Raw genomic sequence first — 115,343 nt, forward strand, 5'->3', positions numbered from 1 at the left:
GGACCCCATCCTGTGGGCGTTCGCGCATGCCTGGGCGCATGAACGTCATCTGTCTCTCGCCGGTGGCCACGGCCCGGCCGAACAGGAAGCGACGTGGGTCCAGTTGGTGGAGGTGCTCGCCAGGTGGATCGACATACCACCGATGAAGACCAAGGTCGTCATCTCACCAGACGGCGACCGGGCGGTGTTCGGACCAGCGCCCTGGGCGATGCAGTTGACGGTCAGAACCGTCGACGGCGCCCTGAGCGAACTGATGCAACAACTGCTTCTCGCCGAAGTAGTCTTGATGCAGGCCCAGTCGAAGCCGACTTCGCGCCTGGCCGATTACACGTCGAACGCCGCGGCCCGGGCCCACATCTCACGCAGGCGCAGCATGCAGGACAGTCGACTTGGCTCCTGGCCGGATGACTACCACAGCACACGGACGATGTGGGCCGGGGTCGAGCCCGCCGCCCGGGATCTGCTGCTGAAGGCGAGTCGCCGGTCTGCGATCCTCGGACCTCTCGAGCAGTCGCCTCGACTTCGTCGTCGGCTGGTGCAGGGCCTGAATGCCGCGCGATGGCAGTACGCCAGTGCCATGGCCTACACCGATCACCTCGATCCGGTGGTGTGGACGCAGTTCCTTCTCCGGCAGCAGCTCGCCAAGGCCGGATCGACGCGAGACTGGCGGAACGTGCCGTACACGCGAGGATCGGAGACTCCGGGATTCGAGCTCGTCGAGCTGGGTTCGGCGGGGCACTTCAGGCGGCCGACGGGATCCCGGACGACCCCGCCGACACGATTGACCCATCAGCTCCGGCGACTCGAAGTGGTGGAGGCGGGTGATCCGGTCTCCGCCCCGCACGTGCTGACGAAGATCCTTGACGGGTTGCCGGACCAGGCGCTTGTCGAACTGATCATGAGCGGTCCGGTGACTGCTCGGCAGGCCGTGGACCTCGCTCGAATGGTGGGCGGCGGCCGGACACTCGCGCTGGCCGCGGATCTGGTGGATCCCGCCGATCTGTCCGAACACTTCGTGGCGTTCTCCCGCTCGCACCGGCCGACGCTCCGCCCGTTCGCGGCGTACTACACCGTGCATACCGCTCCACGACGTGACACCGTACGGATCGCCGATGTGGATCTGCATGATCTCGGGGCCGGGACGTACGAACTGCTGCCCGGGTGGCACGTCACGGTGGGGGCGGACCGCCTCTGGATCCGGCCCTCCGCCCACCGGGAGGCACTGTCCTACTCCGGCAACGCCCGGCTGATCGTCGGCTTACCAGGACGGGCGACACCGTGGACGGTGGAGCGGCTGGCTCGACGAATCGGCACGGCGATCGCCCTCGACACTGGCAATGATCCCGAGGGATTCGTCCACCTGCTTGGACGAATCGGCCCGATGCCGCGCAAGCCACACCCGACCGAACACGTGCTCAATCCCAGCAGTGCCCAAGACCGGCAACTGCTCTGGGACGCCTTCGGAGTCCCCGATCCGAACGTCAGAATCGACCTGACGACACCGCACGGCTCGGCGCCCCCCGAGAAGGCCCTGACCTTCGCGCACCTGGTCGACGTGCTGCTGGACCTTGCCGGGGCCGATCCCACAGTGAACGACCCATCGGTCCTCGTCGGCGAGCTGGACCAGTTGGCCGTGCGCCTGGGGATGCTGGAGGACGGCACGGTCCCCGGCGCGGTCCTGGCTGCCCGGCAACGGTTGCTGAGCTGGGCACACCTCAGGGCCAGCGCGGTGGGCATCGCCGGATTGCTGGCCGGAACCACGCCGCCGGGAGCCACCACCGCCTCACGTCCGGATGAACATGTGGAACTGGACGCCAGTCCGCCCTCGCCCGCCGAAGAGCCGGTCGCGGTCGGTTCGTGGCCGCCGGCCGTGCTGACACCGGACGAGTTCCCCCTGGTCGTCGAAGATCTGGTGATCTCCTCCGAACCCGAACCCGAACCCGATGCCGAGGACGCCGCCGAGGATGCCGCCGACGAAGCGCCGTCGGACCCGATGGACATCGACACGTCGCCCGAAGCCGACGAGACCGCGTCGGACTCCATGGCCGTCGACGCGCTGTCCGAACCCGACGAGGCGCCGACGGAGCGGGTCGCGGGGCTGGCGGCGAATCTGGTGAAGGATCACGCGAAGCATCTGCAGGACGCTGACTGGCGGGCGGTCACGTATGACACCGCAGTCACCAGCCAGCGCGTCGTGCTGCGTGACCTGTTGAGTGCCGAGCAACTGACGGCCTGGCGGAAGTCCGGTCTGTTCGACAGCGGTGTGGTGCTGCGCCCGGCGCGCGTTAGCAGGCCGGAGGACAGGGGGATCCGGCTGGTGGTGCGCGCGGAGCCGGTCGGCGCGTACCAGCATGTGGGCGCGGCGGAGTCCGCGCAGTGGTATGCCGCCCCGTTGCTGGTGACGGTGCGGTGGGAGCACTCCGGGCATCCGCCGACGGCTGACCTGCCGGTGGTCCGCGCGGCGCTGGTGCAGTTGCGGGCGTTGGTGTCGGACGAGGTGTTGTCCGGGCCAGGGTCGCGGGTGGCGCGGCGCGGGGCCGAACTGGTCGGTGTGGATGAGAAGTTGGCCGCGACGGTGGACCGGCTCAATCCCGTAGTGCTGGATCTTCCACCGGAGACGCTGCGGCGGGGCCTGGCGCGAGTGGCCGCCATCGATCCGGTGTCGGTACGGACACTGCACGACGCAGTCGTCGCGGAGGTCGAGGTGGGTCGCTGGCGATCGGCTGGACGGCAGTTGATGCGGGCCGACACGCTGCACCAGGTGGTTTCCGGACCAGGGCTGTCCGGAATGCTCGGCGCTGCCCTGCGCCCCCAGGGCGCAACGGCGGGTCCGCTGAGGTTCCGGATGGCGTTGGTCGACGCGCTGCCCCTGGGCACGCTCAGCAGCGACGACGTGGTCTACCAACGGGTCCGGGGCGGGCTGCTGGTGCAGGTGGAGCCGGCAGAAGTGCGTGGCCTGCCGCAGCTCGTCTTCCGGCTCGACGGCGCACTGGAACTGGCGCTGGACACGCCCACCGCAGACCGGTTCAGGCAGGAGACGCCACCACCGGCGTACCAGCGGGTGTGGGAGCCGGACGAGCCGGTGTCGGAGGCGTCCCCGACGGTGCCGGCGGTCACCCCGGCTGTGGATCAGCAGCCGCAGACCGACGACCTCTTCCACGGCGACGCGTGGACCCGGCTCGTCAGCGACCTGGGTGTGACGGGCCCGGACGAGGCCAGGACGCGGCAGTGGGTACGTCTGATCGAGAGCGTGCCGGACCCGGACGAGGTCACCGATCTGACGGTCGAGGCGATCTCGGCGGTGCACGGGCCGCTCCCGACCGACGCGCAGGAGCGCGCCTCGGCGGATCTCGTGGAGCCGCTCCGGCGGGCGTGGTACGCGGTCGCCCAGGATCTCGGTCTACCGCCGGGCGCCCTGCGGATCGTCGGTAGGGAACTGGTCACCGTGGTGCGGACGCGTGCCACCAACACCAGGGTGGCCACGGCTGACGAGCTGCTGACCGGGCTACGCGAGCGGTTGGGGCCGTTCGGGGTGTCGACCGATGTCGAGGTGGTGTATCTGGCCGAGCTGAGCGCCCGGCTCGGACTGGGTCCGGATGATCTTCCGTCGTTCCGCTGGCTGAGCGAGCGGGGGGTGCCGCTGGAACTGGTGCACACCCTTCCGGACAGGTTGGCCGGACGGTCCGTGGCCTGGGCCGCCGATCAGGTCCGCCGGGGCGACGACATCGCCGGTGTGGCGAAGGAACTGGGAATGTTCCTCGTCTCGGTCGGGCCGGACGAGTCGGTCCGAAAGGTGCGGCGCAAGCTGCGATTGCTGGCGCTCGAAGCGCTCGCCGGGCAGCTGAGCCTCGGGCCGGTCGCCCCATCCGGCACCGAGAGCGAGCACCCGGCGCCTCCGGATGCCCCTCCCGTCGACGCGGCGGGGGATCCGCCGTCCGCACGACTGGAGACGGCAGGCAGGATCGATCTTGCCGGCCTGTTGTCCATCCGAGAAATGATCCGGACCGCGGCGGGGATTGTCGACATGAGGGCGGACCGCGTCCGGCCCGCCGAGGTCGGGACGCTGGTCGAGCGGCTGGTGGATCAGGTCCGACTCATCGCTGAAGAACTCGGGTTCAAGTCGCTGCAGCACGTCACGCGGTATGCGGAGTTGAGCGGCAAGCTCGGATTCCCGGTCACCGAGTTGAGCAACCTCCTGCCGTCCGGCCACTTGCCCTCGCTCGTATACCAGCTGGTCGGCAACGTTCCGACGTCCCAGATCACGCGGTTCCTGACGGAAGTGGCTCCCGCCCGGTTGATTCGGCAGTCGGCCGATCTGGAACCTGATCTGATGCCGGCGTCGACATCGACGAGGTTGAGCGTGCGGGAGGCCGCCGGCTGGGCCGACCGGTGGGAGGTGCCCGAGGAGCAGGTCCGGGCGGTGGCCGAGCTCCCCTTGGTCGACCTGCCGCGCGTTGCCCGGTTGGTCGACAAACTGCACCTGCCGAAGGAGCAGATCGCGCGACTGCTCGACGTGATCGCGGACACCGGCCACGTGCCGGACCGCCTGGACTGGTTCGCCTATCGGGCCGGGATCGAGCCGGAGGTCGCGCTGGAGCTGTCCTGGCGGTTGAACGCGAACATCCTGGATCTCCTGCCGATGCGGTCAGTCCTGAACCGGCTGGCGGTACACACGCCCGAGCGGTCGGACGACCGACTGACCGTCGAACACCTGGTTCGCCTGCTCACGCAGGGGCCGGACGGTGAGCCGGTGCCATTTCCGTCGTGGACCTTCTGGGTAGGGGCGCGCCTACCCAACGGGTCCGGGGCCGACGGGCTGACCCCGAACGAGCTACACGACCTTTTGTTCAGCACGTTCCGGGTGGGCCACGCCAGCGTCGCGGAGTATCACCGGCGGCTCGCGGGCCTGGACTGGATCGGGCTGTTGGAGCAGGCGATGGACGACTCGGCACGCCGGTTCGACGAGGACGAGCCTCCGCCGATCCGCCCGCAGTTGCCGGCAGCACGCGACGCCGACCTGTGGCTGGCCGAGTGGCTCGCTCAGAAGATGGGCATGTCGCGTCACGAGGTCGAGCGCGACCTGATCGACCGTCCGTGGCTGGACCATGTCGCCGTACTCGACGCCGCCCGTGATCTGGCGGTGCCGGTGCCGACGGCCCTGGCCTACGCCCGTCGGTGGGGTGGACTGCGCGCCTCCGACATCCCGCCGCTGCCACCGGACGCACATCCCGACACCGTGACACAGCTGTTCGGCATGGCCGCACGGTGGGATGTGCCGCTGGTCCAACTCGGGCCGGTCGTGGCCACGTTGCCGCGTCGACAGGGCCCGCCGAAGGAGATCCCGGCGATCGCCGACGACGTGCTGCGACAGTTGTGGCCCAGAAACGCCGGCTTCGATGTGACGGACACGTTCTGGCTCGCGCAGGTGCCGCTGGCGTTCCTCACCGACTGGGGCCTGACTCTGGCCGACTGGTCGGGTGACGAGATCGATCTCGGCTGGTGGCTGACCAGTGTGCTGGGTCTGCCGGACGCCACCTACACCGACGGCCCAGGTTCCGCGATGGACACCGACTCCGATGTCGAGATGACCAGCGGGTCGGACACCGACACGAGCAGCGAGTCGGCCGCCGGCCCGAACAGGGTCTTCGCCGACCAGATGTGGGCGGACCTGAACGACCACCAGCGCGAGCGGTACCTGACGACCCTGTCGGAGGTGGCCGAACAGCTCGGCCTCGACCTCCACCGGCGCCACGAGTTGGCGACACGACTGCGCATCAGCACCTTCTGGGTCACCGGGTTGAGCCTCCGGATCGGGCAGGTGCCCGACATCGAGGAGCATGCGTCGCGGCTGGGTGTCCCGCCGGACAGACTGTTCGCGCTCGCCTCCGTTCTCGGTGTCGACCCCGCAGTACTCGACCCGGCGGACGACCTCGCGCGCCTCAACGACGCTGACGAGGCCGGCGCGCCGAGGTTCGCCATGGTGGGCCCGGTCGCCGACTCGATCCGAAGCCGAACGGACTGGCCGACGCGGCAGTTGACCGGCACGCCCACCGACCACCTGTACGACATCGTGTTCGAGCAGGGCGACGTACCACCCAGGCTGGCCCAGCAGCTCAACCACGACGGTGGCTGGCTTGGTCTCCGCGGACTGTTGGAAGTCGCCGCGAGGTCGGATCTCCCGACACAGTCGCTGGCGGTCTACGCCAACCTGAGTCGGCCGCCGAAGGTACCTGATGCCGGTACGGCCGGGCCGCGCCGGGTGATCGGGGCGTTTCAGACTTGGCGGCGGTCCGACGAGGAGAAGTACGGACTCGACACGTCGGACTTGTGGCCGGTGTGGAACCACGACGGGTCGGCGACCCTCACCCGAGGCGACGTCGCCGAGGTCAGCGCCGCAGCCCTGCGGTACGCCGCGTCGGATCGGCGCGCTGAGCTGTTTCGCCGGATCATCGCCCGTGCCGCCCGGCAGGACGTTCCGCAGTCTGTCGCCGGTCTGATCCGGGCGATGGGCGCGGCGGCGGGACCCGGCTCCGCGCCGCACGAATGGCTGAGCCCGTTGCTCCCGGACGCACCCGTGCCGGACGGCATGTCGATCAACCTCCTGTCGTTCCTTGACCAACATTCACCGGAGGCGGAGAGAGCGTTCGCTCACCTGTCGGACATCTCGGGTGTGAGTGTCGGGCGCCCCACGGGCGGCCAGTACTCGTTGAAGTTCACGTTCGGCCACGAGCAGGCTGGATGGACCGACCTTGCGCAGGTGCTCGACACACTGAGGGATCTGAACTTCACTCTCAAGAAGGCAACGGCCGAAATCAGGACAGGGTACGGCGCGGACGCCGCCGCATACCTCCGCCTGGCCCACCTTTACTACTCGCACCTCAACGCGTTGCACCAGATCGGCCTCGCGAGCGTGAGCAGCCCGCCGCCACCGTACGGCTTCGCGAGCGTCACCGGGTTCCTCCGCGCCCACCGCAAGGACAGTGGCCTGTCTTTCGACGTGGCTTGGAGTTCCGCCGATGTCGTCAGGCTCCGCATGAGCTCCAGGAAGGAACTCCTATGGCCCGGCGTACGACAGGCCGGGTTGCGGATATTCGCGGAGTTGGTGGAGTTGGCCCGTCAACCGTTCCCCGAGCCGCAGTGGTGGGACTGGCCGTTCCGGCCGCCCGGCGATCACGCGGACGACGCCTTCGATCTGGGCCTCGACGGGTGGCGGCTGGTGAAGTTACTCGTGGACGGGTCGACCCGCGCGCAGGCCGCAGCGTTGTTGACCATCTTCCCGGCGCGGCGAGTGGCCTCGAAGTTCCCGATGGCACGGGGACTGGGCCCGGTCCGGGCCGCTCCGACGATCCCGGAAGCCCTGCCACGGACGCACGAGGTACCGCAGGGTCGCCTCCTGACCGAGACCCTACCGGCGAGTGTCGAGGCGTACGCCTCGGACTGGTCCGAGAGGTGGCCGGAACCGTCGGAGACCGTGGACTGGCTCCGGCACCGGATCAACGCCGGCACACCACCCGTGCCGTACATCCTGACTCAGGCGTTGGGGGGCCTGGGCGATCCCGCGTCCGGGCGGACGTTCGCTCTCACCATCGACGGCGCGTGGAGTGACGACCTGCCACACGAGCCGTGGACGTGGGTGGCCCCCGAGGATCGTCGGGAGATACTCGTCGATGCGCTGGCCGCCGCAGAGTCTGCGCTGTCGGTGTATGGCGGTAGGTCACGGCTGCGGACCGAGTTCGACCTGGACGAAGCCGGCAGGTTCGTCATCCGCGCCGCGGATCTCGTGGACAGCCCACCGGTGTGGCGAGCGCTCGGATCCGTGGTCGAGGCCATGCGGCGGTACGGCGTGTCCGTCTCCAAGATGGTGATCGAAGTCGATCACGCCCCGTTGTCGGCAGCGGGGATCGGGGAGCCGGTCGATGTTGCGGCGGCGCTGGGCCGCCTCGTCCGCGCCCACGAGGACGCGCTGACCCGGCTGTTCGGTTCACCGGAACTGCCCTGGCTCAACCATGCGAATCCGCCGAAGGTGACCGCAGCCGAATCGCGACCTCACGCCGTCGAGGTCGGCTTCACCTATCCCGGCATCCCGACGTCCGGGCTGGGCGGGCTACAGGGCGGGGTCCGCGTGGTCTGGGCGCTCCTGGCTGCCACGACGCGCGACCCGTTGGCGGCCTCGGCCCTGCCCGACTCCGCTGCGGACGTGGTCGGCACGAACTTCGCCACCACCAGGTCAGAGCCGCAGCAGGTACACGGTTGGTTCCTCGACCCGTCGGGGGGACCGCAGCTCAGGTCATTGCTGGCAGCCCTGGATCTGGACCCGGCCGGACGCGCACAGGTAGCCGCGCTGTTTCACCTGAACTCGTGGTATCCGCCGCCGGACCACGGTCACGGAGCGGTGCGGGGCATGGCCGACCACCCCGTATGGCCGGTCTCCACCAGATCGGAGCATCCCGCCGCGTTCGTCACCGCAGTCGCCGGCTTGGACCCGGAGATGGCAGCTCGGGACGCCGTCACCGACAGCGAGGCACTCCGCCTTCCGCTGGACCACCTGATGGGCATCCAGCGGCGGGCCGACCTCTACCTGCGTACGGCACCACCGGTCACCGATGCCGCCACTGAGTTGGAGCTGCGGCAGGCCAGCGTGGCGGGGCTCTGGGACGAGTTGGAGCGTAGCGGCGCGACGGTCGGCGCCTGGCGCGAGCGATTCCGGAACGAGCAGGTCAGGCTGGGTGACCTGGGCGTAGACGTGTCGCAGCATGGTCCGATACCGGCCCTGGTGGACGAGGCACAGGGCGTCCTGGACACCGTTCCCGCCGTCGGCGGTGCCACCGTCGAGGACGTGATCGCGCTGAGGGCCGTGGACTCCTGGCTGACGTCGAAGACAAGGCCCTGGTTGGACGCTGCCGGCGAGAGCCGGATCGATCTGCTGCGTCGTGAGGTCGCGGACCGGCTGGACGCGGCGGCTCCCGGACCACTCCGCCCGGCCCCGACGTCGATGGAGGCCCGGCACGGGCAGTGGGCACACCGGGGGTTGCTGGGGGCGATCCTCGATGCCGCCGTGTGGCAGGGTGTTCCGCTACCACCCGAGATCCGCACGCCGAGTCATCTGCGTGACGTCGTCACGGGGGTGGTGGCGACCGAGCCGGCGCGGTTCGCCGACGTGGCGGGGGGTCGGGGCGCTCTGCTGGCCGAGGAGCTGCCGTTCAGCACGTCGACCGCGCTCCTGGCCGATTTCCGGCCGGCGGAGCCGACGCCCGAGCAGCTCGGTCGGTGGCGGGCCGAAGCGTCGGCCGTGGTGCGGCGTCGACTGCCCGACGCGGACGACCACACGATCCGGGAGGCGGTGCTGGCGGCGAGCAGCGCGCGGACGCGCGAGCACCGGCGCAGCCAGTGGCGGGCGGAGTTCGCCCGGCGTGTGGAGCAGCCGACTCCCACTTTCCACGCCCGGCTCCTACGGGCCGTCATGGATTTCGACCATGCCCGCGTACAACTGACGCACCTGGCGTCAGGGGGTGCGACATCCGGTGCCCGTCACCTGCAGGCGGGGATCGAACGGGTCGACCTCCAGCTGACGGCCCTGGGGCGACACCTTCCCGCAGTCGTCGCCAGGGCACTCGACATCAACATCATCGTGCACGGCGACCAGCGTCCGGTCGAGCAGACGCATCCCGGGCCCCGCCCGGCACTGCACCTGTTCCGCACCGACACGGACCGGTTCCGCCCCGACACGTACCAGGCGTACGGGCCGCTCATCAGCGCGGACCCGTCCTCCTCGGTGCCGGCACGGCACGCTGACACACTGGATACGCACCTCTGGGACTTCGCCCGGAGCTGGGTACGCGAGCGCTACTCGATTCTCGACGGCGGTCGGGGCTGGAACGAGCGGCGGATGGCGTGGGCCAAGCTGGTGGATCTGCTCGTCAAATGGGTCGACGTGCCGCCGATGCCCACTTTCGTCGATTTTATCGATTTCGGCGACATAGCAATATTCGACCCAAGACGCTGGAGATTGGACCTCGCAGTCACCTCTGTCGACGGCGCACTCATCGCGCTGATGAAACAACTGCTCGTCGCAGAAGTGATCACGATGCAGGCCCGGGCAGTGTCCTCACCACCGGACATGAGCAAACACACGACGGCCCACGATGTCGCGCGCCACCTGTGGGACACGCGTGTCGGGGAAGACACCCGACTGGAAGCCTGGCCGTCCGACTACGCCCACGTACGGGCGCGTGCTGCCACCGCCCGCGACAGCGCGCAACGCGAAATCCTGATGACAGCCCATCGACTCTCGACCATCGGGCCTCTGGAGAGGTCACCCCGGCTGCGTCACCGACTGACGCAGGGCGTGCTCGCCACACAACGACAGTACGCCGATGTGATGGCCTCCACCATCGATTCGGTGGCCGAGGCGCAGCTACTTCTCGAGCAGAAGTTCACGGAGGCTGGTTCGCTGCGGGACTGGCGGACGGCGCCGACCATCCGAGTGTCGGAGGTCCCGGGGTTCGAGATGGTCGACCTGGGCCCGGCGGGGAGCTTCGTACGCCCGGCGGGGTCCCGGACGGATCCGCCGACACGGATGACGCATCCGACCCGACGCCTCGACATCGTGGAGGTGGGCGATCCGGCCACGGCTCCCCACGTGTTGACGCAGGTACGCGACGGTCTCCCGGAATCCTCGACCGTGGAGCTGGTGATGTCCGCTCCAGTGAGCGCGTCCCGGGCCGTGGAGCTTGCCGGACTGGTGGGTGGTGACCGGACACTGGCACTGGCCGCGAACCTGGTCGATCCCGCCGACCTGACCGATCATTTCGTGGCCCACACCCGTGTGCACACGCCGACTCTCCACCCGTTCGCGGCGTACTACACCGTCCATCCCGAACCTCAACGTCACGGACTGCTGATCGCCGACCTTGCTCTGGTACACGTCGGTGACGGCAGACACGGGCTGCTGCCGGGCTGGCACATCGTGCCGATGGGCGACCGTCTCTGGATCCGCCCGGCCGACCACCCGGAGCAGGATCTGCCCTACTCCGGGTCCGCCCGGATCGTCATCGGCGTACCGGAGGAGGAAACACCATGGACAGTGTGGGTCCTGGGCCAGCGGCTCGGCACGGCGGTCACTGTCGGCACCGACCTCACGTCCGAGGAGATCGTCCACCGGCTCGGACGCCTCGGCCCGAAGCCGTCGGTGCCACCCCTGGACCCGGCGGTTGCCCACCAGGTCGGTGATCGGGACGTGCGGCTGTTCCAGCGCGCCTTCGAGAACGAGAGCCCGCTTGTCGAGGCTGATGTGTTGGTGTCGAACGAGGGTGTCGCCGTCGTGGAGAGGCTGACTCTCAGCCACGTGGCCGACGTACTGCTGGACCTCGCCGGCGCCGATCCGACGGAGAGCGACGTCGAGGTCCTGGTCGGCCGGTTGGACCGGCTGGCTGAGCGGCAGGGCTTCCACACCGGCGACCCGACGCAGGAGCGCGCAGCGAACGCCCGAGACAGATTGCTGAGCTGGGCAGGGACCAGACTCACCGACGCGGGCCTCGCCGGGCTGCTGACCGATGTCACCGCCACAGACGAGGCTGAACCGATGACCGGCAAACCGGCAGAACCTGCCGAGGCACCGGTGGCTGTGCAACGGCAGCCGGTGCTGGTGCCGGTCCGGGCCGGGGTGTACCTGCCGCATGGAGACGACCCTGCTCCCCCGCCGGTAATCGAATGGATGCCGCGATACCAGAGCTACGTCTCGGCCTTCGCGACCCTGGACCCCGGCACGGCAGAACTGGTCGCCGGCGCCCGCCGCTACGGACCGGTAAGGTTCAACGACCAACTCACCGCCGCAGGTGTACCGGCGGACGCGAGACTGTCGTTGACCCTCTCCCCGCTTACCGGGGAAAACGTCTCCGAGCTGAGCCGACGTACGGCACAGCGGTTCGCGGACGAGTTGTGGTCCCTTCGCGGCGCACCGGGCATCTTCAGCACACCCGAGACGTCGGGTCCGGCCGCCCCACCGCGCATCTTGCCGGAGGTCCTGACCGGATGGCTCGAGCAGGCGGACTGGCCGGCCGCCCAGCAGTACCTCCGGCAGCACGTCGCCGAGCTGAAGCAGCGGGAGAGCATCGAGGCGATGCGCGCCCTCAGTCACCACGATCCGGAGAATCGCGTGGCGGCCCCCTACCGCGCGATTCTCGAACTGGTGGATCTCGCCGGCGGCGTGGCGGGGCCGACCGACGCGCGACACCGCCCTGAAACAGCGATGGACCCCGACGGTACGCAGCCGTGGCTGGTGCCGACCGGCCCCGTGCCGACGGCGTTCGCCTTCGACTACTTGCGGGTGAGACCCGATCGACAGGCCCGCCGACCGTGGAACGACCAACTTCTCCGCATGATGTACGAACGAGAGGCGTTCCGAGAGCTGGCAGTGATGCTGGCATGGGGTGTCGTCGAGCGCGGCGAGCACCCGACGCAGGGCCGGCATGCCGGTTTCGACTACGGACAGGGCAACGCGATGGTCTTCGCCGCCGTGCACCGCGTGCTGAGAATGTCGGTGACGAGAGCAGGGACCCCCGGGCCGACCGGAGGCTGGCTGGAAATCGACGCGGTGGACGCCTGCGAACTCGATCCGCTCGACAAAGCGTTCTGGGTGGACCGGATGGACGAGCTACGCGGTCGGGTGCTCATATTCGGCATTCCCGGCCACCCCGACCGCAACGGTGTGCCGGCACCCGAGCACGAGAAGCTGCTGAACCTGCTGATCGAGAGGTTGGCGAGCTGTTAGCCCCGCAGCGGACACTTCGACGGATCGACGGTGAAGCGTGTCTGCAGGCCAGAAGGCGTTTGGGCTGATCTTCGAGGTGCCCCCGGCAGGATTCGAACCTGCGACACACGGTTTAGGAAACCGATGCTCTATCCCCTGAGCTACGAGGGCCGGACGATCAACGCCGCTCGGCGGCGGCTGTCAGCGTACCGCAGGAAGCTCCCGGGGTGATCAGCGCTGGCATCGCCACCAGCGGATCACACACCGACCGCACGTCGCCGGGCCGACCGGGCCGTCCGTCATCGGCGGCCACGGTCGCGCGACGCCGTTCACCTACGGTCACCGGCTGCGGAGCACACACCGCGCACATCACCAAAGATCATCTACCGGTTGGTGGTCTGCCGCTCGCGGCTGATCTTCGCGGGCAGTCGTGCAATCGGGCTCGCCGCTGGAGGCATGCCCCACATCTCGGTTGCGAGCTGATCGTGGCCGGCTGGGAGTCGCCGAACATCCGTTCGTCAGCCATCCGCATGTCGGCCTCATCGCGGGCGCACCGCTCGTGCCGCCGCCTCTGAAGCGCAGCCCCAGGACAGCGTGAGTCCTGCCCCGCCGTGGCCGTAGTTGTGGATCACACGGATGCCGTCGAGTCGTTCCTGCTCGACACGGACGCACGGCCGTGTGGGGCGCAGACCGACCCGGTGGGCGATGACCCGGGCGTCCCGAAAACGTGGCTCGATCTCGGCGCAGCGGGTGATGATCGCCGCAGCGGTGTCCGGATCGGGTTCTCTGCTCCAGTCGCCGGGCAGCGCGGTCCCGCCGACGACGACTGTCTCGCCGTGGGGGTAGAGGTGCGTCAGGTCCGGTGAGAGCCCCGTGTCCTCGGAGAAGAACTCGGTGATGCCGGGGTTCTTAACCACGACGAGCTGTCCGCGTATCGGAACCAGCTCAGGATCGGGTACGAGGTGCCGAGCGCCTAGGCCGGCGCAGTTGACGACAACAGGAGCGACACCAGCGACCTGGTCGAACGCGTCGATCCGCCGAATCTCGACCACGCCGCCAGCCGCCTCGAATCGCCGTCGCAGGTAGCCGAGATAGACCGGCATGTCGACCAGCGGCGCGATGTATCGCCACCCGGAGACGAAGCCGTCCGGAAGCTCGCCCGCCCCACAAATCCGGAACCCGTCAAGCTGGTCGCCCCACTCCGGCGGATCGACCCACTCGCGAGACGCCTCGACACCGTCGACGAGCCGCACCCCCGTCGACGGGTCGACGGCGAGATCCCGCAGGACATCAAGGGTCTCAGCGCTCCACGCACGCACCCGGTCGACCGGTTCCACGAGGTACGGACCCCACATCGCCCCGGCCGCGTACGAGGTGGTCCGCTCGGGCGGGTCCGCCGCCCACACCTCGACCCGTATACCGGCCTCGACAAGGCAGACCGCAGTCGTCAGCCCGGACACGCCAGCACCGACTACAAGAGCATCAAGATCGTCGCGGCTCACGACCCTGACCATAGGACTCATCCTTGCTTAACGCCCTGCCAAGGGCTTCGACAGTCGCCCGACAGTTCTGGTCGACTGGAGCGGACGGGCTCAATCGGTGTGCTGGTAGGTCTGGCCAGTCTGACTCGGCATCCATCTCCTCAGAGAAAGCGTGTAGGTAACGCAGATACCGTGGCGTCACAGACTGAGCCAACTCGATGCGCGGTAGGGCGACATCCAGTGCCGCGCCGGTACTGAGTTCGACCGCTACGCATGGCTGGGAGTCCTGGAGTGCTCTGACAGCCTCGGCGACAAGCGCTCGGACGGGTGCGAGTTTGCCCCGCTGCTGCTCGGCGTGCGCGCGGGCGGAGGCGTAGACGGTCTTCGGCCCTCGATCAACAAGAAGTACGTCAGGTCGCTGTGGGTCACGTCCCCGGAGGTCGTCGACCCGGCGGGCCATAGCGGTCATGAGTGCCTCGGCAACGTCCAGTCCACCGCTGCTCGTTACCCACCCGCCGAACTGTTCGGGTGCGGTGATGGCATCGAGGTACCGCCAGAGCGGCTCAGCGGTGTACGCCGACGTGCCTCCGCGAGTAATTGCGTCGCGGAGGCGCCGGATGAGCGTCGTCTTACCACTGCCGTCGATCCCGTCAACGAAGAGGATCATGGCAGCATGGAGCCGTCTTCAACGAGCCGTAGTGCAGCCGTGAGAGCGCTCGGTACACGCCCGGCGAGTCGTTCTGCCTGCTCAATTCCGCCGACGCCAACACGGCGGTAGGCGTCGTAGTCGTACAGCAGCATGCTGAGTTGATCGTCCGGCCAGTCACGTAGGGCTTCCGCCACGTCGGGAAGCCGTAGGGACGCGTTCGGAACCCGGTGCGTGACGATCAGTCGGGCAGCGCTGGACAGCGCGGACAGAACTCGGCGCGCGGTGTCTCTGCGTCCCCAGCGACAGCATCACGCCGGGCCTGTTCTCCTACGTCCTCATCCTGGCCCGAGGCCACACCACCGACGCCGACACACCACCCGCCGACCGGTGACCGGGTGACGACCTGACCAGCCGCCCCACCTGGACCCGAGCAGCAGGAGACGGCTGGTCTCCGGCCGGCGGCAGCGCGCCGCCCCCCGGTGTTCCTGCCGCCGGCCACCCCCACCACCCGACAAACCTTCCCCGCCGTCCCGGCCACCCGGACATGATCTCCACCGTGGCCCCGGTGCTGGCGAGCCGCACCGAGGACGCCCCATTGGTGCAGGACGGCAGCTGGCTGGTTTGACGCGCGTCGTAGGACGCCTACAGAAGCACAACGTGGTCCTGTGGTACGAGGAGGCGTTCGACAGCATTTTCCCCGCGAGTGATGCCCCAGCGTCAGCGCGGACTGTCTGCCCCTACCGCCGAGCAGCGGTATCGGACAGGCGTTCCGGGCACTCCACGGTGATCACTGTTCGCATTGCTGGCCGCCGCATGGGCGAAACTCAAGCTCACCCGAGGGTGAGGTGTAGTTCGGGTCGGTGTTCGGTGGCGGCGTTGATCACTGTGTGGACGAGTGTTGGGGGGAGGCCGGCTGTCGCGGCCAGGCTGTCGGCGGTGGTGTGTTCACGGTCGAGGAGTTCGGTGGCTTTGCCGAGTAGCGAGGGTTGTTCGCGGGGGCCGAGGTCGCCGGGTTCGGGGTAGCCCCACTGGGCGAGCAGGCTCATGCCGCGCCGGTAGGTGTGGTCGCGGTAGATGCCGAGGTCGTGGCCCCGGTAGACGAGGGCTTTGAGGCTGATACCCCACCGCCGTTTGAGCTCGTGGAGCCGTTCGAAGTCGAGGCGGGGTGGTAGCTCGTCGGCCAGGAGCGTTCCGGGGGCGAGGAACTCGGAGGCGAACGCGGTGGCCTCGCGTTCCAGGATCTGGCTGCCGGGCTCGGCGTCGTGGTGCAGGAGCAGGTGTCCGAGTTCGTGTGCGGCGTCCATCCGGGAGCGGGCCTTGTCGTTCTTGGCGGGGTTGAGGAAGACGAACGGTCGTTGGCCGTACCAGTGGGAGAAGGCGTCGACCCGTTCGGAGACCTCAGGTAGGGCGAGCACGATCACCCCGTACGCCTCCAGGAGCCGCACGACATGTGGCACCGGGTCGGCGGCGAGGCCGAACGCCTCCCGTGCCGCGGCTGCGGCGGCGCGTACGTCCTCGGGTGTGGTCGGGTCGGGCAGGTCGAGGTGTGGCAGCCGCAGCGCGGGCAGCCGTAGCCGGCGGCCGATCACCTCGACCACCCGCCAGGCGACCTCCCCGAACGCTTCCGCCTGGTCACGCTCGGCCTGGCTGGTCGTCCGGAGGCTACGGAAGTGCGCGTGGCCCGGGGTCGTAGGCGCCGGGAAGCCGGAGGCGAAGAACTCGACCGGCATCGACAGCGCCAACGCCAGCCGGGCCAGCACCGACGCCGACGGGCGGGCCTGTCCCAGCTCGTACTGGCTGACCGCCGCCGCAGTGACACCGACCTGCCGGGCCAGTTCGTTCTTGCGCATCCGCCGCCACCGCCGAGCCAGGCCGAGCGCGTGCGGCTCGAACGCCGCCACCGCGGCGGCAGCGGGCACCGGCGGCCTCGCTGCGCCGGTCACGCCCATCGACCAACAGACCCACCAGCGGTACGGCCACCGGCCGGGGAGAGCGGCAACGACTCGATCGACAGCTCGGGGATCACCAGTTCGTCGTGCCGCTGCACCGGCACACCCGCCGGGTCACCGACCGCCGGCAGCGGTGTACCGACGGTGGTGGCGTCGCCGAACCAGAGCATCACCTCGAACCACGGCGAGCCGCCGTCGCGGTTGTCGCGGGGCAGCCCGAGGTACGCGGTGGCCTCGCCGGTCGTGATGTCCCCGGTGTGCGCGACCCGCACATGGCGCTTCGGCGGCACGACACCGGAGAAGACGCCGGGGAACTGTTCCTCGTCGTCGAACGCCAACTGCCGGTCGCGGCTGTTCTCCACCGCGCCGCCGAGCCGGGCCTCGCTGCCCTCCCACCGGATCGACTCGATCCCACCCTGCAGGGAGTACAGCCGCACCACATAGCCGGCGCACAGGATCTCCAGCGAGTTGTCCTCCACCCGGACCCGCACACCGTCGATCCCGGCGAAGGTGGCCTTGCCCAGGTTCGTCAGGTTGCGCCACACGGTCGTGCCAAAACTCATCGCGTCGTCACCGAGTTCGGGCTCGTGCCGGTCGGCGGCACGCCGGTACACCTGCCGGACCAACCCGCCCAGCGGCTCCAGCACGCCTCGCTCGTCCAGCACCACCACCGCGTCGCCCAGCAACCCCATGCCGGAAAACCTAGCCCATCCCCCTGATGATGTTGCCGAAATCAAGCGGCCGACACGCCACCGGCCCGAGCCGGACCCGCCAACACGGTCGACGACACCCGACCGATCACCGCCGCCGCCGAGCCTCCGATCACCCGTCCCGGGTTGATCGCGGCCCGGACAGCGGTGTGCCAGTCGGCGAACCGCCGGCGTGGCGGGCGGCCATTCGACCAACCGACGACCGCCGCCACCCCACGAGGTGCCAGCGCCGCACGTGCTCCGGACGCCGCCGGTACGCGTCGGCGGCTGAGCTGCTGGGCGCGGTGGGCGGCGCGTACCGGCGGGCACGGGTAGTGCTGCCCGGCGCAGAGCAGGCTCACACAGCGGGTCGGCCGGTCCGGCTGGGGCCGGTGGGCGGCGATGACCCTGGCGGCTGTCCGCCACAGCAGCACGTCGGTGACGTCCTCCGGGAGGTCACGATGCGGATGGCGGGTGCTGTTCACGGCGGTCATGGTCGGTCTCCTCGCGTCGACGGCGCAGCGTGGCCGCCGCCGATGGCCGCATCGATGCGGCTGCGGCCGGGTCCGGCGTCGACCGGAACCATCGACGCTCACCTCTCGCAGGAGGTCAAGTCGCCCGGAACGCCCCGGCCGACGCCGTCGCCCCCACTCTCCAATCGAGGTCTGTCAGACCTGGCGAACACGCGGACGACCTTGCCACCCTGACAAACAAAGGGCGTGCGGGACGGAGGGACGCAGGCTGCGTGCCAGCGCCGGTGATTGGCCAGTTGGTGGGCTCGGCATAACGGCGACGACTGCGCTCAACGGAACGACGGAACCCGACCCCACGGCTGCTAACCCTGCTTGCCCCCCGGGGCAAGCGAGCGCCGATCGTCCGCACGCTGGCTGCGATGCTGCTCACGTCACCCTGAGACGACCCACCAGTGCCCGGAGGTTAGCGTGGACGCCGCAAGTTTCTGTCGCTGCGCCGGAGGGCGTGGGCAGCATCGCCCATGCCGGGCTGATGACGCCCGTTACCCAACGGACGACGCCCTCACCCGACGCCCACATGAAGGGCAGAAGGTCGGGCTGCGGCCGGGCAGCGGGTCGATGCCACGTAATGACACTGCTGCGGAGGCACGGCGGGGCTCCATCGTGGTTCCAGACTGCTTCCACCCGGCGACAGTTCGTCGGATCCGCAGGTTCGCACAGAGGTACTATAGTGATCCGCCGGGCGGCGTCGAGTTTCCCGAAGAGTTCGGCGCTTCGTCGTACACGAAAGTGCGCCACTCTGGCAAGCCAAGTGCCGCAGTTATCGAGTGATGTCTCACTACGTAACTAGCGGGAGCCATCATTCGAGATGCCCGGTTGCGCTGCGTAGCCGACACGTACTGCCCTGTCGGCATAGGGCAAATACCGCCTACGGCGCGTTCCACCGTCGCCGATAGTTCGGTAGGCTGACTGCCGAAACTGCGGCCGAGCTTCGATACAGGACCGTGCAGTTTCTTGGATCCGAGTGGAGAGGCAGAGGCCGGCATATGTCTACGGCTAAGCGCAGGGCTGTGGTGCTACTCAGCGGGGGGCTCGACTCCGCCACGGTGCTCGCTATGGCGATGCACGAGGGGTACGAAGCGTACGCACTCAGCTTCCGCTACGGCCAGCGGCACACGATAGAACTCGAAGCCGCAAGCCGCGTAGCCACGAACCTCGGAGCCGTGAAGCACGTCGTCGCTGACATCGACCTGCGGGTCTTCGGCGGCTCGGCTCTGACCGACGACGCTCTTGCCGTGCCGCACCACGACAGCGCCGACGACCTCGGCAGCGACATTCCGATCACCTACGTGCCTGCCCGGAACACGATTTTCTTGTCCTTCGCGCTGGCGTGGGCAGAGACCCTGGATGCCTCGGATGTGTTTATCGGGGTCAGCGCACTCGACTACAGCGGCTACCCCGACTGCCGCCCGGAGTACATCGCCGCCTACGAGCAGATGGCCAACCTTGCCACCAAGGCCGGCGTGGAGGGGCGCCAACGACTGCGTATCCACACGCCGCTGATCCAGCTGACCAAGGCCGAGACGATTCGCCGAGGTCTGGAGTTGGGCGTGGATTACGCCTGGACACACAGTTGCTATGACCCGGTCGGCGGGCGGGCATGCGGTACCTGCGACTCCTGCCTGTTGCGCGGTCGCGGCTTCGCGGAACTCGGCCGCACAGATCCCGCTCTGGCGCCGACGGCTGGGTGAGGTCGGTGTACCGCGTTAAGGAGATCTTTTACACGTTGCAGGGTGAGGGAACCCATGCGGGCCGGCCCGCGGTGTTCTGCCGGTTCACCAGTTGCAACCTGTGGACCGGGCGTGAGTCGGACCGGCATCGCGCTATCTGCCGGTTCTGCGACACCGATTTCGTTGGCACGGACGGCCCAGGTGGGGGTCGTTTCCGGTCTGCGGCTGATCTTGCCGCGGCTGTGGCCAAGACCTGGCAGGGAAAGTCCCATCCTCGTAGCCGCCCCTACGTCGTCTGCACCGGCGGTGAGCCGCTGCTGCAACTGGACGAGGCCGCTGTGCAGGCCCTCCACGCCGAGGGCTTTACGGTCGCGGTCGAGACGAACGGCACGCGGCTGGCGCCGGCCGGGCTTGACTGGATCTGCGTCAGCCCGAAGGCGGGCGCCGACCTCGTGCTCACCCAGGGCCATGACCTCAAGCTGGTCTACCCACAGGTCGGCGCTGAGCCGCAACTGTTCGAAGACCTCGCCTTCGAGCACTTCCTGCTGCAGCCCATGGATGGCCCCGACAAGGCGGCCAACACCGAGGCTGCGGTGCGGTATTGCCTCGACCATCCGCAGTGGCAGCTGAGTCTGCAGACACACAAATACCTAGGAATTGCCTGATGGAAATCTTCCGGGAGTTCACCTTCGAAGCCGCGCACCGGCTGCCGAACGTGCCAGTTGGGCACAAGTGCGCCCGCCTACACGGCCATTCCTACCGGGTTCAGGTCCATGTCCACGGCGACGTCGACCCCGAAGCGGGCTGGGTCATGGACTTCGGCGAGCTCAAGAAGGCGTTCCAACCGCTCCTCGACCAACTTGACCACTACTACCTGAACGAGGTTCCCGGCCTGGAGAATCCGACCAGCGAAGTACTGGCCCGCTGGATCTGGGACCGACTAATCGACCGACTTCCCCTGTCGACTGTCATGGTCAGGGAGACGTGCACCTCCGGCTGCATCTATCGAGGAGAGCGGTGATGCTTCCCGACGTGCAGGCGCTGCCCGACCAGCGGGGGGTTTCCCTCGATGAGGTCGGCATCGAAGGGCTGCGCTACCCGCTGCTGATCGCTGACGGCCAGGGGGCTAAACGCGAAACCGTCGCCACCATCGACATGTCGGTCAGCCTCGACGCCGAGGTCAAAGGCGCCCACCTGAGCCGCTTCGTGGAAGTGCTGCACACCTGGCGCGACGAGGTCGCGTCGGACAGTGCGCTGCGCCTGGTGGAAGACCTCCGTATGCGCATGGGCAGCAGCAACGCCCGCGTCCATCTCACCTTCGCTTACTTCTTAGAGCGGCAGGCCCCGGTCACCGGCGCGCGGTCCTTCAGCGAGTACCAGTGCGCATTGACCGCCAGCGTGAGCACAGCCAATCCGGTCCTTACATTGCAGGCCCGCGTGCCCGTAACAAGCGTGTGTCCGTGCAGCAAGGCCATCAGTGATCGAGGGGCGCACAACCAACGCGGCTACGTCACCATCGAAGTCCACCCGGTGGGCCCGGGAGACCTATGGTTCGACGACCTCATCGATGTCGCCGAGGCTTCGGCATCCTCACCGGTCTACGCGCTGCTCAAACGGCCGGACGAGCGTCACGTCACCATGGCCGGCTACGACAATCCGGTCTTCGTCGAAGACATGACCCGCCACGTTGCCCTGGCGTTGCGCGATGACCCTCGTGTGAACCGATTCCGGGTGCGCGTGGTCAACGACGAAAGCATCCACAACCATGCCGCCTACGCGCGGCTCGAGTGGACCGACTCCACGACTGGCGGCGACGCGTGAGGTCGAGATCCGGCATGGCCGACCGTCCCGTGCACCTCGTGGTCACCTGCGCCAACCGCAAGACCCGCGTTGTGCCCGATCACCTGCGGCTCGGCAGTCTGCACGAACAGCGGCCAGGGCAACGTTTCGCCACCTGGGCCTCCCGGCTGTCCACCTTCGATGCTGACCGAGTTGCCGCCTTGGACCTGTACGCCGGCGAACACTGGCAGGTTGCCCGCAGCCTTCCCGCCACGCTGCCGCGGGCTACGAAACTGTGGGTGTGCTCCGCTGGCTACGGGCTGATCGCAGCCGACACGCCGGTCGCGCCCTACGCGGCCACCTTCACCGCGGGGGAGGCCGACGCGGCCGGCTCCTCGTCGGCCGCCATGCGCGACTGGTGGAGCAGACTTAACCGATGGAGCGGCCCTGACACCCATGCCCCTCGCTCCTTCACAACGCTGGCTCGCCAGAATCCCCACGCGGTCGTCATCGCCGTGCTGTCCGAGGCGTACCTACGCGCCTGCGCCGACGACCTACGCCAAGCCGCAGACTGCCTGGCCGACCGCGAACAGTTGGCCATCATCGGCCCGCCCGGGCGGTGCCCGGACATCGACGACCTCATCGTGCCGGTTACCGCCGCACTTCGGCCAGTGGTCGGCGGCAGCCTGCAAGCGCTCAATGTTCGCGCCGCCGCCCACCTGCTCACCGCAGCAGCCGACGACCTGTCTCACGCCAACCTGCGCAAACTCGCCGAACAAGCCACCACCACCGCGCCGCCTGACCCCAGCCGGCGACCCACCGGGCAGAAGCTCAGCGACGAAGCCCTGCGCGACCTTATCCGGCGCCACCTGGCCAACGGGCCCACCACCGCGACCAGCCTGCTGCGCCAATTACGTCAGTCCGGGCAGTCCTGCGAACAGTCCCGATTCCGCACCCTGTTCGCCGACGTCGCGGCCCAGGTGAGGCGCTGATGCCCGCCGCCCCCTCCGTCAAGAACCTTGTCCGCCGGGCGCTGCGGATCGACCAGAGCAGCACCTACCCCTTCTTCATGTTCGCATTGCGCGCCGACGAGGTCCTGCAAATCGCCGACATCTCTCGAGTGAGTCGCGACGAGGCCGGCAACCTCATCGGCTACCAGCGCCCCGAGGTACGCCGGCACGTCGAGGAGATCATCGACTATCTCAACACCGACGGCGCGCTGTTCCCGAACCCGATTATCCTCGCGCTGTCCTCCCGCGCGAAGTTCGAGTCCAGCCGCGGCCCCAGCGTCGGCGACGGTCTGGCCACCTCCGGCAAGCTGACCATTCCATTACCGGCAAAGGGCAAGCCGAGGCCAGCTTGGATAGTTGACGGCCAGCAGCGGGCCCTCGCCCTGGCGCGGGCCCAACGCCGCGGCTTTCCGGTTCCCGTCACTGCCTTCGTCGCCGACAGTGTCACCCTCCAGCGCGACCAGTTTCTGCGGGTCAACAACACCCGACCCTTGCCGCGCGGGCTCGTCACCGAACTGCTGCCCGAGGTCGACAGCCCACTGCCCCCTCGTCTGGCGATCCGCAAGGCGCCCGCCGCGCTGTGTGACGTCCTCAACACCGATCCGAACTCGCCCATGTACGGGCTGATCAAACGAGCCTCCACGAGCCGGGAACAGACACCACACGCGGTGATCACCGACACCGTGGTGGTGAACATGCTCAATGAGAGCCTGACCTCATCGTCAGGCTGCCTGTTTCCGTACCGCGACGTCAGCCGCAACGAGACCGACTACGAAGCGATCCTGCAGGCCTTGTACGTCTACTGGGCTGCGGTGCGCGACACCTTCCCCGACGCCTGGGGACTGCCGGCTACCAAGAGCCGCCTCATGCACGGTGCCGGGATCCGCGCGATGGGCCGGCTGATGGACCGCATCCTAGGTGCCGTCGATCCCCGCAGCTCCAACGCACCGGAGACCATCCGCCAACACCTTGCCCTCATCGCACCGCACTGTCATTGGACCGCTGGCGTCTGGGACGACCTAGGCCTGCGCTGGAACGAGATTGAAAACATGCACCGGCATATCCAGGAACTGTCCAACTACCTCATCCGCCTCTACCACAACACCCGGGCAGAACTGTCGTGAGGTTCTTCTTCCCTGACAGCCAGGACCAGGTCGACCCGGGCTTCGACTTCGTCACCGAAGAACGCGACCCGTTCCGCGTCCGGCAACGCGACGACCTGTACGCCCACGAGGTACTCACCCAAGCCCCCTTCGACGGGCTGCTGGTCTCCAAGGCCATCGTCGACGGCAAGGCCGGCGGAGGAACCGGCAAGTACACAGCCGCGCAACGCCACCGCCTTTACCGCGAGGGCGCCCGACGCTTCTTCCGCCTCGACCGCGGCCACACACCACTGAAGATCATGGGCGACTGTGGAGCGTTTTCCTACGTCGCTGAGGAGTACCCGCCCTACAGTGTCGACGAGGTCATCGACTTCTATGACGGCTGCGGATTCCACTACGGCATCGCCGTAGACCACGTCATCTTTCAATACGAGCCCAAGACAGCCCGCGACGACGAGCGCGCCGCCGAGTGGGTACGTCGCCAGGAGATCACCCTTGCTCTGGCTGCGGACTTCTGGCAGCGCTGCAAGGCCCGCCGAGTTTGCTTCACCCCCCTCGGCGTGGCCCAAGGTTGGAGCCCGCAGTCCTACGCCGACGCCGTCGTCGCACTACAACGCATCGGGTACCAACGCATCGCGCTCGGGGGCATGGTCCCTCTCAAGACCCAGGAGATCCTCGCCTGCCTCGCCGCGATCGACCAGGTCCGTGAGCCCACCACGCAACTGCACCTGCTGGGCATCAGCCGGTGCGACGACGTCCCCACCTTCGCCACCCATGGCGTCACCAGCTTCGACAGCACCTCACCGTTTCGTCAAGCATTCAAGGACGACCGCGACAACTACTACACACCCACCGGCACCTACGTCGCCTTGCGCGTACCCCAAGTCGACGGTAACCCCAAGCTCAAGGCCCGCATCCGCTCCGGCGAGATCAGCCAAGCCCAGGCACTCGCCCTGGAACGCACCGCATTGACCCGGCTCCGCCAGTACGACGCCGACGAGGTCGACGTCGACCCGGTCGTTCAGGCACTTCTCGACTACAGCGCCGTGTGGGACGGCAAGTCCGACCGTAGCGCGCAGTACCGTGTGACCTTGGCAGACCAGCCCTGGCGAGACTGTCCCTGTGACCTGTGCAAGGCGATCGGCATCGAAGTCGTGATCTTCAGAGGCACCGAACGCAACAAGCGGCGCGGCTTCCACAACCTGTATGTGTTCGAACAGCGGCTGCGCGCACAACGAGAAAGGACTCCCGCGTGACCACGACCCGACGTGACCTCTCCGCAGGCACCACCCTCGAACTCCGGCTGCCCGCGCTGAAGATCCAGCAAGGTCGCGGACGCAGCCTCTACACCTTCGCGATGGACGGTAAACTCGTCCCGCAGATCGCCACCGTCTCGCGCATTCGACGCGACGAGACGACCGAACTGCACGGCTACCAGCGACCCGAAGTTCTCGCCCACGTGGCGGCTATTCGCCGGTACATCGAAACCGACGACAGCCCGCTGTTGCCCAACGCCATCGTCATCGCCTTCGACGAGCGCGTGCGCTTCGAACCAAACCCCGCCACCGCCGCTGGCCCCAGCTACGTGGAGACGGGAAGTCTGGTAATCCCGCTCATCGACGGACCGGAACACAACCGGCCAGGGTTCATCGTCGACGGCCAACAGCGCTGCGCCGCCATCCGCGACGCCAACATCGACGCGTTCCCAGTGAGCATTAGCGCCTTTATCGCCAACGACACCGCCGACCAGCGCTCCCAGTTCATCCTGGTCAACTCCACCAAGGCACTCCCCAAGGGCCTCATCCACGAGTTGCTGCCAGGCGCCTCCGGTGCGCTGCCCACCCCGTTGCGGGTCCGCCAACTGCCTGCCACCCTGCTCGAAAAGCTCAACTTCGATGAGCTGCGGTCCCCGCTCTACCGGATGATCCAGATGCCCACCAACCCAGGCGGCCACATCAAAGACAACTCGGTATTGCGGATGCTAGAGAACAGCCTGTCCGACGGAGCCCTTTATCGATTCCGAAACGACGAAGCGCTGCCGTACACCGGCGAGATGTTCACCCTGCTCTGCAACTTTTGGGCTGCGGTGAAGCAGGTCTTTCCTGATGCGTGGAACAAGCCTCCTCGCAGGTCACGTCTGATGCACGGTGCCGGGATCATCAGCATGGGCTACCTCATGGACGCGATCAGCCACACCCTCGACGACGGCAACGGCATCATCGAGGCGGACGAGTTCGCCGCTGATCTCAAGGTAATTGCTGACGACTGCCACTGGACCGAGGGCGAATGGGTCTTTAGCGATGGCGTCGTGCGCAAGTGGAACGACATCCAGAACACTCCCCGAGACATCCACCGTGTCGCAGACTTCCTGCAGAATCGCTATCGATCCAACCAGGTTGCGCGAGGACGATGAAGGGGGTGGCCGTGTGCGGCTCGTTGGGGCCTCCGGCCGACACCAACAAGCCGCACGCGGTCCGGCTGCCTGCCCTACTCGGAGGGCTCACCTTCCCTGAAGGGCTGGGGCGGCCGAGGGCTGAAACCGCCTGACTGTAGACGGCCATCCGTTTTCCGTGCTGGTCTGCCTGATGCGCACAGGTCAAGTCCTATTTGGCTTGTCTTGTGATCTTGTAGGCGGGTAAAGGCTGTCGGCACCGTCAGATAGCCTGCGTGGGTGCCTTCTCGCACCCCTTCGGCGACCCTGATGATCGGCCAGTTCGTGGAGCACGCCCGCATGCCCGGAATCGGCCGGGTAGCGGAACGGGCCGGTGACCAGGTCCGGATCGACGCGTTCGAATCGGTGGCCTCGCCGGTCGCCGCGTCGTGGTGGGTGCCGGCAGAGGAGTGTCAGCCGGTGCGCCTGCTAGAACAAACCCGGGTATACTGGCACGATCCCGATACTGGTCGCTGGCTGGCCGGGCGGGTGATCGGCGGTGGTCCGGACTTGTACTTCGTACGCATCCCGAACCGTGATCGCGACTTCCAGGTACCGCAAGAGGACCTACGGGTGCGGTGGGATCGCCCGATCCAGTCTTCGGTGGAGGTCCTGGCCGCAGGCGCCCACGAGTCGCCTCACTTCCGGGACGCACGGCTGCCCATGCTCGGTAGCCTCGTGGCGCAGCGGGCAGCATGTGCCAATCTGCCAGCACTTCTCTCCGCAGGCGTCGAGATCTATACCCACCAGGTTCAAGTCGCCATGACCGTGCTCAGCGACCCGGTCCAGCGCTACCTGCTGGCCGACGAGGTGGGGCTCGGAAAGACGATCGAAGCTGGCCTGGTCATCCGACAGCATCTGCTCGACCGGCCCGCGTCCCGGATTCTCATCGTCGCGCCCGACGTGCTGCGCCGGCAGTGGCAGGCCGAACTGAAGACCAAGTTCTACATCGATGACTTCCCGGCCGCCACCGTGCGGATCACCAGCCACGAAACCCCCGACCGGTGGCAGGAATACCATGGCTTCGACCTCGTCATCGTGGACGAGGCACACCGCCTATGCCGCACCGACGACCCGAACCAGAGCCCGTACCGCGACTTGACCCTACTGGCCCACTCCACGCCGCGGCTGCTGCTGCTGTCGGCCACCCCGACCACCGCCCGCCCCGAAACGCACCTGGCCCTGCTGCACCTACTCGACCCCACCCTTTACCGATGGCAGGACCGTGCCCAGTTCGCGGCCCGGTTCCAGGGCCGTAGAACGCTGGCGAGGGCCGTGCACAGTCTCGACGCGGACTTCGAACCACTGATACCCAGCGCCATCGACGAGATCGCGGCACTGATCCCGGCAGACACCGCCTTCCGACGGCTTGCCGACGACGTGACCGGCCTACTCACAGCCGACGGGGACCTGCAGGACGAGGCCCTTCGGCCAGTGCTGCGCGTACGGGTGGATGGCCTTCGCGCGCACATCAGCGAGACCTACCGGCTGCACCGCCGCGTTATCCGGCACCGCCGCCACAATGTCCTCGTCGCCAGCGCCGACTCCGAGGCGCTACCGTTCGAAGTCACCGGACGTCGCCGACCCGAACCCATCGCCATGCCAGCCGGGCGCGCCATGCGCGCCTGTGACGTCCTGTTGTCGTGGCAACAGCAGGTGAGCCACTGGCTGCTGGACCAGGGAGCAGAGCAGCAAGCCGGCGCCTATGGCCAGGTCCTGGCCGTCCTGTCCTCTCGCGTGGACGACCTGACCCAGGACCTGCTCGATGCGCTGCGCTGGCGGGTGCACCTCGACGAAGCCGCAGCCACCCGCGCGGGCCTCACCGCCGAGGAGCGGCACTTTCTGGCCTCGCCCGCAGTCCTGGCAGCGGACGAACTTGCGCTCGACAAGCTCGCCGACGACCGCGGCGAGACCGAGTTCGACCCGCGCCCATTGACGCGTGTGGCGGCCCAACACCGCCGAACAGTGATTTTCTGCGGCGCCGGTAGCCTCGCCGGTCGACTCGCGGACTGCTTCAACGACCGGGAGGGCCTCAACATCCACGAGCACTCCCACCGGCGTAGCGCACAGGACAACGCCGCTGCCGTCGACCAGTGGCGCGCAGACGGCGGCGTCCTCATGGCCGACGACAGCGCCGAGGACGGGGTGAATCTGCAGGACGCGGACGCCGTCATCCACGTCAGGCTGCCCTGGTCACCGAACCGGTGCGAGCAGCGACTCGGTCGGGTAGACCGGTTCGCCGGAGTCTTCGGTGCAGCGCGGCAGCCGGCACCGCAATTCGTCGTCCAGGTCGGAGTCGACGATCAAGACTTCACTACGGTCTGGTCCGCGCTGCTCACCCAGTCCGTCAAGATCTTCGACGACTCGGTCTCCGCCCTGCAGGAAGCCTTGGACGGGATCGTCGAATCGGTCTGGGAAGCGGCCCTACGCGATGGCCCTGCCGCCATGCTCCGCACCGCCGCCAGCGTGACCGAGACCCTAACCCGGGAGCGCCGGGACATCGACGGCATGGACATGCTCGAGGCCGTGCACGAGGCGGCGCTCGGTCGCAGTGTGGCGGAGTCCACGAACGCCCTGGAAGTCGAATGGCGGCAACACGAGCGGGCGATGCGCGGTTACGCCGGCGACAACCCCGGCGGGTTGCGGTTCCGCAGCCGGACCCGCGTGGACGTCCAGCACGCCCTCCAGTTTGAGCGTGGTCCGCTGCTGGTGTCCCCCCGGCTGCTATCACTCGCCGGGCACCCTGTGCCCGCAGCGGCGATGGAGGGCACCTTCAACCGCAACACGGCGCTTCGCTACCCTGAGCTTCGACTCCTGCGGCTGGGCAACCCGTTCGTCGACGTGCTGGCACGCGTGGTCACCGTCGACGACCGTGGGCAGGCAACCGCGTACTGGCGGCGTGGGCATGGCGATGTCGCCCCTCAGCCATACTTCGGCCTGGACTTCCTGGTCGAGGCCGACATCGATCCGGCCTTGGAGATCGTCGCGGACCGGACCGACGCCCAGCGGGCACTGCGCCGGCAGGCCGACGTGATCTTCCCGCCGTTCCTGCAGCGCGTCTGGCTGCCGGCAGGTGGCGAGGTCGCCGTCGTGGACCGACAGTTGCTGGCATGGCTCGACGCCCGTTACAGCCCAGAGCGCGGCGACGTCAACCTCAGCGACGCCCGAGTCAACGCACTGTGGGAATGCTTCGGCGGCTCCGATGCGTTTGCCGCTGCCGCCCGGCAAGCCGAACAGCATGGCCGGATCGAACTGAGTCGCTCGGCGGACCTCCACGCGCGCGGACAGCAGGCGCGGGCGGAGGCAGAGCGCGTCCTGGCGATCCGGCAGGTACAGGCCCGGGCCCGGCAACGAGCGGGCCGCCTGCTGTCGGACACCGAGAGTTATCTCGATGACGTCAATGTGACGGCGGGGCTCGTGACCGGGCTTGGTCGGCCACGGTTACGGTTGATGGCGATCACCTGTCTTGTCGGTGGCCGGTTGCAGTTGGAGCCGAGGAGTGTCTGACGCCTGGGCCGACGCGCAGGCACTGTGGTCGCTGTGGCCCGCCCCTGAAGCCGCCCACCCCGCGGATGGCACCGTCATCCGGCTCCGCGATGCCTTGGACGGTCTGGTTAGCGGTGAGACGGGTTGGCGTGACGCGGCGGCCCTTACCCGCCAGATCTTGTTGGAGCAGCAGGCACGCCGTCACGGCAGTTGGCCCTTGGAGGTGCCTATCGGCCCGGCGTTGCCCAGCCGAGAACAGTGGGAGCAGGCTGGCTGCCAGGCGTTGACCACACCGGCCGGGCTATCGCTGACCACCCAGCCATGGCATCCGCCCACCCCATCGGGGGAGGCGAACCAGGCCGCCGAGCAGGAGATGGCCGAGGTCTACGCCGGACAAGCAGTAACGCCGCCGCCGTATCCTGCCGATCCGTTCTGGACGCGAACCCTCGGGCCGCGCTACCTGCACTACACCTGTGCCGGACAGCGGGAAGCAGCGCGTTCCATCGTGACGGCGCCACCAGGCAGCTGCCTCATCGTGTGCCTCCCCACCGGCCAGGGCAAAACCGAACTGGCCTGGGCGGCAGCCATACCCGCGACACGCCAGCATGGTGTGGCCGTCGTCGTCGTGCCCACTGTCGTGCTGGCCATGGACATGGAGCGCCGATTCCGCGGACTGCTCGCCGAACGCGGTGAGCACGGCAGCCCCAGCGGTCACTACGCCTACACCGGCGGCCTCGCCGCCGACATCAAGCTGGCCATCCGCCGGGACATCCGACAGGGCCGCCAGCGGGTGGTCATCGCCGCGCCCGAGGCTCTGTTGGGTGGCCTCAACTCCGCGCTTGAAACCGCAGCGCGCCAAGGCCATCTCACTCACCTCATCATTGACGAGGCGCACCTGGTCGAACAGTGGGGCAACGAGTTCCGCCCCGAGTTCCAGGCCATCGCCGGACAACGCCGCACCTGGATCACGCTCGCGCCGCTGGGGCGCGCGCCGGTCACCCTGGCCATGAGCGCCACCCTGACCCGCCAGCAGATCCACACCCTTCAGCACCTGTTCGGTACAGCAGGGCAGACCGAACTGGTATGGGCTGCCCAGACCCGGCGCGAGCCTAGCTACTTCATCGACGAGTACGAGACGGAAGCCGCTCGCGACGCTGCCGTCCTGCACGCTGTCAGCGGCCTGCCTCGGCCGATGATCCTCTACACCACGCGTAAGCGCGATGCGCAGGCGTGGGCCCAGCGGTTACGCGATGCCGGTTTCCGGCGCCTGGTCGTGGTCACCGGTGACCTCGACGACACCGCGCGCCGCGCCGCCGTGATGGGTTGGCGCGGTGAGGACGCTGACGGCCGCCCAGCCCGCACTCGCTACGACATCGTCGTGGGCACGTCCGCCTTCGGACTCGGGCTCGACATGGCCAACGTCCGCACCGTTATCCACGCCTGCGTACCGGAGACGCTCGACCGCTACTACCAGGAAGTCGGCCGTGGGGGCCGAGACCGCCGCCCCGCGATCGCCTACCTGGCCAGCGCACCTTCCGACTACCCGCTCGCCACCCGAATCAACCGAGAAGTCGTGATCAGCTCCGACAAGGGCTGGGACCGGTGGGGCAGTATGCGCCGATCGGCGACCAACCTCGGCCACGGCACCTACGACATCGGCCTCCACACCCTGCCGACTTATATCCCCGAGGAGTCCGGCCACAACCGCCAGTGGAATGTGCGCACGCTCAACCTGATGGTGCAGGCCGAGCTGATCGCCCTGGAAACGCCGCAACCCCCGACACGGCAACCCGAAGAACCCGAGGAACAGTGGCAGTGCCGGCTCGACGAGTACCACGAGCGCTCAGACGCCCGTGTCATCGCGCATATACGGGACGGACGGACCAACGACCACGCCTTCTGGCACCACCGCTTTGAGGCGCAACGGCGGCTCGTGACGACTGAACAGACGGCGGCTCTGGCACACCTACGTCAGGTAATCAAGGGCGACCAATGCGTCGGGGAGATTCTCTCCGGCTACTACCGCGTGCCGTGGCGTGGCGGCATCCTCTCCACCACCATCAACTGTCGGGGCTGCCCGGCGTGTCGACGGCGCACGCCGTCGCGGGCCGGTGGCGGTTACTACCGCAGTGCCGGCGAGCCGCTGCCTGGGATGGCGTGCTGGCCGAATCAGCCTGACCCTCTCGAACACCTGCGGGGCTCGACCAGTTGGATGAGCCTATGGTGGCGCGATACCGCCATTCGCGACGACCTTCTGCCGCAATTGCTGACACAACTCACCCGCCGCGGCCTGTCAGTGGTCGTCGGACCCGTCGCCAGCACGGAACTGATCGACCAGGTCCAGCGCGGTGCTTGGCCGAAGCCCGTCATCGTCGACAGTGACGCCAGTCTGGTCGACGGCTACGGCGGACCCCTGATCTGGGTCAGCGACGAGCGGCCCAGCCTACCGCTTCATGTCCAGGACCGACTGGCGGCCGGAGCGCCGACCTACCTCGTGCACCCGCGCGACTTGCCGGATCCCGAACGTCCCCACTTGCGGCTTTGTCAAACCTGCGACGTGTCCCTGCCGATAACGACCGCACTCGGAGCGCTGTAGATGCCGTTACTCAACGACCCCGCTTCCGTCCCCATCGCAATGTGGATCGTCACCCGGCACCTTATAGGCTGCCCAGGACGACGGCAGCACCGTCACAGCCTGAAGGCCACCATAAGCCCGGCCAGCCTGCTCCCCCCAGGCAAGCACGACAGCGACACGACCTTCGAATACGCTGTGAAGACTCTCCTTGACCTCGGTATCGTCGCCGAAGACGGCGAGCAGGTGGCACTCGCTGAAGTGGCGAAGCGTCTCACGCCCGACGGCGTAGCGGCCTTCGATGACCTTCTACGCCGACAAGCGCTCGACACCGGCCGAAACGAGAATATCGCCGATAGCGGAAACCAAACAGGCCCTAAGGATCTCGTCCGAGCCCTGTCTTGGTTTCTCACCCTGGACCCGTACGCGCCGATGAGCCACGACGAGGTCGTCCAAAAGCAACGCGGGGCTATTGCCGAGAGCCTCGGCAACCCTTTCGTCAACGACTTCCGGTGGAATCGGTTCACGTATTGGGCCCCCGCACTGGGATTTGCCGCTCCACCACTCATCCCACGGCTCGGAACGAAGAGCCAGACGCTGGTCCCCGACTGCACGACTGCCGTGCGGCGAACGACGCAGGCCAAATGGCCGCCCGGCACGCGACTTCCTGCTCGTGACGCGGTCGCCGTCATCATCGACGAGTTGCCCGTCCTGCCGGGCGGGCGCTACAGCGCAACGCTCGGCCTGGCCGCCGACGCTCCCGACGTGTCCGCGGCGCTGTCCTTTGCGCTGCTCTGTGGCGATGAGTACGGATGGCTGCAGCTGCATCGTCGCTCCGACGCTGACGATGAAGTCCTGCTCGTCGACCCCGACCAATCCAACGGGACCCGGAGGGTGACGCACCTCGAGATGATGGAGTCCATCGATGAGTGACTTCCGGCAGCATCTGTGCTGGTCCCCCCTCACCGCCGGGCACATAATCAACACAGAGGCGGTTTCCCCTTCTCGGGCAGTCTTCTTCGCTACCCACGCACCGCTGCGTATTCGCCGGCGTCACCCTGAGGGCCGCGCCGACGCCCGGACCACCGAGGTCACGGAAGAACAGGTCTGCCAGGACTTTCTGGAGCGGCCAACCGCGAATGGAGTCATGCTCATGCCGGTCGTGGGCGAGTCGGGCGCCGGCAAGTCTCACCTGGTGCGATGGGTCCACGAAAAGACCCCCGACACCCCCACCCGGTCCGTCATCTACTTGCCGAAGACCAGCACCAGCCTCCGCGCCGTCGTCCGGACCTTGCTCGACAAGCCCGACATCGACAGCCCCGAACTTGCGCAGCTGCGCGCCGACGTTGATCGGATGAGCACGGAACTGGACCAAGCCGCCCTCGAACGCCGGCTGATCAACGAACTTTCTGAAGCAGTGAGCACTGCCGACCCCAAACAAGGCATCGCCAGGATGCTCGCTGGACCTCATCGGCTAGCCGCAGTGCTGCTCGATCCCTACATTCGTGACTATCTGCTACAACCAGGCAAGCTGATCCCACGCTTGGCCGCCGCCCTCCTGTCAGACCAGCACGACGGCCTGAACGACAGGCCGACCCACTTCACCGTCGATGATCTCCCCCTTGATGTGGCCGACATCAAACTGGCCTCCGGCAAAGCTCGCCAGGTGCTAGGGCATTTGGGAAAGCCTGAGCTGCAAGTCGCCGCGGCAGAGATCCTCACCGAACAGTTGCCGGCGGCTGTCACCGCGGCATGGAACATCGGCGGCGGGCGCCTTCAGGAGGCGATGCTCGAAGTCAGGCGGCAGTACGCCCGCCAAGGCAAGGAATTGCTACTCCTCATCGAAGACTTCGTGGTCCTACAAGGAGTTCAACGGGACCTTCTCGACGCCCTCATCGAGGTTGGTGTACGCGACGGACGAACCGTGCTCGCCCCCGTGCGCACGCTGATGGCCATCACCCCGGGCTACTTCGACCGACTTGCCGAAACCGTCCTGACCAGAGCAAAAGCGGCGACGCCCTACATCTACGATCTCGATATCGTCTTCGATGTGTCGGAATGGGGACAGGCGGAGGTCGCCGCGTTCGTCGGGCGCTACCTCAACGCGGCACGGGTGGGCCGGGAACGGCTCGAGGAGGCCGGCGTCGGGGCGGGTGCCGAAACCCCGAACCAATGTGAGGATTGCCCGTATAAGCAGCCATGTCACTCAACGTTCGGCGTCTCGACCGAAGGACACGGGCTTTACCCATTCAACCGGCATGCGCTGCGGCGGGCCATACGCGCCCGCCCGGCACACAACAGCCCAGACTCCTTCAACCCTCGCGCCGTCATCGGTGAAGTCATTCGACCGGTACTTGTGGAACACGCCGAGGCGCTCACGGCGGGAACCTTTCCAGATTCGAGATTCCGCGAAGACTACCCCACTGCTACCTGGTCCGGAGAAACATTCCTCTACGGTGCCATCAAGACACAGATCGACGAACTCGATCCGACCGGCAGTGAACGCCGCCAGACCTTCTTGGAGTTTTGGGGCGACGCTCCCGAGGAATTGGTAAATCTGTCACCCGACCTTCACCACGCCTTCGGCATCAGCTTGCTTGACCTTACCGAGCGGTCGGATCGGATCATCCGCGGGCCGCAGCGCCCGCCCGCCGACAAATCGATCGCCGGGCGCACGGCCCCGCACCCCTCCGGAGTGGATGTCCTGCCGGCGCGGGTGCGGAAGATGTACGACGACCTGGAGAACTGGCAAGGCGGCGGAGGAAGGTTGCTGCAAGGCACGGCGCTGGAGTTGCGGACGATCATCAAGCAGGCGGTGGTGAGCCAGTGTGCGTGGAACGAGCCGGTGATGGCTGAGCCGCTGGCGGCGCAAGTGGAGAAGGCATGGCCGCCACGCTCTATCGTGGTGTCGATCGAGGACGCCGAGGGGGAGGGCATGGTCGGCACCAGCGACGCGCCGATCAAGTTCAAGCGAAGCCCGCGCAACGCCACCTTCTTTCAGCAACTGCTGCTGGCTGCCAATGGCGTGACCGCCGGGAATGCGGGTGCCATAAGGCGTCTGCACCGCATCGCGAGTCGGCATCAGCGAGACCTGCAGCGAGCCGTCCTTCGCGCCCGGTCGTTCTCCGACGAGGACCTCGTCACCGCCATGCGCGCCTCCCTGCTCGGCGCTGTTCTCGCCGGCCGCGCGTGGCCCGAAATGGCCAGCCCTGCGTTGCTGGACGCCGTCCTCGACGACGGCGCCTCGTGGAATCGCAGCGACGTAGACGGCTGCGTCGCGCCGTGGGTGTCGCTCTGGGAGGCCCACCGGGCCGCGCGCCTGGAACTCGTTGCGAGGTTGCGCGAGAGCGTTGGCTACCGCCGCGGCACCCGAGGCGACGTACGCATGGTGGACGCGGCCCGGGCCATGCCGTTGCTCGCTCGTGCGGCCAAGGAGTGGACCTGGCGACCCGAACGGCTGCCGGAATGGGTAGCCAAGGAGGCCGTGGCCGGATTCGCCAAGTTCGACGACCTCGTCGAGGCGCAGGCCGTGCGGCTGCGCGAGGACCTCGCCGACATTCGGCGCGGCCTTCCCGCTGGCGTCAGCGGCAGCGACACCGTGACCGCGGTCGAACAGGCGCTTGACGACGCGCTGCGCGAAGGGCTCGGCCCCGACGATCTCACAGCCTTCCGTACCCTCGTCGAGGCCGCCCGCCACTGCGACTGGCGCCGGGTCGATCGACTTCAACGTCATTTGAACCAGATCGAGTCGCAGGCCGATGCGGACGTTCGCTACCGGGCCACACTGAGGCTGGTGACCGCCTACCGGGGGGAGGATCTGGGAGTTATCCGTCGGTTCCTGACAGCAAGCGACGCCTGGCTGACGCAACAACTTGCCACGGCCCAACGGCGGGCTGGCGGATCTGGTGCGATCACCGCCGTGCGGGTGCAGGAGTTCCTCCGTCGTTGGGGCGCCCTCGGTGGAGGTGCGCAATGATCCTCGACTCGGTGTTGGACAAGGCCCGGGCGTTGAGCGCCCAAGCGGACAGACTCCGGATGGGCGCAGCAGGGGAGGAGAACGCCAAACGGATCCTGACCAGGCTGGAGGAACTCAACGCCGTCCTTGACGATGTCGAAGCGGCGTTGGGCGCAGCGGATCGGCTTCGTGAGCGGGGCGTGGACCTGCCCGCGGTTCGCCTTGACCTCGGACGTGAGGCGCTTGCACGGTCGGCCGGGGACGCCGGCCTGCCCCCCATGCGGGCCTTCACCTCTGCCAAGGAGAAGATCGAGGGCGTCCGTCGCGACGTTCGCCTCAGCCTGTCGCAGGCGTGGTCGCAGTGGAACACCGCGCGGATGGCGGAATTGGCCCTGCACCGCATGGTCATGCTTCCTCCCGTGGAGCGGCGCACGGAAGAAGCGCGGTTGAGTAAACTGAACAAGCTCAGAAAGGTCGATGTTCCGTCTCGCTCCGACGTGGTCGAGTTCGCCGCCGTCCACGCTGGTCTGAAGGAAGATCTCGATGCGCTCAAGGATCCGGCTCCCGAACTGCAAACGCTGCTGACCCGCCTGGGGCAGCGGACAACGCTGGCCCACCTGTCGGACGACGACATCGCGCTGCTGCGCCGGTACGAGGTCGCCGACCAGATCGAAGTGCAAAGGAGAAGTGGGTGACACTGCGGCGTGACGGTGGCTTCCTGTCGACGATCCTCGACGACTTGGAAGACCTCGAACTGCCGCTACTGACGTGGGGCGTCACCACAGGCAGCCTGGCCCACGACGAGGTCATGACCGTCATCGCCGAACGGCTCGGCGACCCGGACGCACCCACCGACGCCAACGCCGACCAGATTCGCGAGGCTTTGCTCGACGCCGCGCTGCTGTTCTCGGTGCCCAACACGTCTCCGAAGCGCTACCGCACCCGCATGGGTGAAACGGTCCGGCTCACCAGCCGACTCCGACAACTGTTTCCCCTACGTCAGCCCGCCGCGCCACCGCCCCGATGGTGGCAGCACGGCAAGACACTCGTCGCCGACTTCCGGCTGCAGGTCAACCGGCGCCGCTACCCGAGTCGGAACATCTCCGCCGACGCTGCGCTGGCCACACTCGCTGAATTGCCGGGTTGGTCTGATCACGACACGGCCATCGCCCGAGCGCAACTAGGCGACTTCGACTTGGCTGGTTTCCAGATCGAAGGCACGACAGCTGTCCTGAGCGACGTCAGGTCTCGCCGCAACGCCGGAATCATCGTCGGCGCAGGTACTGGTAGTGGAAAGACGCTGAGCTTTTACCTGCCGGCTTTCCTGGCCATGGCCGGCCACGCCCGGGCAGGTGGCACCGGCGTGCACACCCTCGCTTTGTATCCCCGCATCGAGTTGCTCCGTGACCAACTGCGCGAGGCAGTCAAGGCCGCGCTACGCGTCAACGCTGCCCAGGAGCAGCGCGCTGCTCGCCGCCTGCGGATCGGCGTTCTGTACGGTGATACCCCCCAAAGTCTGCAGCAGTTGGAGTCCGGTACCGCGGCACATCTCAAGCGCGGCTGGGCTGAGCGCGGTACCGATTTACTCTGCCCCTACCTGAGATGCCCCACATGCGGCGGAGAACTGGTGTGGAGCAGACAGGATCGCGCGGACCACCGGGAGCGGGTCCGGTGCACCAGCGCGCCGTGCGGCACCACGATCTCCGATCTGGCGCTCACCCGTGACACGCTTCGGCAGTCGCCGCCCGACCTGCTGTTCACCACCACGGAGATGCTCAACCGCAACTCCACCGACCCCGGCCTCGGGACCCTCCTCGGCTGGTTCGGGCCACGGCGGCCCAGCCTCGTCCTGCTCGACGAGGCCCACACCTACACCGGAATGCACGGCGCCCAGGTCGGCCTGCTGCTACGCCGGTGGCGCCACGCACTGCGTGCCCCGGTGACGATCGTCGGGCTCAGCGCCACCCTTCGCGACGCCGCCGCGTTCTTCGGCCAGCTCACCGGGCTGCCCGACGCGTCGGTGGACTACATCACCCCCGGGGACAACGATTTCGAGGAGGAAGGACGGGAGTACGCCATCGCACTGCGATCCGACCCGGTGTCCGGCGCCAGTCAGCTGTCCACGTCGATCCAGACCGCGATGCTCTACGGCCGAGTCCTCGACCTGCCCGGCCGAGAGTTCCTGCACGGATCGAGGGGGTTCCTCTTCACCGACGATCTTGACGTGACGAACCGCTTTTACGACGACCTTCGTGACGCCGAAGGGCAGCAGGGCATCCAGCGCGCACGTCGAGCCGGCAACGTGCTGGCAGGCCTGCGGTCGCCCGACGCGCAGCACTGGAGCGAGCGCTACACCGATGGCCAGTCGTGGGATCTTGTCAAGCAGATCGGCCGAGACCTCGACCCGATGGCCACCGTCGGTGAGCTCCAGATCGGACGAACCTCCTCGCAGGATGCCGGCGTCGACCAACACGCCGATCTCATCGTCGCCACCGCGTCGCTCGAGGTGGGCTACGACGACGACCGCGTTGGACTCGTCCTTCAGCACAAGGCGCCACATGACGCCGCCGCGTTCATTCAACGCCGTGGCCGGGCAGGCCGCCGCCGTGGTACCCGCCCCTGGACCGTGGTGACTTTATCCGACTACGGCCGCGACCGGCTGGCCTACCAGGCCTACGACACGCTGTTCTCGCCAGAGTTGGCCGCCACCCGCCTGCCCATCGGCAACCGCTTCGTCCTGAAGATCCAGGGCACGCAGGCCATGCTTGACTGGCTCGCCGCTATGCTGCGTCGCAACCACGTCGACGTGCGCCGCGTACTGACCGCGCCTGTGCCCGGCACCCGGCCGATACCAGACCACTACGTCACCCCCCTGGCCGACCTGCTGGAGCAACTGCTCACCGACGCGGCGCTGCAAGACAGTCTGATCAACCACCTTCGTCGCGCTCTCGACATCAGCCAAGACGAAGCCCAGGCCCTGCTGTGGGAGCAGCCCCGCGCACTTCTACTCGGAGTCGTGCCAACTGCGCTGCGGCGGCTGCGTTCGGCCTGGAAGCCCGCAGCAGCCGTCGATCCCGGCGCGCATCCGCGAAGCCTGCTGCCCGAGTTCACCACCGGAACCCTGTACGAGCCACTCAACGTTCCCGAGGTCGCCTTCGAGTTGCCGTTCACCGATGAGGAGGAAACCCTCTCGATCGAACGAGCACTTCGCGAGGCGGTGCCCGGCAAGGTCAGCCGCCGTTACGGACACCGCCGCAGCGACGACAGAACCTGGGTGGCACTACCCGACACATCAGCGAACGGGATCCTCGACGTCGGCAGGTTTGTCAGCGCGTTCACCCCGCAAGGTGTCTGGAGCCCGGACGGGCACCCACCGGTCCAGGTCGTACGACCCCACGTGATCGCGCTGCGCCGCCCGCCCACCGACATCGACACCCGATCCCAGGGCATCCCGATCTGGGCCTCCCAGGTGCTCGCACCTACCAGCGGCCTGTTCTCGGCCGATGTTCCGCAGCCCTCCGCCTGGGGCACGCGCATCAGTGCCGTCGGGTTCGCTACCAGCGCGGCCGGAAACCCGGCAGAAGTCCGACGAATGACGATCGGTGCCGAGTGTGAGACCACGTACACGCGCCCGAACCGTACCGAGTCCAGCAGCGTCCGCTACACCCTGGATGGGCAACCAGCCGCCCTCGGGTTCCGCCTTACCGTCGACGCGGTCAGCTTTCGTCTCGCATGCCTTGACCTGCAGCGCGAAACGGTCGACACCTACCTGCGCTCACCGCAGTGGCGCCTACTCGCGTTCACCACAGCTATCGCCGAGGATGCTGAGCTCGATCAAATAGCGAACACCTTCCAGCGCACTTGGCTGAGCCTGGTCTACACCACCGCGTACGCGCTTGCCGCTACCCAGCCTCACCGCACCATACAGAGCAGCGAAGCAATCTACGCCGTGCTGCGCGGCGGGGCTTGGGGCGCTGACATCGACGAGATCCTGCGGGTGCTGTACCGGGACGCCAACCCCGGCAGCGCCGCGCCCGAGCGGCTCGTCACCACGCTGACCGAATTGAGCCGGCACCCCAAGGTCATCGAGCGGTTGGATCATCATGGGCGGTTGCTGTGGGCCGACGAGGTCGCCACTAGCAGCGGCGACCTCGCCCGCCGAGTCTACCGGGACACCATCGCCGCGGCCATCCTCGCCGCAGTGCAACGCGCCTGTCCTGATGCCCAGGACCGCGATCTCATCGTCGACATCCAGGAACCGGCTCAACCCGACGCTCCCGCCACGATCTGGCTCAGCGAGACCTCCCTCGGCGGCATGGGTATCGTCGAGCAGTTCGCCACCTACTACGCGCAAGATCCACGCCGCTTCTGGGCCCTGGTCGACAGCGCGCTCGGCCCCAGCGACCACGAACATGTGCACGAGTCACTCGTGCACCTGCTCGACCACGTCGTTACCCACCCCACCAGTGCGGCGGCGCAGGCCATGGACGGGCTCCGGCAGGCGCGGTCAGCGCACGACGCGGACCATGCCCTGCGCCAGTTGCGTGAGGCATGGACCGCGCTCGACGGTTACCCGCGCCATCAAGCAGTCGCCGCCCTCTCCGCGCGACTACTGCGCCCCGGCAGCACCCGCGCCATAGACGCCACCACCTTGGCCCTGGTACGGGAGTGGGATGCGCTGCAGGAGCGACTCGGCCTTGAGATCGACGCCACCGCATTGGCGTATCTGGTCGGTGCGGGCCGGGTGACGCTGCCCGGCGTGAGCGGGCCAACCCTTACCGCCGACCAGATCTTTAGCCTGCTGTGGCCCCGCGGTAACCGTGCCCGCACCCAGCACCTGCAGCACTACCAGCCCTACGCCGGGCCGCCACTGCTCGACCGGCTTTTGGTCCAGGCAGCCCACGACGGTCGGCTGCCCACCGTCGATGTCACAGGCCCGGACTGGTTGGAGCAGTACACCACCGAGATTGGCAAACGTGGTGCCCTAGCTCTCGTCGCACCCGCCAGTAGCGCGCAAGCGTTCAGGGCCGCCCTGCAGGCAGTGCCCGCGGTCGCGGTCGACCGAGACGTGCTGCGGGTATATGGGGAGGTCACCACTGTGGTCCGCGATGCCGGCCTGCTGCGGGCAAACGTCGAGATCCGCGAGGCACTGCAGTGATTCTGGAACGGATCGTTCGTACCGGCCGGACCACAGGGCTGCGCATTGACAATGTCCTGTCCGCCGTCCTTGTCGCCGAGCTCGTGTCGCCCAGCCGACTGCTATGGCTGGTGTCGCCGTGGATCAGCGATGTCAACGCCATCGACAACACCACCGGCGGCTACGACAGCGTCTTTGTCGAGGCATCCAACCGCACGTATCAACTGTCGGAGGTCCTCGCACTGCTGACCCATAGCGGTGCAAGCCTTAATGTTGTCACCCGCTCCGATTCCCACAATGACACCTTCCTGGGGCGCCTGCGGCGCCTCGCCAAGGCTGAGAACCTTTCCGTCGTCCAGGACGACGACGTGCACGAAAAGACCTTCTGTGGCGACGAGTGGCTGCTCACCGGATCCATGAACCTTACGGTCCGCGGAATGCGAATCAATGACGAGGCTGTCACCTACAAGATCAGCGAGCAGGTCGCCGCTACTACCCGGCTCGACCTGCGTCGGCGCTTCGGGACGGCGTATGCACACTGACCTTACTGTCGATGACCACTCCCTCGCCGTCGACGTCTTCATCGAGGCCTTCTTCGGCCCCGCCAATCCGGTGTGGTCGGACCGCGATCCGAACTCGGTCATCGGCCGCCGCCTGGCGCCGTACCTTCAGGTCCTTCGGCACGGCAGCGGCGTCCCTATCGTCCTGCCGCGACAAAACCCGCAAACGCGCCAATGGGTCGCCTACGTCATCCCGCGGGATGCGCGTCACGCCGGCGCAGTGTCCGAACTGCTTCAAGCATTTGTCGGTCCTACCTACGCACGGTTCGACGGCCTACCCACGCAACTGGCTGACGAGGACCCGATCAACCAGGCCGTAGTGCGTTTCGCTGGCCACCGCCTAATATTCGTCATCGAAAGCCCGCGAGCCGTCGAAAAGAGGATGTGGGATGCCCTGCGCCTGCTGCAACAGACCCTCGCTGTACGGCCGCACCGATCGTGGCATGCACCAGTTCCGGTAGGGCGACTCCTGGCACAGTTTGAGATCGCACTGGCCTCAGGTGCCAACGCCGCCTCGGCCGCGATCCTCGACCAACTCACCGCGACCGGTGGGCTGAACGCCACCAACCTCAGCCATCTGCGGATCAAACGGCTCGCAAAGCTCGGACGAAGCAGCGAGATGCTGCGGTTGCCCGATCTCGTCGACGTGGCCACCACGAGGCCACCCGCCCCCGTGCGGGACGCGATCCTCGGCGCGGTCTACGCGACGGCACTCGCTGAGCCTCTATCCACCGGCGACTTGGAAACGGCCAGATCGCGCCTCATCCACGCAGGAACCATGGTGCCAGCCCTGATGGAAGGGCCCCTTACTGACCTCAGACCACAAGCGCTAACGGTGCTCGCCATGGCCGCCTGGGTCGCCGACAGCACACCCGTTGGCGAACTCCTCCGCCATAGCCCAGAAATGCTCGCCGCGGTGGAGCAGTTGGCTCCCGACCTCGCTGCTCATTACCGGGAACCCGCGCCCACGGCAAAGAGCGACGGCCTGCCCGATGGCGACCAGCCTGAGTCGGCCGATACCCCAGCCGGCCCCAAGTCCTGGCTGGAATGCATCACCAGACTTCCCGAGCATGACGCAAATCGCGAGATCCTCGACCAGGAGTTGTGGCGTTCCTGGGCCCCGGCGGCCGACGCCGACAACGACATCGCCGCAGCCCTCCAGCAACTCGACGACGAAGCGGCCGGACGCGTCTGGCACTTGGTCGGCGCCTTCGTCGATTCGGATCAGTACCGACGACCAGCCGCCAAAACAGCCCGTGAGCTTCTCAACAACGCCCTCACACACAACCGCTTCAGCCCAGGTGATCTCGCGGGCATCGTTGCGCTGGCCGAGATATTCCTCCGGGCGAGCCCAGACGCTGAGACATACGCGCGGCTGCTCGACGACCTGGCCGCCGAAGCGACCCGGTGGGTCGGGCCCGACCGCGCCACCGTCGTGCTCGACCTGGCCGACCTCCTAGCCAGCGCCTCCTGCCCCGACGAGGAAGCCAGGCTTCGGCTTGCTTATCAACTTCTACGGCCGCTTTCCGACCATCCCAAGCGGCTCGACGCCGATCAGTTGACCTTCGCGGCGCGGCTGAGTACAGAACTAGGCGCAAGACTGACCTGGCCTCAACAGGATGACCTAGGCACGGCCAGCATTTTGCCTGACATACCGGCACAAGATCTGCTGTTGTACTCCCTCGACGAAAAGGTCCTCGACCGCGTGCGCGCGGAACTCCAACTGCAAGCCCCCCAAGTCAGCGTCACCGTAAGTCACGACCACGTCGGCAGTCGGCAGCTCAAACAGTGGACCCGGAGGGCCGACGCCATCGTCCTTGCCACCCGATGCGCAACTCACGCTGCGACCGGGTTCATTCGCGCCCATTGCAGGCCAGACGCCATAGTGCGAGAAGCAGACGGGAGCGGATCAGCTTCGCTGCTACGCGCCGCCACGATAGCTATGACCCGCCGGTGAGAAGGTCCGTGATAATCGAGTACGTCGTAACTGACCAGCGCCCCACAAACGTGAACTGGAGCTGCGAGGAACGGCGCTCCTCCTGACCCAATGCCTTCATCTGTGCAGAGTCGGCTAGGGCATCGCATTCAGTGTGATTCACCACTCCCCGTCGGTCTGCTCGGCCAGGACAGCGCCGACGAGACGGATGATCGCTGGTCGGTTCGGGAAGATCCCGACCACGTCGGTGCGGCGGCGGATCTCCTTGTTCAGTCGTTCCTGCGGATTGTTCGACCAGATCTGACGCCAGATCTGGCGGGGGAACCCGGTGGAGGCGAGGAGGCCGTCGCGGGCGTCGGCGAAGTGTTCGGCGGCGGCGGGGAACTTCGCCTCGATCGTGGTCACGACGCGGTCGAACTGGGCTCGGACGGCATCGGCGTCTGGCTGGTCGAAGATCGTCCGGACAAGGGTGGCAATCCATGGCTACGCGGATTTCGGGACTTTCGTAAGCAGGTTGCGCAGGTAGTGGGTGCGGCAGCGTTGCCAGGCGGCTCCGGGCAGGGCGGCGCCGATCGCGCCCACAGTGGGCGTCGGAGATGACGAGCGCAACGCCGGACAGGCCGCGGGCGGTCAACGACCGTAGGAACGCCAGCCAGCCGGCGCCGTCCTCGTCGGAGGCGACGTCCACGCCGAGGACCTCGCGTTGACCGTCGGCGTTGACACCGACCGCGACCAGTGCGTGGACGTTGATCGTCCGCCCGCGCTCGCGGACCTTCATCGTCAACGCGTCCATCCGCACGAACGCGTAATGGGCGGCGTCGATAGGCCGATTGCGGAACGCCTCCACCTGGGCGTCCAGGTGCGCGGCCATCTCCGACACCTGTGACTTGGACAGTTGCTTGACACCAAGCTGCTCGACCAACTTCTCCACCCGCCGGGTCGACACCCCGAGCAGATACGACGTCGCCACCACCGAGACGAGGGCTTGCTCGGCTCGTCGGCGGTGTGTCAGCAACCAGTCCGGAAAGTACGAACCGGTGCGCAGCTTCGGCACCGCCAAGTCGATCGTCCCGGCCCGGGTGTCCCACTCCCGCACCCGATATCCGTAGCGGGAATTGACCCGCTCAGCGCTGCGCTGCCCGTACCCGGCGCCGCAGATCGCGTCCGCCTCGGCGGACATCAACACCTGCGCGAACGTCTTCACCATCGCCTGCAACACATCCGGCGACGCGCCCTCGATCTGCTCGCGCAGCAGGTCAACAGGGTTCGCACTCTCTGAAGCGGCCATCGCGTCCTATCCTCCTTCTCTGACTTGGTCGTCTTGAAGGATCGACGCGATGACCGTCTCTCATCTATGCAACACGCCCATCACGGGCAAGTCGTACACCACACCCGTGGACGCAACCTTGGAAGACCTGTGGTTCAGCACAACATGTGAGATCAACAGGTCGGACCAGTGGGAGGCGATGCCTGCCGCCGCCGCAGCTCGTTGCTGTCGGTGGGCGGGGCCATCGGGACGGCATACCTAGCAGTGCCCAAGTGCTGGTCACCGGAGTTGGAGTGACGTGAGAGACTGGAGTGCCAAGGTATAACTCGACAGGAGGAGTGCGACCATCCCCACCTCGGAGCTGGCGTGAGCTACATAGCTCGGACACGTCCGGATTTTTTGGACAGTTGCGTTCACGTCAAGAGGAACGGGGTTAGTCGGTGGCGCAACGAGGACGGCGACAGGTTGTACGAGTACGACCGGCTGCACGGGCACGTGGAGGTGTACGACAAGCGAGGACGCCATCTAGGCGTTCTCGATGCTCAGACCGGTAGGAGGATCGGTGACGCGGAACCTGGACGGAAGATCGATGTCTGACGTCCCGAGTCAGCCGTTCGTAGCAGCCTGCCTTGCAGGCGAGGCGTTCGAGACCGATATCGATGACTGGGTCGAGGCTTGGCATGAGCATGCTGGCGCCCCTCTCGGCCAGAGAGTGTCCCTCCATCACTACCTAGGGATGTCAGACGCCGAATACTCCCTCTGGGTGGAGCAGTCCCGCTCGTTGCGGCTGATCATTTCGGCGAGGCGATACGGCATAGACGTCAAAGATCTACTGAAAGGAAAGACTCAGTACGCTTTGGCCGCACGTAGCGCAAGCAATCCGGCTGAGATTTCCAAGGTCGTTGAATGGCTAATCACCTCTGGCCAACTGCCGTTGCAGAGTTCCGGGGATCTATCCAATTGATCGGCGAAAAGTTCACCGCTCCCGACGTAGCTGCGCGGAGACTGGCGGCACTCTTTGTAGATCGGATAAACCTGCGTCCGCCGGTTGATGTTCGCGGCCTGCTCGAGCTACACGCTGAGGTGACTGACCTAGATTGGCCTTTTCCGGCAGTCGACGCATTAGTGGTCGGACTCGGTGAGCGGCGCCCCAAGGTCTTCTTGAGAAGCCAAGCGCCCCGTCGCCGCCTTCGGTTCACGATGGCCCACGAACTCGCTCACGTCCTCATCCCGTGGCACGCAGGTTCGGCCAGTTGCCACCCCGATTACAACACATATGAGCACGTGATGTACGGCCGCGAGCAGCAGGCAGACATCTTCGCCAGCTGCCTGATGGCACCGGATCGGTGGATCGGTCACCTTATAGCAACTCACGGACAAGACATGGACGCGCTTTTGGGCGAGGCACAGCAGGCAGACCTGAGTGCCCTGGCCACAGTCATGGCCCTACGTCGCAATCTTTTCGCCGGATGGGCATTCGTTGTCCATGGCTCCATCGAAGAAAGTATAGTCGGAACCACTGGCACGTCCATACCCTACCGCAGTGATACCGGGACGTTCGATCGGGCGACGCTAGAAGCAGTAGCTCATGCACGAGGGGCGGTCTCTTTAAATGGTCGTACAGTGTCTTGGTACCGGCTTTATGAGGTTGCGGATATGCCGGCCTTGGCTGCCGACACGCGGACGAACACGGAGCTACTTAGGGAAGCGCTCGGGCAGATCACCGACGATCCCAAGAGAGCGAGGAGCCTCGAGCAAAGTGTAAACGGCAAGATCGGGGGGATTTTGAGGGAGGCTGTGGGTAGATCGCCGCATGAGCTATTCCACGCCCTCGTGTACCGCTTCGCCAATGACGGCTACGAAGATCTCCTAGCCCTCCAGGACTTTCGTTCGTGGCTCGCGCGCAAAGCCCGCGACGTCGCTTCGGGGAATACGAAGCGTCGGCGTCTTTAACTCGATCCTTGCCAAGGCGCGACGAACACGACCCGCTCCGCGCCATCCTCCACAACGCCGCAAGCACCGGCCTCGCCGCGCAGAACCGGACCGGGCGCCCCGACTTCGCCCAGTACCTCATCGGACGGAGTCTCTACGCGAGTTCGCACAGCGCCACCTCTGCTGATCTTGGTTGTTTGGGCTGGTAGGTGGTCTTGTCGCGGATGCAGGCCCAGAGGACGTTGAGGCGTTGTCTGGACAGGGCTGTGGTGGCTTGGCGGTGGGTTTTCCCTTCGGCTCGTTTCTTGTCGTAGTAGGCGCGTGATCGTGGGCAGTGGGTCAGGGCGGTGAAGCTGGACATGCTGAACACCCGGCGTAGACCCCGGTGGTATCGGTGCGGCCGGATCTGATGACCTTGCCGGCGTCCGGAGTCGCGCGAGATCGGGGCGAGCCCGGCGTGGGCGGCGAGCGCTGCGGCGCTGGGGTAGGTGGTGAGGGTGCCGGCGTGGGCGAGGAACTCGGCGGCGAGGGTGGTGCCGATGCCGGGCAGGCTGGTGACGATCTCTCCCAGTTCGTGCTCGGCGACCACCGCGGTGATGGTTTTCTCGATGGCGACGATGCGGTCGTTGACCGCTTCCAGATCGGTCGCCATCTGCGCCACGATCCCGGCCGCAGTGGCCTCCCCCGCGACGGCGACGGTCTGCGTCCGCGCGGCAGTGAGGACTTTGACGGTCAGCGCCTTGGCGGCCCGCACGCCGTGCTGGCGCAGGTAGGCCAGGATGCAAGCTTCGCCGGCACGGCGCAGCCCGCCGGGGGTCTGCCACTGGACGAGGAGCCGAAGCGCGCCCTTGCTGCGCAGGTAGAGCGCCTTCTCCAGGACGGGGCTGATCTCGGTCAGTAGGTCCTGTATGCGGGCGGTGATGCGGACCCGGTCGGCGACCAGGTCCAGGCGGCGGGAGACGAGCAGCTTCAACTGCTGCTGCACCCCGTCCGCGAGGGTGAGGGTCGGTAGATCGGCGCGCATGCGCAGGGTCTGGGTGATGACGTACGCGTCGTGAGCGTCGGTCTTGCGTTCGCCGTGGAACGCCTCCGCCATCCGCGAGGTGACGGTGCCGCTGACGTAGCGCACGTCCGCGCCCCGGTCGAACAGGACCGCCAACAGCAGCGAGGCAGGTCCACCCCGCAGGTCGACGGCCCAGCGGATCGGCTTACGGCGCTTACCGAGCCGTCCGGCGATGCCGGAAATGGCCTGCTGGTCGTTGGGGATCTTCTCGGACAGAACGACGGTGCCGTCGTCGTCGACGACGCACACGTGGTGGTGGGTCTTGCCGACGTCGACGCCGGCCCACAGGCTGCTCACCGGGCATCACCCTCTTCGGTCGTGCTGGTCAAGGGGCGTGGACCCGCCGCGGTTCAGTAGTCACAACTTCGGAAAGGGCGATAGGTCGCAAGTCTCCATTCAGTGCTGATACAGCGGTCATCAGCGAGGGCCGGGGCGTCCTACTCGAAGTTGGCCATGACGTCGGCAGCAGACACCCAGACAGTCACCCGACCCTCCGGGTCCACCCCGCCAAACGGCGCGGTTCGATGCCCGGTTGCGGGTCCCGACGGACGCCTGAGCGCACCTCCGCCAGCGTCGACTGTCTGGGGCGTCACGCTGGCACGCCGCACCGGCCCTCCACGATCCTCGTCGCACCTTGGCGACGGTCAGCGGGGAGCCATGCGTCAGGTTTCGAGACCTGCGCGGTTGAGGCGTTCGAGCAGGCTGGGCTTGCGGGCGTGCACCGTCCGTAGCTCGGCCAGGCGACTTCGGAACAATGTGCTGTCTCCGTCTCGTTCAGCGAGATCGCGCAGGTCGACGAGGAGTTGAACGGCGGCATCGTACTCGCGGGGTTTCTTCGTGGCGATGAGTTCGGCGACCCGCTGCCAGGCGGCGGGTTGGTCGACTGCGAGGGTGTCAAGGTGTCGTTGCCGTGCTGCCGCAGCGGACCGTTCGCGGCGAATCCGGTCGCGTTCGCGTTGCTCGGCGTCCCGTCGTTCCCGTTCGGCGCGCAACTCCGCGGCGGTGGCGAGCAGTTGCCCGACGGTGCGGGTGGCTGCCGGGGCGGGGGCATCGGTGCGGTGCGCGGCGCGGTAGCGGCGTAGCAGTCGGCTGCGTAGGTGGCTGTCGCCGCTGGTGATCAGGTCGGTCAGGATGGTGTCTTTGTCCCGGGCGGGCAGCCCGACGACCCAGGTGCGTAGTTGCGCGGCGGTCGGTTCACCGGAGGCGGCCGGAGGCGACCCGGCCGCCGCAGCCGCGATCAGGTCGGGGTCGATGCGCAGGAACTCGGCGACGGCGGTGAGGGCCGCGTCGAGGGTGCCCAGTCCGGCGGGGACGGGCGGTTCGGGCTCGTCGTCGGCGATCTCGGTGGACTGTACGCAGCGGAGCCAGGCCAGGTGGAGCAGGCGCAGGTCGCCGGCGGCGAGGCCGGCCCGGACCGGGATGATGGAGGCGAGCAGGCCGTGGCCGTCGAGGTCCCACTCGTCGGCGCCGTCCTCGTCCTCGTCGTGCAGGTCGATGATGACGTGCTTGCCGGCGGTCCAGACAGATGCGCTGTCACCCTGGCAGTACTGGGCGACGGTGGCGGGGTCGAGCAGGTGTTTCGGTAGTCGCAGCATGAGCTGGCGGGTGCCCCAGTTGGCCAGGTACAGGTGCGCGTCGAAGTACCGTTCCATCAGCGTGCGCGGGTCGCCCTTGAAGTCGCCCCACTCGTAGGTGTTGACGAAGCTGGAGGCGGTGATGTCGGCCCGGGTCGACAGCGACCGCAGCGCGGCCCGCTCCCGGTCGCTGAGAGGCCGGTCGACGGTGGTGAACTCGTAGTACTGGTACTCGCTCATCGCCGGCCTACCTCCCGGCCCAGTGCCGGTAGGCGTCGATCCACCCGGCACCGTCCGGCGCGGGAGTGGGTAGCGGCAGGGTCGAGGAGATCGATTCTCTGCTGGTGGCGGCCTCGGGCGCAGACCGCGACGATACTGTCCGCGGTCAGGTCGACCTTGCGCACGGTGACCTCGACGCCGAGGACGGTGGTGGTGAACGGCACCGCCAGATGCTCCTCGATCATGGTGAACAGGCCGGTGAGCTGTTGGTCGTCGCCGTACGCATCGACGGTGGCTTCCTCGATCATCGCCTCCAGCGCGGCGGTTCCCTTCGATGCCATCCGCGGAGGCTAGCGGACCGGTGTCGGGGAGTTCGGAGCCTGGTGCGCGAGGATGGTCGGCATGGGTTCGGTGGCCGAGTTCGTCGATCTTCGGCGGGAGGTGGAGCGGTTACGGGCGGAGAACGCCCGGATGGCGCGTCTGCTGGAGCTGCGCGGCCAGGACACGACTGCGGCACCGGAGCAGTTGTCCGCGCCGGTGGAGCCGCCAGGGCTGGTCACCATGGCGTCGCCCACGCAGGACAAGCTGACCTTGTTCGCCGACCGGTTCCGAGCCCGGGCCGACGTGTACGCCGTGCGGTGGGACAACGCCCGTACCGGCGCTGCCGGGTGGATGCCCGCAGTCGCCGGTGGCTGGCGGAAGGGTATGGACCGGCGCGGTGCCGCCTACCTGCCCCGCACGACGGAGGTCGTCGCGGCGCATCTGGTCGGCGACGTGTTCATGGGCCTGTACCCGCTGATGCCCGGCAACACCTGCCACTTCGTCGTGGCCGACTTCGACGGTTCGACGGCGATGCTCGACGCCCTCGCGTACGTGAAGGCGGCGCGAGCCAGCGCGGTGCCTGCTGCGTTGGAGATCTCCCAGTCAGGCCGCGGCGCCCACGTGTGGGTCTTCTTCACCGGCGCGGTCCCGGCCGCCACGGGGCGGGCCGTCGGCACGGTCCTGCTGCGGGAGGCGATGGTGCTGCGCGGGTCGATGGACCTGCGCTCGTACGATCGGCTCTTCCCGAACCAGGACGTATTGCCAGAGGGTGGCTTCGGCAACCTCATCGCCGCACCCCTGCAGGGCCGCCGCCGCAAGGACGGACTGACCACGTTTCTCAACCTCGGCACGCTCGAGCCGTACGCCGACCAGTGGGCGTTCCTGTCGACGCTGGACCGGCTCAGCCCCGGCGACGCCGAACACATCGCCCGGCAAGCGAAGCAAGCCGTCACCGGTGCTGACCTCGCCACGATGAGCCGGTCCGCCGCGACCCAGGTCCATCCACCGCTTCCTCCGGTGGTCCACGCGGAGGCAGGTGCCGGGCTGAGTATCGACGCCAGGCAGCTCACCCCCGCCGCGCTGGCGACGTTCAAGCACGCCGCTGCCATGGCGAACCCGAGGTTCTACGAGCTGCAACGACTCCGCAAGTCCACCTGGGACACACCCCGCTTCATCCAGGGCTACGACCTCACCCTCGATGACCGCCTGGTACTCCCGCGGGGACTGCGGCACACCACCGCCACCATCGTCGAACGCGCCGCATCGCGGCTGGCAGTCACGGACGCACGAAACTCCGGCACCGAGATCGACATCGCGTTCACCGCCGAACTCACCAGCAGACAGGCCACCGCGGTCGGCGCACTTCTCGCCCACGACGACGGAATCCTGGTCGCCCCACCCGGCTCCGGCAAGACCGTCATGGCCTGCGCCGTGATCGCCGAACGCAACACCTCCACCCTCGTCCTCGTCGACCGCAAGGCCCTCGCCGACCAGTGGCGCACCCGCATCCAACAGTTTCTCGGCATCAAGCCCGGTCAACTCGGCGGCGGCCGACGCAAGCTCACCGACACGGTGGACATCGCACTGCTGCCCTCCCTCGCGCGGCGCGACGACGTCGCCACCCTGACCAACGGGTACGGGCACGTCATCGTCGACGAATGCCACCACCTCGGCGCCGCCGCATACGAGCACTCGGTCAAACGGATCGCCGCGCAGTTCTGGCTCGGCCTCACCGCCACCCCCACCCGACGCGACGGCCTCGGCCAACTCGTCACCTGGCAACTCGGACCCGTCCGCCACACCCTGACCGACGAAGAACAAGGCACCCTCGCGGCAGCGATGCACGCCGACTCCGGACCACATCGAGCGCTATTCATCCACGAGACCACATTCCAACCCGGCGACATCGACCTGGACGCACCCGGCGCGCTCGCCGAGGTGCACCGGCGACTGGCCCTCGACGAGCCACGCAACACCCAGATCGCCGATGATGTCGCCGCAGCCCTGACGCGCGGGCGCAACTGTCTCGTCCTGACCCGACGGGTCGCCCAGGTCGAGGCCCTCACCGCTCTGCTCGCCGCACGCGGACACCAGCCACTCGTGCTCCAAGGCGCGATGAGCACCCGCGAACGGCGGACCATCGTCGACCGGCTCGACGGCGCCAAGATCGGCGACGGCCTGCTCGTCATCGGCACCACACCGTTCATCGGTGAAGGCTTCGACGCCCCCGCCCTCGACACCCTCTTCCTCGCCGGCCCGATCTCCTACGACGGCCTGCTCGTCCAATGCGCCGGCCGCGTCATCCGCGCCGCACCCGGCAAGGAACTCGCCGAGGTCCACGACTACCACGACCCGGCCGCCCCCATCCTCGCCGCCTCACTCCCACGCCGCATGCCCGGATACCGGGCCCTCGGGTTCACCAGAACATGAGTGCATCCGATCTGGCTCGTCCCGCCGGCTACGGGGATACCACAAGAGGCCAAGCGCGCTTGGCCTAGCGTAGTAGGCTACCGGCATGGGCCGGTTCTCCGAGGATGAGCTGCACGCGGTGGTCTCCCGGTACGAAGCGACGCGCGTGGCCGCGTTGACCGAGCGGGACGAGCGACTACGGGCGTTTCACGCGGCCGGCTGGCGGCCGGTGGATCTGCAGCGGGTCACCGGGTACAGCCGGGAGACGATACGCCAGGCGCTACGACCGGAAGTCCGACGGGCGACCAACATCAGCCGACGCAGGACATCGCCCCAGCCGCCAGCGGACTACCAGCCCTACGGCGACCGGAAGCCCTACGTGGTGGCCGAGGCTCTCGACGCGATGCACGGCCCCACCGAAGGCACGGTCACGCTTCCGCGTCATCTCGACTGGTCCGGGCACCCCGAGTACGACCTGAATCGGGCCGCACGCCTGGCCAGCATGTACAAGGTGGTGCTCACCGAAGCCGCCACGGTCGAGGATCTCAACACCTGGCTCGACGCCGACCTCCTCCGGCGGCTCTGGCCCACCCTCTGGCTGCCACCCCAGCTCCGCCAGCGCTGGGAGGACGCCTTCCCCGAACTCGCCGCCACCCGCAGCAACGCGGCATAGCGGTGGACCCCTTCCACGAACGCCTCGCCCGTACCGGACTCGCGGCAGCCGATCGATACGGCTTCGCGCTGGCCGGCGGCTACGCGGTCCAGGCCGCCGGTCTCGTCGAGCGACCAAGCGAGGACGTCGACCTGTTCACCGCCTGGGACCGCCGCGACGAGTTCACCGCCGCGGTCGTTGCCGTCGTGCACGCCTACCGAGACGACGGCCTCACCGTCGAGACCGAGCGGCAGTACGACACCTTCGCCCGGCTGGCCGTCACCGACGGTACGCGGGTTTCCAAGGTCGAACTCGGCGTGGACTGGCGCGCCAACGAACCGATCCTCATGGCGATCGGACCGGTCCTCCACCCCGACGACGCGGTCGCGAACAAGATGAGCGCCCTCTACGGACGAGCGTTCGCCCGGGACTTCATCGACATCGACGCCACGCTCCGGTCCGGCCGCTACACCCGCGACGCCCTTCTCGCTCTCGCGCAGCGCGCCGACCGTGGCTTCGATCCGCGCATCTTCGCCGACGCTCTCGGACAAGCCACCCAGCTCGATCCCGACGACTTCGCCCAATACGGCGTCACCGGCCACGCGCTGGACAATCTCCATAACCGATTCGCCGAATGGCGTCGCGAACTGCTCGGCGAGTAGAAATCCGCTCGACTTACCACTGCTCGGTCCGCTGATCCTGCGACACTCCGTTGACGTTGGAAGGCACCCTGCACTCTTGATCCAATCAAGAATGACCAGGACAAACGCCGCTTCAGCAATAGATCACAGCAGCGCCGCTAAGCGACAGGCCAACGTGGGGAAAATGCGGAAAACAACCGGTCATCGGCCTGCATAAACGGGCAGCGACCGGTGTTAGGAAACCGATGCTCTATCCCCTGAGCTACGAGGGCCGGACGATCAACGCCGCTCGGCGGCGGCTGTCAGCGTACCGCAGGAAGCTCCCGGGGTGATCAGCGCTGGCACCGCCACCAGCGGATCACCCACGCCCGCACGTCGCCGGACGGGTTGGTGTCCGGGGCGAGACGGGCCGGAGGGGACCACGACCGCAGGGATGCCTCCTCAGTCGGTGCTGCCTCGATGGTGATAGTCCGCCGGGGGCGGCTGCTGCCGGCTGCGGCGCAGGTCCTGGACGAGCCGTGGTGATCGCCCACGGAAGACCTGCGACAACCAGGTGCGCAGCGGGTAGCTCAGCCTCACCACGAAGTAGTTCACATACTCGAGCACACCGAACAGCCAGATTCCGACCACCAGGGCACGTATGGCGAGGGAGTCCGGGAACCATACGAGCACCCCGACCAGACCGACGGCGAGGATGGCCACATCGACCACGCGAAACACGCGATACACCGTTGCGAGCCCGCGCGGCATGTGGCCCGTCCCGATCCAGCGACGCGCGAGCAACCAGTACGCCCCGCCCTGAATCAGGATCAGCAGGAGCGGAACGAGCGCCGACCACAGAGCGCGTACATCCGTCGGGTCTGCGAATCGTGGTGTGACCCGCCATGCCACCACGGCGAATACCACGACGGAAACGAGCTCCCCGCTGCCGATACTCACATACCGCTGCCGCATCTTCTTGTGCTGCTGGGAGGACACCGGTCGAGTATGCGCTGCGCCGCGGATCTCCCAGCGAACAGCCCATCGACCGGCGACCCGCCGGACCACGGGCGCCGAGCGACGGACCACGGGCGGAACGGGGTCAGCTGACCGGGCTGATCAGGCGGGGACCACGGATCACGTAGGCGCTCACACCGATCACCGCGAGGACCCCTGCGGTCACCATGGCCGCGACACTGTCCGACGGCTGGCCCGCCCAGGTGAGCAGGTACAGCGCGAACGGCTCCGGGACGGCCGGGATGGCGGCCGACACGCAACCCACGACGACCGGCAGCGTCCAGGCCAGTCGCCGACCGAACACCACCACCGCCAGTGCGGCCAGCCCGGTGAAGCCCGCCGCGTCCCGCAGGACGATGCCGACCGGCGCCGTCGTCACGGCCGTCACCACGGCGGACGCGACCACGAAGATGGCGGCCAGGTGTGCCGCTCGGCGCGGGGCCCAGCGGATCGCGGCGGTCGCGTCCAGGGTGCCGTCCGGCCCGCCGAGGCCGTACCCGAGGACGGCCACACCCAGCGCCAGGGCGAGGGCGGCGGTGGTCACGGCGTGGCTGGGGTGGGTCTGGATGGCGCCGAACCAGGCGAGAAGGGCCATGGCCGGCACCGCGAACAGCAGCCCGCCCGGCACCTCACGGGAGCGCAGGAACAGCAGCGCGGGCGTCATCGGTCGGCGCCGATGCCGAGGGCGGCTGCCTGGTCACCGCAGGTCAGGCCGGCAGCGCGGACGGCGGCGACCCGGCGTAGCTGCTCGTCGGCGGGGAGCGCGGTGAAGGTCTGCCACATCTGCTCCCGCACGGCCTGTTCGTCCCCGAAGAGGCTCTGGCCGGGCACCGGGTGAGTGCCGTGCAGCCAGGCCGCCGCCACGGAGCGGGCGCGCAGCACGTCGAGGTACGCGTCGTCGTCGGCGCGGACGCAGAGCGGCGTACCGGCACCGGCCAGGATGCGGGCGGTCAGCTCGGCGGGATCGTCGGTGGCACCGAGGTTGTCGGTGTCCACCCACGCCTCGGAAGCTGGCTGTGGGCGGTCGCGGCCGGGTGCCGCCTCGTGGACCGACGTCGGCGCGTCCGGCAGCGTGGCCATCATGCGCAGTGCGTCCCGGGCCGGTGCGACGAGAGCGGGCAGCTCCCGGCTGTGGGCGGCGGTGACGCAGACCCGTGGCCCGTCGTCGGTGGTGCAGACCTCGGCGACTGCGGCCGGGTCGACCGGGAACGCCTCCTCCAGCGGGACGGTCAGCATCGGCGCGGCGAGCGCCAGGCCAAGTGCCGGCGGGACGACGGCGAGCAGCCGTACCAGCGGGTTCCTCACGAGGAACAGCACCAGTCCCCCGGCGGCCAACCCACCGAACCACCAGGCCTGGCCCGCGCTCACCGCGCCGGCGACCATTTCGAACTCGGAGATCGTGCTGGTGAAGAAGGGCAGCAGGAGGGCCGCGCCGGGGTCCGTGGCCTCGCTGGGCCGGGTCAGCTCGATCGCCGCGAGAAGTCCGGCGAGACCACCCACACCCAGGACCGCAGGGGTGTACGCGAACGGCAGCAACCGGCCCACGCCGAGGCCGAGCCACCCGGCGGCGACCAGGGCCAGTACGCCGACCAGCGTCACCGCCGGCCAACCGGTGCCCGGGTACCCGGCGGTGGCGGCGACCTTCGGTGCCCCGCCGAGCAGCACGAGCAGGAAACCGGCAGCGAGGCAGGCCGCCGTGACCACGGCGAACGGGCCGGTGCGCCGCCAGCGGGGAGCCGGTGTGGTGCCGAGCAGTTCCTCGATCCGGTGGCGTCGGTCCCGGCCGGCCTGCCAGGCGCCGGCTGCCAGCGCCAGCGGCCAGAGAATCACCAGCATGATGCGCTGGAAGACGGCGAGGAGGTTCCACTGCTGGTCCCAGAGGGCGGTCTGCCCGGTGAACGCGAGCACATAGAGTCCCGCCACGCCGAGCGCGGCGGTCACGGCACCCGCGAGAAGCGCGTCGGAACGGCGTAGCTCGATCCGGAGGATGCGGTTCACGGCGCCACCACCAGTCCGGCGCGGTGCCGCCCGATCAGCGCCGAGTAGCCGCGTTCGATCGGGCTGTCCCCGGCGTCGCCGGGACCACCGGCCGCCGCGATGTCGTCCGGCGTGCCGTGGAACACGATCCGGCCGGCGTCGGCGAGTACGACGCTGGTGCAGGCGGCGGCCACATCCTCGACGAGGTGGGTCGAGACGACGACGCAGGAGCGTTCGCCGAGGTCACGCAGCAGGGCCCGGAAGTCGAGCCGCTGCTGCGGGTCGAGGCCCACGGTCGGCTCGTCGAGCAGCAGCAGGTCCGGCTCGTTCACGATCGCCTGGGCGATGCCGGCGCGTCGCAGCATGCCACCGGAGAGCGCCTTCATCCGGGAGTCGGCCCGGTCGGTCAGACCGACCCGCTCGATCGCGTGGCGTACGGCACGGCGACGTCGGCCGCCGGGCACGTCCTTGGTCCACGCCATGTACTCGACGAACTCGGACACGGTGAAGCGCGGGTAGTAGCCGAACTCCTGGGGCAGGTAGCCCAGGCCACGCCGCACCGCCCGCAGGTCGGGCCGCGAATCCATCGACTGTCCCCGCAACCGGAGCCGACCCGCGTACGGGGGCAGCACGGTGGCCAGCGCCCGGATCAGGGTGGTCTTGCCGGCGCCGTTCGGGCCGAGCAGCCCGTGGACGCCGGGACCCAGGTCCAGGTCGACGCCGTCGACGGCCACGTACCGGCCGGTTCTCACTCGCAGGCCCTCGGCCTGCACTGTCGTTGCCACGATCTTCTCCGCTCGTCTGTTCGGTGCGGTGTCGATCGTGCGTTGCCGGGGCGGGCGCACACCTCGGCCGTGTTGCCGAGCGATCCGGCGGGGAGTCGGCCGAAAGAACTACGCCGCCTGCACGCCGGTGTCGTACCGTGGCCTTCCGTGTTGGTTATCTTTCCGGGCCCTCGCAGGTCACAGCGGGTGACGGCGGGTCTGCTCGCCGCCGTGGCGGCGGTCCTCGTCGTCCTCGAAGGGCTGGACGGTCCCACCCTGCCCGCCACGCTCGGCCTGATCGTCAGCGGGCTGCTCGCGGTCGCCGTGGTGCTGCTCGCCGAGGCCCGCCCGATCGCCCTCGCCGTGGCGGCGGCGGTCTCTATCGCGGTCTCGGCCGCCTTCGGGCTCGTGCCGACGCTCCGCCCGGAGCACACCTTCGGCATCGTGGAACTCGCCGTGCTCTCGGTGGCGGTGATCCGCCTGGTCATGCAGCATCCGCTCCGGCGCGCGGCGGGTCCGGCCGCCCTGGCGATCCTCGCGGTCGCCGTGCTGCCGACCCGGGTCCTGCTCCATCCGGTCAACGCGGGAACGATGTCGCAGTACGGCGACGTGCTCGTCGTCGCGCTGACCGCCTGGGTGCTGTTCCTGGCGCTGCTCGGCCTCTATCTGCGCCTGCTGGAGCGCCGCCGGGCCGACCTCGACCGGCTGGCCCGGCAGGCGGAGCGCATGGACCACGCCCGCGACCTGCACGACTACGTCGCCCATCACGTGACCGCGATCGTCGCGCAGACGCGTGCCATCCGATTCGTCACGAGTTCCGGTGCCGCGCCGTCCGCCGAGGATCTGGACGAGTTGCTGGCCGGCGTCGAACAAGCCGGCGGGCAGGCCCTCACCTCGATGCGCAAGCTCGTCGGCATCCTGCGCGACGAGACACCCGCCACCGCGACCGCGCATGCCGGTCTGGACGAGATGCTCACCGAGGTCGTCGGCACCCTGACGCCTGGACATCCCCCGCCGACGGTCTCGGTCGACGAGGCGCTGTCCGACCGGCCGTGGCCCCCGGCCAGCCTCGACGCGGCGCACCATACCGTCCTGGAGGCCCTGACGAACGTGTTGCGCCACACCAGCGGAACGACCCGGATCGACATCCGGGTCCGGGTCCACCCCGATCGACCCGATCACGCCGAGGTGATGGTCGAGAACGACGGCCGTCCGACCGTGTCGCCGCTACCGGCTGGCGGCTTCGGCCTGACCGGCCTCGGCGAACGGGTACGCGCCGCAGGCGGTGACCTCTCGGCCGGGTCGGTCGAGTCAGGCTGGCGGGTCACCGCCGTCCTGCCGATCACCGACCGCCCTGCGACGGGTCGATGGCGATCGGAGCTGCGCCGGGCAGCATCCGGAACAGCCGTGAAGGAGCTCAGATGACGATCCGACTTCTGCTCGCCGACGACCAGGACATGATCCGTACGGCGTTCCGCATGATCCTCACCACCCAGCCGGACATCGAGGTGGTGGCCGAGGCGGCGGACGGCGAGGCCGCCGTGGACCAGGCGCGGCGGCTCCGCCCCGACGTGTGCCTGCTCGACATCCGGATGCCGAGGCTCGACGGCCTCGAAGCGACCCGGCTGCTGGCCGGTCCGGGTGTCCGGGACCCGCTGAACGTCCTCATCGTCACCACCTTCGACCTCGACGAGTACGTGTACCGGGCGCTCCGCAACGGCGCCTGCGGGTTCCTGCTCAAGGACACGTCACCCAACCTGCTGGTGGAGGCGGTACGCGCCGCCGCCGCCGGGACCTCGCTGATCTCCCCGGCGGTGACCGTACGTCTGCTGTCGCACCTGGCACCGCGCCGGGGGGACGAACCCGAGACGCCGGAGGCGCCCCCCACCGAGCCGCTCACCGAACGCGAACTCGCCGTGGTCCGGCTCGTGGCGCACGGGAACACCAACGACGAGATCGCCGGACGGCTCTTCGTGACGTTGTCGACGGTCAAGACGCACCTGGCCAACGTGCAGCGCAAACTCGCCGTTCGCAACCGCGTCGAGATCGCCGCCTGGGCATGGCGCAACGACGTCTGCTCCCCGCTCTGACGAAGGCCCTTTCCCCGTGGTCTCAGCGCTGCACGTCACCGGACCGTAGGCCGTTGACCAGGAGCGCGACCATGCGACGCGCGTAGTCGGGCTCCTCGTCCGGCATAGGCGCGCACAGCTTCGCGACCGCATAGATCAGGTCCTGCGGGCTGACCTCGGCCCGGATCTCGCCGGCCGCCGTCGCGTTGTCGAGCAGGGATTCGAGGGGCGGGCCCAGCTTCTCCATCAGATAGCCGGAGAGGCCGTCGTACGCCGGATTGCCGGAGTGCAACGCCGCGGCGAAGCCTCGTTTGGTCGCGACGAGCGCGGCGAGCCGGTCGAGCCACCTGGCGAGGGCGGCCAGCGGCTCGTGTGCGGCGGCCAGGGCCGGACCCGCCTCGGCGCAGGCGTCGATCTCCCGCTCGATCACCGCTTTGATCAGGTCGGAGCGCTGGGGAAAGTGCCGGTAGAGCGTGCCGACCCCGACGCCGGCCAGATCGGTGATCTCCTTCGCGGGCGCGTCCACCCCGGCGGTGCCGAAGACCGTCTTTGCCGCGTCGAGCAGCGCGTCGACGTTGCGCTGCGCGTCGGTGCGCTTCCGCCGAGGCGCCCGCGCACCGGTCGTGTCCTCCGACACTCGCACCCCCTTGTTAATCCGGAGTAGCTTTCCGTATAGTTCCGGAAAGTCATTCCACTTCATCGCACGATACCGCGAGGAGACGATCATGCACTACCGCTCCCTGGGCCGGACCGGCATCAAGGCCAGTCCGTACGCGCTCGGCGCGCTGATGTTCGCCACCCAGGTCGGCAACCCCGACCCGCAGGACTCGGTCCGGGTGATCCACAAGGCACTCGACGCCGGCGTCAACCTCATCGACACCTCCGACGCGTACGGCGACTCGGAGGAGGTCGTCGGCCGGGCGCTCGTGGGGCGGCGGGACACCGTCGTCCTGGCCACCAAGTTCAGTCGGCCGACGGGCACCGACCCCAACCAGCAGGGCACGTCCCGACGCTGGATCATGACCGCGATCGAGGACTCCCTGCGCCGCCTGCGCACCGACCACATCGACCTGTACCAGGTGCACCGGCTGGACCCGGACACCGACATCGAGGAGACGCTCTCCGCGCTCACCGACCTGATCCGCGCCGGAAAGGTGCGGGCGATCGGATCGTCCAACACCCCGGCCGGTGACATCGTCGAGGCGCAGACGATCGCCGAGCGGCGCGGGTTGGCCCGTTTTCGCACCGAGCAGTCGCCGTACTCGATCCTCAACCGTGGCATCGAGAACGAGGTGCTGCCGACCGCCCAGCGCTACGGGATGGGCACGTTGGTCTGGGGCCCGCTCGGCCAGGGCATGCTCACCGGCCGGGTACGCAAGGGCGAGCAGAACGACCTGCGGCGGGCCCACCTCTTCCGCCACCTCACCGACGTACGCCGGATCGACGTCGTCGAACGGCTCGTCCCGCTCGCCGAGGAGATCGGCGTGCCGCTGACCCACCTCGCCATGGCCTTCGCCATCGCGCACCCGGGCGTGACCAGCGCGCTGCTGGGTGCCCGCACCCTGGACCAGCTCGACGGCCTGCTCGACGGCGTCGACGTCGCGCTCTCCGACGACGTCCTCGACCGGATCGACGAGATCGTCCCGCCCGGCACCGACGTCACCCGACTCGACCAGGCATACGTGCCGCCGGCCCTGACCGAACCCGCCCTACGCCGCCGCCCGGTCGACGAGCGCCGCGTCGCGTGAGCCGGGCAGGGCGCGCGTCGCGCAAGCCGGGCAGGGCGGACGGAGATCAACGCGCGCCGTAGGCGCGGATGAAGGCGCGTACGCCGTCGATCATGGTCTTTCTGACCCGGTCGGGATCGACGCGGGCCGGGTCGGGCTGCTGGTTGTAGGCCAACAGGACGGTCAGCGCGAAGAGGTGCTCGGTGGCCAGACGCGGGTCGTCGGTCTCCAGCAGGCCGGCCTCGGCGAAGCCGGCGACGTACTCCGCCATCAACTCCTCGGCCATGTCGGTCGACACGTCGTCGCTGGCGGTGGGAGTACGCAGGCGCTCCTGAGCGGCGAGGGCGAAGGCGGCGGCGTAGTCGGCGGACCCGACCATCGTCGTGCCGAAGTCGACGAGCAGTGCGGTCAGGGCCTCTTCGAGTCGGGCGACCGAAGTGATCGGCACCTCGGCGGAGAGGTGCTCGTCGAAGGCGTGATGGGCGGAGGCCAGCAGCGAGTCGGAGGCGTCCGCGAGGATGGCCAGGAAGAGACGCCGCTTGTCGCCGAAGTAGTCATAGACGGTGGCCTTGGAGACCTTTGCCTCGGCCGCGACGGCGTCCATGCTCACCCGGTCGACGCCCTGCCGGACGAACAGCTCGCGCGCCGCCGCGAGGACCGCCTTCCGTTTGGCCGCCGCCCTCTCCCGCACCGGCTTCTCGGCCTGACCTGCGTCCACTGACCTCGCTCCTCGTCATCGGTGTGTCCGCCCAAGTGAACTATACCGTTCAGTCTTGCCCTACTGAACTGAACCGTTTAGTTTTTATCGAGCGTCGGTCCGACGCCACCACTCGACAGAGAGCACGAGAGAGCCATGCCCACAGCACCAGCCGTCCTGGGAGCCATCGCCGAAGCGCTGCTCGGGCGTACCGGCCGCGTCGAAGGCGTCACCGAGCCCTTTCCCGGCTTTCTCGACGTGCGCCTGCGTGCCGACCCACCACCTGGTGGCTGGCACCCCACCCAGGAACTCCAGTTCCGCGTCACCCCCACGCGCAGCCGCCGGTACAACATCCGCACCGTCGACCCGGACCATGCCGACCGCATCGGTCTCCTCGTCGCCACCCGCGCCAACGGACCGGGCACCACCTGGGCGAAGAATCTCCGCGCAGGCGCCGAGACCACGATCCTGGCGGGCCGGCACATACCCTTGCGGCTGCCCGGCACCCGGCGGCTCCACCTCGGTGACAGCTCCGCCCTCGGCACGATCGACGCCCACACCCACGACCGCACCGGCCACCTCGTGGCCGTCGAGGTCCCGCCGGCCGCCGTCGCGGCACTCGCACAGCGATGGCCCCACCACCACTTCGTCCCCGCCGGCCCGCTGCCGGGCGACGCGATGGAGCACTGGCTGGAGAGGGCGATCGACGCCGGCACTCTCGACGGCATCGACGGCGCCCTGCTGCTCGGCCATGCGCAGTCCCTGCAACGGCACCGCACACACCTGCTTCGGCGCCAGGTACTGACGCGGAGGGCCATCGTCACGAAGCCGTACTGGGCGACCGGCAAAGAAGGTCTGTGACCCGATCACCCTGGCCGAAGATCGCGCGGCCCGCGCCGAAAGCGGCCAGGGCCGCCGCGAGACGGACCCCGGCCGCATCGAATCCTGCGGCCGGTCGCGGCCCTGCCGGGCCCGCATACCGCGTGTGGTGTCCGCAGGTACGGGTAGACGGGTCGCACGGCACGCGGCACCGCGTGCGGTCACCCGCTGGGGACGGGAGGGGCGATGAAGGTCAGGAGTTCGTTGCGGTCGTTGACGCGGAAGATGAACTCGATCGTGGTCCGCCGTCGGGGCAAGGTCGTCGTGGTCAACAAGAAGGACCCGCGCCAGAAGGCCCGACAGGGCTGACATTCCCCGCCACCGGAAAAGCGACGTCGCGGTGCAGTCACCGCACGACAGGAGGCGACCGTGAGCTTCAGAGCGCGGGACGGCGAGCAGCCGGTCGATCCGGACCACGCCGAGGACGAAGCCGGTCAGGTGCCACTGGTCCAGGTCGAGGCGGATACCGAGGTGCCCGCGCCGGCCGACACCGACGTACGGCCGGACCTGGTCACCGAGGACAACGGGTCGGGGATGACGGGCGGTTCCTCGGGCAGCAGTGGCGGCGGTTCCAGCATGCCGGGGCACCCCGACGCCTCCCACTGACGCGAGCCGTCGGATGCCTCAGCACGGCCGTCACCACGACGGCGGGCACGACACGCACGCCGGGCACGATCCGGAGGCGTTCCGCCGGAAGTTCTGGCTGAGCCTCGCGCTGACCGTGCCCGTCGTGTTCACCAGCCCCATGGTGATGGACTGGTTCGGCTACCGGCTGGACTTCCCCGGCGTCGACCTGGTGGGACCGGTCCTCGGCACGGTGGTCTTCGGCTACGGCGGCTGGCCCTTCCTCCAGGGCGCGGTCCGCGAGGTCCGTGACCGCGCCCCCGGAATGATGCTGCTGATCGCCATGGCGATCACGGTCGCGTACGTGGCGTCGCTGGCCACCGCGTTCGGCGCGTTCGACCTGGACTTCTGGTGGGAACTGGCCGCGCTGGTCACCATCATGCTGCTCGGGCACTGGCAGGAGATGAAGGCGATCGGCCAGGCCCGTGGCGCCCTGTCGGCGCTTGCCGCGTTGCTGCCCGACGACGCGGAACGCCTCGACCCGCACGGCCGACCGCAGGCGGTCTCCGTGGCCGACCTGCGCGTCGGTGATCTGGTCCTGGTCCGGCCGGGCGGTCGGGTGCCGGCGGACGGGCAGGTCGTCGACGGCGCGGCCGAGATGGACGAGTCCATGATCACCGGGGAGTCCCGGCCGGTGTCCCGCTCGTCCGGCGACCGGGTGGTGGCGGGCACGGTTGCCACCGACGCGGCCCTGCGGGTACGGGTCGACGCGGTCGGCGACGACACCGCACTGGCCGGCATCCAACGACTGGTGGCGCAGGCCCAGCAGTCCGGCGGACGGGCGCAGGTGCTGGCGGACCGCTTCGCCGCCTGGCTGTTCTTCGTCGCCACCGCCACCGCCCTGGTCACCCTGCTGGTGTGGACGGTGCTCGGCAACCTGGACCAGGCGGTCGTGCGTACGGTGACGGTGCTGGTCATCGCCTGCCCGCACGCGCTCGGCCTGGCCATCCCGCTGGTGGTCGCCCTCTCCACGGCGGTCGCCGCGAAGGGTGGCATCCTGGTCAAGGACCGGTTGGCGCTGGAGCGGATGCGCACGGTGGACACCGTGCTGTTCGACAAGACCGGCACGCTGACCCGGGGCGAACACGTGGTCACCGACGTCGCCGTCACGAGCGGGTACCCCGCAGCGGACGGGGCCGGTGACGGCGCGCGGGACGTACTCGCCATCGCGGCGGCGGTGGAGGCGGACAGCGAGCATCCCCTGGCCCGGGCCATCGTGGCCGCCGCCGACCGGCAGGCGGACCGGCGGACGGCGACCGGATTCCGGTCGCTGCCCGGCCGGGGCGTCCGCGCCGAGGTGGACGGCGTCGCCTACGCGGTCGGCGGACCGGCGCTGCTGCGGGAGTTCGGCGTGAGCGTGCCCGAGAACCTCGCCCGACGGCAGCGGGAGTGGTCCAAGCGCGGCGCGGCGGTGCTGCACCTCCTGCGGGTGCAGGACGACGGGGAACGGGTGGTGGGTGCGCTCGCCCTGGAGGACGAGGTACGCCCGGAGGCTCGGCAGGCTGTCGCCGACCTGCGCGCTGAGGGCATCCGCAAGATCGTGATGATCACCGGTGATGCCCGTCCGGTGGCCGAGGCGGTCGCCGCCGATCTCGGGTTCCGCCCCGGAGAGGACGAGGTCTTCGCCGAGGTGCTGCCGGCGGAGAAGGACGACACGGTGGCGGACCTGCACCGGCGCGGGCTGCGGGTGGCGATGGTCGGTGACGGGGTGAACGACGCTCCGGCGCTGGCCCGCGCCACCGTGGGCATCGCGATCGGCGCGGGTACCGACGTGGCGATCGAGTCCGCCGGGGTGGTGCTCGCCTCCTCCGACCCGCGCGGCGTGACCGGGGTGATCCGGCTGTCCCGTGCCGCGTACCGGAAGATGGTCCAGAACCTGGTCTGGGCCGCCGGTTACAACGTGGTCGCGCTGCCGCTGGCCGCCGGGGTGCTGGCCGGGGTCGGAGTGGCGCTGAGCCCGGCGGTCGCGGCGGTGCTGATGTCCGCCTCGACCATCGTGGTCGCCCTCAACGCCCAACTGCTGCGCCGGGTCCGGCTCCGGCCGCAGGACCAGACCGGTGCGCGGCTCCGGCCGCAGGATCAGACCGGCCCGGCCGGGTAGGCGCGGGCCTCGGCGGCCTTGACCGCAGCCCAGACCGGTTGGCCCGGGGTGAGCGCGAGTTGCGCGGCGGCGGCCGGCGTGACGTCGGCCGCGACCTCGATCGGGCCGCTGAGCTGGATACGCAGGTTGTCGCCGTGCCGCTGGACGCCGGTGATGGTGGCCGGCCAGGTGTTGCGCGGGCTGCCGTCGGGCTGCCGGGGGTGCAGCGCCACCGCGGACGGCGGGAACGCCACGAACACGTCGCCGTCCTGCCGGTCCCCGGCGGTCAGCCGGAACCCGTCGGCGAGCCGGACCTGATGCCCGTTGGCCTGCCCCCGATACAGGTTGAGGCCGACCAGGCGGGCCACGTAGTCGGTGCGCGGCTGCGCGGTGATGGTGGCCGCGCTGCCCTCCTGTACGACCTCGCCCTGCTCGACGATGACCAGCCGGTCGGCGAGCACCAGCGCGTCGAGCGGGTCGTGCGTCACCAGCAGGGTGGCACCGGTGTGCGCGGCGAGGTGCCGCTGCAACTGGGCCCGGGTGTCGAGCCGGGTCCCGGCGTCGAGCGCGGCCAGCGGCTCGTCGAGCAGCAGCAGCGCCGGTGCCACCGCCAGCGCCCGGGCGAGGGCGACCCGCTGGGCCTGCCCGCCGGAGAGCTGCCGGGGCTTGTGCCCGGCGTGTGCGGTCAACCCCATCCGGGCCAGCCAGTCGGCGGCCCGGCTGCGGGCCTCCCGACGGTTGAGGCCTTGCCGACGCGGGCCGAACGCGACGTTGTCGACGGCGCTGAGGTGCGGAAAGAGCAGGTAGTCCTGGAAGACCACGCCGATGGAGCGGCGCTCGGGCGGGGTCCAGATCCGCCGCTCGGGATGGTCGAGGTCGCGGCCGTCCAGGGTGAGATGCCCGGCCGAGAGCGGAAGCAGCCCGGCGAGCGTACGCAGGGCCGTGGTCTTGCCGGCCCCGTTGGGCCCGAGCAGCGCGACCACCTCGCCGGGGCCGATGGTCAGCGGCAGGTCCAGCCGGAAGTCGCCGCGCGCCACCGTCAGGTGGGCGTCGAGCAGCGGCGAGGCGGTCATGGCGAGCTGATCCACCGGTCGCGGAGACAGGCCAGGATCACCACGGAGACGGTGAGCAGGATGAGACTGAGCACGATCGCGGCCTCCAGGTCGGTCTCCAGCGCCAGATAGACGGCCAACGGCATGGTCTGCGTCCGGCCGGGATAGTTGCCGGCGAACGTGATGGTGGCCCCGAACTCGCCGAGCGCGCGGGCCCAGCAGAGCACCGCCCCCGCCGCGATACCGGGTGCCACCAGCGGCAGTGTGACGTGGGTGAAGGTGGTCCACCGGCCCGCGCCGAGGGTCGCGGCGGCCTCCTCGTACCGGGTGTCCGCGCCCCGCAACGCCCCCTCCACCGCGATGATCAGGAAGGGCATGGCCACGAACGCCTCGGCGAGCACCACCGCCGTGGTGGTGAACGGCACCGTGATGCCGAACGTGCTGTCCAACCAGGAACCGACCAGCCCTCGCCGGCCGAACACCAGCAGCAGCGCCACGCCGCCGACCACCGGAGGCAGCACCAGCGGCACCGTGATGAGGGCGCGCACCACCCGGCGGCCGGGGAACGACACCCGGGCCAGCAACCAGGCCAGCGGGATGCCGAGGACCAGGCAGAGCAGGGTGGCCAGCGAGGCGGTCTGCACCGACAGCCGCAACGCGGTCAGCACGCCCGGTTCGGTGAGCCGCTGCGGCAGCGTGCTCCACGGTGTCCGGACCAGCAGCCCGACCAACGGCAGCACCAGGAAGCCCATCCCGAGCGTCGCGGGCACCAGCAGGGCGATCGGTATCCGCCCGGTGCGGCGGGTACGTGTGGGCACGGCGCGGGTCACGGGCTACGGCGCCTGGAATCCGGCCTCGGTGAGCACGGCCTGCCCGGTGTCGGAGCGGACGTACTCCACGAAGGCCCGCGCGGTCGTCGTGTTCCGCGCCTCCTTGAGCACCAGGATCGGATAGCCGTTGATCGCCTCCGCCGACTCGGGGAACTCCACGCCGTCCACGTCTGCGGCAGCGGCCCGCGCGTCGGTCCGATAGACCAGCGCGGCGTCCACCTCGCCCAGGCGCACCTTGGAGAGCGCGGCCTTCACGTCCTGCTCCAGGGTGACCGGGGTGAGCGCCACCCCGGCCGCGTCCAGCACCATCCGTGCCGCCGCCCCGCACGGCACCTGCTCGGCGCAGAGGGCCACCTTCGCGCCGGGCCTGGTCAGGTCACTCAGCCCGGTCACCCGGTCGGGGTTGCCCTCGGGTACGGCGATGACGAGCTGATTGCGTACGAAGGTGACCGGCTCGCCGTCGCCGTTGCCCGCCTCGGTGACGGTGGCCATCGGGGCGGGGGCGGCGGAGGCGAACACGTCGGCGGGTGCGCCCTGGTTGATCTGCGTGGCCAGCGCGGAGCTGCCGGCGAAACTGAACGTCACCTTCACGCCCTGGTGGGCCGCTTCGAAGTCCCGCCCGATCCGGGTGAACGACTCGGTCAGTGACGCGGCGGCGAAGACGGTCAGCTCACCGCCGATCCCGGTGCCGCCGGTCGTCGGGTCGGCGGGGTCCTCGGCGCATCCGCCGAGCAGTGCGAGTGCGGTGACGGCGGCCAGCAGACGTACTGCTCTCACGCGTGGGCCCTTCCTCTGCTGCCGGTCACGGCAGGCTTCTCCACCACGACGGTGGTCGACTTGATCACTGCTTCCGCCACCGAGCCGACCTCCAGGCCGAGGTGGTCGACCGCTTCCCGGCTCATCAGCGAGACCAGCCGGAACGGCCCGGCCTGGATGTCGACCTGGGCCATCACCGCGTCCTTGACCACAGCGGTGACGATGCCGCGCAGCCGGTTCCGCGCCGAGGACTCGTCGGTCCGCCCGCCGGGCTCGGCGGCCTGGGCGCGGACGAACGCGGCCAGGCCGACGCCGTCGATCACCCGGTGGCCGTGCTCGTCACGGTCGGCGGTGAGCCGACCGGCGTCCACCCACCGACGCATGGTGTCGACGCTGACCCCGAGCAACTCGGCCGCCTCACCCATCCGGAACATCGTCACGGACGGATCGTAACGGCCGCAGGTGCGGCTCGACAGGCCCGATCACGGTCGCATTCACGATGACCTTTGCCCGATACCGGCCGAACCTGCCGCGCCCGGGGAACGACCGTGATCCGGGTTACCTGGCGGCCCGGAACTTCCGAGGCGTCGGGGCCGACCAAGCTCACGAGATCGCTCATCGAGGGGAAGCCCATGCCCAGCACCGCGTCCCGCCGGCTCGTCCGCCCGGCACTCCTGCTCACCGGCGTCGTCCTGGCCGCCGCCGTCGTGGGCTGCGGCTCGTCCGACGACACCTCCACCGCCGCCCCCGGCCCGTCGGCCACCCCGGCCGCCGCCGCGTCGAGCGAGGCCGCCGGCGTGCTGGGCGTACGCGACCCGTGGGTCAAGGCCGCCGACGACGGCATGACCGCCGCCTTCGCCACACTGGTCAACGACGGCACCACCGACGTCACCCTGACCGGCGCCAGCACCGAGGTCTCCCCGATGGAGGTGCACGAGATGGCCATGCGGGACGGCAAGATGGTCATGCAGGCCAAGGAGGGAGGCGTGGTGATCAAGGCCGGTGGCGAGCACAAACTGGAGCCCGGCGGCGACCACCTGATGCTGATGAACCTCGCCACGCCGGTCAAGGCCGGTGACGAGCTGACCATCACGCTCACCTTCGCCGACGGCCGGACCCAGTCGTTCACCGCCGTCGCCAAGCCGTTCACCGGCGCGCAGGAGAGCTACGCCCCGGGCCACGGCGAACCGATGCCGCACACCAGCCCCAGCCCCGCGTCGTGACCCCGACCCGTCGGCCGGTGAGCCGACGCGGCCTGCTCACCGGCGGCGCCCTGGCCGCCGGGGGCACGCTGGCCGGCGCCGCTGCGGTCGCCGCCGGCCGCAACGACCCGCCACCGGTACGCCCCGAGCCGGTCGCGGTCACCGTCGGCGCGGCGGTCGAGCCGTTCCACGGCGCACACCAGTCCGGGATCACCACCGAGCCCCAGGCGCACGCGGCGTTCGTCGCCTTCACCCTGCGTCCCGGCACCGACCGGGCCGCCCTCGGCCGGATGCTACGGCTGCTCTCCGACGACGCCGCCCGGCTCACCCAGGGCCGGCCGGCGCTGGCCGACACCGAGCCCGAACTCGGGATGCTTCCCGCCCGGCTCACCGTGACCTTCGGCTTCGGCCCGGGTCTCTTCACCGCCGCAGGCCTCGACGACCGCCGCCCGCCCTCGGTCGCCGACCTGCCCGCGTTCCGCATCGACCGGCTGCAACCGCGCTGGTCCGGCGGGGACCTGCTGGTGCAGGTCTGCGCCGACGACCCGATCACCGTCGCGCACGCCCAGCGGGTGCTGGTCAAGGACAGCCGCCCGTTCGCCACCGTCCGCTGGGTCCAGCAGGGTTTCCGGCGGGCCGCCGGTGCCGAGCCGGGCCGGACCCAACGCAACCTGTTCGGTCAGCTCGACGGCACCGCCAACCCGAAGCCGGGCGCGCCGGTGGAGACTGCGGTCTGGGTGCCGGACGGCCCGGACTGGCTGCGGCACGGCACCACGCTCGTGGTGCGGCGCATCAGGATGGACCTGGAGACCTGGGACCTGCTCGGCCGCGTCGACCGGGAAATGGCCGTCGGCCGGCGACTGAACGACGGTGCCCCGCTGACCGGCGCGGACGAGCACGACGAGCCGGACTTCGCCGCCCTCGGCCCGGACGGGCTGACCGTGATGCCGGACTTCTCCCACGTCACCCGCGCACACGTCACCGACGACCGGTTCCGGATCCTCCGCCGCCCCTACAACTACGATGGAACACCGGCCGCCGACGGCACCGCCGACAGCGGACTGATCTTCGCCTCCTACCAGGCCGACATCGACCGCCAGTTCCTGCCCATCCAGCGGCGGCTCGCCGAGCGGGACCTGCTCAACGAGTGGGTCACCCCGATCGGTTCCGCCGTCTTCGCCGTCCCGCCGGGGTGCCCGGAGGACGGCTGGATCGGCCGGCAACTGCTCGACTGACGAGGAGAATCACCCGCATGTCCACCCGCCTCCGCCACCGGGTCACCGCCGCGCTGGCCGCCTCGCTGCTGGCCGCCACGGCGCTGCTGGCCACGCCCGCCTCCCCCGCGTACGCGCACAACGTGCTGACCAAGGCCACCCCGGCGCAGGACGCCGAGGTCAAGAAGGCGCCGTCCAAGGTCACCCTGCAGTTCCTCCAGCGGCTGAACCCGGACTACACCACGATCACGCTCAGTGACGCGGACAAGGAGAAGGTGGCCACCAGCGAGCCGGAGGTGGACGGCACCAAGGGCACGGTCACCATCGACGAGCCGCTGGTCAACGGCGTCTACACGGTGGCGTACCGGATCGTCTCCGCCGACGGGCACCCGGTGCAGGGGTCGTACACGTTCACCGTGGCCGACCCGACCGCCACCGCCGAGCCGACCCCCAGCCCGACCCCGAGCCCCACGCCCAGCCCGGAGCCGACCGAGACCACCCCGTCGGCCGAGCCGACCGTCTCCACCAGTCCCGCCGCGAGCGGTGCCGACGACGACTCGACCCCGGTGGGGCTGTTGGTCGGCGCCGGGGTGCTGGTCATCCTGGCGGTCGGAGCGGCGGTGTTCCTGCTGCGCCGCCGTCGCACCGCCGGGCAGTGAGCCCGGCTCAGCGCAAGAGCACCGGCCCGGCGTCGATCCGGGTCCGGAACAACGCGTACGGCTTGCGGCGCAGGTCCTCGCCCCGGTGGTACACGGCCTGCCGGTGGAGTTGGTTGGCGGTCACGTAGAGATACCCGTCGACGGCCACCGACATGCTGTCCGGCCAGAGCAGGCGGGGATCGTGCACCACCGTCTCGTAGTCGCCGTCCCTGCGGCGGCGGAGCACCGCGTTGTGCTCGTACGACGTCAGGTAGATCCGCCCGGCGTCGTCGCTCTCCAGGCCGTCCGACCCGGTGCCCTTGTCGCCCTCGTGCCGGACGGTGGCGGCCACCTCGTCCTCGCCGAGCGAGACGTCCACGAGGGCATCGGTGGACACGCTGTACCACTGGCGTGAGGCGAGCGCGCAGTAGTGGAGCCGGGTCCCGTCGGCGGAGATGGCGATGCCGTCCGAGCCGACGGTGACCGGTTTCGGTGGCCCCTGCGCCGGCCGCTCCAGGAACGGGCGGCCCTCCACCACCGGCCGGAAGCGGGACAGCGGCTCCGGTTTCGTGGACGGGTGCTCGTGCAGCCGCCGCCACGAGGCGCCGGTGTCGAGGTCCACGATGATGATCCCGTTCGCCCCGGCGACCGCCGAGTCGGTGACGTACGCGATCCCGGCGGCCCCGCGCCGCAGGTCGAACCGTACGTCGTTGAGGTAGGTGGTGGGCAGCGCCACGTCCGGCGGGAAAGTGATCACCTGGGCGACGGTGTCGGTGGTCAGGTCGACGCGGACGAGTTTGGGGCCGCCGGGCCGGGTGGGCTGGAACATCGGGCTGCCGGTGTCGAGCACCCAGAGCCGGTCGGCCGGGTCGACCACGATGCTCTGCACCGAGACGAACGCCCCCACGTCGTCGTCGCCGCCCGGCTGGTTCCACTCCGGATCCGGGTACGGCACCTCGGCACCGTCGCGCAGCTCGACCACCGTGGCGGGGACCTCGTCGCCCCACCGGGGGAAGGTGACGAAGATCCGGCCGGTGTGCGAGACGCTCACCCCGGTCGGCATCGGCCCGGTGAAGGTGTGGACGAGTTCCAGTTCGCCGACGGGCTCGCCCGGCACCGGTTGACTCATGCCCCGCTCCTGACTGTCGGTGCCGCTTCCCGTTCCCACCGCCGTCCGCGACAAACGCCGCGTCAGGCAAACGGACTTATAACCCATTAGGGTTTTTAGTCCTTAGATCGGCAGCCGAGCCGGGCACCGGCAGGTTTCCGGTGGTGACCGCCCGGGTGACCAACACCGACGGTCGGGCGCTGGCCATGACCGGCAGCCTGCGCCCTTCCGCGTTCACGGAGGGACGAAAATGACTGAACCAGACATTCGGAAAGATCAGGACTCGGTGCTGCCCGGGGCCGACGTGGCCGGCGGTCGCGGGCCCGGCAGCCGGTCGACCGGACCGTACCCGGCCGCCTGAAGGGTGAACAGGTCGGCGTAACGGCCGGCGGCGGCCATCAGTTCGTCGTGGGTGCCGGCCTCGACCAGGCGACCGTGGTGCAGCACGAAGATCCGGTCGGCGTGCCGGACGTTGGCCAGCCGGTGCGTGATGAGGATCGTGGTCGCCCGCCCCTGCCGGTCGCGGATCGCCTGGAACAGTGCGTCCTCCGCCCTCGGGTCGAGCGCCGAGGAGGGCTCGTCCATCACCAGCAACTCCGCATCGCGCAGGAAACCACGGGCGGCGGTGATCCGCTGCCACTGACCGCCGGAGAGGTCCTGCCCGTTGGCGAAGGTCCGGTCGAGCAGCGTCTCGTACCCGTACGGCAACTCGCGGATCATCTCGTCCGCGACCGCACGAGCCGCCGCCGCCTCGATCCGGTCCTGCCGGACCTCGCCCTCGATGTCGCCGATGGCGATGTTCGTGGCGGCGGTGAACGGCCACTTGTGATACTCCTGCGTGACCACGGCGATCCGACCGCGCAGGCCGTCCCGGTCCCACTCGGTCAGCGCCCGCCCGTTCCACCGGATCGTCCCCTCGGTGGGGGTACGCAGGGAGGCGATCAACGCGGCGAGAGTGCTCTTGCCGGAACCGTTCTCCCCGACGAACGCCACGGTCTGCCCCGCCCGGACGGTCAGCGTCACCCCGTCGACGGCCAGGTCGTCCCGCTCCGGGTAGCGCAGGCTCACCCCGTCGACGGTCAACTCCCGCAACCGCTCCGGCGGCACGGCGTCCACCGCCTCCGGCAGGTACCCGGCGGCCCGCGTCATGAAGCCGGTGTAGTCGCGGAAGTGCTGACCCTCGGTGTAGACCCGGTCCATCTGGAAGGTCACCACGGAGAGCGAACGCTGCGCCGCCTGCACCGCGATCACACACGTCGCCGCGGCGGCGAGCGGGATCTGCCCGTCGATGAGCAAGAGGCCGAGCAGGACGTAGACCAGACCGGTGGCGACACCGCCGACGAGCGACCCCACCGTGGTGGTCGTGGTGACCCGGCGGGCCAACGCGAGCTGGATGTCGGTCTCCACCCCCATCACCCGGTCGTGCTGGTCGAGCAGGAACCGGCGCAGCCCGTACGAGCGCAGCTCCGGTGCCGAGTCCCGTTCGGCCATCAGCCGGTGCAGCAACCACATCCGCCGCCGCCGCACCGAGCCGGCGATGTAGGTCCGGTAGTGCAGGTGTCCGGCGCGCAGCGACGCCCAGGCGTTCGGCACCGTCGCGACCAGCAACGCCAGCAGCAACAACGGGTGGACCACCACCACGGCCACGGCCACCGCCACCACGCCGACGAACCCGGCGAGCAGGTTCATCGAGGCCGGCACCAGACTGACCGCCGAGTCGGTGCCCCTCGACGCCCGTTCCATGTCGTCGGCGAACGCGTCCGCGTCGAACGCCTCCAACCGGACCGCCGTGGTCACCTCGAACAGGCCCCGCTCCACCTCCCGGCTCACCCGGGGCGTCAGCCCGTTCAACGCGTACCCGGTGGCGATCGCCATGCCGGACCGCACTGCGGTCGCCGCCGCCAGCACCGCGAGCGCCGGCAGCGCCGCCACCACCTTGTCCCCGGTCGGCCCACCGGCGAACAGCTCCACCAGCACCCGCTGCGTCGCCAGCAGCCCGAACGCCGACATCACCCCCGCGCCGACCGTCGCCACGGCCACCACCGAGGTACGCAGCCGGTCCGCCCGCCAACTGATCCGCAGCGCCGCCCAGACCAGCTTGGGAAGTTCGGCGAAGACGGCGAACAGGCCGGCCTCCGTCCGGGCCCGCATCCCGGTCTCCCACCACATCGTCCGCAGCTCGGGCAGCACCGACTCGGTGGGCACCGGCGTGGAGCGCGGAGGGCGGACACGACGTCGGGTCGGGGTGACGGCCATGGGCGTACCTCCTGGGCGGTGACGGCGCGGCGCCCCGTCGCGCGCCGGACGAGGACCACCGACTTCGTCGCTGAAGGCGTTCGGACCGCTACCTATGGTCACTGCGACGGTGTCGCCGGTCCAGCCCCTGTCGGCGTGCCGACCCACCCGCGATGTCGGCTACGCGGCCTCCGGCCGGGGTCGACGACGCGGCACCGTCCGGCCGGATCACCGACGCGCGCTCGGGTCAGGCGTACTCAGGGAGTCGCCGCGCCACCTCGGTCGGCCCCGGCATCGCGGCGATCTCCCGGGCCAGCGCGGCGGCGGCCTCACGATGCGCCGACCGGCGCGGCAGCAGGCGCGCGGCCTGCTCGGCGACCGCCTCGGCGGACACCTCGTCGGGCCGCAACCGCAGCCCCGCACCGGCGGCCACCACGGCGTCGGCGTTGGCGAACTGGTCGGCGCCCTGCGGGAGGATCAGTTGCGGCAGACCGGCGGTGAGGGCACCGAGCGTGGTGCCGCTGCCGCCGTGGTGCACCACCAGGTCCGCCCGGGGCAGCACCTCCGCCTGCGGCACCCACTCCCGCACGACCACGTCGGCCGGTACGACGCCGATCTCCTCCACCGGCACCCGCCCGGCGGCCACCACCACCCGGGCCCCCAGCCGAGCCAGCCCGGCGACGGCGGTCGTCACCAGGTCAGCGGTCCCGAAGGCGGTCCCGAAGGTCAGATAGACCAGCGGCCCTGACCTGTCGTCGTCCCAGGTCGGCGTCGGTCCCGGTGCCGAGAACGGGACGGGCCGCAGGACGATCCGCTCGGCCGTCGCGGCGAACGTGGCGTCCTGCAACGACGGTGGGCAGATGTCCAGGTGCGGCCGCCCGGGTGCGTCGGCGATCGCGGTCGGCGACTCCAGGCCGATGTGCGGCGGGAACATCCGGCCGAAGCCGTGCCAGAGCCCGGGAATCCCGGCCCGCGCGGCGGCGACGGCCGCCCCGGGTACGCCCCAGCCGTGCACCACCAGATCCGGTGCCAACCGCTCCAGGTCCGGTGCCAGGTCTTCGGCGTACATCTCGTAGAACGTGTCGGCGGGACGGAACGGTCGTAGTCCGTTCGCGGCCAGCGGGGCGTGCACCGCCTCCCCGGCGGCGAAGTGCACCTCGTGCCCGGCCTCGCGGGCGGCGACGGCCAGCGGGATCATCGGGTAGGCGTGACCGATCGAGGCCAGGCTGGCGAAGATCAGACGCATCGAGGTCTCCTACTCGTCAGGCGCCGCGCGGGGCGTACATGATCACGGCCACGCCGAGCAGGCAGATCGCCGCGCCGGTGACGTCCCATCGATCCGGCCGGAACCCGTCGAAGATCATGCCCCACGCCAGCGAACCGGCGACGAAGACGCCACCGTAGGCGGCCAGGATGCGCCCGAAGTTCGGGTCCGGCTGGAAGGTGGCGACGAAGCCGTACGCCCCGAGGGCGAGCACCCCGGCGGCGACGAACCACAGCCCGCGATGCTCCCGCCAGCCCTGCCACACCAGCCAGGCCCCGCCGATCTCGGCGATGGCGGCGAGCACGAACAGCAGCACGGAACGCAGCACGGTCACGGGCCGCACCCTACCCGGATGTAAGCAGGGGACCCCTGCTATGCACCAGGCGTTAGTACGGGTCCCTTCCTTACATCCCGGCCTACCCGGCCGGATGGGCCATGGTGCCGGTGAGCGTGACGGTGCCCGGGAGACGGGAGTCCTGCCGCAGGAACTGCACCACCACCGGCTCCGAGGCGTGCACCACGCAGCCGTACGGGCGGTCCAGGCGGACGGCCTCCGGATCGATCAGGTCGTTGACGCGGACGTGCCGGATCCGTCGGGCACCGACGACGAAGCGGTACGGGCCGACCGGCTCGGCGTCCTCGTAGTAGAAGGTGAGCGTGAGCCGGGCGTCGGCGTCGGTGGTGTTGAGGACGCAGATCTTGTCGAAGCTGGTGAACTCCGGTTCGGGTCCGTTGCTGTCGAGCGGGATGTGTCCGCCCGGCACCACCCAGACGAGTCCACCGAGCTGTCCCATCACGCCTCCTCAAGCAGTCGGGCCAGGTCGGGGGTGAGGAACACCCCGTCCGGGTCGAGTCGACGCCGTGCCTCCCGGAAGTCGTCCCAGTGCGGGAAGAGGGGGCGCAGTTCCCGTGCGGTCAGCCAGTGCTTCTTGCCCCAGTGCGGTCGGCCACCGTACTGCCGGAAGATCGCCTCCATGTCGCGGAAGTACTCCTCGTACGGCAGCGAGGTGTTCTGCAGGCAGGCGATGGTGGTGGTGGGGCGGTCGTACGCGTTGCTGAGCCAGATGTCGTCGGCGGCGATGGTCCGCACCAGCACCCGCCACCCCACGATGCGCCGGTGCCGGTTCAGGATCCGCTTGCGGACCTCGGCGAAGCAGGACGTGAACGCCTCGGCCGGCAGCATGTACTCGATCTCCTCGAACCGCAGGTCCCGGTCCTGTGGGATGGTCCGGTGGGTCGGGCCGATCTCCAGTTCGAGGGGTTCGGTCCACGGGGTCGACTCCAGCGCCTGGCGGGCCACCCACATCTGCCCCTCCGGCAGGTCGTCGGCGCGGTTCATGGTGCGGATCTGGGTCAAATCGCTGCGCGGGTACCAGTAGAAGTCCATGTTGCGGTTGGTGTGCTGCAACTCGGCCAGGTGGTCCAGGGTCCAGTCGACCGGCGCGCACCAGGCCCGTCGGCGCAGTTCGTAGCGGGGCTGCGCGTCAATGGTGATCTTGGTGACCACGCCCAGGGCACCGAGCGACAGCCGCGCGGCGGGCAGCAACTCGGCGTTGCTGGTCGGCGAGATGTCCAGCGTTTCGCCGGTGCCGGTCACCAACCGCACCCCGGTGACCTGAGTGGAGAGGTTGCCGAAGCGGACGCCGGTGCCGTGCGTACCGGTGGCGGTGGCGCCCGCGATCGACTGGTAGTCGACGTCGCCGAGGTTCTCCATCGCCAGACCGGCGTCGTAGAGGCTCTCACCGAGCGCCTTCAACCGGGTGCCGCCCCAGACCGTGAACTGGTCATCGTCCTGGTGGACGACCCCGGCGAGCCGGTCCAGGCTGACCAGCGTCCCGTTGGTGCGGACCAGTGGACTCGACGAGTGCCCCGAGCCGACCGGCCTCAGGTGGGTGCCGGACTCGCGGGCCCGCAACACCAGGTCGCGTACCTCGTCCTCGTCGGCCGGCTCGGCGTTGCCACCGGGGGTGAAGGAGAGGCTGCCGGACCAGTTCACGAACGGCTGGGGCATCACGACCTCTTCTCCGTGGCGAGCGGGGCGCTTACCCGGCCGCGAGCTGGGTATTCATGAACCAAACCCGTGTCGAACGAGCAATTCGGCAACCACGTCCTACCGGAGCTGCGATGACCTATCCCCCGATCGACTCGTACGCCTTTCTCTCCGACACCCACACCGCCGCGCTGGTCGCCGCCGACGGCGCGGTCGAGTGGTTCTGCGTGCCGCACTTCGCCGGTGACGCCGTCTTCGCCCGCCTGCTGGATCGTGAGGTCGGCGGCGCGCTCAACCTCACCGTGGCCGGATGCGCCGCCCCGACCCGGCGGTATCTGCCCGACACGCTGGTGCTGGAGAGCCGGTGGTCGACGCCCGACGGGGTGGCGGTCGTCAAGGACTTCCTCGCGGTGGCGCCGGGCGACGACGCCCAGCCGCTACGCGCGGACAAGGTGCTGGTGCGCCGGGTGACGGTGGAGGAGGGCACGGTCCGGCTGGACGTGCGGATCCGGCCCCGGCCCGACCACGGCGCCCGCGACACCACGTGGGAACAGGTCGACGGACGCTGGCGGGCCGCCGACACCCCGCTCTGGGTCGACACCGACCTGCCGGCCGAGAGCGCCGACGGGGTGCTGCGGATCGAAGCGGAACTCTCCGCCGGCCAGGAGGCGGCCGTGCTGGTCGGCTACGACGAGGACGCCACCCGGGACGTCGACGCCGACGAGATGCTGGCGCGTACCTGCCGGACCTGGCAGGAGTGGTCCACCCGCAGCGACTACGCCGGCTTCGGCGCGGACGAGGTCCGGCACAGCGCGCTGGTGCTGCGCGGGCTCGCGTTCGACGAGACCGGCGCGTTGATCGCCGCGCCGACCACCAGCCTCCCCGAGCACATCGGCGGGGTGCGCAACTGGGACTACCGGTACGCCTGGCACCGGGACTCGGCGCTGCTGCTGCTCGCGTTGTTCCGCCTCGGGCACGCCGAGGAAGGTCGACGCTACCTGCACTTCCTGATCTCCGTCTGCTCCGGTGACCTGCTCACGCCGCTGATCGGCATCCACGGCCACATCGACGAGGAACGCGAGCTGGAACACCTGGAGGGGTACGCCGGCTCCCGGCCGGTCCGGGTCGGCAACGAGGCCGTCGAGCAGGTGCAGTTCGACACGTACGGGCACATCCTGGATGCCGCGCTGGTGTACCACGAGCTGACCGGCGAGCTGACCCAGGACCAGTGGGAGTTGCTCCGCAAGCACGTCGAGGTGATGGCCGACCGGTGGAGCGAGCCGGACCACGGCATCTGGGAGATCCGTGGACCGCGCCAGCACTACGTCAACGCCAAGGTGATGACCTGGGTCTGCCTGGACCGGGGCATCCGGCTGGCCGAGCTGCTCGACGACCGGACGGCGGACGTCGCACACTGGCGTACGGCTCGCGACGCGGTCCACGCCGAGGTGCTGGAACGCGGCTACGACCCGGAGGTCGGCAGCTTCGTGATGGCGTACGGCTCCACCGAGCTGGACGCCTCCCTCCTGCGCATCCCGCTGGTCGGTTTCCTGCCCGGCGACGATCCCCGGATGCAGTCCACCATCGACCGGATCCGGCAGGAGTTGGAGATCGGCCCCGCCCTGGTGCGCCGCTACCGGGCCGACGACGGGCTGCCCGGCGAGGAGGGCGCGTTCCTGCTCTGCTCGTTCGAGCTGGTCTCGGCGCTGGTGCTGGCCGGTCGACGGGACGAGGCCCGCAAGGCGTTCGACCAGCTCCTCAGCTACGCGGGCCCGCTCGGTCTGTACGCCGAACAACTCGACCCCGACGGCACCGCGCTGGGCAACTATCCGCAGGCGTTCACGCACCTGGCCCTGATCGAGGCGGCGATCAACCTCGACGAGGCTGGCGACCGGGACGCCCTGCACGCCTGGGCCGCCCGGGGCGGCTCCTGACCCCGACCCCGGTGCAAGGAAGGGTCCCCTGCTAACGCCTCGTGCATAGCAGGGGACCCTTCCTAACCGCCAAAGCCGAAACCAAACCCAAGCCGGAAGCGAGCCGGAACCGGAACCGGAGCCGCGCCGGAACCGACGGCCTCCTGACCCCCCGCCGCGTGTCGGAGTCCTGACCTCGGCTCTTTCGGGTTCGGCGGGAACCATGCCGGGCCCGGGAGCGACTACGGATACATGGGGTGTGAGCAGTGGCGGGAGATTCTCTCGGCGCAGTTGGACGGCGAGGCGACGGCAGATGAGCAGCGCGGTGTCGATCTGCACCTGAGCAGGTGTGCCGGCTGCCGCCGGTGGTTGAACACGGCGGCGACGGTGACCCGGCGGGCGCGTACCCAGGTGGTGTCCGCGCTGCCGGACCTGACCGCGACGATCCTCGCCGCCGCACCGCCGCCGCGCCCGGGTTGGCGCGTCCGGCTCGCCGCCGTCACGTCCCATGGCGACCTTTTCACGTCGCTGGCCGGACGTGCCCGGACGATCACCGCGCTGCGGGTGTCGCTGGGTCTGCTGGGCGCGGTGCAACTGGTGCTCGGGCTGGCGCAGATCGGCCGGGCCGAGGTGGCCGAGCACGTGCACTCCACCGGCCAGCACCTGTGGCACGAGTCCGCCGCCTGGAACGTGGCGGTCGGCGCCGGTTTCCTCTTCGTCGCGTTGCGTCGGACCGCCCCGTCCGGGCTGCTGCCGATGCTCAGCGCCTTCGTGGCCACCCTGGTCCTGCTCTCGGTCAACGACCTGGTCGCCTCGCAGGTCGCCGTGGAACGGCTGGTCAGCCACGGGTTCCTGGTGGTCGGCTACCTGATCACCGTATTGCTGGCCCGCAGCCTGCGCCGCCCCGGTGACCCGAGTGACCGGCAACGACCCGAGCGCTCCCGCTGGCGACTGCGTCTCGACGAGATCGACGAGCCCGCTCCGCTGCGGCTGCTGCCGCCGCACTCGGCCCAGGCCCGGCACGGCCGCGACGACCGCCGCGCCGCCTGACGACGCGCCCCCACAGGGGCCGGGACGACCGCCGCACACAGCCCCCACAAGACCCGCACCGCCTCAAAACGCAGCCCTCACACGGGCCGCGACAAGCGCCGCGCCGCCCGACAAGGCAGCCCCCACACGGGCCGCGACAGGCGCCGCCTGACAAGCAGCACCAACAAGAGCTGCGCCGACCGCCGCGTCAGCCGGCGGTGCCGTCCCGGCCCCGACGGAGGCGCGGGGTCGCCGTCTCCAGAGCTGCGACGAGGTCCTCGCGGGCGCGGGCCACCCGGGACCGGATCGTGCCGATCGGTACGTCACACACCTGGGCCGCCTCGGCATAGGAGAGCCCGAGTAGTTGGGTGGCGACGAACGCCTCCCGCCGTTCGTGCACGAGCCCGTCCAGCAGCCCGCGCAGCACCACCTGCTCGTCCATGGCGGCCTCGACGCCGGCCGGAGTCGCCTCGGCGGCGGACTGCCAGTCGGCGAGGTTGGCGGTGCGGGGCCGGGACACGGCTGCCCGCACCTGGTCGACGGCGACCCGTCGGGCGATGGAGAGCAGCCAGGTCCGGGCGCTGGAGCGGCCGGCGAACGAGGGCAACGCGCGCCAGGCCCGCAGGTACGTCTCCTGGACCAGGTCGTCGACGTCCCGCACGCCGGGCAGATGGGCCAGGAACCGCCGTACGTCGTGCTGCGTCGCGCGCACGAATGCGGCGGCGGCAGCCTGGTCGCCCCGCCCTGCGGCGAACGCGTACCCGCTGATGTCGTCGGTCACGGCAGTCATCGCCGTATTGGTCGCTCCGGCTCCCGGGTTGGTTCCCGACGACTTCCGAAAAATCATCGACGCATACGACACCGCCGGGCCTGAAGTGCGGCCCGGCGGTGTCGGAGGTGCGATCCGGTCAGCTCCGGAAGGCGTCCTTGATCTTCTCGCCCGCCTGCTTGATGTTGGCCTTCACCTGGTCGCCGCGACCCTCGGCCTCCAACTGCTCGTTGTCGGTTGCCCGGCCGACACCTTCCTTCACCTTGCCGGTGGTGTTCTCGGTGGTGTTGTTCAACTTGTCATCGAAGCCCATGTCAGCCTCCCGGGGTATCGGCTCATGCTCTTGCTACGCGAATCAGGTACCCAGCCGAACCGCATCGGAACCATCCTGTTTCCAAGAAATCGGTCGGAAGCGGCGCAGCCGGAGGCTGTTGGCGACCACGAAGACCGAGGAGAAGGCCATCGCCGCACCGGCGATCATCGGATTGAGCAACCCGGCGGCGGCCAGCGGCAGGGCCGCCACGTTGTAGGCGAACGCCCAGAACAGGTTCCCCTTGATCGTGCCGAGGGTGCTGCGGGCGAGCCGAATGGCGTCCACGGCGGCCAGCAGATCGTCACGGACCAGGGTCAGGTCGGAGGCTTCGATCGCCACGTCCGTGCCGGTGCCCATGGCCAACCCCAGGTCGGCCTGGGCGAGCGCGGCGGCGTCGTTGACCCCGTCGCCGACCATCGCCACCGCCCGGCCCTCGGCCTGCAACCCCGCGACCACCTCGACCTTCTCGGTCGGCAGCACCTCGGCGATCACCTCGTCGATGCCGACCTCGGCGGCGACCGCGCGGGCGACGGTGGTGTTGTCGCCGGTGAGCAGCACCGGGGTCAGACCGAGGGCGCGCAGCCGGCGGACCGCTTCCCGGCTGGTCGGCTTGACCTGGTCGGCCACCGCGAGCATGCCCCGGGCCCGCCCGGCCCATCCGACCAGCACGGCGGTACGTCCGGCCGCCTCCGCTCCGTTCGCCGCCCGCACCAGATCGTCGGGTACGTCCAGTCCCCGCTCCCGCAGCAGCCGGGATCGGCCGAGCAGCACCTCGCGGTCGTCCACGGTGCCGGTCACGCCCAGCCCCTCGACGTTGGCGAACCCGGTGACCGGCGGCAGTTCGCCCAGTTCGTCCGCGCCGGACACCACCGCCCGGGCGACCGGGTGCTCGGAGCCGGACTCCAGCGCGGCGGCCAGCCGCAGCACCTCGGCCCGCTGCTCACCCTCGCCCGCGTGGACGTCGAGGAGCGTCATCCGGCCGGTGGTGACGGTGCCGGTCTTGTCCAGCACCACGGTCTCCACCCGTCGGGTGGACTCCAGCGCCTCCGGCCCCTTGATCAGTACGCCGAACTGCGCGCCCCGCCCGGTGCCGACCAGCAGCGCGGTCGGCGTGGCCAGGCCGAGGGCGCACGGGCAGGCGATGATCAGCACCGCCACGGCGGCGGTGAAGGCGGCGGTCGACCCGGCACCGGAGCCCAGCCACCAACCCAGCGTGCCGACGGCCAGGGCGATCACGATCGGGACGAAGATCCCCGAGATGCGGTCGGCGAGCCGCTGCGCGGCGGCCTTGCCGGTCTGCGCCTGCTCGACCAGCCGGGCCATCTGGGCCAGTTGGGTGTCGGCACCGACCCGGGTGGCGGTGACCACCAGCCGGCCACCGGCGTTGACGCAGCCACCGACCACGGTGTCGCCGACGCCCACCTCGACCGGCACCGACTCGCCGGTGACCATGCTGACGTCGACCGCCGAGGAACCCTCGTGCACCGTGCCGTCGGTGGCGATCTTCTCGCCGGGCCGCACCACGAACCGGTCCCCCACGGCGAGTTCGTCGACCGGGATCCGGGTCTCCACGCCGCCGCGCAGCACGGCGACGTCCTTGGCACCCAGTTCCAGCAGCGCTCGCAGGGCCGTACCCGCCGTGCGCTTCGCGCGGGCCTCGAAGTACCGCCCGGCGAGGATGAACGCGGTGACCCCGGCCGCCGCCTCCAGATAGATGTGGCCGGTGCCGTCGGTCCGGCTGATCGCGAAGCTGAACGGATGGGTCATGCCGGGCGTGCCGGCGGTGCCGAGGAACAGCGCCCAGATCGACCAGCCGAAGGCGGCGAGCGTGCCGACCGAGACCAGGGTGTCCATGGTCGCCGCGCCGTGCCGCAGGTTGACCAGGGCGGCCCGGTGGAACGGCAGTCCGCCGTAGACCACCACCGGGGCGGCCAGCGTCAGCGACAGCCACTGCCAGTAGGTGAACTGCCAGGCCGGCACCATCGCCAGCGCGATCACCGGCACGCTGAGCACCACCGACACCCAGAGGCGGGTACGCAGCACCCGCAGCTCGTCCACCGGCTCGACGGCTTCCGGCGTGTCCTGCCGGGGCGGCGGCACCGCCGCCGTGTAGCCGGTCTTCTCGACCGTGGCGATCAGATCCTGCGGGGTGACCGGGTCGGCGTAGGTGACGGTGGCCTTCTCGGTGGCGTAGTTGACGCTGGCCTGCACGCCGTCCAGGCGGTTCAGCTTCTTCTCGATACGGGCGGCGCAGGAGGCGCAGGTCATGCCGCCGATGGACAACTCGATCAGGTTCGCTGCCGTGGGCAGGGGTCGACTCGTGGTCATGGTTGGTCCCTCAGTCGTGCCCGTGTCCGGGCGTACCGTGCCCGTCGTCCGGTGCGGCGGTCGGACCGACCGGGTCCCCGACGCGCACCGGGTCCCCGACGTGCACGGTGAACTCGGCGGTGCGCACCACCCCGCCGTGGCGGAAGTCGAGATAGAGCCGGTACGCACCGGCGGACGGGAACTCGGTGGCGAAGCTCACCCGTGGTCCGGGCTCGGTGCGCCCGTCGCCCGGCACTCCCTCCGGGTGGACGTGCAGGTACGCCAGGTCACCCTGCCGTAGTGCGACCAGGTGCCCGTACGCCCCGAGGTACGGCTCCAGGTCCGTGACGGGTACGCCGTCGCGCGCGACGGTCAGCGTCAGCGTGGACGGGTGGCCCGGTTGTGGCGTGCCGTCCAGGGTGACCGTGTAGCCGTCGACCGTGGCGGTGCGGGCCGGTGCGGGCAGCGGACGCTCGGTCAGGGCACCGGGGACCGTCACGTCGACACCGAGTGTCAACGGCTCGCCTCCGGTCGGGGTGAAGTCGGCGAACGCCCGCCACACCCCGGGCGCGGTCAGCGGCGTGGCGACCCGCCAGGTGCCGTCGGGCGTCAGCTCGGGGTGTACGTGGCGGAAGCCGGAGAGGTCACGCCGGGCGACGATCAGGTGCATCGGCTTGTCGTGCACCAGGTCGTACCCGGTCACCGGCCGGCTGTCCGGGCCGGTGATCCGGAAGGCGAACTCTCCGGCCGGGGCGCCGACCGGCACCAGCGTGTAGCCGCGTTCGGAGACGAGCAGCCCGCCGGGCAGGTGCCCGGCGGCGCCCGCGTCGTGTCCGGCGTCACCGTCGTGGCCGTTCCGGGCCGGGTCGTCGCCGTGGTCCGCCGTGCCGTCGTGGCCGGTCGCGGTGACCGGGGCCGGCGGCCCGGTCACCTGGCCGACCCCGTACGCGGCGGCGAACACCGCCGCGAGGCTGAGCGCGAAGCCACTCACCTTCGTCGCCGTGTTCATCGGGACACCTCGGTCTCCGGTCGCCTCAGGCGGCGACCAACTCGAAGCCGGCCTCGTCGACTGCGGCCCGGACGGCGGCCGGGTCCAGTGGCTGCTCGCTGGTGACGGTGACCTCGCCGCTGGCCAGGTCGACCCGGACGTCGTCGACGCCGGGGAGCGCGCCGACCTCGGTGCTGACCGCGTTGACGCAGTGGCCGCAGGTCATGCCCTGCACCTGGTACGTGGTGGTGACCATGGCAACTCTCCTCTCCAGGCCCGTCAACCCGGGCCGGGCACCCCGTCGAATACCCTCGGGGGGTATCTACAACCGTGACCGTACCATACCCCCCAGGGGTACGTTATCCTCGTGTTCATGAGCACACCCGCGCCGATCCGCGGCTACACCGCCAGCAAGGACCAACTGCTCGCCCGACTACGCCGGGTCGAGGGGCAGGTACGCGGCGTCGAGAAGATGGTCGACGAGGATCGCTACTGCATCGACGTGCTCACCCAGATCTCCGCGATCCAGGCCGCCCTGGACAAGGTCGCCCTCGGCCTGCTCGACGGGCATGCCCGGCACTGCATGCACGAGGGCGCCGCCGAGGGCCGCGCCGACGAGATGGCCTCCGAGATGATGGCCGCCGTCGGCCGTCTGATGAAGCGCGGCTGACCCGCCCCACCAGCACGCCCGCCTCGGGTGTCGGCTCCGACGCCCGGCATCCGACACACGCTCGCGACCTGCGTTCCGATGCCGACCTGGCTACCATTCGCCACGATGGCCAGCCGATCCGGAGACCTCCCGGCACCCGCCCGCCGTCGGGCACGCACCACCGCCGCAGCAGCCCTCCGGCGGCCCGCCGCCATACCCCCACGGGGTGCCGCAGTCCCGCCACAGCCCTGCTGCGGCCCGGCAGTCCCGCCGCAGCCCTGCTGCGGCTGCCGAGAGCCGGCCCCGCCCTCACGGTACGCAGCCATCCTGCCACGCTCGGGCCATTCCGGATGCCCGCCGCCGTGGCCGACCGGCGGCGCTGAACCATCTCGCCCGCCGGTACGTAGTTCGCCTTGGAATCGTTGGGAGACAATGAATGGGCGCCGACCACACCCGTTCCGCTCCGCCCACCCCACCCCGGGTGCGGCGGATCCTCATCGTGACGGTGGTCCCCCTCTTCCTCGCCACCCTGGTCGCCGCGCTCGTGCTCTGGCCCTCGGACCCGCCCCGGCCCGAGGCCGCCGACGACCTGCCCCGATACCACGGCACGGTCACGCGGGTGGTGAACGAGCCCTGTCCACCGAACCCGGTCGTGCCCGAGGGCACCCCGACCACGGCCGGGCAGCAGTGCGGCACGGTCACCGTGCGGGTCGACAGCGGCCCGGACGAAGGTCAGGACGTGCAGACGCCGTTGCCGGACGGGCCGGGGGCACCCCGGGTCAGCGTCGGCGACGCGATCATCCTGGTCTCCCTGATCGATCCCGAGGATCCCTCGATCAGCAGCTACAACATCGCCGAGCACCAGCGGGGCAAGCCGCTGATCTGGCTCGCGGTGCTGTTCGCCGCCGCCATCGTGGCCTTCGGACGGCTGCGCGGCCTGGCCGCGCTGGGCGGTCTGGCGGCCAGTTTCGCCATCCTGCTCACCTTCGTGCTGCCCGGCATCAGCGCCGGCCAGCCGCCGCTGGTGGTGGCCATCGTCGGCGCGGCACTGATCATGTTCGTGGTGCTGTACCTGACGCACGGCATCTCGGCACAGACCTCCGTGGCCGTCCTCGGCACGCTCGGCAGCCTGGTGCTCACCGGCCTGCTCGGGCTGGCCGCCACCCGGGCCACCCACCTGACCGGTTTCGGCAGCGAGGACGCCACCACGCTCTCCATGTTCCGGGGCGACGTCGACCTGCACGGCCTGCTGCTCGCCGGCATCATCATCGGCTCGCTCGGCGTGCTCGACGACGTCACGGTGACCCAGGCCGCCGCGGTGACCGAACTGCGGCACGCCAACCCGAGCTTCACCCGCCGGGAGCTGTACCGCTCGGCGACCCGGGTCGGCCGGGCCCACATCGCCTCGGTGGTGAACACCATCGTGCTGGCGTACGCGGGCGCGTCGCTGCCGCTGCTGCTCCTGCTCACCGCCGACACCCGCGCGCTCGGCCAGATCGTGACCAGCGAGTTCCTCACCCAGGAGATCGTCCGCAGCGTGGTGGCCACGCTCGGGCTGGTCGCCGCCGTACCGCTGACGACCGCCCTGGCCGCGCTGGTGGTCACCGCCGGGCGGCGGGACACGCCGGAGCCCGGCGGACCCGGCGGCCACGACGACGGGCCGGACGGCGACGGCCCCACCCCACCGACTCCCCGGCCCGGCTCGGACCGGTCCGAGGCACTGCACGCACTCAGCACCGCGCGTGCGCGTGACACATCCCCCGCCACCGGTTCGCGGTGGCCCGATCCGGACAGGAGCACGGACACCACATGGTGACACCCCGCAGCGTGACCGCCCCTGCCGACACGGTTCGTGCCCGTGTCGTTGGTCACCCATCGCGATTACGAAATGACGCATCTAGTCAGGTTCGGGGCGTAGAGACCGACATGGACTCTCGGGTAACCTCACTGCCGGTCACCGCCGAAGGCGCGCAGCGGCGCCTGCGGTGCCACCGCCCAATCGCCGCGAGGCGAGCCGGGGACCCAGGTAGGTGGGGTGAATCCGCGTCAGCGGTAGGGGCCACTTCCGTTCCGAACCCGTCAGCTAACTCGGTCGGCGGTCGATGGAAGGGAAAGAAGTGACGGCACCCCTACGCCGCTGGATGACCCCCGTGGTGGCCGTGTTCGCCGCGTTCGCCGTGTTCGCCGGACCTCTGCCGGCCATGGCCGCGCCGAACCCACCCAGCCCCGCCGAGCACGACGACGACCCGCCGATGCTCAACGACCTGATCGAGTCGGCCAACCGCGACTTCTCCAAGGCCAAGAACCAGCTGGAGAAGTCCAAGAAGCGGCAGCTCAAGCTCGACGTCGAGTTGCGTCGCGCACAGGCCGACCTCGAAGCGCTCAGGCCGCAGGTCGCCGAGATCGCGACGCAGTCGTACCGGACCGGCCGGGTCGGTGCGATAGCGATGTTGTTGCAGAGCAACGCCCCGGACTCGTTCATGGACCGCGCCTCCGCCCTCGACGAGTTGAACCTGTTCAACGACAAGAAGTTGGGCGAGGTCAACGCGATCCGGGAGCGCGCGGACCGGGCCAAGCTCGCGTCCGACGCCGAGGTCCGCGAGCAGCAGAAGCTGACCAACGACATGGCGCGTAAGAAGACCGAGGCGGAGAAGTCGCTCCGCCTGGTCGGTGGCGAGAGCCTGACCGGTGGCCTGGTGGCCGCCACCTCACCGGTCGCCCGGGTGGCACCGAACCGCGCGTCCGACGGGAGTTGGAAGGCGGAGTCGTGCAACCAGAACGACCCGACCACGTCGGGCTGCATCACGCCGCGCACGCTGCACATGTACAAGGAGGTCAAGCGGGCCGGCTTCAACCGCTTCGTCGGCTGCTGGCGGCCCGGTGACAAGTTCGAGCACCCGAAGGGCCGGGCCTGTGACTGGTCGTTGCAGAACAGCGGGTTCAGCCCCTGGCACAACGACGACACCCGGATCTACGGCAACAACCTGGCGGCCTTCCTGGTCCGCAACGCCGACCGGCTCGGCATCTACTACGTGATCTGGAACCGGCAGATCTGGTTCCCGACCGAGAACCGGTGGCGGTCCTACAGCGGCCCGTCCAACCACACGGACCACGTACACGTGTCGCTGCTCTGAGCAGCGTCCCGGCGACCTGAGAGGGCCGCTCCGCCGTCTGGCGGAGCGGCCCTCGTCGTCCGTGTCGGTGGGCGGCCCGAGGGTCAGCCCACCGGAGTGACCACGCCCGCCATCTCGGCGGGTTCCGCCGCGACGGTCCGCACCTCACCGGCGGCCAGTCGGTAGGACATGCCCACCACCGCGCACCCGCCGGCGGCCACCTCGGCGGCCAACGCCTCGGAGGACTCCAGCATCGCCTCGACGGTCTGCGCGATGTGGATGTCGACGATCGCGTCCAGGTCGTCGATCCCCGCCCGCTCGGCCCGGCGCAGGCTGGGCACCACCGCGTCCACCACGGCACGCAGGTGGCCCGTCGGCGCGGTCCCGGTGGCCGCCGCGGCACGGGCCGCCTGGACGGCACCGCACGAGTCGTGCCCGAGCACCACCACCAGCGGGGTACGCAGCACGCTCACCGCGTACTCGACGCTGCCCAGCACCTCGGGGCCGATGGTGTGGCCGGCGGTGCGGACCACGAAGAGATCACCCAACCCACGGTCGAAGATGATCTCCGCAGCCAACCGTGAGTCGGAGCAGCCCACGATCACCGCGAAGGGGTGCTGCTCGGCGGCGACGGCGGCCCGGTGGCTGGCGTTCTGGTTGGGGTGCCGGAGCGTGTCGCTGACGAAGCGGCGGTTTCCGGCGACCAGTTCGGCGAGGGCGCGCTCCCGCGAGCCGGGAAGGTCAGCGGTCAGGTACTCGCGTTCGGGACCGGGCTGCGCTCCGATCGTTCCGGGTCGACTCATCCGGCGTCACCTCGCCTCTCGGTGGAATGCCTGGTCATCCCGGCCGGCGCTGGCCACGGGCTGCCACCAACCGTCACACGCAGCGCAAGGCGCGTCAAGCTATGCGTGATCTGCATTTCATGTATTCCAGAACGCTTGCCAACCGGCGCGGGCGGGTGCGGGCGCAGCCCGAGTACGTCAGGGGCAGGCCATACGATGGCGGGCATGGCGACCTCAGACGAGCGAGAAAGCACCCGGAACTGGACTTTCTTGACAAACCACGCGCACGTGCTGCTCGCCATCGCCCGCAACCCCACCGCCCGGCTGCGCGACGTCGCCGGTGAGGTCGGGGTCACCGAACGCGCCGCCCAGGCGATCGTCGCCGACCTGGAGGCGGGCGGCTATCTGCACCGCACCCGGGTCGGCCGCCGCAACGAGTACACCCTCAACCCGGCCGGGCGGTTCCGTCACCCGGCGGAGGCCGACCGCCACATCGGCGACCTGCTCGCCCTCTTCACCGACGCGCCCTCGACCGCGAGCGGCGATCGCTGACCGTCCACAGTCGACGACGTGGCGTGGTTCACCGACCCGACGGGGGCTGCGCCAATGCGTTCTCCGCACCGAAACGATAGGTTGAACACGTGTCGTCCGCCGTGCTCGCCCGTCCCCTGTGGCCGGCGACGCTGCGTACGCTGCGGGAGCTGACCCGGCTGGCACTGGCCGCCCTCGTGGTGGCGGTCGGCCTCGGCACGGCCGTCGCCGACCTGCCACTGCGCCCGACCGACGACCAGCCGACCCATGCCGTCGCCGACCATCGCGCCTGGTCCGTCACCGCCGACGTGCCGACCTGGCCGGGCACGGTCGCACCGGTCACCGAGCACGTGCGGGCGTCCGCCGCGCTGTCGACGTCGCCGACGCAGCCCACGGCGCCGACCGCGCCGCCGGCCCACCCCGAGCCCGCCGCCGAGTCCGGCTCGGCCGGCACCACCACGGTCCACCGGCCCGCCGCGCTGCGGCTCGCCGTCGGCCACGGCGAGCCGCTCCGTCGCGGTCCACCGACGGCCTGACCGACGGCCCGCCCCCAGGACGCCCTCCGGCCCGCGCCCGTCCGCCGACCCGGCCCCGACCTCGATCCCGACCGACCGTCGCCGAGCGTCCCGGGCACACCGCCGTCGCGGACCCGTCCGGCCCCGCCGCCGTCCTGTCGCCGCCCTCGGCGACCACAGACCTTGCCCAGTCGACGACCCTCATCCGACCGCGAGAGGTGTTGATGATGCGAACCGCTCTCTCCTACGTCCTGCCCGACGTCCCCCGGGCCGCCGTGATCTGGCTGACCCTGCTGGGCGTGGTGATCCTGGCCCTCGCCGCCCTGCTGCTGCGCCCCCGACGACTCCTGCGCTTCGACGCGGGCGCCCGGATCCGCGAGGCGGCACTGCCGAGTCGCACCGAGCACACCGAGGAACAGCGCGACCAGGACCGCTGGGCGGAGGAGGTCGCCGTCGCCGCCGACCGCGCCGACGCCACGGCCCGCCGCCGCCGCGAGGAGTGGCTCGCCGCGCAGGACGAGGCCGAACAGGCGTGGCAGGCGTACGAGACGGCGGAGGCGGACGTCCGCCGACTCACCGCCGCCACCGGCATGCCGCTGCCGCAGACCCCGCGCACCCCCGCCGAGTACGCCGACCGGGAGCGCTGGCTGCACCGGGCGGCGATGGAGGCGTACTGGCGGCGGGAGCTGTCGGTGGAACAGCTCAGCGACGTCTTCGCCCACCGGGGCTGGGACCCGCGGCGGCACCCGGTCGAGCAGGAGCTGGCGCTCCGTCGGGCGGTACGCGACCACCTGTTCGCACGCCAGCAGACGGCCCACGCCCAGGAGCAGGAGCGCTGGCGGGCCGCCGAGCTGGCCGTCGCCGCAGCCCGCAGCCTGCGCGACGAGGCGCTCTCGGCACTGCTGCCACAGGTCGAGGAACGCGAGTCGGTGCTGCCGTTGACCGCGCTGGGTGGGGTCGAGCAGACCCGCGAGATGCCGACCGTGGTGCGCGGCCGGGCGGCTGCCGCGTACTGACCGGGTCTGCCGCGACAGGCAGATAGCGCGAACCTCCCCCGGCCCGTCGGGCGGGAACCTAGCGTGGGACCGGTGTCGGACGGACACCGGCCGGGTACGACCTCGCCGGGAAGAGGAGGCCGACGTGGTCGCACGGGGTGACGGGCGTAAGCCCGAGGAGTCGACGCGGCGGAGTGCCGGGCCGAGACAGACCTGGGCGGCTCTGCCCTGGCTGGTGCGCACGGCGGTGGTCTGGAGCGCCTGCCTGGTGGTGATCGCCGCCGGTCTCTACCTGCTGGCCCGGATCACGATGCTGGTCACGCCGCTGGCCATCGCGCTGGCCGTCACCTTCTTTCTGGCCGCACTGCTCGACCCGGTCCAGCTCGCGTTGCGCCGGCTTCGCCTGCCCGCCGCACTGGCCGCGCTGCTCACCGTCCTGCTCCTGCTCGGCGTCCTGTCCGGCGTGGGCGTGCTGGTCTGGAACATGACCGCGGGCCAGTTCAGCGAGTTGGGCGACGAGTTGCGGCAGGGCCTGGAACGCAGCCGCGACTTCGTCACCTCCACGCTGCCGGTCACCGACGCGCAGCTCGACGGCCTCGTCGACCAGCTCCGCCAGGCAGTCAGCCAGCAGGAGGTCGACCCGGTCGCCAGCGCGCAGACGGTGGCCGAGGTGTTCGGCTCCGTCCTGCTCGCCCTGGTGCTGCTCTTCTTCCTGCTGAAGGACGGCCGGTCGATGTGGCACTGGACGTTGCGCCGGGCGGGCGGGCCGAACCGGGAGATCGCCGCCAAGGCGGGTCGGGTCGGCTGGCGCACGCTCGGCTCGTACAGTCGGGGCACCATGCTGATCGCGGCGATCGACGCCATCGGCATCGGTCTGGCGCTGGTGCTGCTCGGTGTGCCGCTGGCCTTCCCGTTGGCATTGATCACGTTCATCGGCGGGTTCGTGCCGATCATCGGCGCCACCGTGGCCGGCGCGGTCGCGGTGCTGGTGGCGCTGGCGGCCAACGGCCCCACCACCGCCCTGCTCACTCTGGGCGCGGTGATCGCCGTCCAGCAGATCGAGGGCAACCTGCTCGAACCGCTGATCATGAAGCGGCAGGTCCGGCTGCACCCGGTGGTGATCCTGCTCGCGGTCACCGCCGGCACGCTCATCGCCGGCATCGCGGGCGCCTTCGTCGCGGTCCCGATCGCCGCCGTCGTCTGGCGGGTCGTCGACAGCGTGCAGCAGCAGCGTCAGGCCGCTGCGGCGGAGCGACGCTGGACCAGGATCATCCGGGGGCGGACGGCGCAGTCCCGTGCCCGCAGGACGGTCCGCAAGGTCTGACCTCAGCCCGACGCCGGGACCGGCTGGGGACGCAGGTGGTCGCGGAACCAGCCGGCCGCCGCCTCGGCCACCTGTTCCAGCGTCCCGGGCTCCTCGAACAGGTGCGTCGCGCCGGGCACCACCCGTAGGTCGGTCGGCGCGGCCATCCGGTCCCGGGCCTGCTCGTTGAGCGTGATGACCTGCTCGTCGAGGCCACCAACGAGCAGCAGGGTGGCGGCGCGCACCTCACCCAGGGCGGCTCCAGCCAGGTCGGGTCGGCCGCCCCGGGACACCACGGCGTGGACCATGTCGGGCCGCCGCGCCGCCGCGATCAGGGCGGCGGCGGCACCCGTACTGGCGCCGAAGAGACCGATCGGCACCGCGCCGAAGGGCCGCGCGGCGGCCAGCCAGTCCAGGGTCGCGACCAGCCGGTCGGCCAGCAGCCCGATGTCGAAACGCAGCTCGGCGGTGACCGCGTCCACCTCGTCCTCGGCCCGGGTGAGCAGGTCGACCAGGACGGTGCCGAGCCCGTCGGAGGTGAGCCGGTGGGCGACCGAGACGTTGCGGGGGCTGTGCCGGGAACTGCCGCTGCCGTGCGCGAACAGCACCGCACCGGACGTGCCGGTCGGCACCAGCAGGTCGGCCGAGAGCTCCACCTGACCCGCCGGGATCGTCACCTCGCCACCGCGTACGTCCATCTCGCCTCCCGGTCCCTCGCATACCCCGGCGGGCGGACCGCACGCGCGTTTGTGTCCGGAGGCGGCGGGTAGCCGACGGAGGACCGCAGACGGACCGGCGCCCGTGGCGTCGGCGAGCAGATCGCGAGGACCGTCATGCCGCATCACCACCGTGAGCCCGTGCAGAAGGCCGCCGATCGCGAGCGGAACGAACAGGACACCCGGCGCGGACGGGACTGGGCGGACGAGGCGGCCCAGGCACGTGACGCCGACGATCCCCGGGCGAGGGCACCGCACGACGCCACCGGCCGCCCGTCCCAGGGCGAACCGATCTGAACGGTCCGCGTCGACCGGCGGTCCGCCGGTCGACGCGGTGCGTCTCAGGTGGGAGTTTCCGGGAGCCGGAGCAGTGGTGCCCGGCCCGGAGCCTGCTCCGGCGGCGGCAGGTCGTCGGCGGCCGGCGGGATCGGTACGGTGACCGCCTCGTCGCAGGTGACCCGGATCGACGTGCCGTAGTGCCGGACCTCCATCGACGCGTCGTTCGCGGCGTGGTGCAGCGAGTACGTCGTCTCGTGCGGACGCACGTCGACCCGTAGCCGCATCCCGCACCACTGGAGCGAGAAGGCCAACCGGCTCAACCCGCTCGACAGGCGCGGCGCGAACGACGGCACCCCGTCATGGTCCCGAAGGCCCCCGAAACCACCGACCAGCGCGATCCACGCCCCGGCGAGGGAGGCCATGTGCACCCCGTCGCGGGTGTTCTCGTTCAGGTCGTGCAGGTCCATCAGCGCGGCCTCGCGCAGATAGCTGTGCGCCAGCTCGGTGTAGCCGACCTCGGCCGCCAGCACCGCCTGCGTGCAGGCGGAGAGCGAGGAGTCCCGGACGGTACGCCGCTCGTAGTAGAGGAAGTTGCGCAGCTTCTCCTCGGGCGTGAACGCGTCCCCGCGCCAGTGCATCGCCAGCACCAGGTCGGCCTGCTTGACCACCTGCTTGCGATACAGGTCGAAGTACGGGTAGTGCAGCAGCAGCGGGTACTTGTCCGACGGGGTGTCGGCGAAGTCCCACTCCTGGAGCCGGGTGAAGCCCTCCACCTGCTGATGCACGTCGATCTCGTCGTCGTACGGGATGTGCATGGCCGAGGCGGCGTCGCGCCAGGCGGCGGCCTCCTCGTCGGTGACACCGAGATGGAACGCCTCGTCGCGGTAGCGCATCGCCACCTCGGCGGCGGTCTGGAGGTTCCGCTGCGCCATCAGGTTCGTGTAGATGTTGTCGTTCTTCACGGCGGTGTACTCGTCCGGGCCGGTCACCCCGTCGATGTGGAACTGGCCGTTACGGTCGTGGTGCCCGAGCGACCGCCACAACCGGGCGGTCTCCACCAGCAGGGTCAGCCCGATCTCCCGCTCCAGTTCGCGGTCACCGCTGACCAGCACGTACCGGCGCATCGCGTCGGCGATGCCGGCGGCGATGTGGAACGCGGCCGTGCCCGCCGGCCAGTAGCCGGACGACTCCGGCCCCTCGATGGTGCGCCAGGGGAAGGCCGCACCCTGGAGGTTGAGTGTCCGGGCCCGCTCGTGTGCCTGCTCCAACGTGGAGAACCGCCAGTACAGCGCGTCCCGCACCGCCGCCGGATGGGTGTACGTGAGCACTGGCAGCACGAACATCTCGGTGTCCCAGAACGCGTGGCCGTCGTACCCGGGACCGGTGAGCCCCTTGGCGCTGATCGGCCGACGTTCCGCGCGGGCACCGGCCTGGAGCACGTGGAACAGCCCGAACCGGACCGCCTGCTGCACCTCCGGATCGCCCTCGACCTCCACGTCGGCGGCGTCCCAGAACTCGTCGAGATACTCCCGCTGCTCGCGGACCAGCCCGTCCCAGCCGTCGAGTCGCGCGGCGGCGAGCGCGGCACCGACCTGGTCCCGCAGGGCCGGCAACGACCGGCGGCTGGACCAGCCGTAGGTCAGGTACTTCACCACTCGGAGCGTCTGACCCGGCTCCAGCACGCAACCGATGGTGGTCCGCACCCAGTCCTCGTACCCCTCGGACTCCACGGTGGTCCGCGCGGGCGAGTCGACCTCGTGTTCCATCGCGGCGGCGACCCGCAGGCCGGACACCTTGGTCCGGTGGATCAACAGCCCACCGTCCTCCGTGGTCAGCTCCTCCTCGGCCTCCAACGGAGACTCCAGCACGGCGGCGACCCGGGGGTCGCGGCTCTGCGGCGGCAGCGTCTCGTTGGCCACCAGCTCCGACTGGACGATCAGCCGCAGCGGCTTGCCGTCGGCCACCTCCACCTCGTAGCGGATGGCGGCCACCGAACGCTGCCGGAAGGAGACCAGCCGGGTGGTGTTCACCCGCACCTCGCGCCCGGCCGGCGAGCGCCAGTGCAGGGAGCGGTGCAGCGTCCCGGCCCGCATGTCGAGCACCCGCTCGTGGGCGAGCACCTCGCCGTACCGGACGTCGAGCGGCTCGTCGTCGACCAGCAGCCGGATCAGCTTGCCGTTGGTGACGTTGACGATGGTCTGGCCGGACTCCGGAAAACCGAAACCCGCCTCCGCGTACGGCAGCGGGCGCAACTCGTAGAACGAGTTGAGGTAGGTGCCGGGCAACCCGTGCGGCTCGCCCTCGTCCAGGTTGCCACGCAACCCGACGTGCCCGTTGGAGAGGGCGAAGACCGACTCGGACTGGGCGAGCACGTCCATGTCGAGGCGGGTCTCCCGCACGTGCCACGGCTCGACCGGGTACGCCCGCTCCCGGATCATTCGTGCCGCCCGGTGAGCAGGTCGGCGAGGTCGGCGACGACCACGTCGGCGCCGTGCGCGCGCAACTCGTCGGCCTGACCCGCCCGGTCCACCCCCACCACGTATCCGAACCCGCCGGCCTTCCCGGCGGCGACACCGGCCAGCGCGTCCTCGAACACCACAGCGTTCGCGGGATCGACGCCGAGCAGCTTCGCCCCGGCGAGGAAGGTGTCCGGCGCGGGCTTGCCGCGCAGCCCTTCGGCCCGTGCGGTCAGCCCGTCCACCCGGGCCTCCAGCAGTGGCTCCAGCCCGGCCACGGCCAGCACGTCCCGGCCGTTGGCGCTGGCGGTGACCACCGCCCGACGCAGCCCCGCGTCGCGTACCGCCTTGAGGTACGCCACCGAGCCCGGATAGACGTCCACACCGGCGGTCCGCATCCGTTCCAGCACCAGCGTGTTCTTGCGGTTCCCCAGGCCGTACACGGTCTGCGCGCCCGGCGGGTCCTCCGGCGTTCCCTCCGGCAGCGTGATGTCCCGTGAGGCGAGGAAGGTGCGTACGCCGTCCAGGCGGGGCCGCCCGTCGACGTAGCGGTGGTAGTCCGGACCCGGATCGAACGGGCGGAAGGGCTCACCGGTGGTGGCCGCGTGCCGCCGCAGGAAGTCGTCGAAGGTCTCGGTCCAGGCGGCGTTGTGCAGCCGGGCGGTCTGCGTCAGCACACCGTCCAGGTCGAAGAGACAAGCGGTCACATGGTCAGGCAGGCCGAGCACCGTACCAATCTATCCACGGCCACCAGCCCGCAAACGCACTTCGACCGACCCGGGCGTGCCGTGCAGTGGGTCCTCTGCTCGGCACGTCGCGCCTCAAGTTGCCGGAAGTGAGGCTCACTCATACGTTGATCGCAGCAAGCATCGTGAAGCGAGTCATCACGGGGAGTCTCGTTGTCCGGTACGCAGCCCACCAAGGACCCGGGACTCCTGGTCCTCGCCCTGCTGATGTCGTCGATGGCCAGCCTGACCGGCCTCTTCGTGGTGGTCTTCTGGCCGGTGGCGGCCTGGCTCGGCGCTCTGTTCGGCGTCGCGCTGAAGCTCATCATGTTGGTCTCCTGGCGGCTGACACGCGGCGGCTGGCGTCGCAACATCGCGCCGAAGGAGGCACACAGACTCGCGAGCACCGGCATCGCGTTGCTGGCTCTCGTTGCCCTGGGGGCGGCGATCAACGTGGTCCTGCCCATGCTCGCGGATGACGGCGCCGTCGTCCGGACGGTTCCCTGGATCACGCTGGCACTCATAGCGGTCTGCTCCGTCCTGATGGCCGTCACCGGTCGAGTCGCCCTGAGGCGGTCGCAATGAGACGGCGAACCGTGTCCTTTCCGGTCGCGCTCCTTCTCAGGGTCGCCTGACCGACGAGGTTCGCCGCAACAGTTGACGCAACCATTTAGTTGCCATACCTTCTTTAGCAACCCACTGGTTGCTACAGAAGGGGTGCGACGATGGGATTTCCCGACCGGATCGAACGCACCGTGCGGATAGCCCGCCCGGTCGACGACGTGTGGGCGGCGATCACCAGCGCGGAAGGGCTCGGCACCTGGTTCGGTCAGCGCGCCGAGGTGGACCTGCGCGTCGGTGGCATCGCCACGGTTTCCTGGGACAGCGGCGAGCGGTCGCAGTTGCGGATCGAGCGACTCGAACCGAAAACGATCTTCGGCTACACGTGGCCCGTGCACGGGCTGCCCGCCGACGACCCGCGCCGCACGTACGTCGAGTTCACCCTGACCGCCGACGGCGACGGCACCAGCCTCACCGTGGTCGAGACCGGGTTCGCCCAGCTCGGCCCCGACGAACACGACGTGGCGTTCGCGGGCAACACCCGAGGCTGGGCGAGCGAGCTGGACGAGCTGGTCACCTATCTCCATGACTGACCCCGCGTCCGAGGCCGTCGCGGAGGCGGTGTTCGTCGCCCTGGCCGACCCGAACCGGCGCGCCATCCTCGCCGCCCTGGCCGAGGGCGGCCCGGCCACCGCCACCGACCTCGCCGCCCGGTTGCCGATCACCCGCCAGGGGATCGCCAAGCACCTCGCCCTGCTCGCCGAGGCGGGCCTGGTGAGCGCCGAGCCGGGCGAGCGCCGCCGCGTGCGCTACCGCCTGCGATCAGCGCCGATGCAGGTCGCCCAGCAGTTCCTGGCCGCCCTGGCCCGGGACTGGGACGGCCCGCTCGCCGCCCTCCGCACCCATCTCGAATGACATCGATCGAAGGACAGGAACCATGACCGAGCAGAGTTTCACCACCACGTTCGTGGTCGACCAGACCCCGATGCGGGTGTTCGACGCCGTCAACGACGTACGCGGCTGGTGGTCGACGGAGATCGACGGGCCGACCGACGTCGCCGGTGCCGAGTTCTCCTACCACTACAAGGACATCCACCGGTGCCGCTTCCGGATCGTGGAGTTCGTGCCCGGCGAGACGGTCGAGTGGCTCTGCGTGGAGGGTTACTTCAACTTCACCGCCGACCCGCAGGAGTGGACCGACACCCGGATCCGATTCGACATCGCGCCGGAGGGCGAGGGCACCCGGCTGCGCTTCACCCACGTCGGCCTGACCCGGCACCACGAGTGCTACGACGTCTGCGCGAACGCCTGGGGTGGCTACGTGGGCAGCAGCCTCCGGACCCTGATCGCCACCGGCAGCGGCGACCGCGACAACGAGGTCCGCAACGCCGAGGCGTTGCAGCAGCGCCGCTGACCCTCGTCAGCTCGACCAGGCCCTTGCGTCAGTTCGGGCGCAGCGTCCAGATGACGGTCATCTCCGAGGTCGGCTTGCCCTCGTCGGTGGCGATCTCCACGCGTACCGGGAACTCCGGTCGCTCGCCGGCGTCCAGCTCCGCGATCACCTCGGCCGGCGGGCGACCGAGCCGCGCCGTCGCCAGCACCGGGCCCAGGGCGAGCTTGCGGTACGCGATCTCGGCGCGTACCGCCAATGGCGTGGCCCGGTCGAGCAGGTGGCCGAACGCGGCCATCACCACCGCGCCGGAGGCGGTCTCGCCGAGGGTGAACACGGCCCCGGCGTGCGGGCCGCCGACGTGGTTGTGGGTGGCCGGCGAGTCGGGCAGGCGCACCACGGCCCGGACCGAGCCCTCCGCCTCCGGTGCCACCTCGACGAATTCGAAGCCGAGCGTACGGGCGAAGGGCACCGCCTGGAGCATGGCGGCTGCCACCTGCCGCGAGTCGATGGTCATGCCCGCACGCTACCGGTAAGTAACTTAACCGACAAGGCCACGCGACGGAGCGGGGTCAGCGGCTCTTGGTGGACTCCACGAAGGCTCGCCAGGTCTCGGGCGTGAAGGTGAGCACCGGCCCCTGCCGGTCTTTGCTGTCGCGCACGCCGACGACCTGCGCCAGGTTGTCGGCCACCTCGACGCAGTCGCCCTGGTTGCCACTGCTGCGGGTGCTCTTGCGCCAGATCGCACCGGTCAGGTCCATGCTTCCGCCGCCTCCGAGATCATCTTGAGGGTGGCTCCCTGGGGCAACGCCTCGGCCCGGACAGCCTCCCAGTTCTGCCGCAGGGAGTTTACGTCCACAGTGCGCTCCACGATGCTGCCGCGCATCTGGTTGTCGAGGTAGGCGATGTCGTCGCCCTCCGGCGGGGTGGCGATCACGAAGGCACCGTTGAGCCCCGGATAGGCGCCCACCCCCTTCGGCACGATGTGCAGGTGCACCTTGATCCGACGCCCCACCTCCACCAGGTGCAGCAACTGCTCCCGCATCACCTTCGGCCCGCCGACCGGGCGCTCCAGCACCGTGTGGTCGAGGACCGCCACCAGCAGCGGCGGATTGGGCCGGGCGAGCACCTGCTGCCGGGCGAGCCGGGCGGCCAGCGGCGCCTCGACCTGGTCGCCGAAGAGTTGGCTCGCGCCCTCGTAGAGCGCGCGGGCGTACCCCTCGGTCTGGAGCAGGCCCGGCACCACCAACGGCTGGAAGCTGCACAGGGAGGTCGCCTCCTGCTCGATCGTGACCCACTCGCGGAACCACGGCATCAGGCTCTCCTTGAGGATCGCCTCCCGGACCCGCACCAACAGCCCCTCGCCGTGCAGGACGTCGTCGCAGCGCACGGTGAACTCCTCCCGGGGCGCCCGGCGACACTGCTCGACCGCCGCCACCAGCGAGGCCGAGTAGCTGATCTGCGTGCCGAGCGCCTCCTGGGAGAGGCCCGCCTTGGTCCGCAGCCGGCGTAACTCACCGGCGAACAGCTCCAACATGGGTAACCGATCCATCTGCACACCTCTGCACTTCGGTGACGACCGGCTCGTACGGCCGGGCTGGTGGGGGGTGATTCCCTTCCGAAAGTAGTGGTGTCCTCACCAGACTGTCACGTAGAAAGTTCCCCGATTGCGGCAGATCGTGGGGATTTCTGTCGGGGCCCGTCCGCTCGTCCCCCGCTTGGACGGGCCCCGGCCCAGGTCAGCCGCTCCGCCGGGAGCGCAGCAACCGCGCAGAGGAGTTTTCGATGATCACTCACCAGTTGCCGCAACCGGGTGACGGGCCGACGCCGGACCGGCCTCGGGCGTACCCCCTGCACGAGAAGCCGCACACCCCGCTGCGCCCGATGTGGTGTTGCCGGGCCTGCGGGCACCCGTGGCCGTGCGCGACCGCGCGCATCCTGCTGAAGACCGAGTACGGCCCCAACGAGGTCGGACTGTCGATCTATCTGTCGGGTCTCTTCTACGAGGCCACCCGCGACCTCTACCGCCTCAACCCCGACGACGGCCCCACTCCACGGGACCTGTTCACCCGCTTCGTCGCCTGGTCCCCCTACCGCCGCCCACTCGTCGAGCCGTGCTAGCGGCCGGTCATCCGCGAGCCGCTCGTGGCGGCGCGTTAGCAGGGGACCCGTGCTATACCGCAGGCGTTAATAAGGTGCCCTTCCTTACATCGGCGCCAGCCGGCGCGGCGCGTTCCTTGCGTCAGCGCCAGCCGACGTCGATGCGGTCGCCCCGGTCGTCGAAGAAGTGCAGGGCGTCCATGCGGACCTTGACGCTCAGCGAGTGTCCGGCGGAGACCGCCGGGTACGGCGCCAACCGGACGGCCAGTTCGGCCGGGCGGCGGTGGTGGCGGCCCGGATCGTTCAGGATGCTGGTGCCGGTGCTGCCGTTCGCGCCCTGCCCGCCCTGGTCGACCGCGACCCGGCCGGTGAACCGCTGCATCATCTGGCCGAACCGGCGCAGACCGCGCTGACCGAGGGGGGCGTCGCCGTCAGCCGGGGCACCGACCTCGTCGACCACGATCGCCGAGGCCCCGATGTCGAGGAAGGCAAGGGACTCGTGACCGTGGTGTTCGAGGTAGCGGATCCGACCCTGGAGCACGTCTCCGGAGGTGTCCGGCGCGACCGGGGTGAGCGCCTCCGCCCGCATGCCGACCACGATCCGCTCGCCGTGGTAATGCGCCACGGCCCGACTGCGGATGTCGTTCCAGGGCAGATAGAGGGCCTGATCGCCGAGAGTCAGGGTGATGTACCGGTCGAGGTGGACGTAGACCGACGCCTCCAGCAGGTTCATCCGGGGGCTGCCGAGGAACGCGGCGACATAGAGGGTGGCCGGGCGGCCGTACACCTGGGTGGGGGTGCCGACGTCCTGGAGGACGCCCTTGCGCATGATGGCGACCCGGTCGGCCATGGTCAGTGCCTCGGCCTGGTCGTGGGTCACGTACACGGTGGTGACGCCCAGCTCGCGGGTGAGACCGGAGATCTCCGCGCGCAGCTCGGCGCGCAGCCCGCTGTCCAGGTTCGACAGTGGCTCGTCCATCAGGAACAGACCGGGTCGACGGACGATCGCCCGACCCATCGCGACCCGCTGCCGCTGCCCGCCGGAGAGCTGGCCGGGACGTCGGGCCAACACGTCGCCGATGCCGAGGGCGCTGGCCACGTCGGTGACCCGCTCGCCGCGCGGGGCCGGTTCGACGCCGGCCAGTTTGAGGGGGAAGGCGATGTTGTCGTTGACGCTCATGTGCGGATAGAGGGCGAAGTCCTGGAAGACCATCGCGATCCGCCGCTCCCGTGGCGGCAGCTCGTTCGCCACCTCGCCGTCGAGCATGACCGCGCCCGTGGTCGGTTCCTCCAGCCCGGCGATCATCCGGAGTACCGTGGACTTGCCACAGCCGGACGGCCCGAGCAACACCAGGAACTCGCCGTCGTTGACGTCGAGATTGATGGTGTCGACAGCGACGGTGCCGTCCCGGAAGACCTTTGTCACATCCTTGAGCGCGACGGTTGTCACCGTCTCCTCCCCCAGCTCGTCGGCGAACCCGGAATGACTGTCGCCAGGATCATGCGGCGAGCACATCGGGTAAACGTGCCATGTTCGAATCGTGACAGACCTATTACGGTCCATCGAATGACGGCGATTGCCCGGAAAGAGGGACTCAGAGGGCCGTCTCGCCCAGGAAGACCCGTCTGGCGACCCGCTCGGCGGCGTGCCCGTCCTCCAGTGAGCAGAAGCGTTCCCGGAACGCGGCCCGCGCCCGGTCGGCCTCCGGCGTCTCCAGCGCGCCGGAGCGGAACACGTCGAGCAGTCCGGGGAAGGTCCGCGCCACCGCACCGGGCGCCTCGGCGGTGACGTCGAGGTAGACCCCCCGGGTCAACCGGTACGCGTCCCAGTCCGGCGCGTAGACGACGATCGGCCGGTCCAGGACGGCGTAGTCGAACATCGCCGACGAGTAGTCGGTGACCAGCACGTCCGCCGCGAGATAGAGATCCTCGACCCGGGGATGGTCGCTGACGTCGAGGATCCTGGCGCGGCTGCGCGGGCCGGACGTCCGGCGGTCCCGGTCGTGGAAGTAGTGGCTGCGCATCAGCAGCACTCCGGACGGGCCGAGCGCCTCCAGGAACCGCTCCGGGTCGAACGGCGGACGGTATCCGGGCAGGTGCTCCCGGTGCGTCGGGGCGTACAGCACCACCCGCTCGCCGAGGCCGACGCCCAGCTCCGCGCGCAGCCGCAGGACCTCCTCGGCGCTCGCGGTGACCAACCGGTCGTTGCGCGGATAACCCACTTCCAGAGTCGTGTACGCGGCCGGATAGGCCCGCTCCCACATCTGCGTGGAGAAGCTGTTCGCGCTGACCGAGAAGTCCCACCGGTCCACCCGCCGCAGCAGCCCGGCGAAGTCCATGCCGGTCGCGCCCAGCGGGTACCGCTGCTGGTCCAGCCCCATCACCTTGACCGGGGTGCCGTGGTGGGTCTGCACGTGCACCGTGCCCGGCCGCTTGCGGACCGAGTCGGGGAAGTTGACGTTGTTGATCAGCCACCGGGCGCGGGCCAGCACCCGGTGGTACGCGGGCGTACCCGCCACCACGTACTCGACCCCGTCGGGCAGCGTATGCACCCGGTCCCGCCGCACGATCCAGACACCCCGCACGTGCGGTGCTAGCCGCCGCGCCGCCTCGTACACGGCGGCCGGGTTGCAGGCGTACCCGCGGTACCAGTACGCCGCGTACACGGCCAGGTTCTCGTCCACCGGTCGACGGCGCTCGACCCGCTGGAACTCACGGAGCGCGACGTCCCGCGCAATGCGTACGCCCCGACGTGCCGGTGGGCCCACCCGGCGTCGGGCCCGGCGGGCGACCCGACGCGCCGTCTCGCCCGCGCGTCCGGTGGCCCGCAGCGCGCTGAACGTCCGCCAGCGACCGGCCGCGACCAGCCGGTGCTTGAGCCCGTCGATGCCGTCCGGGACCGGGTGGCCGCCGGGCGGGCGGAAGCGGGCGTGCTCGATGGTGATCCGGGCGAAGAAGGTGGGCCGCAGGTCGGCCGGGATCCGCTCGTCGGTGCCGAGCACGGTCAGGTAGTGCCACATCATCCGCGCGAAGACCGCCGGCCGCAGGTCCTCGGCACCGAGCCGGTCCAGCTCCTGGAACACCCGGCGCCACTGGTGGAACACCTCGAAGTGCCGCTCGCCCTGGGTCTTCGTGATCGCCCCGGCCCGTCGTTGCCGGTAGTTGACGCAGACCACGTCGAGCACGCCGATCCGGTCGGCGGCCAGCAGCGCCGGGTAGCTGAACGACACGTCCTCGTACCAGCCGGGGGCGAAGCGCAGCCCGACGTCGGCGAGGAACTGCCGGCGCAGCAGCCGGTTCCAGGCGGTGTGCAGCAGGTCCAGCGTCTCCGGCCGCTCGGCCAGCCGGAACGTCTCCGGCCCGGGTGGCTCCGGGAAGACCTCCGCCATCGCGCTGGCGCTGACCCGCTCGTCCCAGTACGTGCGGACGTGGTCGACGAGCAGCACGTCGGGGCGGGTCTCGCGCAGGCGGGCGGCCACCTCGACCAGGCAACCCGGCGCGAGCCAGTCGTCACCGTCGACGAACCAGACGTACTCGCCGACGGCCAGGTCCAGCCCGACGTTGCGGGCCGGACCGAGCCCGACGTTGTGATCGAGCCGGATCGCCCGGACCCGGTCGTCGCGGGCGGCGTACTCGTCGAGGATGTCCCCGACCGCGTCCGGCGAGCAGTCGTCGACGCCGATCACCTCGATGTCGGCGATCGGCTGGCCGAGGATCGAGTCCAGGCACTCCCGCAGGTAGCCCTGCACGCGGAAGGCCGGGACGACGAAGCTGATCAGCGTCATCGTCCCGGCCTCCCGTCAGAGCGTCGCGCCTTGTCGTGTACCCGCCGGAGCCCGGGTGGGACGGCTCGGCCGGACGAACCAGGCCAGCACCACACTTGCCACGAAGAGCACCAGAAGGTAGATACCGAGTGTAGCCAGACCAATACTCACGATTCCGGCGATCGCCGTCAGCGCCAGCACCACCGAGCGCCCCTCCCAGCCCAGCGTGGCCGAGTGCAGCGGCGGCGCGGGTTGCCGCTTCTCCAGCCGGGCGACCAGGTCGTAGTGGTGCAGGGTGAGCACGAAGACGTACCCGAAGATCAGCCACGCGGGCGCGCCGCCGATCACCCCGACCGCGACGGCGAACAGGAACTCGGCGGCCCGCAGCGCCGCCGGTACCAGCCAGTCCAGCGGCCCGTTGTGCGCCGCCCCGGTCCCCGCCGCAGCGGCCAGCAGGACCAGCAGCACCACCGGCACCGCCGCCCACCGCAGCCAGGGCGCCGGATCACTGCCGTCACCCACGCCGCCCACCAGCGTCACCAGCACCAACCCCGCCGCAGCCAGCGCCGCGACCACCGCGAGGACCAGCGGCCCGGGTCGACGCAGCACCGGCAGCCGGGTGGCCAGCGGGCCGTCGTCGCGGTGCAGGGTCGCGTCGACCGTGTCCAGCACCGGCACCCACATCCAGCGGGCCCGCAGGGTACGCAGCGCACCCGTGTACCCGAACGCCAGCACCCCCCAGATCAGCACCGCGAACAGGGCGATCCGCTGGTCGAACAGCGCGGCGGCCAGCGCGATCAGCGCCCACCGCTCCCCGATCGGGAAGACCACCGTGCGCTTGAGCCAGTACGACAGCGACCCCGAGTCGGCCTGCACCCGGTTGGACGCGGCGTTCAGCCGGTCACCGATACCGCCGCCCCCGGTGCCCACCGTCTTCGGTCGACGGGCCGCCTCGTCGTGCAGCACGCCGTACCACGCGTCGGTCATGTGCCGCACCGTCTGGAGGGTCATCGCGGCGATGGCCAACGCCCAGCCGTACCGGAACCCGGCCGCCGTGGCACCCCACCCGAGACCCGCGTAGACCAGGTACTCCTTGGCCCGGTCGGCCATGGTGTCCAGCCAACCGCCCCACGCGCTGAAGTTGCGGGTGTACCGGGCGAGCTGACCGTCCACACAGTCGAGCACGAAGCCGAGATAGAGCAGGACCGCACCGCCGACCAGCGCCGGTCGGCCGCCGGTGGCGAACAACGCGGCGGCGGCGACCGCGAAGACCACCGAGATCATGGTGACCGCCGTCGGGCTCAGCCCCAACCGGGCACAGACCTTGGTGACCTGCGGCGACCAGGTGCTGACGAAGTACGTGGTGAAGAAGTCGTCCTTCTCCTTCACCGAGAGCCGCAACTCGGCCCGGTCCTCGTCGACGGCGGCCACCGCCGCCTCGGCGACGGCCAGCCCGGTCCGGTCGTCGACCCGGTGCGCGACCAGCAGGCGTACCCGGTGGGCGAAGACCAGCGCCCCCTGCCCGGCGAGGCCCGCGAAGACCCGGTCCACCGCCGGGCCCGCGGCCTGCCGGTCGCCGTCGGCCGCACGGGCTGCGGAGACCAGCGCCGGTACGTCGTCCCGACCGACCCGTACCGCACCCCCGAAGATGCCGGTGGCCTCGCCGTCGAGCCGCTCGACCGGACCGGCGTCGACCACCTGGCCGCGCTCCTCGCGGACGGCCGTCCGACCGCCGGTGGGCGGATCGGTGAGCACCAGCGCCACGGTCGGCCCGACCGGGCTGGTCACCAGATGCCGCAGTACGGCGGTGTGCGCCACCAGGTCCACACCGCTGAGCACCACCGGGCCACCCGCCGTGGCAGCCAGGTCCGCCACCTCGTCCAGGGACGCGGCGAACCGCACGTCGGCCACCCCGGCCCGGCGCCACTGCTCGGCCAGCCGGTCCGTCAGGGAGCCGCCCGGCACCGTCTCCGTCGGCAGGCTCGCGGCCGACGAACCGGCGGCGAGCACGATCGCGAGGGTCACCGGGGAACCGCGTCGTGGTACGCGGCCAGCGCCTCGGCGATGGTGCCGTCGACGCTCAACCGGCCGCCGTCGAGGAAGAGCCCCCGACGACAGAACCGGGTCAGGTCCTTTTCGTTGTGTGAGACCAGCACCAGAGTGCGCCCCTCCCCGAGCAGACGATCGATGGTCGTGTAGCACTTCTTGCGGAACTCGGCGTCGCCCACCGCCGTCACCTCGTCCATCAGCAGGACGGGATGCGGCAGATGAGAGATGATCGCGAACCCGAGCCGGACCTTCATCCCGGACGAGTAGTGCCGCACCGAGGTGTCGATGGCCCGTTCCACCTGGTCACCGGCGAACGAGACGATCTCGTCGAAGTGCCGCTTCAGGTAACCCGACGACAGCCCGTGCAGCCCGCCCACCAGGTACAGGTTCTCCCGGCCGGTCAGGTCGTTGGAGAAGCCGGCGGAGAGCTCCAGCAGCGGCGCGACGTCGCCCCGGACCCGGATCCGCCCCTCGTCGGGGATCAGCACCCCGGCGATCAGGCGCAGCAGGGTGCTCTTGCCGGTGCCGTTGCGGCCGATCACCCCGAGCGTCTCGCCGGGCGCGACCGAGAAGGAGACGTCCCGCAGCGGCCAGAACCGGCCGTCGGAGGCGCCACGCGTACCCCGGTGGATGAACAGCTCGCGGAGCCGCAACTGCCGGCGGCGGTTGCGGACGAACCGGATGCCGAGACCCTCCGCCTCGATGATCGCGTCAGCCATCAGAGTTCCTTGAGCACGGCGGGTTCGAGCCGACGGAACGTCCACCAGCCGACCACCAGGACCAGCAGGCTGATGCCGACGGTGGTGGCGAGCATCCGGGCCTCCGGGAACTCGTCCGGATACCACACCGAGTGGTGGAGCTGGAAGATCCCGACCAGCGGGTTGAGCTCGTAACCCAGCTTGAGCCAACCGGGCAGGCCGGAATCGCGGACCAGGCTCAGTGGATAGATGATCGGCGTGGCGTAGAACAGCACCCGGATGACCAGACGCATGAACCGCTCCACGTCCCGCATCAGCACGTTCGCCGCCGACAGCAGCAGCGCCAACCCGACCAGCAGGGTGGCCTGCACCAGCACCGCCAACGGCAGGGCGAGCAGCGACCACCCCGGGTCGATCTTGCCGTCGGCCGCGTACCAGATCGCGATGGCGCCGAGGATCGGCAGGCCGGCGGCGTACTCGGCGAAACGCCCGGTGACCCGACCGATCGGGAAGACCTGCCGGGGCACGTTCATCGTGGTGATCAACCGGGACTGCCCGGTCAGCGCGTTGGTCGCCTCGCTCAACGCCGAGCTGGTCCACATCCAGGCGAAGATCCCGGTGATCAGGAACAGCGGGTACGACCCGGCTGCCTCGCCGAGATGCCGGTTCGTGTCCCGGGAGTAGAGGACGCCGAAGACGAACCAATAGATCGCCCCCATGCCCAGCGGCTCGATCAACGACCAGAGATACCCCAGCACGGACTGCTGGTACTTGACCGCGAGATCACGCCGGACCAGGATGCGCAGCGAATTGCGGTGCGACCACAACGCCCCCACGCCAGAGGTCACCGCCGTCTCCCGCCTGCTGAACGGACGACAGGTTAGCAGCCGGTGAAGGTCGTGCGCTCAGCACTCGATCACGTTGACCGCGAGGCCGCCGCGCGCCGTCTCCTTGTACTTGACCTTCATGTCGGCACCGGTCTCGCGCATGGTCTTGATGACCTTGTCGAGCGACACGGCGTGCACCCCGTCACCGCGCAACGCCAGCCGAGCGGCGGTGATCGCCTTGATGCTAGCCACCGCATTGCGCTCGATGCACGGTATCTGCACCAGGCCCCCGACCGGGTCACAGGTCAACCCGAGGTTGTGCTCCATGCCGATCTCGGCGGCGTTCTCCACCTGGGCCGGCGTACCGCCCAGCGCCTCAGCCAACCCGGCCGCCGCCATCGAACACGCCGAACCGACCTCGCCCTGGCAGCCCACCTCGGCCCCGGAGATCGACGCGTTCTCCTTGAACAGCACGCCGATCGCCCCGGCCGTCAGCAGGAACCGCACCACCCCCTCGTCGGAGGCTCCCGGCACGAACCGCGTGTAGTAGTGCAGCACCGCCGGGATGATCCCGGCCGCACCGTTGGTCGGCGCCGTCACCACCCGGCCGCCGGCCGCGTTCTCCTCGTTGACCGCCAGCGCGAACAGCGTCACCCAGTCCATCACGTGCAGCGGATCCCCGTCCGGCACCACCGTGTCGGTCTCCAGGCTGCGGCGCAGCTCGGCCGCGCGGCGGCGCACCTTCAACCCGCCCGGCAGCGTGCCGTCCCGGGAACAGCCGCGCTCCACGCACTCGCGCATCACCCGCCAGATGTCCAGCAGCCCGGCTCGTACGTCCGCCTCGGCCCGCCAGGACACCTCGTTCGCGAGCATCACCTCGCTGATCGACAGCCCCGTCGAGGCGGTCACGTCGAGCAGTTGCACGCCGGTCAGGAAGGGATACCGCACCGGCGTACCGTCCGGCTTGATCCGATCCGCCCCGGCCGCCGCCTCGTCCACCACGAACCCGCCGCCGACCGAGTAGTAGGTCCGCGTCCGGACCTCGGCCCCACCGGCGTCGAAGGCCGCGAAGACCATCCCGTTCGGGTGGTACGGCAACGACCGCCGCCGGTGCAACGTGAGATCCCGGTCCCACTCGAAGTCGATCTCGTGCGTGTCGAGCAGCGCCAGCCGACCCTGCTCCCGGATCCACGCCACCCGCGCGTCGACCCCGTCGGTGTCCACCGTCTCCGGCGACTCACCGGTCAACCCGAGCAGCACCGCCCGATCACTGCCGTGCCCGTGCCCGGTGGCACCGAGTGACCCGAACAACTCCGCCCGTACCCGGGCCACGTCCGCGAGCAGACCATCGGCCTTGAGCCCCGCGACGAACGTACGCGCCGCCCGCATCGGTCCCACCGTGTGCGAGCTGGACGGCCCGATGCCCACGCTGAAAAGGTCGAACACACTGATCATGACTGCACTTCCTCGCCCTGCCCCGGGATCACCGGTCAGCGGCCCGCCGAAAGAGGTGGCCGCCCCCATCCGGACGCGGCCCGCCAAACGCCCTGGTAGAGCGCCCAACCCACCGACCGTACCCCCACCGCCTTCCCCCCACCCCACCCCGCACCCCACCGCCCGACCCTCCCCGGCCCGGCCCTGCCTAGCCCGGCCCTGCCTAGCCCGGCCCTGCCTAGCCCGGCCCGGCCCGGCCCGGCCCGGCGATCATGGACTTGTGGTCGAGGTTCCGGGCTGGTTTGCACCTTTCGCGCCTACCGCAACTCCTTGATCGACGAACCCTCGCCACGGGTCCTTGATCGACAGGCCGCACCACGACGGGACGCACCACGACGGCAGCCTCGCCACGGGTCCTTGATCGACGCGGGGGTCGGGGTTTGCTCGGGGAGGGGTGGCCGGTGCGGTCGCGGGTAAGTACCTACGGGTGGGCGCGGTGAGGTTCGTTCTCGCGGGCGAGGGCGCGGGGGTCATCCGCTCCTAGCGTTGATGACATGGAGCGGCGGATCGCCGCAGAGGGGAAGTACCACCATGAGTCGCAAACTGGTCCGGCCCCGGCAGGGGCGCATGTTCGCCGGAGTCTGCGCGGGCCTGGCCCAGCGCTTCGGCACCTCCGCCGGAATGATCCGGCTGTTGTTCCTGCTGTCGCTGCTGCTGCCCGGCACTCAGGTCGTCATCTACCTGGCACTCTGGATCATCATGCCCAACGAGGACCGCTACCTCGTCGCAGGCCACTGAACCGCCGGCCACGCTGAACCGCAGACCACGCTGAACCGCAGGCCACCGAGTCCCCGGCCGCCGAGGACCGGGCCACTGGGCCGCAGGCCACTGATCGGTCCCGCCCCGTCCGCGACGCCCCGTCCCCGGTCACCGGCGGGGCGCCCCGGGCCCTGTCCACGCAACTTCATGGATAGTGCTGCCTCACACCACCCGCGAGGCAGCAACAACCATGAAGTTGCTGCCTCGCCCCCTCCCGTCGGAGGGGTTGGAGGGGACGACCGACCGCCCCGCCAGCAGGTCTAGGCGACAGCCGGCGGGGCGGGGGCAAGTGCGGTGGGTCAGGGAGCGGTGTAGGTGATGGTGACCTGCTCGAAGCCGAGCGAACCGAGCAGGCCGGTCAACATCTTGCGGGTGTTCTCCTCGGCACGGGCGTTCAGGCCGCTGTCCCGGGCGGCGGCGGTGATCCGGTCCTCGGCGAGCTGATAGACCTGCTGCTGCCGGTTCGGGTCGCCGCCGATCAGGTCGCCGACGCGGTTGAGCAGCCCGCGCTCCTCCGCGAAGACGTAACTCTTGTCGAGGTCGAGGTTGGTCTTGGCGAGCTGCGGGGCGGGCAGTTTGACCTCGACGGACTTGCCGTCGGCGGACTGCACGATCGCGCCTTCGCCGAGGGTGCCGAAGTCGACGTACGCCTCGACGCTGCCCGACCCGACGAACAGCGTGCGCTGGTTGAGCAGCCAGTCCGGCACGTTGCGCCGGTCGTTCTCCAAGTCGACCACCACCTGGAAGTTGCCCTCGGCGGCCACGTAGCGGCTGAGGTCCTGCATCGACTCCAGCAGCGCCGGTTGGGTGCGGTCGGTCTGCTCCTTGCTGAACGGGTTGCGGAACTCCGGCAGGAGCCCGGTGGTCTGGACGCCGAGCAGCACCACCACTGCCATCGCCGCGGCACCGAGCACCCAGAGCAGGGCCCGCGCGGCACCACCCCCGCCGCCCGGCGGCACGGGCGGGGCATCCGGCCGGCCCGTGCTCTCCTCGTCGGGCTGGTGGTCGGCAAACGTGCTGGTGGGCTCGTTGATGTCGCTGTCGCGTGCCATCGCCCTCACCGTCCTTGTCAGACGCGTTGTCTGTGATGACGGTAAGCCCCCGGTACGACAGCCGCTCGTCGAGTCACCCGAACGCGTGTTTCCGCAGGTCAGAAGCGTGAGCGATCAGGTGAACGCGGAGACGCCGGTGAGCCGCTGCCCGATCACCAGTTGGTGGATCTCGGAGGTGCCCTCGTACGTCAGGACGCTCTCCAGGTTGTTGGCGTGCCGCATGACGGGATAGTCGCCGGAGACGCCGTTGGCACCGAGGATGGTCCGGCACTGGCGGGCGATGGCCAGCGCCTCGCGGACGTTGTTGAGTTTGCCCACGCTGACCTGCTCGGGACGCAACCGACCGGCGTCGGCGAGCCGGCCGAGGTGCAGCGCCAGCAGGTAGCCCTTGTGCCACTCGACCGCCATGTCGGCGAGCTTGGCCTGGGTGAGCTGGAAACCGGCCAGCGGGCGACCGAACTGGGTGCGGGTGGTCGCGTACGTGAGGGCGGTCTCCAGGCAGTCCCGGGCCGCGCCGAGCGCACCCCAGACGATGCCGTGCCGGGCCTCGGTCAGACAGCCCAGCGGCGCCTTCAACCCGATGGCCTCGGGCAGCCGGGCGTCCGCCGGCAGCCGGACGTCGTCGAGCGCGATCTCCCCGGTCACCGAGGCGCGCAGGGACATCTTCCGGCCGATCTCGCGCGCCGTGACCCCTGGCGTGTCCATGGGTACGGCGAAACCGCGCACGCCGTCGTCGGTGCGCGCCCAGATCACCGCGACGTCGGCGATCGGGGCGTTGGTGATCCACATCTTGGTGCCGTGGAGGATCCAGTCGTCGCCGTCGCGGCGGGCCCGGGTGGCCATCGACCCCGGATCGGAGCCATGGTCCGGCTCGGTCAGCCCGAAACAGCCGATCGCCTCGCCGGACGCCATCGCGGGCAGCCAACGCTGCTTCTGCTCCTCGCTGCCGTAGCGCCAGATGGCGTACATGGCCAGCGATCCCTGCACCGAGACCAGGGAGCGGACGCCGGAGTCGCCGGCCTCCAACTCCAGGCAGGCCAGCCCGTACGCGACGGCCGTGGAGCCGGCGCAGCCGTACCCGGTCAGGTGCATGCCGAGCAGACCGAGGGCGCCGAACTCGCGGGCCAGGTCGCGGGCGGGCACCTCACCGGCCTCGTACCAGCCGGCTACGTGCGGGCGTACCCGCTCGTCCACCACCCGCCGCACGACGGCGCGGATCTGCCGCTCCTCCTCGGTCAGCGACGAGTCCAGGTCCAGCAGGTCCACGCCCACACCCTAACGAAGGCTCAGCAGGAGGTGCCGGGTCACTCGATCGCTTCGGCGAGGACGAACACCCGGGCGTGGATCTGGTTGCGCTGTTGCAGGGCGGCGCGCAACGCGCGGTGCAGGCCGTCCTCCAGGTAGAGGCCGCCGTTCCACTGCACCACGTGCGGGAACAGGTCACCGTAGAAGGTGGAGTCCTCGGCGAGCAGCTTGTCCAGCGCCAACTCCCGTTTGGTGGTGATGAGCTGATCCAGCCGCAGCGGCCGGGGCGGGATCTCCGCCCACTGCTTGAGGGTCAGATTGTGTTGCGGGTAGGGACACCCGTCCCGGACCGCTCTGAAGATCACGACGGCACGCTCCTCCCCCTGGTCGGGCCGAACCACGACGCCCTCGCGGGCCGGGTCGCGGCGGGGCGCCGCGTGCCGCGGCGCCCGTGACCGTGCCAGCGTAGCCGCAGCACGCACCCCACGTTCTGCTCCTTGATGCCAGTTTCGCCACCGGTCGTCCAGTTCCGCACCGGACGAACCGGCGTTTTCGGTCAGCTCCACCGGCCCCGACGGACGACCTCGTCGACCGGACGGCGTCCCCGACGCAAAGATGGTGACCGGTGGTCGGGGGCACGGTAACCGATCGTGAGCGCGCCGATCGGGTGGTACGCCTCAGGCACGCCGAACGCCTCCCGGTAGGACGACAACCGCTGCGGCGGGATGCCGAAAAAGCACGACCCGAGCCCCTCGTCCACGGCGGTCAGCATCATCAGCAACGCGGCGAATCCGGTGTCGACGAACCAGTACGGCACCGGCCAGCGGTCCGTCGACCGGTCCTCCCAGCCCTTGTCCGGCTCGGCGTACCGTTCGAGGTAGACGGAGCGGTTCGCGTGCGGCACCACGATCAGCGGAGCCCGCCGCATCCCGGTCAGCCAGCGTCCCGTACCGCCGTCCTCCGGGGTGCTGACCGCCCAGAACCGCTTCCGGTCCGCCGGCTCCTCCAGCACCAGGAAACCCCAGCCCTGCGAGAAGCCGGCCGACGGGGCGCGGACCGCGTGGTCCATCAGCCGCTCCACGACCTCCGGCGGGACCGGACGGTCCGGGTCGTAGTTGCGCACCATGCGGCGCCGCCGGACGACCTCTGCGAACTCCACGTCGTACCTCCTCGCCGGCTCAGTTGCCCGGCCGGACGCCCCAGTCTCCGCGCCAGGTGTCGCCAGGCGCCAGAGTGATCAGATCCCGACCCGAACGGTAGGCGTCCGGCGGGCAGGTCATCGGCTCCACCGCCACCGACCGGCGGAAACGCTCCCCGGTCAGGGTGTCACCGGTGTAGACCTGCCACCAGCCGAACTGGGCGTCGGCCCAGATCTCGAGGCCGTGCGAACGGTCCGGTGCGCTCAGCGTCACCGCCGAGCCGCCGTCGGCGTTCCGGATCACCTGCCCGAATGCCAGGTCCAGCACCGCGTCGCCGATCCGGCGCGGCTCGGTGTAGTCGTACTCGGTGCCGGCGACCTTGGCCACGCCCACCGGCAGCAGCCGCCCGTCCAGCAGCAGCCGGGTCTCTCCCGGCACCCGCATCACCACGTCCTCCACCGCCACCCCGGGCAGTCGCAGGTAGGGGTGCACGGAGAAGCCGAACGGCACCGACTCCACGCCGACGTTGGTCACCTCGTGCGCGGCCCGCAGCCCGTCGGCCCCCACGCTCCAGCGGGTACGCAGCCGCAGCGGCCACGGGTAGCCCGGCTGCGCCGGCATGTCGAGCCCGACGACGACCTCGTCCGGCCGCTGCTCGACCAACTCCCAGCGGGCCCAGTTGACCAGGCCGTGGATGGCGTTGTGCCGCTCCGGCTCGGTGAGGTGGAGCTGGTACGACTGCCCGTCGAAGGGGTACACGCCGTCGCGGATCCGGTTCGGCCAGGGAGCCAGCACCTGCCCGGCCGAGCCGGGGCACAACTCGTCGGCGGCGTACCCGTCGAGGTGCTCCACCCCGTCCTGCCGGTAGGTGCGGACCCCGCCGCCCACCTCGACGATGACCGCCTCGTGACCGGCGGCGGAAATGGTCCACTGTGCCCCGGACAGGGGACGCGGCTCGCTGCTGCTCATGTCGCCAGACCCTAGCCCCCGGAACCGCTCTCCGCTCGCCGTGCC

Annotated in this window: 97 protein-coding genes, 1 tRNA gene, 1 pseudogene and 1 riboswitch (2 of these 100 running past the window's edge); of the genes and pseudogenes, 48 read left to right on the top strand and 51 right to left on the bottom strand. The window is 69.8% G+C overall.

Going from position 1 to position 115,343, the window contains the following annotated elements:
- Window positions 1–12,769, top strand: the 3' portion of a protein-coding gene (locus ACFYTT_RS08200; protein ID WP_387258125.1) for a hypothetical protein. The gene continues 9,476 nt to the left of window position 1, outside the view; only the last 12,769 of its 22,245 coding nucleotides appear in the window; the start codon falls outside the window, past its left edge; its stop codon occupies window positions 12,767–12,769.
- Window positions 12,770–12,846: 77 nt separating this feature from the next.
- On the opposite strand, the gene ACFYTT_RS08205 is transcribed toward ACFYTT_RS08200, so the two are convergent.
- The 7 genes from ACFYTT_RS08205 to ACFYTT_RS08235 form a co-directional block, all read right to left on the bottom strand.
- Window positions 12,847–12,919 (bottom strand) — tRNA-Arg (locus ACFYTT_RS08205).
- 368 nt (window positions 12,920–13,287) lie between these two features.
- Window positions 13,288–14,250: an FAD-dependent oxidoreductase gene (locus ACFYTT_RS08210; RefSeq protein ID WP_387258127.1), complete on the bottom strand. Its 963-nt coding sequence runs from the start codon at window positions 14,248–14,250 to the stop codon at window positions 13,288–13,290.
- Window positions 14,231–14,896 (bottom strand): hypothetical protein, encoded by a 666-nt coding sequence (locus ACFYTT_RS08215; protein ID WP_387258129.1) that lies wholly within the window; start codon window positions 14,894–14,896, stop codon window positions 14,231–14,233. Before ACFYTT_RS08215 ends, ACFYTT_RS08210 begins: the two co-directional genes overlap by 20 nt.
- Window positions 14,893–15,030, bottom strand: a complete 138-nt coding sequence (locus ACFYTT_RS08220) for a hypothetical protein (RefSeq protein ID WP_387258131.1) — start codon at window positions 15,028–15,030, stop codon at window positions 14,893–14,895. Before ACFYTT_RS08220 ends, ACFYTT_RS08215 begins: the two co-directional genes overlap by 4 nt.
- A 678-nt stretch (window positions 15,031–15,708) precedes the next feature.
- On the bottom strand, window positions 15,709–16,797 hold the full coding sequence (locus ACFYTT_RS08225) for a helix-turn-helix domain-containing protein (RefSeq protein ID WP_387258133.1): 1,089 nt from the start codon (window positions 16,795–16,797) through the stop codon (window positions 15,709–15,711).
- Between the two features lie 20 nt (window positions 16,798–16,817).
- Window positions 16,818–17,519, bottom strand: a complete 702-nt coding sequence (locus tag ACFYTT_RS08230) for a hypothetical protein (RefSeq protein ID WP_387258134.1) — start codon at window positions 17,517–17,519, stop codon at window positions 16,818–16,820.
- Window positions 17,520–17,560: 41 nt separating this feature from the next.
- Window positions 17,561–18,010 carry a hypothetical protein gene (locus tag ACFYTT_RS08235; RefSeq protein ID WP_387258136.1) on the bottom strand — a complete coding sequence of 150 codons (450 nt, stop codon included), beginning with the start codon at window positions 18,008–18,010 and terminating at the stop codon, window positions 17,561–17,563.
- A 1,025-nt stretch (window positions 18,011–19,035) separates the two neighbouring features.
- On the opposite strand from ACFYTT_RS08235, the gene queC reads away from it, so the two are divergent.
- The 16 genes from queC (at window position 19,036) to dpdD (ending at window position 43,709) form a co-directional block, all read left to right on the top strand.
- Window positions 19,036–19,740 carry a 7-cyano-7-deazaguanine synthase QueC gene (gene queC / locus ACFYTT_RS08240; protein ID WP_387258138.1) on the top strand — a complete coding sequence of 235 codons (705 nt, stop codon included), beginning with the start codon at window positions 19,036–19,038 and terminating at the stop codon, window positions 19,738–19,740.
- A gap of 5 nt (window positions 19,741–19,745) precedes the next feature.
- On the top strand, window positions 19,746–20,384 hold the full coding sequence (gene queE, locus ACFYTT_RS08245) for a 7-carboxy-7-deazaguanine synthase (protein WP_387258140.1): 639 nt from the start codon (window positions 19,746–19,748) through the stop codon (window positions 20,382–20,384).
- The gene (gene queD / locus ACFYTT_RS08250) at window positions 20,384–20,740 is read left to right on the top strand and encodes a 6-carboxytetrahydropterin synthase QueD (protein ID WP_387258142.1); all 357 of its coding nucleotides are present in this window, start codon (window positions 20,384–20,386) and stop codon (window positions 20,738–20,740) included. The genes queE and queD overlap by 1 nt, the downstream gene beginning before the upstream one ends.
- A complete protein-coding gene (gene folE2 / locus ACFYTT_RS08255; RefSeq protein WP_387258144.1) occupies window positions 20,740–21,540 on the top strand; it encodes a GTP cyclohydrolase FolE2 in 801 nt (266 codons plus the stop codon). Before queD ends, folE2 begins: the two co-directional genes overlap by 1 nt.
- Window positions 21,541–21,554: 14 nt before the next feature.
- Window positions 21,555–22,490, top strand: a complete 936-nt coding sequence (locus tag ACFYTT_RS08260) for a hypothetical protein (RefSeq protein ID WP_387258145.1) — start codon at window positions 21,555–21,557, stop codon at window positions 22,488–22,490.
- Window positions 22,490–23,632: a DGQHR domain-containing protein DpdB gene (gene dbpB, locus ACFYTT_RS08265; protein WP_387258147.1), complete on the top strand. Its 1,143-nt coding sequence runs from the start codon at window positions 22,490–22,492 to the stop codon at window positions 23,630–23,632. Before ACFYTT_RS08260 ends, dbpB (ACFYTT_RS08265) begins: the two co-directional genes overlap by 1 nt.
- Window positions 23,629–24,867: a tRNA-guanine transglycosylase DpdA gene (gene dpdA, locus ACFYTT_RS08270; RefSeq protein WP_387258148.1), complete on the top strand. Its 1,239-nt coding sequence runs from the start codon at window positions 23,629–23,631 to the stop codon at window positions 24,865–24,867. Before dbpB (ACFYTT_RS08265) ends, dpdA begins: the two co-directional genes overlap by 4 nt.
- Entirely contained in the window at window positions 24,864–26,024 is a 1,161-nt protein-coding gene (gene dbpB / locus ACFYTT_RS08275) for a DGQHR domain-containing protein DpdB (RefSeq protein WP_387258150.1), read from the top strand. The genes dpdA and dbpB (ACFYTT_RS08275) overlap by 4 nt, the downstream gene beginning before the upstream one ends.
- A 258-nt stretch (window positions 26,025–26,282) precedes the next feature.
- The gene (gene dpdE / locus ACFYTT_RS08280) at window positions 26,283–29,549 is read left to right on the top strand and encodes a protein DpdE (RefSeq protein ID WP_387258152.1); all 3,267 of its coding nucleotides are present in this window, start codon (window positions 26,283–26,285) and stop codon (window positions 29,547–29,549) included.
- Window positions 29,542–32,124: a protein DpdF gene (gene dpdF / locus ACFYTT_RS08285; protein ID WP_387258154.1), complete on the top strand. Its 2,583-nt coding sequence runs from the start codon at window positions 29,542–29,544 to the stop codon at window positions 32,122–32,124. The genes dpdE and dpdF overlap by 8 nt, the downstream gene beginning before the upstream one ends.
- Complete coding sequence (gene dpdG / locus ACFYTT_RS08290) at window positions 32,125–33,033, top strand: protein DpdG (protein WP_387258156.1); 909 nt, start codon at window positions 32,125–32,127, stop codon at window positions 33,031–33,033.
- Window positions 33,026–36,076, top strand: coding sequence for a protein DpdH (gene dpdH, locus ACFYTT_RS08295; RefSeq protein ID WP_387258159.1), 3,051 nt, complete (start codon window positions 33,026–33,028; stop codon window positions 36,074–36,076). The genes dpdG and dpdH overlap by 8 nt, the downstream gene beginning before the upstream one ends.
- Entirely contained in the window at window positions 36,073–36,750 is a 678-nt protein-coding gene (locus ACFYTT_RS08300; protein ID WP_387258161.1) for a hypothetical protein, read from the top strand. Before dpdH ends, ACFYTT_RS08300 begins: the two co-directional genes overlap by 4 nt.
- A complete protein-coding gene (dpdJ, locus tag ACFYTT_RS08305; RefSeq protein ID WP_387258163.1) occupies window positions 36,747–41,213 on the top strand; it encodes a protein DpdJ in 4,467 nt (1,488 codons plus the stop codon). Before ACFYTT_RS08300 ends, dpdJ begins: the two co-directional genes overlap by 4 nt.
- Window positions 41,210–41,734 (top strand): phospholipase D-like domain-containing protein DpdK, encoded by a 525-nt coding sequence (gene dpdK / locus ACFYTT_RS08310; RefSeq protein ID WP_387258166.1) that lies wholly within the window; start codon window positions 41,210–41,212, stop codon window positions 41,732–41,734. Before dpdJ ends, dpdK begins: the two co-directional genes overlap by 4 nt.
- Entirely contained in the window at window positions 41,724–43,709 is a 1,986-nt protein-coding gene (dpdD, locus tag ACFYTT_RS08315; RefSeq protein WP_387258168.1) for a protein DpdD, read from the top strand. Before dpdK ends, dpdD begins: the two co-directional genes overlap by 11 nt.
- 141 nt (window positions 43,710–43,850) lie before the next feature.
- Here the strand turns inward: dpdD and ACFYTT_RS08320 are convergent.
- A pseudogene (locus ACFYTT_RS08320) lies at window positions 43,851–44,976 on the bottom strand (IS256 family transposase); the annotation flags it as partial.
- 345 nt (window positions 44,977–45,321) lie between these two features.
- Between ACFYTT_RS08320 and ACFYTT_RS08325 the strand changes: the two are divergent.
- The gene (locus tag ACFYTT_RS08325) at window positions 45,322–45,552 is read left to right on the top strand and encodes a colicin E3/pyocin S6 family cytotoxin (protein WP_387258170.1); all 231 of its coding nucleotides are present in this window, start codon (window positions 45,322–45,324) and stop codon (window positions 45,550–45,552) included.
- 309 nt (window positions 45,553–45,861) lie between these two features.
- Window positions 45,862–46,908, top strand: coding sequence for an ImmA/IrrE family metallo-endopeptidase (locus tag ACFYTT_RS08330; RefSeq protein WP_387258172.1), 1,047 nt, complete (start codon window positions 45,862–45,864; stop codon window positions 46,906–46,908).
- A 133-nt stretch (window positions 46,909–47,041) separates the two neighbouring features.
- Here ACFYTT_RS08330 and ACFYTT_RS08335 read toward each other — a convergent pair whose 3' ends face one another.
- From ACFYTT_RS08335 to ACFYTT_RS08345, 3 genes are all read right to left on the bottom strand, one after another.
- Window positions 47,042–48,247 (bottom strand): IS110 family transposase, encoded by a 1,206-nt coding sequence (locus ACFYTT_RS08335; RefSeq protein ID WP_387258174.1) that lies wholly within the window; start codon window positions 48,245–48,247, stop codon window positions 47,042–47,044.
- 365 nt (window positions 48,248–48,612) lie between these two features.
- Window positions 48,613–49,764 carry a hypothetical protein gene (locus tag ACFYTT_RS08340; protein WP_387258176.1) on the bottom strand — a complete coding sequence of 384 codons (1,152 nt, stop codon included), beginning with the start codon at window positions 49,762–49,764 and terminating at the stop codon, window positions 48,613–48,615.
- Window positions 49,761–50,084: a hypothetical protein gene (locus tag ACFYTT_RS08345; protein ID WP_387258178.1), complete on the bottom strand. Its 324-nt coding sequence runs from the start codon at window positions 50,082–50,084 to the stop codon at window positions 49,761–49,763. Before ACFYTT_RS08345 ends, ACFYTT_RS08340 begins: the two co-directional genes overlap by 4 nt.
- A 61-nt stretch (window positions 50,085–50,145) precedes the next feature.
- Here ACFYTT_RS08345 and ACFYTT_RS08350 point away from each other — a divergent pair, with 61 nt between their 5' ends.
- The 3 genes from ACFYTT_RS08350 to ACFYTT_RS08360 all read left to right on the top strand — a co-directional run bounded on the left by ACFYTT_RS08350 (window position 50,146) and on the right by ACFYTT_RS08360 (window position 53,787).
- A complete protein-coding gene (locus tag ACFYTT_RS08350; protein WP_387258180.1) occupies window positions 50,146–52,494 on the top strand; it encodes a DEAD/DEAH box helicase family protein in 2,349 nt (782 codons plus the stop codon).
- 85 nt (window positions 52,495–52,579) lie between these two features.
- Window positions 52,580–53,146 carry a hypothetical protein gene (locus ACFYTT_RS08355; protein ID WP_176092447.1) on the top strand — a complete coding sequence of 189 codons (567 nt, stop codon included), beginning with the start codon at window positions 52,580–52,582 and terminating at the stop codon, window positions 53,144–53,146.
- A 2-nt stretch (window positions 53,147–53,148) separates the two neighbouring features.
- Window positions 53,149–53,787 (top strand): nucleotidyl transferase AbiEii/AbiGii toxin family protein, encoded by a 639-nt coding sequence (locus ACFYTT_RS08360; RefSeq protein WP_176092446.1) that lies wholly within the window; start codon window positions 53,149–53,151, stop codon window positions 53,785–53,787.
- A gap of 420 nt (window positions 53,788–54,207) precedes the next feature.
- Here ACFYTT_RS08360 and ACFYTT_RS08365 read toward each other — a convergent pair whose 3' ends face one another.
- From ACFYTT_RS08365 to ACFYTT_RS08380, 4 genes are all read right to left on the bottom strand, one after another.
- On the bottom strand, window positions 54,208–54,744 hold the full coding sequence (locus ACFYTT_RS08365; protein ID WP_387258183.1) for a hypothetical protein: 537 nt from the start codon (window positions 54,742–54,744) through the stop codon (window positions 54,208–54,210).
- Between the two features lie 103 nt (window positions 54,745–54,847).
- A complete protein-coding gene (locus tag ACFYTT_RS08370; RefSeq protein ID WP_176092445.1) occupies window positions 54,848–55,426 on the bottom strand; it encodes a hypothetical protein in 579 nt (192 codons plus the stop codon).
- Window positions 55,423–56,760: a hypothetical protein gene (locus ACFYTT_RS08375; protein ID WP_387258185.1), complete on the bottom strand. Its 1,338-nt coding sequence runs from the start codon at window positions 56,758–56,760 to the stop codon at window positions 55,423–55,425. The genes ACFYTT_RS08370 and ACFYTT_RS08375 overlap by 4 nt, the downstream gene beginning before the upstream one ends.
- Complete coding sequence (locus tag ACFYTT_RS08380; protein WP_131051353.1) at window positions 56,757–57,524, bottom strand: ABC transporter ATP-binding protein; 768 nt, start codon at window positions 57,522–57,524, stop codon at window positions 56,757–56,759. The genes ACFYTT_RS08375 and ACFYTT_RS08380 overlap by 4 nt, the downstream gene beginning before the upstream one ends.
- A 186-nt stretch (window positions 57,525–57,710) precedes the next feature.
- Between ACFYTT_RS08380 and ACFYTT_RS08385 the strand changes: the two genes are divergently transcribed.
- Entirely contained in the window at window positions 57,711–58,928 is a 1,218-nt protein-coding gene (locus ACFYTT_RS08385) for a sensor histidine kinase (RefSeq protein WP_387258187.1), read from the top strand.
- Window positions 58,925–59,593, top strand: coding sequence for a response regulator (locus tag ACFYTT_RS08390; RefSeq protein ID WP_387258189.1), 669 nt, complete (start codon window positions 58,925–58,927; stop codon window positions 59,591–59,593). Before ACFYTT_RS08385 ends, ACFYTT_RS08390 begins: the two co-directional genes overlap by 4 nt.
- A gap of 22 nt (window positions 59,594–59,615) precedes the next feature.
- Here ACFYTT_RS08390 and ACFYTT_RS08395 read toward each other — a convergent pair whose 3' ends face one another.
- Window positions 59,616–60,209: a TetR/AcrR family transcriptional regulator gene (locus ACFYTT_RS08395; RefSeq protein WP_387258191.1), complete on the bottom strand. Its 594-nt coding sequence runs from the start codon at window positions 60,207–60,209 to the stop codon at window positions 59,616–59,618.
- 88 nt (window positions 60,210–60,297) lie between these two features.
- Here ACFYTT_RS08395 and ACFYTT_RS08400 point away from each other — a divergent pair, with 88 nt between their 5' ends.
- Window positions 60,298–61,320: an aldo/keto reductase gene (locus ACFYTT_RS08400; RefSeq protein WP_387258193.1), complete on the top strand. Its 1,023-nt coding sequence runs from the start codon at window positions 60,298–60,300 to the stop codon at window positions 61,318–61,320.
- Between the two features lie 46 nt (window positions 61,321–61,366).
- On the opposite strand, the gene ACFYTT_RS08405 is transcribed toward ACFYTT_RS08400, so the two are convergent.
- Window positions 61,367–62,017, bottom strand: coding sequence for a TetR/AcrR family transcriptional regulator (locus ACFYTT_RS08405; protein WP_387258195.1), 651 nt, complete (start codon window positions 62,015–62,017; stop codon window positions 61,367–61,369).
- A gap of 135 nt (window positions 62,018–62,152) precedes the next feature.
- On the opposite strand from ACFYTT_RS08405, the gene ACFYTT_RS08410 reads away from it, so the two are divergent.
- From ACFYTT_RS08410 to ACFYTT_RS08425, 4 genes are all read left to right on the top strand, one after another.
- Window positions 62,153–62,857, top strand: coding sequence for a hypothetical protein (locus ACFYTT_RS08410; RefSeq protein ID WP_131051347.1), 705 nt, complete (start codon window positions 62,153–62,155; stop codon window positions 62,855–62,857).
- 204 nt (window positions 62,858–63,061) lie between these two features.
- On the top strand, window positions 63,062–63,184 hold the full coding sequence (locus tag ACFYTT_RS08415; protein WP_131051346.1) for a 50S ribosomal protein L36: 123 nt from the start codon (window positions 63,062–63,064) through the stop codon (window positions 63,182–63,184).
- 60 nt (window positions 63,185–63,244) lie between these two features.
- Window positions 63,245–63,481 (top strand): preprotein translocase YidC, encoded by a 237-nt coding sequence (locus ACFYTT_RS08420; RefSeq protein ID WP_387258197.1) that lies wholly within the window; start codon window positions 63,245–63,247, stop codon window positions 63,479–63,481.
- 13 nt (window positions 63,482–63,494) lie between these two features.
- Window positions 63,495–65,600: a heavy metal translocating P-type ATPase gene (locus tag ACFYTT_RS08425; RefSeq protein ID WP_387258199.1), complete on the top strand. Its 2,106-nt coding sequence runs from the start codon at window positions 63,495–63,497 to the stop codon at window positions 65,598–65,600.
- On the opposite strand, the gene ACFYTT_RS08430 is transcribed toward ACFYTT_RS08425, so the two are convergent.
- Genes ACFYTT_RS08430 through ACFYTT_RS08445 form a run of 4 tightly spaced genes read right to left on the bottom strand, consistent with a single transcriptional unit; the run spans window position 65,579 to window position 68,657 of the window.
- Entirely contained in the window at window positions 65,579–66,652 is a 1,074-nt protein-coding gene (locus ACFYTT_RS08430; protein WP_387258202.1) for an ABC transporter ATP-binding protein, read from the bottom strand. The two genes, ACFYTT_RS08425 and ACFYTT_RS08430, sit on opposite strands and share 22 nt — an antisense overlap.
- A complete protein-coding gene (locus ACFYTT_RS08435; RefSeq protein WP_387258204.1) occupies window positions 66,649–67,449 on the bottom strand; it encodes an ABC transporter permease in 801 nt (266 codons plus the stop codon). Before ACFYTT_RS08435 ends, ACFYTT_RS08430 begins: the two co-directional genes overlap by 4 nt.
- A 15-nt stretch (window positions 67,450–67,464) precedes the next feature.
- On the bottom strand, window positions 67,465–68,238 hold the full coding sequence (gene modA, locus ACFYTT_RS08440) for a molybdate ABC transporter substrate-binding protein (RefSeq protein WP_217705942.1): 774 nt from the start codon (window positions 68,236–68,238) through the stop codon (window positions 67,465–67,467).
- Window positions 68,235–68,657 (bottom strand): molybdopterin-binding protein, encoded by a 423-nt coding sequence (locus tag ACFYTT_RS08445; RefSeq protein WP_387258205.1) that lies wholly within the window; start codon window positions 68,655–68,657, stop codon window positions 68,235–68,237. The genes modA and ACFYTT_RS08445 overlap by 4 nt, the downstream gene beginning before the upstream one ends.
- Before the next feature lie 192 nt (window positions 68,658–68,849).
- Between ACFYTT_RS08445 and ACFYTT_RS08450 the strand changes: the two genes are divergently transcribed.
- From ACFYTT_RS08450 to ACFYTT_RS08460, 3 genes are read left to right on the top strand one after another with little or no spacing between them, the layout of a single operon-like run.
- A complete protein-coding gene (locus ACFYTT_RS08450) occupies window positions 68,850–69,440 on the top strand; it encodes a copper chaperone PCu(A)C (RefSeq protein WP_387258208.1) in 591 nt (196 codons plus the stop codon).
- A gap of 17 nt (window positions 69,441–69,457) precedes the next feature.
- Window positions 69,458–70,654 carry a Dyp-type peroxidase gene (locus ACFYTT_RS08455; protein WP_387258656.1) on the top strand — a complete coding sequence of 399 codons (1,197 nt, stop codon included), beginning with the start codon at window positions 69,458–69,460 and terminating at the stop codon, window positions 70,652–70,654.
- 17 nt (window positions 70,655–70,671) lie between these two features.
- Window positions 70,672–71,292, top strand: a complete 621-nt coding sequence (locus ACFYTT_RS08460; protein WP_387258210.1) for a copper resistance protein CopC — start codon at window positions 70,672–70,674, stop codon at window positions 71,290–71,292.
- A gap of 7 nt (window positions 71,293–71,299) precedes the next feature.
- Here the strand turns inward: ACFYTT_RS08460 and ACFYTT_RS08465 are convergent, their stop codons facing one another.
- The 6 genes from ACFYTT_RS08465 to ACFYTT_RS08490 all read right to left on the bottom strand — a co-directional run bounded on the left by ACFYTT_RS08465 (window position 71,300) and on the right by ACFYTT_RS08490 (window position 77,889).
- Complete coding sequence (locus ACFYTT_RS08465; protein ID WP_387258212.1) at window positions 71,300–72,400, bottom strand: L-dopachrome tautomerase-related protein; 1,101 nt, start codon at window positions 72,398–72,400, stop codon at window positions 71,300–71,302.
- A 255-nt stretch (window positions 72,401–72,655) separates the two neighbouring features.
- Entirely contained in the window at window positions 72,656–74,635 is a 1,980-nt protein-coding gene (locus tag ACFYTT_RS08470) for an ABC transporter ATP-binding protein (RefSeq protein ID WP_131055992.1), read from the bottom strand.
- A gap of 226 nt (window positions 74,636–74,861) precedes the next feature.
- Entirely contained in the window at window positions 74,862–75,860 is a 999-nt protein-coding gene (locus ACFYTT_RS08475) for a glycosyltransferase (protein WP_387258214.1), read from the bottom strand.
- Window positions 75,861–75,876: 16 nt separating this feature from the next.
- A complete protein-coding gene (locus ACFYTT_RS08480; RefSeq protein WP_131056141.1) occupies window positions 75,877–76,212 on the bottom strand; it encodes a YnfA family protein in 336 nt (111 codons plus the stop codon).
- An 82-nt stretch (window positions 76,213–76,294) separates the two neighbouring features.
- Window positions 76,295–76,672, bottom strand: a complete 378-nt coding sequence (locus ACFYTT_RS08485) for a sensory rhodopsin transducer (RefSeq protein ID WP_176092433.1) — start codon at window positions 76,670–76,672, stop codon at window positions 76,295–76,297.
- Window positions 76,672–77,889, bottom strand: a complete 1,218-nt coding sequence (locus ACFYTT_RS08490) for a D-arabinono-1,4-lactone oxidase (protein WP_387258217.1) — start codon at window positions 77,887–77,889, stop codon at window positions 76,672–76,674. Before ACFYTT_RS08490 ends, ACFYTT_RS08485 begins: the two co-directional genes overlap by 1 nt.
- 113 nt (window positions 77,890–78,002) lie before the next feature.
- Here ACFYTT_RS08490 and ACFYTT_RS08495 point away from each other — a divergent pair, with 113 nt between their 5' ends.
- The gene (locus ACFYTT_RS08495) at window positions 78,003–79,802 is read left to right on the top strand and encodes a glycoside hydrolase family 15 protein (protein WP_387258219.1); all 1,800 of its coding nucleotides are present in this window, start codon (window positions 78,003–78,005) and stop codon (window positions 79,800–79,802) included.
- Between the two features lie 231 nt (window positions 79,803–80,033).
- The gene (locus ACFYTT_RS08500; RefSeq protein ID WP_387258222.1) at window positions 80,034–80,831 is read left to right on the top strand and encodes a zf-HC2 domain-containing protein; all 798 of its coding nucleotides are present in this window, start codon (window positions 80,034–80,036) and stop codon (window positions 80,829–80,831) included.
- 187 nt (window positions 80,832–81,018) lie between these two features.
- On the opposite strand, the gene ACFYTT_RS08505 is transcribed toward ACFYTT_RS08500, so the two are convergent.
- The 5 genes from ACFYTT_RS08505 to ACFYTT_RS08525 form a co-directional block, all read right to left on the bottom strand.
- Window positions 81,019–81,600: a sigma-70 family RNA polymerase sigma factor gene (locus ACFYTT_RS08505; RefSeq protein WP_131055030.1), complete on the bottom strand. Its 582-nt coding sequence runs from the start codon at window positions 81,598–81,600 to the stop codon at window positions 81,019–81,021.
- A gap of 118 nt (window positions 81,601–81,718) precedes the next feature.
- Window positions 81,719–81,892 (bottom strand): CsbD family protein, encoded by a 174-nt coding sequence (locus ACFYTT_RS08510; RefSeq protein ID WP_131055032.1) that lies wholly within the window; start codon window positions 81,890–81,892, stop codon window positions 81,719–81,721.
- 42 nt (window positions 81,893–81,934) lie between these two features.
- Entirely contained in the window at window positions 81,935–84,220 is a 2,286-nt protein-coding gene (locus ACFYTT_RS08515) for a heavy metal translocating P-type ATPase (RefSeq protein ID WP_387258227.1), read from the bottom strand.
- Window positions 84,221–84,230: 10 nt separating this feature from the next.
- Window positions 84,231–85,208 (bottom strand): hypothetical protein, encoded by a 978-nt coding sequence (locus ACFYTT_RS08520; RefSeq protein ID WP_387258229.1) that lies wholly within the window; start codon window positions 85,206–85,208, stop codon window positions 84,231–84,233.
- A gap of 25 nt (window positions 85,209–85,233) precedes the next feature.
- A complete protein-coding gene (locus tag ACFYTT_RS08525) occupies window positions 85,234–85,443 on the bottom strand; it encodes a heavy-metal-associated domain-containing protein (RefSeq protein ID WP_131055038.1) in 210 nt (69 codons plus the stop codon).
- A 117-nt stretch (window positions 85,444–85,560) separates the two neighbouring features.
- On the opposite strand from ACFYTT_RS08525, the gene ACFYTT_RS08530 reads away from it, so the two are divergent.
- The 3 genes from ACFYTT_RS08530 (at window position 85,561) to ACFYTT_RS08540 (ending at window position 88,970) form a co-directional block, all read left to right on the top strand.
- The gene (locus ACFYTT_RS08530) at window positions 85,561–85,857 is read left to right on the top strand and encodes a metal-sensitive transcriptional regulator (RefSeq protein ID WP_117230386.1); all 297 of its coding nucleotides are present in this window, start codon (window positions 85,561–85,563) and stop codon (window positions 85,855–85,857) included.
- 415 nt (window positions 85,858–86,272) lie between these two features.
- Window positions 86,273–87,652, top strand: a complete 1,380-nt coding sequence (locus tag ACFYTT_RS08535; protein WP_176092427.1) for a YibE/F family protein — start codon at window positions 86,273–86,275, stop codon at window positions 87,650–87,652.
- A 166-nt stretch (window positions 87,653–87,818) separates the two neighbouring features.
- Window positions 87,819–87,950: riboswitch (cyclic di-AMP (ydaO/yuaA leader) on the top strand.
- A gap of 3 nt (window positions 87,951–87,953) precedes the next feature.
- A complete protein-coding gene (locus ACFYTT_RS08540; protein ID WP_131057347.1) occupies window positions 87,954–88,970 on the top strand; it encodes a hypothetical protein in 1,017 nt (338 codons plus the stop codon).
- A gap of 83 nt (window positions 88,971–89,053) precedes the next feature.
- Here ACFYTT_RS08540 and ACFYTT_RS08545 read toward each other — a convergent pair whose 3' ends face one another.
- Complete coding sequence (locus ACFYTT_RS08545) at window positions 89,054–89,752, bottom strand: carbonic anhydrase (protein WP_131057345.1); 699 nt, start codon at window positions 89,750–89,752, stop codon at window positions 89,054–89,056.
- Window positions 89,753–89,947: 195 nt separating this feature from the next.
- Here ACFYTT_RS08545 and ACFYTT_RS08550 point away from each other — a divergent pair, with 195 nt between their 5' ends.
- The 4 genes from ACFYTT_RS08550 (at window position 89,948) to ACFYTT_RS08565 (ending at window position 93,096) form a co-directional block, all read left to right on the top strand.
- The gene (locus ACFYTT_RS08550) at window positions 89,948–90,283 is read left to right on the top strand and encodes a MarR family winged helix-turn-helix transcriptional regulator (RefSeq protein ID WP_131057343.1); all 336 of its coding nucleotides are present in this window, start codon (window positions 89,948–89,950) and stop codon (window positions 90,281–90,283) included.
- An 89-nt stretch (window positions 90,284–90,372) separates the two neighbouring features.
- A complete protein-coding gene (locus tag ACFYTT_RS08555) occupies window positions 90,373–90,798 on the top strand; it encodes a hypothetical protein (protein WP_387258233.1) in 426 nt (141 codons plus the stop codon).
- Between the two features lie 206 nt (window positions 90,799–91,004).
- The gene (locus tag ACFYTT_RS08560) at window positions 91,005–91,793 is read left to right on the top strand and encodes a hypothetical protein (protein WP_387258235.1); all 789 of its coding nucleotides are present in this window, start codon (window positions 91,005–91,007) and stop codon (window positions 91,791–91,793) included.
- Between the two features lie 124 nt (window positions 91,794–91,917).
- Complete coding sequence (locus tag ACFYTT_RS08565; RefSeq protein ID WP_387258237.1) at window positions 91,918–93,096, top strand: AI-2E family transporter; 1,179 nt, start codon at window positions 91,918–91,920, stop codon at window positions 93,094–93,096.
- Window positions 93,097–93,098: 2 nt separating this feature from the next.
- Here the strand turns inward: ACFYTT_RS08565 and ACFYTT_RS08570 are convergent, their stop codons facing one another.
- Complete coding sequence (locus tag ACFYTT_RS08570; RefSeq protein ID WP_357211448.1) at window positions 93,099–93,773, bottom strand: dienelactone hydrolase family protein; 675 nt, start codon at window positions 93,771–93,773, stop codon at window positions 93,099–93,101.
- Between the two features lie 135 nt (window positions 93,774–93,908).
- Between ACFYTT_RS08570 and ACFYTT_RS08575 the strand changes: the two genes are divergently transcribed.
- The gene (locus ACFYTT_RS08575; RefSeq protein ID WP_131053168.1) at window positions 93,909–94,088 is read left to right on the top strand and encodes a hypothetical protein; all 180 of its coding nucleotides are present in this window, start codon (window positions 93,909–93,911) and stop codon (window positions 94,086–94,088) included.
- Window positions 94,089–94,132: 44 nt separating this feature from the next.
- On the opposite strand, the gene ACFYTT_RS08580 is transcribed toward ACFYTT_RS08575, so the two are convergent.
- Both ACFYTT_RS08580 and ACFYTT_RS08585 read right to left on the bottom strand, forming a co-directional pair.
- The gene (locus ACFYTT_RS08580) at window positions 94,133–96,508 is read right to left on the bottom strand and encodes a glycoside hydrolase family 65 protein (RefSeq protein ID WP_131053169.1); all 2,376 of its coding nucleotides are present in this window, start codon (window positions 96,506–96,508) and stop codon (window positions 94,133–94,135) included.
- On the bottom strand, window positions 96,505–97,254 hold the full coding sequence (locus tag ACFYTT_RS08585; protein WP_387258241.1) for a beta-phosphoglucomutase family hydrolase: 750 nt from the start codon (window positions 97,252–97,254) through the stop codon (window positions 96,505–96,507). Before ACFYTT_RS08585 ends, ACFYTT_RS08580 begins: the two co-directional genes overlap by 4 nt.
- Before the next feature lie 171 nt (window positions 97,255–97,425).
- Between ACFYTT_RS08585 and ACFYTT_RS08590 the strand changes: the two genes are divergently transcribed.
- The 4 genes from ACFYTT_RS08590 to ACFYTT_RS08605 all read left to right on the top strand — a co-directional run bounded on the left by ACFYTT_RS08590 (window position 97,426) and on the right by ACFYTT_RS08605 (window position 99,226).
- Window positions 97,426–97,836: a hypothetical protein gene (locus tag ACFYTT_RS08590; RefSeq protein WP_387258243.1), complete on the top strand. Its 411-nt coding sequence runs from the start codon at window positions 97,426–97,428 to the stop codon at window positions 97,834–97,836.
- A gap of 140 nt (window positions 97,837–97,976) precedes the next feature.
- The gene (locus tag ACFYTT_RS08595; RefSeq protein WP_387258245.1) at window positions 97,977–98,405 is read left to right on the top strand and encodes an SRPBCC domain-containing protein; all 429 of its coding nucleotides are present in this window, start codon (window positions 97,977–97,979) and stop codon (window positions 98,403–98,405) included.
- Entirely contained in the window at window positions 98,398–98,727 is a 330-nt protein-coding gene (locus ACFYTT_RS08600; RefSeq protein ID WP_131053173.1) for a helix-turn-helix transcriptional regulator, read from the top strand. The genes ACFYTT_RS08595 and ACFYTT_RS08600 overlap by 8 nt, the downstream gene beginning before the upstream one ends.
- A 22-nt stretch (window positions 98,728–98,749) precedes the next feature.
- Window positions 98,750–99,226, top strand: coding sequence for an SRPBCC domain-containing protein (locus ACFYTT_RS08605; RefSeq protein ID WP_131053174.1), 477 nt, complete (start codon window positions 98,750–98,752; stop codon window positions 99,224–99,226).
- Window positions 99,227–99,254: 28 nt separating this feature from the next.
- On the opposite strand, the gene ACFYTT_RS08610 is transcribed toward ACFYTT_RS08605, so the two are convergent.
- Genes ACFYTT_RS08610 through ACFYTT_RS08620 form a run of 3 tightly spaced genes read right to left on the bottom strand, consistent with a single transcriptional unit; the run spans window position 99,255 to window position 100,754 of the window.
- A complete protein-coding gene (locus ACFYTT_RS08610; RefSeq protein ID WP_387258248.1) occupies window positions 99,255–99,719 on the bottom strand; it encodes a DUF4442 domain-containing protein in 465 nt (154 codons plus the stop codon).
- A 55-nt stretch (window positions 99,720–99,774) separates the two neighbouring features.
- Window positions 99,775–99,963, bottom strand: a complete 189-nt coding sequence (locus ACFYTT_RS08615) for a DUF397 domain-containing protein (RefSeq protein ID WP_131053176.1) — start codon at window positions 99,961–99,963, stop codon at window positions 99,775–99,777.
- On the bottom strand, window positions 99,954–100,754 hold the full coding sequence (locus ACFYTT_RS08620) for a helix-turn-helix transcriptional regulator (RefSeq protein WP_131053177.1): 801 nt from the start codon (window positions 100,752–100,754) through the stop codon (window positions 99,954–99,956). Before ACFYTT_RS08620 ends, ACFYTT_RS08615 begins: the two co-directional genes overlap by 10 nt.
- A gap of 233 nt (window positions 100,755–100,987) precedes the next feature.
- Between ACFYTT_RS08620 and ACFYTT_RS08625 the strand changes: the two genes are divergently transcribed.
- Window positions 100,988–101,323, top strand: a complete 336-nt coding sequence (locus ACFYTT_RS08625; RefSeq protein WP_176092420.1) for a hypothetical protein — start codon at window positions 100,988–100,990, stop codon at window positions 101,321–101,323.
- 121 nt (window positions 101,324–101,444) lie between these two features.
- On the opposite strand, the gene ACFYTT_RS08630 is transcribed toward ACFYTT_RS08625, so the two are convergent.
- From ACFYTT_RS08630 to ACFYTT_RS08655, 6 genes are all read right to left on the bottom strand, one after another.
- Window positions 101,445–102,752, bottom strand: coding sequence for an ABC transporter ATP-binding protein (locus tag ACFYTT_RS08630; RefSeq protein WP_131053179.1), 1,308 nt, complete (start codon window positions 102,750–102,752; stop codon window positions 101,445–101,447).
- A 145-nt stretch (window positions 102,753–102,897) separates the two neighbouring features.
- On the bottom strand, window positions 102,898–105,087 hold the full coding sequence (locus ACFYTT_RS08635) for a CDP-glycerol glycerophosphotransferase family protein (protein WP_387258251.1): 2,190 nt from the start codon (window positions 105,085–105,087) through the stop codon (window positions 102,898–102,900).
- A 15-nt stretch (window positions 105,088–105,102) separates the two neighbouring features.
- A complete protein-coding gene (locus ACFYTT_RS08640; RefSeq protein ID WP_387258252.1) occupies window positions 105,103–107,091 on the bottom strand; it encodes a DUF5941 domain-containing protein in 1,989 nt (662 codons plus the stop codon).
- Complete coding sequence (locus ACFYTT_RS08645; protein WP_131055152.1) at window positions 107,088–107,834, bottom strand: ABC transporter ATP-binding protein; 747 nt, start codon at window positions 107,832–107,834, stop codon at window positions 107,088–107,090. The genes ACFYTT_RS08640 and ACFYTT_RS08645 overlap by 4 nt, the downstream gene beginning before the upstream one ends.
- A complete protein-coding gene (locus ACFYTT_RS08650) occupies window positions 107,834–108,661 on the bottom strand; it encodes an ABC transporter permease (RefSeq protein WP_131055150.1) in 828 nt (275 codons plus the stop codon). Before ACFYTT_RS08650 ends, ACFYTT_RS08645 begins: the two co-directional genes overlap by 1 nt.
- A gap of 57 nt (window positions 108,662–108,718) precedes the next feature.
- Entirely contained in the window at window positions 108,719–110,095 is a 1,377-nt protein-coding gene (locus tag ACFYTT_RS08655; protein WP_387258255.1) for an L-serine ammonia-lyase, read from the bottom strand.
- Window positions 110,096–110,665: 570 nt separating this feature from the next.
- Here ACFYTT_RS08655 and ACFYTT_RS08660 point away from each other — a divergent pair.
- Window positions 110,666–110,872, top strand: a complete 207-nt coding sequence (locus ACFYTT_RS08660) for a PspC domain-containing protein (protein WP_131055146.1) — start codon at window positions 110,666–110,668, stop codon at window positions 110,870–110,872.
- Window positions 110,873–111,192: 320 nt separating this feature from the next.
- Here ACFYTT_RS08660 and ACFYTT_RS08665 read toward each other — a convergent pair whose 3' ends face one another.
- The 6 genes from ACFYTT_RS08665 to ACFYTT_RS08690 all read right to left on the bottom strand — a co-directional run.
- Complete coding sequence (locus ACFYTT_RS08665; protein WP_176092415.1) at window positions 111,193–111,945, bottom strand: DUF4230 domain-containing protein; 753 nt, start codon at window positions 111,943–111,945, stop codon at window positions 111,193–111,195.
- 114 nt (window positions 111,946–112,059) lie between these two features.
- Window positions 112,060–113,211 (bottom strand): acyl-CoA dehydrogenase family protein, encoded by a 1,152-nt coding sequence (locus ACFYTT_RS08670; RefSeq protein WP_387258256.1) that lies wholly within the window; start codon window positions 113,209–113,211, stop codon window positions 112,060–112,062.
- Between the two features lie 38 nt (window positions 113,212–113,249).
- Window positions 113,250–113,555 (bottom strand): type II toxin-antitoxin system VapB family antitoxin, encoded by a 306-nt coding sequence (locus tag ACFYTT_RS08675; RefSeq protein WP_131055140.1) that lies wholly within the window; start codon window positions 113,553–113,555, stop codon window positions 113,250–113,252.
- Between the two features lie 191 nt (window positions 113,556–113,746).
- Window positions 113,747–114,349 carry a nitroreductase family protein gene (locus tag ACFYTT_RS08680; RefSeq protein ID WP_387258257.1) on the bottom strand — a complete coding sequence of 201 codons (603 nt, stop codon included), beginning with the start codon at window positions 114,347–114,349 and terminating at the stop codon, window positions 113,747–113,749.
- 19 nt (window positions 114,350–114,368) lie between these two features.
- Window positions 114,369–115,298, bottom strand: coding sequence for an aldose 1-epimerase family protein (locus tag ACFYTT_RS08685; RefSeq protein ID WP_131052553.1), 930 nt, complete (start codon window positions 115,296–115,298; stop codon window positions 114,369–114,371).
- Between the two features lie 11 nt (window positions 115,299–115,309).
- A protein-coding gene (locus tag ACFYTT_RS08690; protein WP_131052554.1) for an MFS transporter crosses the window boundary here: on the bottom strand, window positions 115,310–115,343 show its 3' end. It continues 1,307 nt past the right edge of the window; only the last 34 of its 1,341 coding nucleotides appear in the window; its start codon lies beyond the right edge, outside the window — the gene reads right to left on this strand; its stop codon occupies window positions 115,310–115,312.

It is taken from the genome of Micromonospora sp. NPDC003816 (assembly GCF_042874705.1).
GTDB lineage: Bacteria > Actinomycetota > Actinomycetes > Mycobacteriales > Micromonosporaceae > Micromonospora.

Coding starts and splice junctions, on each gene's coding strand:
- ACFYTT_RS08475 (WP_387258214.1), bottom strand. CDS start 75,860: ATGCGTCTGATCTTCGCCAGCCTGGCCTCGATCGGTCACGCCTACCCG.
- ACFYTT_RS08460 (WP_387258210.1), top strand. CDS start 70,672: ATGTCCACCCGCCTCCGCCACCGGGTCACCGCCGCGCTGGCCGCCTCG.
- ACFYTT_RS08370 (WP_176092445.1), bottom strand. CDS start 55,426: ATGACGCCCGCGCTGCTGTTCCTGCGCTCCCGTGAGGTGCCGGGCGGG.
- ACFYTT_RS08340 (WP_387258176.1), bottom strand. CDS start 49,764: ATGAGCGAGTACCAGTACTACGAGTTCACCACCGTCGACCGGCCTCTC.
- ACFYTT_RS08430 (WP_387258202.1), bottom strand. CDS start 66,652: ATGACCGCCTCGCCGCTGCTCGACGCCCACCTGACGGTGGCGCGCGGC.
- dpdD (WP_387258168.1), top strand. CDS start 41,724: ATGCACACTGACCTTACTGTCGATGACCACTCCCTCGCCGTCGACGTC.
- ACFYTT_RS08520 (WP_387258229.1), bottom strand. CDS start 85,208: ATGAACACGGCGACGAAGGTGAGTGGCTTCGCGCTCAGCCTCGCGGCG.
- ACFYTT_RS08230 (WP_387258134.1), bottom strand. CDS start 17,519: ATGGGGTTGCTGGGCGACGCGGTGGTGGTGCTGGACGAGCGAGGCGTG.
- ACFYTT_RS08685 (WP_131052553.1), bottom strand. CDS start 115,298: ATGAGCAGCAGCGAGCCGCGTCCCCTGTCCGGGGCACAGTGGACCATT.
- ACFYTT_RS08235 (WP_387258136.1), bottom strand. CDS start 18,010: ATGACCGCCGTGAACAGCACCCGCCATCCGCATCGTGACCTCCCGGAG.
- ACFYTT_RS08260 (WP_387258145.1), top strand. CDS start 21,555: ATGGCCGACCGTCCCGTGCACCTCGTGGTCACCTGCGCCAACCGCAAG.
- ACFYTT_RS08635 (WP_387258251.1), bottom strand. CDS start 105,087: ATGACGCTGATCAGCTTCGTCGTCCCGGCCTTCCGCGTGCAGGGCTAC.
- ACFYTT_RS08600 (WP_131053173.1), top strand. CDS start 98,398: ATGACTGACCCCGCGTCCGAGGCCGTCGCGGAGGCGGTGTTCGTCGCC.
- dpdG (WP_387258156.1), top strand. CDS start 32,125: ATGCCGTTACTCAACGACCCCGCTTCCGTCCCCATCGCAATGTGGATC.
- queC (WP_387258138.1), top strand. CDS start 19,036: ATGTCTACGGCTAAGCGCAGGGCTGTGGTGCTACTCAGCGGGGGGCTC.
- ACFYTT_RS08530 (WP_117230386.1), top strand. CDS start 85,561: ATGAGCACACCCGCGCCGATCCGCGGCTACACCGCCAGCAAGGACCAA.
- ACFYTT_RS08655 (WP_387258255.1), bottom strand. CDS start 110,095: ATGATCAGTGTGTTCGACCTTTTCAGCGTGGGCATCGGGCCGTCCAGC.
- ACFYTT_RS08220 (WP_387258131.1), bottom strand. CDS start 15,030: ATGCTGCTGTACGACTACGACGCCTACCGCCGTGTTGGCGTCGGCGGA.
- ACFYTT_RS08415 (WP_131051346.1), top strand. CDS start 63,062: ATGAAGGTCAGGAGTTCGTTGCGGTCGTTGACGCGGAAGATGAACTCG.
- ACFYTT_RS08400 (WP_387258193.1), top strand. CDS start 60,298: ATGCACTACCGCTCCCTGGGCCGGACCGGCATCAAGGCCAGTCCGTAC.
- ACFYTT_RS08610 (WP_387258248.1), bottom strand. CDS start 99,719: ATGACCATCGACTCGCGGCAGGTGGCAGCCGCCATGCTCCAGGCGGTG.
- ACFYTT_RS08605 (WP_131053174.1), top strand. CDS start 98,750: ATGACCGAGCAGAGTTTCACCACCACGTTCGTGGTCGACCAGACCCCG.
- ACFYTT_RS08425 (WP_387258199.1), top strand. CDS start 63,495: ATGCCTCAGCACGGCCGTCACCACGACGGCGGGCACGACACGCACGCC.
- ACFYTT_RS08575 (WP_131053168.1), top strand. CDS start 93,909: ATGCCGCATCACCACCGTGAGCCCGTGCAGAAGGCCGCCGATCGCGAG.
- ACFYTT_RS08570 (WP_357211448.1), bottom strand. CDS start 93,773: ATGGACGTACGCGGTGGCGAGGTGACGATCCCGGCGGGTCAGGTGGAG.
- ACFYTT_RS08515 (WP_387258227.1), bottom strand. CDS start 84,220: ATGACCACGAGTCGACCCCTGCCCACGGCAGCGAACCTGATCGAGTTG.
- ACFYTT_RS08615 (WP_131053176.1), bottom strand. CDS start 99,963: ATGGACCTGACCGGTGCGATCTGGCGCAAGAGCACCCGCAGCAGTGGC.
- ACFYTT_RS08410 (WP_131051347.1), top strand. CDS start 62,153: ATGCCCACAGCACCAGCCGTCCTGGGAGCCATCGCCGAAGCGCTGCTC.
- ACFYTT_RS08330 (WP_387258172.1), top strand. CDS start 45,862: ATGGCTAATCACCTCTGGCCAACTGCCGTTGCAGAGTTCCGGGGATCT.
- ACFYTT_RS08660 (WP_131055146.1), top strand. CDS start 110,666: ATGAGTCGCAAACTGGTCCGGCCCCGGCAGGGGCGCATGTTCGCCGGA.
- ACFYTT_RS08500 (WP_387258222.1), top strand. CDS start 80,034: ATGGGGTGTGAGCAGTGGCGGGAGATTCTCTCGGCGCAGTTGGACGGC.
- ACFYTT_RS08485 (WP_176092433.1), bottom strand. CDS start 76,672: ATGGGACAGCTCGGTGGACTCGTCTGGGTGGTGCCGGGCGGACACATC.
- folE2 (WP_387258144.1), top strand. CDS start 20,740: ATGCTTCCCGACGTGCAGGCGCTGCCCGACCAGCGGGGGGTTTCCCTC.
- ACFYTT_RS08345 (WP_387258178.1), bottom strand. CDS start 50,084: ATGGCATCGAAGGGAACCGCCGCGCTGGAGGCGATGATCGAGGAAGCC.
- ACFYTT_RS08355 (WP_176092447.1), top strand. CDS start 52,580: ATGGGCCGGTTCTCCGAGGATGAGCTGCACGCGGTGGTCTCCCGGTAC.
- ACFYTT_RS08595 (WP_387258245.1), top strand. CDS start 97,977: ATGGGATTTCCCGACCGGATCGAACGCACCGTGCGGATAGCCCGCCCG.
- ACFYTT_RS08490 (WP_387258217.1), bottom strand. CDS start 77,889: ATGCCCCAGCCGTTCGTGAACTGGTCCGGCAGCCTCTCCTTCACCCCC.
- queD (WP_387258142.1), top strand. CDS start 20,384: ATGGAAATCTTCCGGGAGTTCACCTTCGAAGCCGCGCACCGGCTGCCG.
- ACFYTT_RS08665 (WP_176092415.1), bottom strand. CDS start 111,945: ATGGCACGCGACAGCGACATCAACGAGCCCACCAGCACGTTTGCCGAC.
- ACFYTT_RS08505 (WP_131055030.1), bottom strand. CDS start 81,600: ATGACTGCCGTGACCGACGACATCAGCGGGTACGCGTTCGCCGCAGGG.
- ACFYTT_RS08450 (WP_387258208.1), top strand. CDS start 68,850: ATGCCCAGCACCGCGTCCCGCCGGCTCGTCCGCCCGGCACTCCTGCTC.
- ACFYTT_RS08465 (WP_387258212.1), bottom strand. CDS start 72,400: ATGAGTCAACCGGTGCCGGGCGAGCCCGTCGGCGAACTGGAACTCGTC.
- ACFYTT_RS08470 (WP_131055992.1), bottom strand. CDS start 74,635: ATGGCCGTCACCCCGACCCGACGTCGTGTCCGCCCTCCGCGCTCCACG.
- ACFYTT_RS08300 (WP_387258161.1), top strand. CDS start 36,073: ATGATCCTCGACTCGGTGTTGGACAAGGCCCGGGCGTTGAGCGCCCAA.
- ACFYTT_RS08580 (WP_131053169.1), bottom strand. CDS start 96,508: ATGATCCGGGAGCGGGCGTACCCGGTCGAGCCGTGGCACGTGCGGGAG.
- ACFYTT_RS08390 (WP_387258189.1), top strand. CDS start 58,925: ATGACGATCCGACTTCTGCTCGCCGACGACCAGGACATGATCCGTACG.
- ACFYTT_RS08510 (WP_131055032.1), bottom strand. CDS start 81,892: ATGGGCTTCGATGACAAGTTGAACAACACCACCGAGAACACCACCGGC.
- ACFYTT_RS08550 (WP_131057343.1), top strand. CDS start 89,948: ATGGCGGGCATGGCGACCTCAGACGAGCGAGAAAGCACCCGGAACTGG.
- ACFYTT_RS08560 (WP_387258235.1), top strand. CDS start 91,005: ATGCGAACCGCTCTCTCCTACGTCCTGCCCGACGTCCCCCGGGCCGCC.
- ACFYTT_RS08535 (WP_176092427.1), top strand. CDS start 86,273: ATGGGCGCCGACCACACCCGTTCCGCTCCGCCCACCCCACCCCGGGTG.
- ACFYTT_RS08350 (WP_387258180.1), top strand. CDS start 50,146: ATGGGTTCGGTGGCCGAGTTCGTCGATCTTCGGCGGGAGGTGGAGCGG.
- ACFYTT_RS08525 (WP_131055038.1), bottom strand. CDS start 85,443: ATGGTCACCACCACGTACCAGGTGCAGGGCATGACCTGCGGCCACTGC.
- dpdH (WP_387258159.1), top strand. CDS start 33,026: ATGAGTGACTTCCGGCAGCATCTGTGCTGGTCCCCCCTCACCGCCGGG.
- ACFYTT_RS08620 (WP_131053177.1), bottom strand. CDS start 100,754: ATGGATCGGTTACCCATGTTGGAGCTGTTCGCCGGTGAGTTACGCCGG.
- ACFYTT_RS08545 (WP_131057345.1), bottom strand. CDS start 89,752: ATGAGTCGACCCGGAACGATCGGAGCGCAGCCCGGTCCCGAACGCGAG.
- ACFYTT_RS08215 (WP_387258129.1), bottom strand. CDS start 14,896: ATGATCCTCTTCGTTGACGGGATCGACGGCAGTGGTAAGACGACGCTC.
- ACFYTT_RS08645 (WP_131055152.1), bottom strand. CDS start 107,834: ATGGCTGACGCGATCATCGAGGCGGAGGGTCTCGGCATCCGGTTCGTC.
- dbpB (WP_387258147.1), top strand. CDS start 22,490: ATGCCCGCCGCCCCCTCCGTCAAGAACCTTGTCCGCCGGGCGCTGCGG.
- ACFYTT_RS08625 (WP_176092420.1), top strand. CDS start 100,988: ATGATCACTCACCAGTTGCCGCAACCGGGTGACGGGCCGACGCCGGAC.
- ACFYTT_RS08495 (WP_387258219.1), top strand. CDS start 78,003: ATGACCTATCCCCCGATCGACTCGTACGCCTTTCTCTCCGACACCCAC.